The organism is Pseudolactococcus piscium, from assembly GCF_002441695.1.
GTDB lineage: Bacteria > Bacillota > Bacilli > Lactobacillales > Streptococcaceae > Pseudolactococcus > Pseudolactococcus piscium.
In genome coordinates, this window is the sequence record NZ_JXJW01000007.1 from 1 (window position 1) to 97,483 (window position 97,483).

89 protein-coding genes, 9 tRNA genes and 1 rRNA gene are annotated in these 97,483 nt (G+C 38.0%); 24 read left to right on the forward strand and 75 right to left on the reverse strand.

What is annotated here, in order from left to right:
* Window positions 1-222: 222 nt before the first annotated feature.
* Both RU86_RS04375 and RU86_RS12015 read left to right on the forward strand, forming a co-directional pair.
* The gene (locus tag RU86_RS04375; RefSeq protein ID WP_096814237.1) at window positions 223-666 is read left to right on the forward strand and encodes a DJ-1/PfpI family protein; all 444 of its coding nucleotides are present in this window, start codon (window positions 223-225) and stop codon (window positions 664-666) included.
* Window positions 647-820 carry a hypothetical protein gene (locus RU86_RS12015; protein ID WP_179296200.1) on the forward strand — a complete coding sequence of 58 codons (174 nt, stop codon included), beginning with the start codon at window positions 647-649 and terminating at the stop codon, window positions 818-820. Before RU86_RS04375 ends, RU86_RS12015 begins: the two co-directional genes overlap by 20 nt.
* A gap of 233 nt (window positions 821-1,053) precedes the next feature.
* On the opposite strand, the gene purR is transcribed toward RU86_RS12015, so the two are convergent.
* From purR to rpsL, 4 genes are all read right to left on the reverse strand, one after another.
* Window positions 1,054-1,866: a pur operon repressor gene (gene purR / locus RU86_RS04380; protein ID WP_096814238.1), complete on the reverse strand. Its 813-nt coding sequence runs from the start codon at window positions 1,864-1,866 to the stop codon at window positions 1,054-1,056.
* Window positions 1,867-2,103: 237 nt separating this feature from the next.
* Window positions 2,104-4,179 carry an elongation factor G gene (gene fusA / locus RU86_RS04385; protein ID WP_096814239.1) on the reverse strand — a complete coding sequence of 692 codons (2,076 nt, stop codon included), beginning with the start codon at window positions 4,177-4,179 and terminating at the stop codon, window positions 2,104-2,106.
* A 136-nt stretch (window positions 4,180-4,315) separates the two neighbouring features.
* Window positions 4,316-4,783, reverse strand: coding sequence for a 30S ribosomal protein S7 (gene rpsG / locus RU86_RS04390; protein WP_003140269.1), 468 nt, complete (start codon window positions 4,781-4,783; stop codon window positions 4,316-4,318).
* A gap of 20 nt (window positions 4,784-4,803) precedes the next feature.
* Entirely contained in the window at window positions 4,804-5,217 is a 414-nt protein-coding gene (gene rpsL / locus RU86_RS04395; RefSeq protein WP_047916686.1) for a 30S ribosomal protein S12, read from the reverse strand.
* A gap of 321 nt (window positions 5,218-5,538) precedes the next feature.
* On the opposite strand from rpsL, the gene pbp3 reads away from it, so the two are divergent.
* Window positions 5,539-6,831, forward strand: coding sequence for a D-alanyl-D-alanine carboxypeptidase PBP3 (gene pbp3 / locus RU86_RS04400; RefSeq protein ID WP_096814240.1), 1,293 nt, complete (start codon window positions 5,539-5,541; stop codon window positions 6,829-6,831).
* Window positions 6,832-6,910: 79 nt separating this feature from the next.
* Here pbp3 and RU86_RS04405 read toward each other — a convergent pair whose 3' ends face one another.
* The 11 genes from RU86_RS04405 to RU86_RS04455 all read right to left on the reverse strand — a co-directional run bounded on the left by RU86_RS04405 (window position 6,911) and on the right by RU86_RS04455 (window position 22,514).
* Complete coding sequence (locus RU86_RS04405; protein ID WP_096814241.1) at window positions 6,911-7,864, reverse strand: AEC family transporter; 954 nt, start codon at window positions 7,862-7,864, stop codon at window positions 6,911-6,913.
* A gap of 70 nt (window positions 7,865-7,934) precedes the next feature.
* Window positions 7,935-8,819, reverse strand: coding sequence for a GRP family sugar transporter (locus RU86_RS04410; protein WP_096814242.1), 885 nt, complete (start codon window positions 8,817-8,819; stop codon window positions 7,935-7,937).
* Window positions 8,820-8,985: 166 nt separating this feature from the next.
* Window positions 8,986-10,428 carry a 6-phospho-beta-glucosidase gene (locus RU86_RS04415; protein WP_096814243.1) on the reverse strand — a complete coding sequence of 481 codons (1,443 nt, stop codon included), beginning with the start codon at window positions 10,426-10,428 and terminating at the stop codon, window positions 8,986-8,988.
* Window positions 10,429-10,447: 19 nt separating this feature from the next.
* Window positions 10,448-11,299 carry a Cof-type HAD-IIB family hydrolase gene (locus tag RU86_RS04420; RefSeq protein WP_096814244.1) on the reverse strand — a complete coding sequence of 284 codons (852 nt, stop codon included), beginning with the start codon at window positions 11,297-11,299 and terminating at the stop codon, window positions 10,448-10,450.
* Complete coding sequence (locus RU86_RS04425; RefSeq protein ID WP_096814245.1) at window positions 11,292-12,731, reverse strand: glycoside hydrolase family 1 protein; 1,440 nt, start codon at window positions 12,729-12,731, stop codon at window positions 11,292-11,294. Before RU86_RS04425 ends, RU86_RS04420 begins: the two co-directional genes overlap by 8 nt.
* 84 nt (window positions 12,732-12,815) lie before the next feature.
* Window positions 12,816-14,741 (reverse strand): beta-glucoside-specific PTS transporter subunit IIABC, encoded by a 1,926-nt coding sequence (locus tag RU86_RS04430; protein WP_096814246.1) that lies wholly within the window; start codon window positions 14,739-14,741, stop codon window positions 12,816-12,818.
* 132 nt (window positions 14,742-14,873) lie between these two features.
* Window positions 14,874-16,310, reverse strand: coding sequence for a glycoside hydrolase family 1 protein (locus RU86_RS04435; RefSeq protein ID WP_096814247.1), 1,437 nt, complete (start codon window positions 16,308-16,310; stop codon window positions 14,874-14,876).
* A 39-nt stretch (window positions 16,311-16,349) separates the two neighbouring features.
* The gene (locus RU86_RS04440; protein WP_096814248.1) at window positions 16,350-18,260 is read right to left on the reverse strand and encodes a beta-glucoside-specific PTS transporter subunit IIABC; all 1,911 of its coding nucleotides are present in this window, start codon (window positions 18,258-18,260) and stop codon (window positions 16,350-16,352) included.
* A 106-nt stretch (window positions 18,261-18,366) separates the two neighbouring features.
* Window positions 18,367-19,206: a BglG family transcription antiterminator LicT gene (gene licT, locus RU86_RS04445; protein WP_096814249.1), complete on the reverse strand. Its 840-nt coding sequence runs from the start codon at window positions 19,204-19,206 to the stop codon at window positions 18,367-18,369.
* Between the two features lie 320 nt (window positions 19,207-19,526).
* Entirely contained in the window at window positions 19,527-21,008 is a 1,482-nt protein-coding gene (guaB, locus tag RU86_RS04450; protein WP_096814250.1) for an IMP dehydrogenase, read from the reverse strand.
* 162 nt (window positions 21,009-21,170) lie between these two features.
* Complete coding sequence (locus RU86_RS04455; protein WP_096814251.1) at window positions 21,171-22,514, reverse strand: aminotransferase-like domain-containing protein; 1,344 nt, start codon at window positions 22,512-22,514, stop codon at window positions 21,171-21,173.
* A gap of 91 nt (window positions 22,515-22,605) precedes the next feature.
* On the opposite strand from RU86_RS04455, the gene RU86_RS04460 reads away from it, so the two are divergent.
* Both RU86_RS04460 and RU86_RS12475 read left to right on the forward strand, forming a co-directional pair.
* Window positions 22,606-23,451, forward strand: coding sequence for an NAD-dependent epimerase/dehydratase family protein (locus RU86_RS04460; protein ID WP_096814252.1), 846 nt, complete (start codon window positions 22,606-22,608; stop codon window positions 23,449-23,451).
* Between the two features lie 7 nt (window positions 23,452-23,458).
* Window positions 23,459-23,665, forward strand: a complete 207-nt coding sequence (locus tag RU86_RS12475; RefSeq protein WP_489752605.1) for a DUF2798 domain-containing protein — start codon at window positions 23,459-23,461, stop codon at window positions 23,663-23,665.
* Between the two features lie 213 nt (window positions 23,666-23,878).
* Here RU86_RS12475 and RU86_RS04470 read toward each other — a convergent pair whose 3' ends face one another.
* Both RU86_RS04470 and rlmH read right to left on the reverse strand, forming a co-directional pair.
* Window positions 23,879-24,556: a YoaK family protein gene (locus RU86_RS04470; RefSeq protein WP_096814254.1), complete on the reverse strand. Its 678-nt coding sequence runs from the start codon at window positions 24,554-24,556 to the stop codon at window positions 23,879-23,881.
* Between the two features lie 93 nt (window positions 24,557-24,649).
* Window positions 24,650-25,126 carry a 23S rRNA (pseudouridine(1915)-N(3))-methyltransferase RlmH gene (gene rlmH, locus RU86_RS04475; protein ID WP_047916409.1) on the reverse strand — a complete coding sequence of 159 codons (477 nt, stop codon included), beginning with the start codon at window positions 25,124-25,126 and terminating at the stop codon, window positions 24,650-24,652.
* A gap of 298 nt (window positions 25,127-25,424) precedes the next feature.
* Here rlmH and RU86_RS04480 point away from each other — a divergent pair, with 298 nt between their 5' ends.
* Window positions 25,425-26,672, forward strand: coding sequence for a S1C family serine protease (locus RU86_RS04480; RefSeq protein ID WP_096814255.1), 1,248 nt, complete (start codon window positions 25,425-25,427; stop codon window positions 26,670-26,672).
* Window positions 26,673-26,764: 92 nt separating this feature from the next.
* Here the strand turns inward: RU86_RS04480 and RU86_RS04485 are convergent, their stop codons facing one another.
* On the reverse strand, window positions 26,765-27,094 hold the full coding sequence (locus tag RU86_RS04485) for a bacteriocin immunity family protein (protein ID WP_096814256.1): 330 nt from the start codon (window positions 27,092-27,094) through the stop codon (window positions 26,765-26,767).
* A 123-nt stretch (window positions 27,095-27,217) separates the two neighbouring features.
* Window positions 27,218-27,289: transfer RNA gene (locus RU86_RS04490), tRNA-Glu, on the reverse strand.
* Window positions 27,290-27,469: 180 nt separating this feature from the next.
* Between RU86_RS04490 and RU86_RS04495 the strand changes: the two genes are divergently transcribed.
* The 3 genes from RU86_RS04495 to RU86_RS04505 all read left to right on the forward strand — a co-directional run bounded on the left by RU86_RS04495 (window position 27,470) and on the right by RU86_RS04505 (window position 30,185).
* A complete protein-coding gene (locus RU86_RS04495) occupies window positions 27,470-28,468 on the forward strand; it encodes an LTA glycolipid anchor biosynthesis glycosyltransferase, IagA/BgsA family (protein ID WP_096814257.1) in 999 nt (332 codons plus the stop codon).
* Window positions 28,469-28,570: 102 nt separating this feature from the next.
* Complete coding sequence (locus RU86_RS04500) at window positions 28,571-29,902, forward strand: glycosyltransferase family 4 protein (protein ID WP_096814258.1); 1,332 nt, start codon at window positions 28,571-28,573, stop codon at window positions 29,900-29,902.
* Window positions 29,903-29,960: 58 nt separating this feature from the next.
* A complete protein-coding gene (locus tag RU86_RS04505) occupies window positions 29,961-30,185 on the forward strand; it encodes a DUF1797 family protein (protein WP_047916414.1) in 225 nt (74 codons plus the stop codon).
* Between the two features lie 49 nt (window positions 30,186-30,234).
* Here RU86_RS04505 and RU86_RS04510 read toward each other — a convergent pair whose 3' ends face one another.
* The 4 genes from RU86_RS04510 to RU86_RS04525 form a co-directional block, all read right to left on the reverse strand.
* On the reverse strand, window positions 30,235-30,501 hold the full coding sequence (locus RU86_RS04510) for a GIY-YIG nuclease family protein (RefSeq protein WP_096814259.1): 267 nt from the start codon (window positions 30,499-30,501) through the stop codon (window positions 30,235-30,237).
* Window positions 30,494-31,240 carry a tRNA1(Val) (adenine(37)-N6)-methyltransferase gene (locus tag RU86_RS04515; RefSeq protein ID WP_096814260.1) on the reverse strand — a complete coding sequence of 249 codons (747 nt, stop codon included), beginning with the start codon at window positions 31,238-31,240 and terminating at the stop codon, window positions 30,494-30,496. The genes RU86_RS04510 and RU86_RS04515 overlap by 8 nt, the downstream gene beginning before the upstream one ends.
* Window positions 31,241-31,344: 104 nt before the next feature.
* Window positions 31,345-32,247 carry a magnesium transporter CorA family protein gene (locus tag RU86_RS04520; RefSeq protein ID WP_096814261.1) on the reverse strand — a complete coding sequence of 301 codons (903 nt, stop codon included), beginning with the start codon at window positions 32,245-32,247 and terminating at the stop codon, window positions 31,345-31,347.
* A 35-nt stretch (window positions 32,248-32,282) separates the two neighbouring features.
* Window positions 32,283-32,729, reverse strand: a complete 447-nt coding sequence (locus RU86_RS04525) for a GNAT family N-acetyltransferase (protein ID WP_096814262.1) — start codon at window positions 32,727-32,729, stop codon at window positions 32,283-32,285.
* A gap of 164 nt (window positions 32,730-32,893) precedes the next feature.
* Between RU86_RS04525 and RU86_RS04530 the strand changes: the two genes are divergently transcribed.
* The 4 genes from RU86_RS04530 to RU86_RS04545 all read left to right on the forward strand — a co-directional run bounded on the left by RU86_RS04530 (window position 32,894) and on the right by RU86_RS04545 (window position 37,424).
* Window positions 32,894-33,394 carry an NUDIX domain-containing protein gene (locus tag RU86_RS04530; RefSeq protein WP_096814306.1) on the forward strand — a complete coding sequence of 167 codons (501 nt, stop codon included), beginning with the start codon at window positions 32,894-32,896 and terminating at the stop codon, window positions 33,392-33,394.
* A 295-nt stretch (window positions 33,395-33,689) separates the two neighbouring features.
* Entirely contained in the window at window positions 33,690-34,526 is an 837-nt protein-coding gene (licT, locus tag RU86_RS04535) for a BglG family transcription antiterminator LicT (RefSeq protein ID WP_096814307.1), read from the forward strand.
* 22 nt (window positions 34,527-34,548) lie between these two features.
* Window positions 34,549-36,426 (forward strand): beta-glucoside-specific PTS transporter subunit IIABC, encoded by a 1,878-nt coding sequence (locus tag RU86_RS04540; RefSeq protein ID WP_096814263.1) that lies wholly within the window; start codon window positions 34,549-34,551, stop codon window positions 36,424-36,426.
* Window positions 36,427-36,623: 197 nt separating this feature from the next.
* Window positions 36,624-37,424, forward strand: a complete 801-nt coding sequence (locus RU86_RS04545) for a putative ABC transporter permease (protein WP_179296201.1) — start codon at window positions 36,624-36,626, stop codon at window positions 37,422-37,424.
* Window positions 37,425-37,523: 99 nt separating this feature from the next.
* On the opposite strand, the gene RU86_RS04550 is transcribed toward RU86_RS04545, so the two are convergent.
* Entirely contained in the window at window positions 37,524-38,693 is a 1,170-nt protein-coding gene (locus RU86_RS04550) for an MFS transporter (protein WP_096814265.1), read from the reverse strand.
* 218 nt (window positions 38,694-38,911) lie between these two features.
* The gene (locus RU86_RS04555) at window positions 38,912-39,442 is read right to left on the reverse strand and encodes a GNAT family N-acetyltransferase (RefSeq protein ID WP_096814266.1); all 531 of its coding nucleotides are present in this window, start codon (window positions 39,440-39,442) and stop codon (window positions 38,912-38,914) included.
* Window positions 39,443-39,628: 186 nt separating this feature from the next.
* Here RU86_RS04555 and RU86_RS04560 point away from each other — a divergent pair, with 186 nt between their 5' ends.
* Both RU86_RS04560 and RU86_RS04565 read left to right on the forward strand, forming a co-directional pair.
* Window positions 39,629-40,477 carry a transporter substrate-binding domain-containing protein gene (locus tag RU86_RS04560; RefSeq protein ID WP_096814267.1) on the forward strand — a complete coding sequence of 283 codons (849 nt, stop codon included), beginning with the start codon at window positions 39,629-39,631 and terminating at the stop codon, window positions 40,475-40,477.
* Window positions 40,464-41,939 carry an amidase family protein gene (locus RU86_RS04565; RefSeq protein ID WP_096814268.1) on the forward strand — a complete coding sequence of 492 codons (1,476 nt, stop codon included), beginning with the start codon at window positions 40,464-40,466 and terminating at the stop codon, window positions 41,937-41,939. The genes RU86_RS04560 and RU86_RS04565 overlap by 14 nt, the downstream gene beginning before the upstream one ends.
* 72 nt (window positions 41,940-42,011) lie before the next feature.
* On the opposite strand, the gene RU86_RS04570 is transcribed toward RU86_RS04565, so the two are convergent.
* Window positions 42,012-42,776 (reverse strand): ABC transporter permease, encoded by a 765-nt coding sequence (locus tag RU86_RS04570; RefSeq protein ID WP_096814269.1) that lies wholly within the window; start codon window positions 42,774-42,776, stop codon window positions 42,012-42,014.
* Window positions 42,776-43,654 (reverse strand): ABC transporter ATP-binding protein, encoded by an 879-nt coding sequence (locus RU86_RS04575; protein WP_096814270.1) that lies wholly within the window; start codon window positions 43,652-43,654, stop codon window positions 42,776-42,778. Before RU86_RS04575 ends, RU86_RS04570 begins: the two co-directional genes overlap by 1 nt.
* A gap of 707 nt (window positions 43,655-44,361) precedes the next feature.
* On the opposite strand from RU86_RS04575, the gene RU86_RS04580 reads away from it, so the two are divergent.
* Together RU86_RS04580 and RU86_RS04585 are read left to right on the forward strand one after the other, a co-directional pair.
* Window positions 44,362-45,120: an Rgg family transcriptional regulator gene (locus RU86_RS04580; protein WP_096814271.1), complete on the forward strand. Its 759-nt coding sequence runs from the start codon at window positions 44,362-44,364 to the stop codon at window positions 45,118-45,120.
* A gap of 496 nt (window positions 45,121-45,616) precedes the next feature.
* The gene (locus RU86_RS04585) at window positions 45,617-46,897 is read left to right on the forward strand and encodes an MATE family efflux transporter (protein ID WP_096814272.1); all 1,281 of its coding nucleotides are present in this window, start codon (window positions 45,617-45,619) and stop codon (window positions 46,895-46,897) included.
* A gap of 537 nt (window positions 46,898-47,434) precedes the next feature.
* Here the strand turns inward: RU86_RS04585 and rpsI are convergent.
* Window positions 47,435-47,827: a 30S ribosomal protein S9 gene (gene rpsI / locus RU86_RS04590; RefSeq protein ID WP_003137384.1), complete on the reverse strand. Its 393-nt coding sequence runs from the start codon at window positions 47,825-47,827 to the stop codon at window positions 47,435-47,437.
* 13 nt (window positions 47,828-47,840) lie between these two features.
* Window positions 47,841-48,287 (reverse strand): 50S ribosomal protein L13, encoded by a 447-nt coding sequence (gene rplM, locus RU86_RS04595; protein WP_047914548.1) that lies wholly within the window; start codon window positions 48,285-48,287, stop codon window positions 47,841-47,843.
* Window positions 48,288-48,455: 168 nt separating this feature from the next.
* On the opposite strand from rplM, the gene rnhC reads away from it, so the two are divergent.
* The gene (gene rnhC / locus RU86_RS04600; RefSeq protein ID WP_096814273.1) at window positions 48,456-49,334 is read left to right on the forward strand and encodes a ribonuclease HIII; all 879 of its coding nucleotides are present in this window, start codon (window positions 48,456-48,458) and stop codon (window positions 49,332-49,334) included.
* Window positions 49,331-49,927 carry a signal peptidase I gene (lepB, locus tag RU86_RS04605; protein WP_096814274.1) on the forward strand — a complete coding sequence of 199 codons (597 nt, stop codon included), beginning with the start codon at window positions 49,331-49,333 and terminating at the stop codon, window positions 49,925-49,927. Before rnhC ends, lepB begins: the two co-directional genes overlap by 4 nt.
* Window positions 49,928-50,006: 79 nt before the next feature.
* Here the strand turns inward: lepB and hisE are convergent, their stop codons facing one another.
* The 34 genes from hisE to RU86_RS04775 all read right to left on the reverse strand — a co-directional run bounded on the left by hisE (window position 50,007) and on the right by RU86_RS04775 (window position 73,210).
* Complete coding sequence (gene hisE, locus RU86_RS04610; protein ID WP_096814275.1) at window positions 50,007-50,321, reverse strand: phosphoribosyl-ATP diphosphatase; 315 nt, start codon at window positions 50,319-50,321, stop codon at window positions 50,007-50,009.
* Window positions 50,318-50,683, reverse strand: a complete 366-nt coding sequence (gene hisI / locus RU86_RS04615) for a phosphoribosyl-AMP cyclohydrolase (RefSeq protein WP_096814308.1) — start codon at window positions 50,681-50,683, stop codon at window positions 50,318-50,320. The genes hisE and hisI overlap by 4 nt, the downstream gene beginning before the upstream one ends.
* Window positions 50,683-51,441, reverse strand: a complete 759-nt coding sequence (gene hisF, locus RU86_RS04620; RefSeq protein ID WP_096814276.1) for an imidazole glycerol phosphate synthase subunit HisF — start codon at window positions 51,439-51,441, stop codon at window positions 50,683-50,685. Before hisF ends, hisI begins: the two co-directional genes overlap by 1 nt.
* A gap of 1 nt (window position 51,442) precedes the next feature.
* Window positions 51,443-52,156, reverse strand: coding sequence for a 1-(5-phosphoribosyl)-5-[(5-phosphoribosylamino)methylideneamino]imidazole-4-carboxamide isomerase (gene hisA / locus RU86_RS04625; protein WP_096814277.1), 714 nt, complete (start codon window positions 52,154-52,156; stop codon window positions 51,443-51,445).
* Window positions 52,134-52,760, reverse strand: coding sequence for an imidazole glycerol phosphate synthase subunit HisH (gene hisH, locus RU86_RS04630; protein ID WP_096814278.1), 627 nt, complete (start codon window positions 52,758-52,760; stop codon window positions 52,134-52,136). The genes hisA and hisH overlap by 23 nt, the downstream gene beginning before the upstream one ends.
* A gap of 1 nt (window position 52,761) precedes the next feature.
* Entirely contained in the window at window positions 52,762-53,346 is a 585-nt protein-coding gene (gene hisB / locus RU86_RS04635) for an imidazoleglycerol-phosphate dehydratase HisB (RefSeq protein ID WP_096814279.1), read from the reverse strand.
* Window positions 53,343-53,996, reverse strand: coding sequence for a phosphoserine phosphatase SerB (serB, locus tag RU86_RS04640; RefSeq protein ID WP_096814280.1), 654 nt, complete (start codon window positions 53,994-53,996; stop codon window positions 53,343-53,345). Before serB ends, hisB begins: the two co-directional genes overlap by 4 nt.
* Window positions 53,997-54,088: 92 nt before the next feature.
* Window positions 54,089-55,372: a histidinol dehydrogenase gene (hisD, locus tag RU86_RS04645; protein WP_096814309.1), complete on the reverse strand. Its 1,284-nt coding sequence runs from the start codon at window positions 55,370-55,372 to the stop codon at window positions 54,089-54,091.
* 1 nt (window position 55,373) lies between these two features.
* Window positions 55,374-56,015 (reverse strand): ATP phosphoribosyltransferase, encoded by a 642-nt coding sequence (gene hisG / locus RU86_RS04650; RefSeq protein WP_096814281.1) that lies wholly within the window; start codon window positions 56,013-56,015, stop codon window positions 55,374-55,376.
* Complete coding sequence (locus tag RU86_RS04655; protein WP_096814282.1) at window positions 56,012-56,971, reverse strand: ATP phosphoribosyltransferase regulatory subunit; 960 nt, start codon at window positions 56,969-56,971, stop codon at window positions 56,012-56,014. The genes hisG and RU86_RS04655 overlap by 4 nt, the downstream gene beginning before the upstream one ends.
* Window positions 56,968-58,017, reverse strand: a complete 1,050-nt coding sequence (gene hisC, locus RU86_RS04660) for a histidinol-phosphate transaminase (RefSeq protein WP_096814283.1) — start codon at window positions 58,015-58,017, stop codon at window positions 56,968-56,970. The genes RU86_RS04655 and hisC overlap by 4 nt, the downstream gene beginning before the upstream one ends.
* 431 nt (window positions 58,018-58,448) lie before the next feature.
* Window positions 58,449-58,985: a tRNA 5-(aminomethyl)-2-thiouridylate-methyltransferase MnmM gene (gene mnmM / locus RU86_RS04665; protein ID WP_096814284.1), complete on the reverse strand. Its 537-nt coding sequence runs from the start codon at window positions 58,983-58,985 to the stop codon at window positions 58,449-58,451.
* Window positions 58,979-59,896, reverse strand: a complete 918-nt coding sequence (gene mnmL / locus RU86_RS04670; RefSeq protein ID WP_047914534.1) for a tRNA modification radical SAM protein MnmL/YtqA — start codon at window positions 59,894-59,896, stop codon at window positions 58,979-58,981. Before mnmL ends, mnmM begins: the two co-directional genes overlap by 7 nt.
* Window positions 59,896-60,546: a phosphatase PAP2 family protein gene (locus RU86_RS04675; protein WP_096814285.1), complete on the reverse strand. Its 651-nt coding sequence runs from the start codon at window positions 60,544-60,546 to the stop codon at window positions 59,896-59,898. The genes mnmL and RU86_RS04675 overlap by 1 nt, the downstream gene beginning before the upstream one ends.
* A gap of 254 nt (window positions 60,547-60,800) precedes the next feature.
* Window positions 60,801-60,874 (reverse strand) — tRNA-Asn (locus RU86_RS04680).
* Between the two features lie 4 nt (window positions 60,875-60,878).
* Window positions 60,879-60,994: ribosomal RNA gene (gene rrf / locus RU86_RS04685) — 5S ribosomal RNA — on the reverse strand.
* 38 nt (window positions 60,995-61,032) lie between these two features.
* Window positions 61,033-61,106, reverse strand: a tRNA-Ile gene (locus RU86_RS04690).
* A gap of 86 nt (window positions 61,107-61,192) precedes the next feature.
* Window positions 61,193-61,263, reverse strand: a tRNA-Gly gene (locus tag RU86_RS04695).
* A 27-nt stretch (window positions 61,264-61,290) separates the two neighbouring features.
* Window positions 61,291-61,363, reverse strand: a tRNA-Phe gene (locus RU86_RS04700).
* 39 nt (window positions 61,364-61,402) lie between these two features.
* Window positions 61,403-61,475 (reverse strand) — tRNA-Asp (locus RU86_RS04705).
* 14 nt (window positions 61,476-61,489) lie between these two features.
* Window positions 61,490-61,563 (reverse strand) — tRNA-Met (locus RU86_RS04710).
* Window positions 61,564-61,594: 31 nt separating this feature from the next.
* Window positions 61,595-61,684: transfer RNA gene (locus RU86_RS04715), tRNA-Ser, on the reverse strand.
* Between the two features lie 5 nt (window positions 61,685-61,689).
* Window positions 61,690-61,761, reverse strand: a tRNA-Glu gene (locus tag RU86_RS04720).
* A gap of 138 nt (window positions 61,762-61,899) precedes the next feature.
* Window positions 61,900-62,736: a LysM peptidoglycan-binding domain-containing protein gene (locus RU86_RS04725; RefSeq protein WP_096814286.1), complete on the reverse strand. Its 837-nt coding sequence runs from the start codon at window positions 62,734-62,736 to the stop codon at window positions 61,900-61,902.
* Window positions 62,737-62,817: 81 nt separating this feature from the next.
* Window positions 62,818-64,713: an acyltransferase family protein gene (locus RU86_RS04730; RefSeq protein ID WP_096814287.1), complete on the reverse strand. Its 1,896-nt coding sequence runs from the start codon at window positions 64,711-64,713 to the stop codon at window positions 62,818-62,820.
* Window positions 64,703-65,425 carry an MORN repeat-containing protein gene (locus RU86_RS04735; protein ID WP_096814288.1) on the reverse strand — a complete coding sequence of 241 codons (723 nt, stop codon included), beginning with the start codon at window positions 65,423-65,425 and terminating at the stop codon, window positions 64,703-64,705. Before RU86_RS04735 ends, RU86_RS04730 begins: the two co-directional genes overlap by 11 nt.
* An 82-nt stretch (window positions 65,426-65,507) precedes the next feature.
* Window positions 65,508-67,550, reverse strand: a complete 2,043-nt coding sequence (gene ftsH, locus RU86_RS04740) for an ATP-dependent zinc metalloprotease FtsH (protein ID WP_096814289.1) — start codon at window positions 67,548-67,550, stop codon at window positions 65,508-65,510.
* A 150-nt stretch (window positions 67,551-67,700) separates the two neighbouring features.
* Window positions 67,701-68,249 (reverse strand): hypoxanthine phosphoribosyltransferase, encoded by a 549-nt coding sequence (hpt, locus tag RU86_RS04745; RefSeq protein ID WP_047914529.1) that lies wholly within the window; start codon window positions 68,247-68,249, stop codon window positions 67,701-67,703.
* A 6-nt stretch (window positions 68,250-68,255) separates the two neighbouring features.
* Window positions 68,256-69,491, reverse strand: coding sequence for a tRNA lysidine(34) synthetase TilS (gene tilS, locus RU86_RS04750; protein WP_281252125.1), 1,236 nt, complete (start codon window positions 69,489-69,491; stop codon window positions 68,256-68,258).
* Window positions 69,488-70,774 (reverse strand): serine hydrolase, encoded by a 1,287-nt coding sequence (locus RU86_RS04755; protein ID WP_096814290.1) that lies wholly within the window; start codon window positions 70,772-70,774, stop codon window positions 69,488-69,490. The genes tilS and RU86_RS04755 overlap by 4 nt, the downstream gene beginning before the upstream one ends.
* On the reverse strand, window positions 70,752-72,191 hold the full coding sequence (locus RU86_RS04760; RefSeq protein ID WP_096814291.1) for a 4-hydroxyphenylacetate 3-hydroxylase N-terminal domain-containing protein: 1,440 nt from the start codon (window positions 72,189-72,191) through the stop codon (window positions 70,752-70,754). Before RU86_RS04760 ends, RU86_RS04755 begins: the two co-directional genes overlap by 23 nt.
* On the reverse strand, window positions 72,188-72,526 hold the full coding sequence (locus tag RU86_RS04765) for a hypothetical protein (protein WP_096814292.1): 339 nt from the start codon (window positions 72,524-72,526) through the stop codon (window positions 72,188-72,190). The genes RU86_RS04760 and RU86_RS04765 overlap by 4 nt, the downstream gene beginning before the upstream one ends.
* Window positions 72,523-72,777: a septum formation initiator family protein gene (locus tag RU86_RS04770; protein WP_079504376.1), complete on the reverse strand. Its 255-nt coding sequence runs from the start codon at window positions 72,775-72,777 to the stop codon at window positions 72,523-72,525. Before RU86_RS04770 ends, RU86_RS04765 begins: the two co-directional genes overlap by 4 nt.
* A gap of 172 nt (window positions 72,778-72,949) precedes the next feature.
* Window positions 72,950-73,210: an RNA-binding S4 domain-containing protein gene (locus RU86_RS04775; RefSeq protein WP_079504378.1), complete on the reverse strand. Its 261-nt coding sequence runs from the start codon at window positions 73,208-73,210 to the stop codon at window positions 72,950-72,952.
* A gap of 271 nt (window positions 73,211-73,481) precedes the next feature.
* Here RU86_RS04775 and RU86_RS04780 point away from each other — a divergent pair, with 271 nt between their 5' ends.
* From RU86_RS04780 to RU86_RS04800, 5 genes are all read left to right on the forward strand, one after another.
* The gene (locus tag RU86_RS04780) at window positions 73,482-73,676 is read left to right on the forward strand and encodes a DUF951 domain-containing protein (RefSeq protein WP_047914522.1); all 195 of its coding nucleotides are present in this window, start codon (window positions 73,482-73,484) and stop codon (window positions 73,674-73,676) included.
* Window positions 73,677-73,727: 51 nt separating this feature from the next.
* On the forward strand, window positions 73,728-74,843 hold the full coding sequence (gene ychF / locus RU86_RS04785) for a redox-regulated ATPase YchF (RefSeq protein WP_047916454.1): 1,116 nt from the start codon (window positions 73,728-73,730) through the stop codon (window positions 74,841-74,843).
* Between the two features lie 91 nt (window positions 74,844-74,934).
* Complete coding sequence (gene pth / locus RU86_RS04790; protein WP_096814293.1) at window positions 74,935-75,504, forward strand: aminoacyl-tRNA hydrolase; 570 nt, start codon at window positions 74,935-74,937, stop codon at window positions 75,502-75,504.
* Window positions 75,501-79,001, forward strand: a complete 3,501-nt coding sequence (mfd, locus tag RU86_RS04795) for a transcription-repair coupling factor (RefSeq protein WP_096814294.1) — start codon at window positions 75,501-75,503, stop codon at window positions 78,999-79,001. Before pth ends, mfd begins: the two co-directional genes overlap by 4 nt.
* A complete protein-coding gene (locus tag RU86_RS04800) occupies window positions 78,982-80,445 on the forward strand; it encodes an oligosaccharide flippase family protein (protein WP_096814295.1) in 1,464 nt (487 codons plus the stop codon). The genes mfd and RU86_RS04800 overlap by 20 nt, the downstream gene beginning before the upstream one ends.
* A gap of 34 nt (window positions 80,446-80,479) precedes the next feature.
* Here the strand turns inward: RU86_RS04800 and addA are convergent, their stop codons facing one another.
* The 12 genes from addA to RU86_RS12480 form a co-directional block, all read right to left on the reverse strand.
* Window positions 80,480-84,130: a helicase-exonuclease AddAB subunit AddA gene (gene addA / locus RU86_RS04805; protein WP_096814296.1), complete on the reverse strand. Its 3,651-nt coding sequence runs from the start codon at window positions 84,128-84,130 to the stop codon at window positions 80,480-80,482.
* Window positions 84,114-87,452, reverse strand: a complete 3,339-nt coding sequence (rexB, locus tag RU86_RS04810; protein WP_096814297.1) for an ATP-dependent nuclease subunit B — start codon at window positions 87,450-87,452, stop codon at window positions 84,114-84,116. Before rexB ends, addA begins: the two co-directional genes overlap by 17 nt.
* 69 nt (window positions 87,453-87,521) lie before the next feature.
* Entirely contained in the window at window positions 87,522-88,664 is a 1,143-nt protein-coding gene (dnaN, locus tag RU86_RS04815; RefSeq protein ID WP_096814298.1) for a DNA polymerase III subunit beta, read from the reverse strand.
* 171 nt (window positions 88,665-88,835) lie between these two features.
* Window positions 88,836-90,206: a chromosomal replication initiator protein DnaA gene (dnaA, locus tag RU86_RS04820; RefSeq protein ID WP_096814299.1), complete on the reverse strand. Its 1,371-nt coding sequence runs from the start codon at window positions 90,204-90,206 to the stop codon at window positions 88,836-88,838.
* A 365-nt stretch (window positions 90,207-90,571) separates the two neighbouring features.
* Entirely contained in the window at window positions 90,572-91,330 is a 759-nt protein-coding gene (locus RU86_RS04825) for a ParB/RepB/Spo0J family partition protein (protein WP_096814300.1), read from the reverse strand.
* 149 nt (window positions 91,331-91,479) lie between these two features.
* Window positions 91,480-92,643 (reverse strand): tyrosine-type recombinase/integrase, encoded by a 1,164-nt coding sequence (locus RU86_RS04830; RefSeq protein ID WP_179296202.1) that lies wholly within the window; start codon window positions 92,641-92,643, stop codon window positions 91,480-91,482.
* A gap of 53 nt (window positions 92,644-92,696) precedes the next feature.
* The gene (locus RU86_RS04835) at window positions 92,697-92,921 is read right to left on the reverse strand and encodes an excisionase (protein WP_096814302.1); all 225 of its coding nucleotides are present in this window, start codon (window positions 92,919-92,921) and stop codon (window positions 92,697-92,699) included.
* A gap of 104 nt (window positions 92,922-93,025) precedes the next feature.
* Window positions 93,026-93,541: a hypothetical protein gene (locus tag RU86_RS04840; protein ID WP_096814303.1), complete on the reverse strand. Its 516-nt coding sequence runs from the start codon at window positions 93,539-93,541 to the stop codon at window positions 93,026-93,028.
* A gap of 3 nt (window positions 93,542-93,544) precedes the next feature.
* Window positions 93,545-94,606 (reverse strand): phage tail tip lysozyme, encoded by a 1,062-nt coding sequence (locus RU86_RS04845; protein WP_096814304.1) that lies wholly within the window; start codon window positions 94,604-94,606, stop codon window positions 93,545-93,547.
* A 112-nt stretch (window positions 94,607-94,718) separates the two neighbouring features.
* Window positions 94,719-97,136 (reverse strand): hypothetical protein, encoded by a 2,418-nt coding sequence (locus RU86_RS04850; RefSeq protein WP_096814305.1) that lies wholly within the window; start codon window positions 97,134-97,136, stop codon window positions 94,719-94,721.
* Window positions 97,133-97,306 (reverse strand): hypothetical protein, encoded by a 174-nt coding sequence (locus RU86_RS12020; protein ID WP_156470241.1) that lies wholly within the window; start codon window positions 97,304-97,306, stop codon window positions 97,133-97,135. The genes RU86_RS04850 and RU86_RS12020 overlap by 4 nt, the downstream gene beginning before the upstream one ends.
* Before the next feature lie 21 nt (window positions 97,307-97,327).
* On the reverse strand, window positions 97,328-97,483 hold a 156-nt coding region (locus RU86_RS12480), incomplete at its 5' end, for an ATP-binding protein (protein ID WP_143468086.1).

The window sequence follows — 97,483 nt, forward strand, 5'->3', positions numbered from 1 at the left end:
TTTTACATTCTTTTTACTTTTTATTGCTTGCTACTTTATCAAAACTGATATCGAATCATTATTTATTTCCATTACCACTCTCATTATGTTCTAAATTAACATTAAATATCATTTGGTATGTACTGAATCTATTACAATACAAAGGGGATTGATGGATGATTTGGCTTATTGACCTACAAGGAAAACATAACACGAAGAGAATAAAAGAAAGAATGAAAACAAATGAAACAAGTCTATATTTACATAATGGATACGATGGCTGATTGGCAATATGCTTACTTATTACCACTTTTAAACAATGATAGCTTTTATGAAGTAGATCATGATAAAATTGAGTTAAAAATGGTTGGCGCAGATATTAGGCCCATCAAGACGGCAGGCGGACTCAAAATTATCCCCGACTGCTCTGTTGCAGAAATAGACATTTCTGCTGATACTGCATTGCTATTAGCTGGTGCAGATACGTGGCATGATAAAAAACATAAAGCCATACTGTCCATGACGGAAAAAGTATCACTAGAAAACGGGACAGTTGTATCTATATGTGCGTCTGTAGGTGCATTAAATTCTCTAGGTATACTAGCGACACGAAAACATACCAGTAACGCATTAGATTTTTTAAAATTAGTCAGCGATCAGTACGTTAGTGAAGCAAATTACAGCTAGTGCAGCAAGTGCATTACTTGTCGCATACACGTTAGTTGCAAAATTTAATATTATTGATACAGATATTTTAGATGCCTGGTATCATTACTATAAAACGAGTGATTTACAATACTATTATCGACTACAAGCATTATTTATGCAAAAACACCAGTAATACGATCATAATGGTACTAATATAACATTAGAGGAACAAGACGACACACTAAAGTCTTGTTCTTTTTTTGATGAAATTAAAAATAAACTTATCCATTGCCGACTATATTTTTTGATTAGTTGTTATTTGCATTCAGCTAAATTAACTTTATTATCGTAACATATGCTTTCTTAAACAGGTTTAACCTCATAAAAAAAGAATCATAGGCTTATATGATTCCTTAAATTCAGTTTTTATGCGTCATAAATGTTGCCTAACGCAACATCTATTGATCTGTTTTCTATATCGATACTTTTTATTTTTAAAATGGATTTAAAATCCGAAATTAAGCGTTGGCCTTTAAAAGGACCTTCCGCAAAAACGGCAACTCCTGCAAGCAGACAATCAAATTCATGCACAAGTGATTTCATACCGTTCAATGTTCCGCCGCCTTTCATAAAATCATCTACGATAAGGACACGTTGACCTGGTGCAAGCGACCTTTTGGACAAGGTCATGTTTTCAACTTTTGAACTTGACCCAGACATATAATTAACATTTAGCGTGGCCCCTTCAGTTACTTTCGGATCACGTCTGACAATCACAAATGGTACATCCAGAATTGCACTTACTGCCTGTGCAATCGGAATGCCTTTTGTCGCAATTGTCATGACTGCGTCTATCTGCTTTCCCGCATAGGCATGTGCGATAATTTTGCCAATCTTGTCTAGATTTTTCGGGCTACCTAAGATATCAGACAGGTAGATATAGCCACCTGGTAAAATGCGGTTACTTTCGCGCATCAGCGTTGCAATTTCGGATACGATTTTGCGTGAATGTTCATCAGATATTTCAGGTGTAAACACAACCCCTCCAGAAACACCTGCATACGTTTTAATTGTACCAACACCAGTCTCATCAAAAATCCGCTTGATGATCACTAAATCTTCTGATATTGATGACTTTGCAGCACCATACCTGTCACTAAAAAAAGATAGGGTTGTCAATTTTCTAGCGTGGTTTAATAAATAGTTGGTAAAATCTACCAATCGTTCACTTCTTTTCATGGGTCTACCTCTTTTCAGTAACAAACAATCACCACGATATACCAAATCATCCTGAAAATGACTTGATAAGCTTAAACTACTTGTTAAGGTGCAGTGTCAATCTAATCATTTTGATATCTTAAAACAAGTTTCTTTATCATAAAATATTTAGTTTAGTAATGTTTGTTCTTATTCTATTATAGCAAAGAAAAACAAAAAACACGAACAATTAAAATTGTTCGCGCTAATTTATTAGTCTTAACCTTGATTTTTCTTAATGATTGCTTCTTGTACTGATTTAGGAACATCTTCATAGTGGTCAAATACCATCATGAACGTACCACGTCCTTGTGTAGATGAACGAAGTGTTGTTGCATAACCGAACATTTCAGCAAGTGGGACGAACGCATGAACGATTTGGCTGTTACCATGCGCTTCCATACCTTCAACACGACCACGACGAGCAGTCACGTGACCCATGATATCACCTAAGTTTTCTTCAGGAACTGTAACAGTAACCTTCATCATTGGCTCAAGAATAACTGGTTTCGCTTTTGGTGCAGCAGCTTTCAAAGCGTATGATGCAGCAACACGGAAGGCAGTTTCATTTGAATCGACATCATGGTATGACCCATCGTAAAGTTTTGCTTTCACGTCAACAAGTGGGTATCCAGCAAGGACACCATTTTGCATTGCTTCTGCCAAACCTTTTTCAACAGCTGGGATATATTCACGAGGGACAACACCACCAACGATAGCATTCTCAAACTCAAATCCTTTACCTTCTTCATTTGGTGTAAATTCAACCCAAACGTGTCCGTATTGACCTTTACCACCTGATTGACGAACGAATTTACCTTCGGCTTGTGTCACAGGGGCACGGAATGTTTCACGGTATGATACTTGTGGCGCACCAACGTTTGCATCAACGTTGAACTCACGACGCATACGGTCAACAAGGATATCTAAGTGAAGCTCACCCATACCAGCGATAAGTGTTTCACCAGTTTCAACGTTTGTTTCAACGCGGAATGATGGATCTTCTTCAGCAAGTTTTTGAAGGGCAACACCCATTTTATCTTGGTCAGCTTTAGATTTAGGCTCAACCATAACTTGGATAACTGGTTCTGGGAATTCGATAGATTCAAGAATAACTGGATTCTTTTCGTCTGTCAATGAGTCACCAGTTGTTGTATCTTTCAAACCAACAGCTGCAGCGATATCTCCTGAAAAGACATCGTTAATTTCATTACGTGTGTTTGCGTGCATTTGGAGGATACGACCGATACGTTCGCGTTTACCTTTTGATGCATTCAAAACGTATGAACCTGATGACAAGACACCAGAATAAACACGGAAGAACGTCAAACGACCTACGAATGGGTCAGTCATAACTTTAAAGGCAAGCGCTGAAAATGGTTCAGAATCGTCAGCATGACGTTCAGTTTCTTCGCCGTCAGGTGTAACACCTTTAATAGCAGGAACGTCAGTTGGTGCTGGCAAGTAGTCAACTACTGCATCAAGCATCATTTGAACACCTTTGTTCTTGAAGGCAGAACCTGCAAGCATTGGGTAGAATTCAACGTTGATTGTTGCTTTACGGATAGCCGCTTTAAGCTCAGCTTCAGTGATTTCTTCACCTTCCAGATATTTCATCATGATGTCTTCATCAGTATCTGCAACAGCTTCGATTAATTTAGCGCGCCATTCTTCAGCTTGAGCAAGGTATTCTTCTGGAATCTCTTCATCAAGAATATCAGTACCTAGGTCATTTGTATAGACTTCGGCACGCATTCTTACTAGGTCGATAATCCCTTCGAAATCTTCTTCAGCACCGATTGGAATTTGGATTGGATGCGCATTGGCATTCAAACGATCATGAAGTGTATTTAATGAATAGAAGAAATCAGCTCCGATTTTATCCATTTTGTTAGCAAATACGATACGTGGCACACCATAATCTGTTGCTTGACGCCAAACAGTTTCTGTTTGAGGCTCAACACCAGATTGTGCATCAAGAACTGTAACAGCACCATCTAGTACACGAAGTGAACGTTGCACTTCGATTGTGAAGTCCACGTGACCTGGTGTGTCGATGATGTTGATACGTGTATCATGCCATGCAGCAGTTGTTGCCGCTGAAGTGATGGTGATACCACGTTCTTGTTCTTGGGCCATCCAGTCCATTTGTGAAGCACCTTCATGTGTTTCACCAATTTTATGGATTTTACCAGTATAGTAAAGTACACGCTCAGTCGTCGTTGTTTTACCAGCGTCGACGTGGGCCATGATACCGATGTTACGAGTGTTTTCTAAAGAAAATTCGCGTGCCATGAATAGGTCTCCTAATATGTCTATTTGAGTAAAAAAACTAGGAAGGCAGGTCGCCCACCTAGTATTTTCTTAAGTTACTTATGTTAAAATTTTTCTTAGCTGTGATCAGAAAACGAGCACTCGCTCAGAAAAAATCCTACCAACGGAAGTGAGCGAACGCACGGTTAGCTTCTGCCATTTTGTGAGTATCTTCACGTTTTTTAACTGCAGCCCCAGTATTGTTAGCTGCATCCATGATTTCTTTAGCCAAACGATCTTGCATTGTATGTTCACCACGTTTACGAGCGATTGTTACCAACCAACGCAAACCAAGTGTTACACGGCGTTCTGGACGTACTTCAACTGGTACTTGGTAGTTTGAACCACCAACACGGCGAGCACGAACTTCCAAAACTGGCATGATGTTTTCCATCGCTTGTTCAAATACTTCAATAGCTTCTGTTCCTGTCGCTTCTTTGATTTGCTCAAAGGCGCCATAGACGATGCTAGCTGAAGTACCACGTTTACCATCAAGCATAACGCGGTTGATAAGGCGAGTGACTACGACTGAGTTGTATAATGGATCTGCCAAAACTTCACGTTTTGGTGCACGATTTTTACGCATTTATCTTATCTCCTTTCAGATTATGCTTTAGGTTTTTTAGTACCGTATTTAGAACGGCCTTGTTTACGATCTGTTACGCCAGCAGTATCAAGTGCACCACGGACGATATGGTAACGTACCCCTGGAAGGTCTTTTACACGACCACCACGAAGTAAAACAACGCTATGTTCTTGTAAGTTGTGACCGATACCTGGGATATAAGCTGTTACCTCGATCAAGTTTGACAAACGCACACGTGCGAATTTACGCAAAGCTGAGTTAGGTTTTTTAGGTGTCATTGTACCAACACGAGTTGCAACCCCACGTTTTTGTGGTGAGTTTGTTTTCGTTTGAACTTTTTTACGGCTGTTAAAGCCAATGTTCAATGCTGGTGCTGTTGATTTAACAATTTTTGATTTACGCGGTTTGCGAACCAATTGGTTAATAGTAGGCATTTCTTGCTTGCTGTCAGTCGTTATTTTGACGAAGTCAATAAGCGATAATAAGACCGATAGCATTCCTTTCGTTTTTTCGTTTAGTTGCGTTGGTATATGGTCGCTTAAGCCCAAGTTCCAACAAGAATTTGGATACTACCTAAGTTAAATAACTTAGGCTTCTTTTGTGTTACCAAATGAAAAAGTACCGTTTATCAGTTTATCATACTTACCATATTGTGTCAATAGCAATTACTTAATGCAACAACATATTAATTTTAGTAGATGTATTAATCAAGGTACACTAGCTAAAATAAACTAAATTCTGTTATAATTTAAACTATGAAGAAAAAGATATTTTTACTAGTAACACTTTGCTTTACCCTTATCACGGCGCCTTTTGCTTCCGTAGTTAGTGCCGATGAACCATTTGACGTCTCTGCTAAAGCAGCACTTGCAATAGATGCGAGTAGCGGTAAGGTTTTATATGCAAAGAACACAACCTCTCCTATGGGTGTTGCCTCTATTACTAAAATCATCACAATTTATATGACACTTGATGCCATTAAAAAAGGCAAACTAAATTGGGATGATAAAATTAAAATGAGTGATTACGCTTATAACTTGACCCAAAATCCAGAAGCGTCTAACATTGCTGTCATGGATAAAGACGAAGCATTCACAGTTCGTGATTTGTTCAACGCTGCTATGATCCAATCAGCCAATTCAGCTGCGATCACACTAGCTGAAAAAATTGGTGGAACAGAACCCAAATTCGTCGATTTAATGAAAACCCAATTAGCCTACTGGGGGATTACAGATGCCAAACTAGTCAATGCATCTGGCCTAAACAATAGTGTACTTGGTGAAAATATTTACCCTGGTTCATCATCAACAGATGAAAATGAATTGTCTGCACAAGATGTTGCCATCGTTGCCCAACATTTAATTGCTGATTTTCCAGATGTTTTAGAAACCAGCCAAAAAGCAACTGAACCCTTTGACGCTAATGGTCCTTCTAAACAAACACTAGCCACTTATAACTATATGTTACCTGGACTCCCAGCAGCCAGACCAGGAGTTGATGGCTTAAAAACAGGGACAACTGCTTTAGCAGGCGCCTGTTTTGTCGCAACAACGGTTCAAAACGGCTTCCGTATTATCACGGTTGTCTTAAATGCTGACAATGCTGATGCTGACCAATTAGCACGTTTTACAGCAACTGGTGCACTCATGAACTATGTCTATGGTACTTGGCAAACCCATACATTTGCAGCCAAAGGGATTAAAATGGACAGTCCTGATGCACCGACCCAATTGACGGTTGTCGATGGACAACGTAATCAAGTTAATGTTGTGCCAGAAAAAGACTTCTCCGCTGTGGTCCCAATGGCTGGTACAGGTACAACGACTGCAATCACATTCAATAAAAAACAAAACGACAAAGTAACTGCTGCAATTGCCAAAAATCAAAAGCTTGTCAAGGTAACTTTTCATATTAAAGACAAGCTAGGCTACCTACCAGGATTTGATGGAGAAGACCTACATTTGACAGCAACAAGTGCTGTTGCGAGAAGTAATTCCGTTAAGATTATGTGGAATCACTTTGTGAAATTTGTAAATGACAAATTATAAACAAAATCCGCTTGGCAGCAATTAACATGCCAAGCGGATTTTTTTAACGCATTTTCATGTTACTCGCTATCATGATTGCTTATATTAGCTGCATGATAGCGAGTAACATCGGAACAACTGCTAAATAAGATAAGACTGTATAGCCTAGCGTTGACGTTGCAAATGCCACATCTGCATGATAGAGTCTAGCCAAAATAGGAACTGAATTCTGAATAGGCATAGCAGATTGTATGAAGAAGACTTTAACCATCATATCTGGCAACTGTATCACGCGAGTGATTAAGATAATGAGCAAAGGAGAAATAATAAATCTCCCTAGTAATACACCAACGATTGCCTTATTCAATTTTAGTGTTCTAATTCCTAAAAAATAGACCGTAATCCCTATAATAAACATTGACAACGGGGTCGTTAGATTGCCGATATAGGTCGAAAAATTTGCCAAAGCAAGTGGTACTTTGACACCCGTCAACAACCAGGCAATACCGACTAAAAAGCCAAGCATGGCAGGATTCAATAGCTTTTTCAGGCCGTCAATAAGGCTAAATGATTGGGCTACTGCTACATGAGCAAAAGTTTGAGAATCCTGGGAAATCTTGTATATGCCCCAAGTCCAAAAAAATGTGGTATTTGCGATATAGTAAATCAAGACATAGGGCACAGCTTGACTACCAAAGATCGCCATGTTAATCGGCAACCCTATGAAAATCGTATTACTACATGTAAACATCGTGCTAAATGTTCCTAGAAGATGTTTGTCAACACTTAGTAAGGTAGCCATACCTTTTGAAACCCAGTAGCTTAAAACCATGGATAAAACAGGCACAACGATACTAGCAAATAGGTTTAGAAATTCTCCTCTAGAGAATTTCTGTGTGAGTGTGATAAACATTTCAAAAGGTAAGGCTAGACCTAATACCATTTTTGAAAAGACATCTGCCGTATGACGATCAAACCATTTCTTATAGGATAAGAAATAGCCAACAAACATCATGGCAAAAATAGCGAAAATATTAAAATAGGCTTGTATCATATCTATATTGTAGCATATCGTTAATAAGACAAAGCATGAGGTCCGACTAGTCAGATCTCATGCTTTAAGGTTATTGTATTTTAACAATCGCTAATAGTATCGCACCAATAATGAATAATGCAGTCCCAATCACAACATAGCGTAATTCCAATTTTGTCTTTTTCTCCCCGAGAAATAGAATGCCACCAATTGTCGAGATGATAATGCCAAGTTGTGAAAACGAGAAAGCAATAGCAAGCCCTGCCTTTGCCGCAGCCAGCAACATAAAGACATTACCTAGACCCCACATCAACCCAACTGGAATATTTTTGAAAACAACCGGTTCAAGTTTAATTTTACCACCTGCAATTATCCAGGCACCAATCATCATACCAACTGACATAGGCAGAATAACTGTCAATGTATCTATTTTGACATGAAAAATAAGGTCGGATAAGTTATTAAATAGCGTCGCATACAAGACATAACCAAAGGTTGAATAGGCGATGGAGCGTAGCCCTTTTCCTAGATGCTGTTGACCAGATACGCTTTCAGTATTGGGGTCCTTACGAGACGAAAAATAAAACCCAATCACAAGCACAATAATCGCGATGCTACCCAGTAGATATTGAACCGGCTTTGACCATTCCCCGAAAGCGAGAACACCGATTAGTGAGCCAATCACGAGTTGCGCCCCACTTGACAACGGTCCTGCAACAGAAACGCCCATAAATTTAGCAGCCTTAAACTGTTCATTTTGACCAATTGACCATAGGCCACCACCGACTAGACCGATCAGAATCGTTGTTAAATCTAGCTTTGGTTGCCTAACAGCAAAGACAACAAGTGCAAAAACAAAGGCACCTAATGTCATACCAAACGTCTGCTGATTTGCATTGCCGCCAATTTTACTTGAAACAAAAATAATTGATCCCCATGACACCATAGGAATTAGTGCTAGCAAAATGCCTTCCATATATCGATTTCCTTTTTATTTAATAAGTTACTACTAATTAACACATGATTAACATTAGGCTTAAAAAACCCAACGTTTATAAGTGTAACTGTTTTGACTATAAAAAGCAACTAGGCAAGCACAAGTTCAAAAAAAAGCTGTCCTAAGACAACTTTTTCATATGAGACTAGTCCTTTTTCCAAGATGTATCTTCACCATTACTTGCGATGACTTGCTTGTACCAGTTAAATGATTTTTTAGGCGTACGTTTCAAGGTACCATTCCCCTCATTATCACGATCCACATAGATAAAGCCATACCGTTTTTTCATTTCGCCAGTACCCGCAGAAACAAGGTCAATACAGCCCCATGAGGTATAACCGAGCACTTCGACACCGTCGATATCGATCGCATCACGCATGGCATCAACATGTTTTGCCATATAATCAATACGATAATCATCTGCTACATAACTATTTTCATCAGGTGTATCAACTGCGCCTAGACCATTTTCTACGACAAATAGTGGTTTTTGATAACGGTCATAAAGACTGTTCAAGGTCGTACGGAAACCGAGTGGGTCAATTTGCCAGCCCCATTCACTTGATTCAAGATATGGATTTTTAACTGAGTCAAAGATATTTGAAGCTGTAAATTCTACTTCATCATTATCATCACCAACAGAGACACGCGTTGCATAGTAGCTAAAGGATACAAAGTCGACTGTGTTTGCTTTCAAGAAAGCCAAATCTCCGTCTTCAATAGGCAGCACAATCCCCTTACGTTCCAACCGTTTGAGGAAATATCTTGGATATTCACCACGCGCTTGTACATCGATCAGATAGTATTCGTCACGCGCATCTTCATAAGCTGCCCAAACATCCCCAGGACGACATGAATATGGGTAATAAACTGCACCCGCCATCATACACCCAACTTGGTTTTCAGGGTCAATCTCATGAGCAATTTTTGTCGCACGTGCACTTGCCAACAACTCATGGTGAGCTGCTGTATATTTTGCAAGTTCTTGGTCTTCCCCATCTTCAAATGTTAAGCCAGCACCCATGAAAGGGGCATGAAGAATCATATTAATTTCGTTGAATGTCAACCAGTATTTGACCAATCCTTTATAACGCGTAAACAAGACACGCACTAAGTTTTCATAGAAATCAACGAGCTTTCTATTTTTCCAACCACCGTATTCTTTAATTAAATGAATTGGGCAGTCAAAATGTGTAATCGTCACTAAAGGTTCAATGCCATATTTATGACATTCATTAAATAGATCTTCATAGAATTTCAAGCCAGCTTCATTTGGTTCTGCCTCATCACCTTTGGGGAAGATACGAGACCAGGCAATAGATAGCCGATAGGTTTTAAATCCCATCTCACCAAACAACTTGATATCTTCTTTAAAATGATGATACATATCAATCGCTTCTTTAGCCGGATAAAAGTGGTCCTCATCAAAAGCTAGGTGATTCATTTTACCCGTGATGATTGGAAAACGATCTTCTCCTAATGGTACGACATCAACATTAGCAAGACCACGTCCGCCTTCGTTATAGCCGCCTTCACACTGATTGGCTGCTGTAGCCCCTCCCCATAAAAATCCTTTTGGAAATCCCATTTGTTAATTCTCCTTTTCTTTACATTTTAAAATACTGATTGGCTTCTAAACTTACGGCAATTCCGTCGTGGTCGACATCACTCGTCACCTCGTCAGCTGCCGCCTTAAGTTCTTCTGTCCCATTTCCCATGGCAATATTATAGCCACATGCACGAAACATTGCTAGATCATTATTCGCATCACCAAAAGAAATTGCATCCGCTTTAGTCAGCCCCAATTTATCCAATACAATCGTTATCGCAGTCTCTTTATCATTACCTTTAACCGCAATTTCACCACTTTCTTTACCAAAAAACGGGACTGTCATATTAAACATTTCAAATTGATGACCAAATTTATCTGCAATTGATTGGTATGCAAAGCGATTATTAATAAATGAAATCTTATTAACGTCTGCATAATCAATCGGCTGATTTGCAAATGATGCAATCAACTGATCAAACCATGAAAATTTTTCACGTAAACTTATCGTTTCTGCTAGGTTACGATTGGTATATTCAGCAATCGTTTCCGTAATTTTCTCAGAATAGTTGTCACTACCAAACAAGCCAGAATTTGACTCTAGATAATACTCAATCTCATTTGCTTTAAAAAATTGGATAATTTCTCGAACATCAGCTTCAGGCATGGTGTGATGATGAATAATATCCTCACCAATAGAGATGAAGCCACCACCAGCACCGATAATCCCATCAAATCCTATCGCCATTATTTCTGGTAGAATTTCTGGTTTTGATCGACCTGTGCAAACCATGGCCAGATGTCCCTGCGCTTGAAATTGACGGATGGCATCTATTGTTGTTTGTGTTGGTATCCCAGCATCCCCAACTAGTGTGCCATCTACATCGAAAAATGCAATTTTTTTAGTCATTTGTTAAGTCTTCTCCTTTAGTTGCAATCACTTTTTTATACCACTCAAATGATTTTTTCTTGCTTCTATTTCCTGTCCCTTCGATATTGTCATCAAGATCAACATAAATAAAGCCATAACGTTTGCTCATCTCACCTGTTGATGCACTCACTAGGTCAATACAGCCCCATGGTGTATAACCCATGAGCTCAACACCGTCTTCGACAGCATCTGACATCGCTTGGATATGCTTAGCCAGATAATCAATCCGGTAATCATCATTGATCGTGCCATCAGCTTCCACTTTATCATATGCACCTAAGCCATTTTCTACGATGAAAAGTGGCACTTGGTAACGACCATGTAAGTCATTCAGGGCGATTCTCAAGCCAGTTGGATCAATCTGCCAACCCCAATCACTCGCTTCAAGGAAAGGATTTTTAACACCGCCAAGAATGTTACCATCGACTGTATCCGCATCTTTGTCAGTTACATTTTGAACGGCAGACATATAATAGCTAAAGCCAACATAGTCAACTGTATATGCTTTTAGCAAGGCTAAATCGCCATCTTCGATAGCTAGTTGGCTCACACCTTTTTCTTTAAATAGTTTTTGTGTATAGGCAGGATATTCTCCTCGAACTTGTACGTCAGCACAGAAATAATTAAAGGCTTGGTTTTGCAACATCGTTGCAACTTGATTGACTGGATTTGAATCATAACTATACGTTGTTGCGTAAATAATCATACACCCAATTTGTAGGTCAGGATTTAACTCGTGACCTATTTTAACTGCGAGTGAACTCGCAACGAATTGATGGTGCCATGCTTGGAAAATGTTTTGTTGTTGATCACCACCGGTCGTCGCAACCATACCTTGAGACAATGCTGGCAAGGCAATCGCACTGTTGATTTCATTGAAAGTCATCCAATACTTAACTTTTGTGTGGAAGCGTGTTAAAACGGCTTTTGCAAAATTTTCATAAAAGCCAACAATTTCTCTGTTTTTCCAACCGCCATAAGCCTTAGCTAAATTCAGGGGCATTTCATAGTGAGAAATCGTGATAACAGGCTCAATATCATATTTGAGACATTCGTCGATAACTTGCTCATAAAAAGCAAGGCCTGCTTCATTGGCTTTTGTTTCATCACCCATTGGGAAAATACGTGACCAGGCGATAGAGAAACGATAACATTTAAATCCCATCTCAGCAAAAAGCGCGATGTCCTCTTTAAATCGATGATAATGATCAATTCCTTTATGGTTTGGATACATATATTTATCAGCGTCGATTGACCAATCAAAGGTATCTGATCCTAGTATTTGCATCCGACTTTTACCACCAGGCATGGCATCAGCAACTGATAAGCCTTTACCTGCTACATCGAAAGCACCTTCTAGTTGATTAGCAGCTGTTGCACCACCCCATAAAAAATCTTGTTTAAATGTCATTTTATCTCCTCTTTTTGATCGTCATCCTGAACTAGATGAGTTGATTACTAGCCAATTACGTCTATGATGTCTTAGCCTAGCATTTTAAGCCACAGCTATAAACTGTGTCCCTGGCGTGATGTGTTTAGCTGCTTTTACATCAACTTTACTGTAATCCTGTGTATTTGTTACAATAATTGGAATTTGTGTATTAAAGCCCGCAGCTTCAATAGCTTTGATATCAAAAGCAACTAATTTTTGACCTTTTTTAACAACATCACCTTGTTTGACAAACGCTTCAAAATATTTACCATCAAGTTGAACTGTATCAATGCCAACGTGTATGAGCAGCTCCGTTCCTTTATCTGAAATCAAGCCTATCGCATGCTTGGTTGGGAAGAGTGTCATCACAATCCCATCAAAGGGTGCAACAACTTCTCCTACAGTCGGTATAATCACCGCACCTTGGCCAAGGAGACCTTCTGAGAACGCTGCATCTCCAGCTTCACGAAGTGGTAAAAGGTCACCAGTGGCAGGCGAGCTAATACTTTCAGGGGCAATCCCCTTAGTTTTAGTAGCTGGGTCGATCGTTGGTGCAACTTCCATAATTTCTTCATCATATTCTTTTTCACAAAAAATCATCGTCAGTACAAAGGCAACAACCATGCCGATAAGCGCTGAAAGTACTGCATGAATGACAGAGCCAATCGCACCATTTGCAGTGCCATCTCTGCCATTTGAAATCATAGTTGGTAGTGCAAAAATCCCAAGACCACCCATCATATAGGTCGTGACATTCATCATGCCCGCATAAGCACCAGCAGTCGCTGCTGCAATACATGAGATGACAAAAGGTTTAACACGTGGTAAGGTAATCCCGTAAATTGCAGGCTCTGTAACACCAGCAATACCTGAGATAATAGACGGAACAATCAATTGACGATCTTTCTTCTTGTAAATTTTAAACATTAGCGCCATGAGTACAGCAATTTGTGCGAAACTTGCTGCAAATTGACCACCTAGGATATTTGACCAGCCTTGTTCACCAAGTTGTGCCATAAGCATTGGGATAAGTGCCCAGTGTAAGCCAAAGATAACCAGGATTTGCCATAGACCACCTACAAGGAGACCGAATAAAATAGGTGAGAAACCATATACTGAGTTAAAGCCTGAATTCAATAATTCTGTTAAGAGACTGATAATCGGTCCTACAACAAGGAAACCAATTGGCATCGTAACCAATAAGACAACCATCGGTACAAAGAAAGTCGCAACTAACTCAGGGATTACTTTTTTCGCCCATTTTTGAATTTTCGATGCCAACCAAATGATAAAGATAATTGGAATAACTGATGACGTGTAGTTATTTGCAATTAATGGAATACCTGCAAAAGTTGTGTAATAGTCAATACCAAAAATTGCACCAAGTGGTTTAGCACCTTTGACAACGATAGCAGACTGTTGGATAGCTGGATAAACTAAGGCTGCCCCGAGAGCTAGACCTGTGTATTCTGATAATTTGAATTTGCGTGATGCTGTTAATGCTACAAACAAAGGTAGGAAGTAGAAAACAGCATCCCCGATTGCATTTAGCGTGATATACGTTCCTGATGTATTTTCATATAGTTTGAAAAAAATCAACAGGGCGTTAATCCCCTTAATCATACCTGCAGCACAAAGTGCACCTAGGAATGGTTGGAAACAGCTAGAAATAACATCGATAATCGCATCAAATGGCTTTTGCTTTTCAGCTGGGCCGTCATCTTCTGAACCAGATCCTGAGATACCCGCTACAGCAAGTACATCATCATAGACAGCTGGAACATGGTTACCGATAACAACTTGATATTGACCTCCAGCTTTCATAACAGTAACAACACCGTCCATGTTTTTCAGCACATCATCATGCGCCTTTGACTCATCTTTGAGTTTAAAACGTAACCGTGTAATGCAATGTGTCAGACTGTTAATATTGTCTTTACCACCAACTTCGTCGACGATTTTTTTCGCCAATGCTTCATATTTTCCCATAGTAGGGACCTCCTAAAATTTTGTGTGGGCAATTGCCCGATATATTTTAGGTTTGGCCAACTTAATGTAACCATCCGGGGTGAACTTAATCAAGTATTACTTAAAACAGGACGCAAATTTAATGATAATCAGTTACAAATCGCGTCCATTACTCGTGATGACCTGCTTGTACCAGTCAAATGATTTTTTCTTGTAGCGCTTCAAGCTACCAGTGCCATCATTATTCATATCGACATAAATGAAGCCATATCGTTTTTTCATTTCTCCAGTACCTGCGGAAATAAGATCAATCGGGCCCCACATCGTGTAGCCCAACAAGTCAACACCTTTTTCAACAGCCGCATCCATTGCGACAATGTGCTGTCTCATATAGTCGATCCGATAATCATCTACGATCGTACCATCTGGCCGCAACTCATCAGCAAATCCCAAGCCATTTTCAACAACCATCATCGGCAAGCCGTAACGATCTTGCAGATCCAATAGCGTATAGGTTAACCCAGTGGGATCAATCTGCCAGCCCCATTCACTGGATTCAAGGTAAGGATTGGCCTTTCCTCCCATCAGATTGCCATTTGTTTCAGCCGCAGTCTCGTCTAGCGTAATACATACACTCATGTAATAGGAGAAGGTATACATATCGACGGTACCCGCCTTAAGAATAGCTGCATCTTCTGCCTCAAAAACTGGAAAGCTATCTTTTTTCTTGAGGTGAGCGGTCATATAACTTGGGTATTCCCCTCTGACTTGAACATCTCCCACGAATTTTGTAAAACGTAAATCAAATTCTTTTTGCTCTAAAATATCTACCGGATTAGGTGTCAAGGGATAACTGGTAATATGACAAATCATGCAGCCAATCTTGAAATCTGGATTGATGTCATGGCCTAGTTTCACGACTTTAGCACTTGCCACAAGCGCATGATGTAGCGCTTGGAAGCGTACTTTTTCATTTTCAGTCTGACCATTTGGATAGATTGCCTCATCTTTAGGATTCATACCTAGAGTGGTTAGCTCGCCACGGCCCATCGTCCCAAAGTTCATCTCATTAAAGGTCAACCAGTAGGTCACTTTGTCTTTGTAACGTGTCATCACAGTTTGTGCATAGCGCACATACATGTCAATCACGCGTCTATCCGAAAAACCACTATATTTTTCGACAAGCCCCATCGGTATTTCAAAATGAGATAGGGTGATCAAAGGTGTCATCCCATTCTCTATTAACTCGTCGATGATCGTATCATAGAACTGCAAACCCGCTTCATTTGGGACTAACTCATCTCCTTGTGGGAAGATTCTAGACCATGAAATACTCATTCTAAAGACATTAAAATTCATCTGACCGAATAATGCAATATCAGCCTTGTGGTGATGATAAAAGTCAATCGCTTGGTGACTTGGATAGTAGGTCTCTTTTTCTATAGTTGAGGTAAAGCGCCTCGGCGTATTGACGTCGCCTCCTGTTTTTAAATCCGCAACTGACAGACCACGTCCGCCTTCATTGTAACCGCCTTCAAATTGATTGGCAGCGGTTGCGCCACCCCATAAGAATCCTGTTTTAAATGCCATTATTTTTTCCTCTCTAGTAAGTTAAACACACTACTTGTCTCAGCTGTTTGCTAAGCCTATCTTAAACAATCGATCAGCCGGTGATACCTTGAGCTGATCAGTCATCTCGATTTTAGATAGTGTTTGACTATTTGTCACGATCACCGGCGTTTGTGTATTAAAACCTGCTGCCTCTATAGCAGCAATGTCAAATGTGATCAACTTATCACCACGATTGACTGCTTGACCTTGTGTCACAAACGCGTCATAGTATTGACCCTCTAGCTCAACCGTATCAATACCGATATGAATCAGCAATTCCGTTCCCTTGTCTGAAATCAAACCAATCGCATGTTTTGTAGGAAACAGTGTCATCACAACACCATCAAATGGTGCCTTAATCTCACCGATTGTTGGCCGTATCACAAGACCTTGACCTAATAATCCTTCCGAGAATGCTGCATCTTCTGCCTCACTCAAAGGTAAGACATCACCTGCCAGTGGAGAAAAGATGTCATATTCAACTAGTTCGCTAACTTGACTTTTTTTACCAGTCGCAGCTAGTTTCGCTGCTTCTTTTGATAACTTAGTCGTTGGTGCATCATCTTCAAACCCTATCATATAAGTTAAAGCAAATGCCGCTATCACTGCAATGATATCCAAGACAACTGCATATACGACATTTTTCATACTACCGTCTTTAGGGATAAGCGAGGTGTACTTGAAAATGCCAAGACCACCCATTTGTTGTGTTTTAATCCCTAATCCCATAGCAAAGGCACCTGTCACGCCACCAACGGCACAAGAGACCCAGAAAGGTTTCTTTTTCGGTAAGGTAATCCCATAAATCGCCGGCTCTGTAATGCCAAAGATACCTGAAATAAAGGCTGGGATAGCGAGTTCTTTTAACTTGTCATTTTTGGTTTTGACTAGTACTGCAAGAACAGCGCCAGTTTGTGCCATGGCGACACTAGTAGCACCTGTTATCAGTGACGTCGGAATGCCTTGAGATAAGGACATAATCACAAAAGGAATCAGAGCCCAATGTAGGCCAAACATCACCAGAACCTGCCACCCAAATCCGATAATCACACCAAATATAATGGGATTAAAATCCAATATGGCGAGTAAACCATTACCTAGTCCATCCGCAGCAAAATTCATCACTGGACCGATGATTAAGAAGGTCAAAGGAATAACGATGAGAGCAGTTAAGAAAGGGACTAAGAATAGTTTAACAACATCCGGTATCACTTTCTTAAACTGTTTTTCCAAAACAGCTGCCAATGCGGCTGCCGCAATCATCGGCATGACTGTGGAGCCATATCCCGCAGCTGGAATAGAAAACGGAATACCAAAGAAATCCATGCCACCGGCTGCTTCAAACACTTTCGTAGCAGATCCGTCAATAAAGCCTTTGTAGACCATACTGGAAGCAATCATCATGCCCAGAAACGGAGAGCCACCGAATTTTTTCATAGCCGTGTAGCCGATGAAGATAGGTAAAAACAAGAACAAGCCATCACCCATGGCATTAAAGACAGCATAGGTTGAAGTACCCGAGAAACTAGCACCAAGTGCAAATGACAAAATGGCATTTAAGCCTTTTAACATACCTGCAGCAGATAAGGGAGCAAGGATCGGCTGGAAGATACTGGAAATAATATCCACAAAACCATCGAACAGATTGACCTTAGTGCCACCAGTTGTCTCGGGCTCCAAAACGCCAAGCACAGTGTCGACATCTTGCCGAACATCTGGGACATGATTGCCGATAACCACCTGATACTGCCCACCTGCCTGCATGACTGTTACGATACCATCTGTGTTTTTGAGTGCATCCGTATTCGCCTTACTCTCGTCCTTAAGTTTAAACCTGAGACGTGTAATGCAATTTGTTAAGGAATTAACATTTTCCTTACCACCGACTTGTTTGACGATTATCTTCGCCAACGCTTCATATTTTCCCATCGTGGGGACCTCCTAAAGAATGATCGAGCGATTACTCGACATATAATTTAGATGAGGCCATCTGATTGTAACCCTCCGGGATGAACTGTGTTAAGTGTAAAATGGACTATTCTTTTTCAATAATCCGTGCTAGATGAATCGTTAGATACATCTGTTCATCATGTGATGCATGATAATCAAGTGTTTGAAGTAGAAAACCTGAAATCTTCTGAGTTGTACGATAAGCTTGAGGATATTTAAAGGCAATCATCTCAAACAAGGCATCATCCATTTCATCAGGCTTGGTACTAACCTTTTTAGATAGGACACGCTCAGCAAAGAATCTAAGATGTGTCATGAAACGCTGGTAATAAATATCTTCTTCGTTCAGAGACACCTGCAGACTATACTTAACAATCGTGACAATCTCTTCAATCAACTTTGTCAACTGACTTGCTGCTGACGAATTCCGACTCCCAAGCTCACTATTGACGATATGCATGGCGATAAAACCCGCTTCATCTTCATCCAGCTTGATGCCATATTTGAGTGAAATTTGTTCAATTGCCTTTTTACCAATGGCATACTCCTCAGGAAAAAATCGTTTGATATCCCAAAGCAGAAAATTTTTAACGACGATGTCGTCCTGCAGACGAATCACAACCCCATTAATATGGTCAGCTAATGTTAGAAATAGCGAGTCATTAATTTTACCAGCTATCGTCTCTTTGGCAAATGTTGTAATAGCATCTGCAATTTCGAGTACTTCATCTGGAATGCCCGACAATAAATCTGTCACACGACTTTGGCCATCACCAGATAATTCATAGACTTTCTCGATATTTTCGGCTAATAATAGATCACCTATTTTTTTACCATACGCAAGACCACGTCCCATGACGACGACCTCAGAATTCCCTTTTAAAGAGATGACAACATTATTGTTGAGGATTTTTTTAATCTCCATCAGTCCTATACCCAATCCAACAAAAAATAGACCAAAAAAGTGACAGTATACCCATCAATTTTCGGTCTAGCTTAACTTAATAATAACTATCCTTATTCCTATATCCATACTATCACTAATTGTAAGCGTTGTCAAACGCTTTTTCATATTTTTTACTTAGGACAGTAGATAAACCAAAAATAGGTAAAAATGACCTTACCACTACAGTATGATGCAAATTTTAGTTTAACTTATCAATATATAGCATCACAACTTTTTGATAATAAAAAACTAGCGAATCATCTCGCTAGTTCTTCTTATTTTTTAGCTATAACTATTGCTTAATGAACGGAATAGTTAGGTGCTTCTTTTGTAATTTGAACATCATGTGGATGACTTTCTTTCAAGCCGGCACCTGACATCTCGATAAATTGTGCATGGTCATGCAAGGCTTGGATATCAGCTGCTCCCGTATAGCCCATACCTGCTTTGAGGCCGCCGAGCATTTGGAAAACGATATCTGTTGCAGAGCCTTTGTAAGCCACGCGTCCTTCGATACCTTCTGGTACTAATTTGTTTGCTTCGTTAACGCCACCTTGGAAGTAGCGATCTGATGAGCCTTTTTTCATAGCTGATAGACTACCCATACCACGGTACGTTTTATATTTACGCCCTTGGTAGATTTCAAATTCGCCTGGTGATTCATCCGTTCCAGCTAACATAGACCCTAGCATAACAGCATCTCCACCTGCTGCTAATGCTTTCACGATATCACCTGAATACTTGATACCACCATCGGCGATGATTGTCTTACCATACTCACGCGCCACAGCTGCCGCATCATAGATGGCTGTGATTTGAGGGACACCAACACCTGCAACAACACGTGTCGTACAGATAGAACCAGGACCAATTCCGACTTTAACCACATCCACACCAGCATCGTATAAAGCACGTGCACCTTCACCTGTTGCGATATTTCCTGCGATTAATGTCCGATCTGGAAAATGTGCACGAATCTCTGAAATTTTGCGTAGGACACCTGCTGAATGACCATGTGCAGTATCGATTACGATCGCATCCGCACCAGCTGCAAATAAAGCTTCTGCACGTTCAAATGTATCAGATGACACCCCTACAGCACCCGCAACCAACAAACGGCCTTTGGCATCTTTTGCAGCATTTGGAAACTCAATCACACGCTCGATATCTTTGATAGTAATCAACCCAGACAAACGGCCTTCACCATCAACCAATGGTAATTTTTCAATCTTGTGTTTTTGAAGCAATGACTCTGCTTCTTTCAAGGTCGTGCCAACTTGTGCAGTGACTAAGGCATCAGATGTCATCACGTTTTTAATTTCTTGTGTATAGTCCTCAACAAAACGCAAGTCACGGTTGGTCAAGATACCCACAAGTTTGCGATTGGCAAGCGTTTCAACAATCGGCACACCTGAAATACGGTACATCGACATCAAGTCTTCTGCTGCTTGAATGGTGTCTGTCGGTGTTAAGAAGAAAGGATCCGTAATCACACCAGACTCTGAGCGTTTCACTTTACGCACTTCATCAGCCTGCTCGGTAATCGTCATGTTCTTATGCACGACACCCATACCACCCTGGCGCGCCATAGAGATTGCCATAGCACTATCAGTAACAGTGTCCATCGCCGCCGAAATAATCGGAACATTTAAAAGCAAGTTGGGTGCAAGCTGAACTTTCATGTCTACCTCGTTTGGTAGCACATGACTCTCAGCAGGAATAAGCAGTACATCATCAAAAGTATAGCCTTTTTTCAAAAATTTAGTATCCCAATTTGACATCGAAATGGTTCCTTCTTTCCTATATTATAATAAGCAATTTCTTGCTTGACAATTTGATATTGTTACTATTCTATCATGCTATCTAGCTTTGTCAATACATTTGGTTCAACTATTATCACTGGTTTAGCCCTTATTAGTCGTACACAACTAAAATCGTAAAGTTTAACCATCTATTCTGACTGATTCATGTATAATTGCAACTAATTTTTTGACATTTTCTGCTATCTTTTTTTGTGCCATGTTACGAACATCTATCTTGATATAGTGCTTTTGAGGTAGCTGTATAAAATTTCTAATAATAAAATCGACGCTAATGTTTTCCTGTATTAGCTGTCTTTCTATCTCATGAATTGCTACATCATCTTTGAGTTGAAAGACGAACTTCGTATCTAAAGTCTTATCAAAATGATTTGGCGCATAGCCAAGATCCCGTAAAGTTTGGTGTAAAGCGCGTGCTTTCTTTCGATATATTTTAGCCAACTCTTTTCTATGTTTATCAAACATGCCACTATCTAAATAGAGCGCTAGAGCCATCTGGGTAATCAAGTTTGTATCATAATCAATTAATACTTTTTTTGCTAGAAATGTCTCTATTATTGCTTCTGGTAAAACACAGCATCCTATCCTTAGGGCTGGAAAAATAATTTTTGAAAAAGATTTTAAGTAAATGACACGTTGATTAACATCATAATAATGCAATGGCAAATTATTGTGATTCACCTCAAAATCTGATAAATAGTCATCTTCTACTATATAAACATCATACTGTTCTGCTAAGGAGATGATTTTCTGCTTTTGTTTTGCCGTGTAAAAAGTACCTAGAGGATTTGAAAACCGCGGAATCGTATAAAAAAATTTGATCGACTTTGTCTTAAATAGCTGCTCTAGCTCATGAAGATCGACGCCATTATGATCACGATATATGGTTTCAAACTCTATTTTTTCCGCCACAAGTAACTGGTTCATCATATGATAGGTTGGTTGCTCAATAAGGATGACCGATTTATCATTTGGAAAAGGGATTTGGCTTAAGATGTAGAGTGCCTGCTGGATACCAGTCGTTATAAGTATCCTCTCTTTTTGTGTATAGACTTGCTCTTGTTTAAGATAAAGATAGAGTGCGTCTACTAAGTCATCAAGTCCTTTATGATTTAGATGGTAAGTAAATAATTTTGCCTGTTTTGTTTGGATGGCTTGATCAAGGCACTGTCTAAAATCAGCATAAGGAAATAAGCGCGCATCGGGCATGGCATTCCCGAAATCTATCACGTCTGATAACTCACTATCCGACGTGATATTCCCCTGCAACACATAAGTACCACTTTTTTCTTTTGAGTAGATGATATTTTCATACTTCAATGCTAATAAGGCTTTACTTACAGTATCCTTATTACACCCATATGCCTCACTTAAGGTACGTATTGCTGGCAGCCTGTCTCCCTGAACCAGATCACCGGCTTGTATCATCGCTTTTATATCATCAATAATTTGCTCATATTTAGTCATGACACGTCCTTTTTGTCCCCATACAGATTCATTTATATATGATTGTATCAAAGTTTACAGCATGTTACAATCAAACTGAACAGGAGGATATATGAAAATATTAATTACAGGTGCCACCGGTGTTTTAGGCAAGCGTATCATAAAACATTTAGCAAAAATTCACGACGTGGCTGGATTAACAAGAACAAAATCAGGTGCAGATATGCTGCATACACTTAATGCACGCGCATATATCGGGGATATTCGTGATAAAGCCTTTGTCTTTGACATGGTTAAAACATTTCAACCGACTATCATTATCCATCAAGTAACTGATTTAAAGCACCTAAGTAGTCAAGACAATGCAACGATCCGGAAGATTGGCACACAACACATCGTAGCAGCTTCACTTGCTTATCATGTTGAGAAACTCATCTCACAAAGTATTTCCTGGGCATATAAAGCCGGAAAAGAAACGACAACAGAAGACACGCCCTTAGATTTAGCAGCAGACTTTCCTAGGAAAACAACAATCGATGGCATACTAGCCTTAGAAAAGGCGACACAACAACTAGCGCAACATGTTATTTTAAGATATGGTACCTTATATGGTGAGGACACTTGGTACGCAAAAAATGGGGATATCCATCAGCAATTTTTAGATGGCACTGCTAAAGTAAGTCATGGCATCACAAATTTCATTCATATCCAGGATGCTGTAACAGCCGCTATACTGGCAATATCCTTACCTACTGGTATTTATAATATTGTAGATGATGAACCTGCTTACGGCCCTATTTGGGCTCCCTATTACGCCCAACACATAACTGGAGACAGCAATACTATCTCATATCTTAGCAAAAATCCGTGGGAGCGAGCGGTGTCAAATGCAGCCTATAAAAAAAACGGTGGCAAACTGGCCTTTAACTCTTGGCGAGAGGGGATGAAAGATCTTTAGAAGACTAATAGAAAAATTAAGTATCAGTTTGATTAATACGTGCGTTCTGTCTTTTATGATGACGATCATTTCGCAAGGTATACATCCGTTTTCTATACAAGGTTGGCTGACGTCCTGGCTATTTGCCTACTTAATCATCATCCCCCTCAGTCTTATCACGCCTTACTTAGTAAAGTTATGTTTTACGCGCTATGATACAAAAAAACGACTCTAGTTAGCTTAACATAACCCACCTTAACATGCACCAATTACGTCAATTATAGCGTCTTAGCCTAGAGCGCTATATTTTTTTGACTCCTGCTCTATTGCTGTTATCTCTAAAAAGTATAAAAAAACAGATAATTCAAGTATTGCACTTTCGCAACCCTGAATGATCTGAAATAGATAATGGTTTAGTCAATAGACTAAGCTAGCATTCCTGAAATACTTACTTAATAACGTCCTTTTTTTCCTTATAAAGCACGATGTTAACCCCCAAGACAACAGGTAAGATCGCATACAGCGCATGTTGAGAAAATTGGATAGACAACACGGTGGATAGGAAGACACCTAAACAAAATCCTGAAATGACCAGAAATATATAGCCACCTCGTTTTAAGACATCCTCATTCTTTTCAACCAAACCTTGTGTGATAAAGACGGTCATATTTTTAAGGTTACCGGTCATCATTGTATTGGTGTATGGTGCACCACGCATTTTCCTAAAGGATTCTAATTGGACTGCTGCAATAAAAGATAAGGACAGGACAGTCCACTGTGACGAGACATATTGTGATATCACGGCTGTGTATAAAATACCCACAAAAATAATGACACCTGCAAGTGAATGCCAACGTAGCTGTTTATGAGCTACAGCAAATCTTCTCGCAAAATAGGTAAACAGACTGCCTAACATAAAGGCCACGATTGGCAACAAATAACTTGCTGCCTTAAGGATATGTCCCTCTGCCAAATGTTTCATCAGATAAATCATATTACCTGTCTGCATGCCGGCGAACCGTTGACCTTGCGTCATAAATGTATAAGCATCTACAAAACCACTGATAAAGGCTAATAAGATCGCCACGCGCACACGCTCAAAAATGCGATACTGTTTACTATTCACTACTCGTCTCCCCATTCTTAATTACTAGTCACTAAGGCGACGCTCACTAGTGGCGATAACACCTTAATAGTCATGCTGTCGGATTCAGTCTTATCATTTATGATAAGGACTTCCCTCTCTAATCATGAACCCTCTATAGATTTGTTCTGTCAAAACCAAGCGCATCAGCTGGTGGGGCAGGGTAATCCTACCAAAACTAATCAGTGCATTCGCTCTTTTTTTAACCTCTGGTGCTAATCCTAGACTACCACCAATAATAAAAACAAGCGTGGAAGATTGCTGCATCGCCTGATCAAAGGTTGTGGATAAGTCTTCTGACGAGATTAACTTGCCTTCTATAGCCATGGCCATAACAAAATCACGGTCTGATATTTTTGCTAAAATCCGCTGACCTTCTTTAAAAAGAATTTGCTCATTCTCTTTATCTGACGCATTATCTGGCGTTTTTTCATCTGCTAATTCTAGCAGTTCCACCTGTGCAAAACGTGATAACCGTTTGACATATTCTGCAATACCATCTTTCAAGTATTTTTCCTTTAACTTACCAACACTGATTATTTTAACTCTCATAACTTTATTATAGCAAAAATCAGGTTGTTTTTATCCACAACATCATTGAAATGTAAACAGATGAAAACGTATTTTATCCACATTTTCATTATTTTTTCCACAATTTTGTGGAAAACTCTCTGTTTTTTTCACAGTTGTTCACAAAATACATACTTTTCCACAAAAGTGTGAGTAACTTTTAGCGCTTAATCTGGTCAACTCATGACTAAATAATTAACAAACTGACTTTTTTAAGGTATGATTAAGTGGTATAGCGTAAACTTAGCTTATTATAAATGATGGATAAAGGATTAGAAATATGAAAACAAATAAAAAAACAGCTGCAAAATTAATCACTGCTGGTATCATAGGTGGTGCTGTCGCTCTAGGTGGTAACGTCGTTTATGACCACTTTAACACGACTAGTACATCCCTAAATACTAGCAGTACTGCCACTAAGGTTGATAATACAGCCTACAAAGTCACAAGTGACACAACCAAGGCAATCAGTAAAGTATCTGATGCTGTCGTCTCTGTTATCAACTACCAAAAAGCACCGGAAAGCGGGTCTTCCATTGATGATCTCTTTGGCGACCGTGATAATACGACAAAGAAAGATGACGCAAAAGAACAACCTGCAGCAGAAGGATCTGGGGTCATCTATAAAAAAGATGGCGATACTGCCTATGTTGTCACTAATAACCATGTTGTAGACGGTGCTAGCTCGCTAGAAATCCTGCTTTCTAACGGCAATAAAGTGAAAGGTACATTGGTTGGTAAAGATGCCTATAGTGATTTAGCTGTCATCAAGATGGATGCAAAAGATGTCTCTAAAGTGGCAACTTTTGGTGACTCAACAAAACTAACTGTGGGTGAACCTGCTATCGCGATTGGCTCTCCTCTCGGCAGCCAATACGCCAACTCAGCAACTGAAGGGATTATCTCTAGTCTCTCAAGACAAGTCATCATGAAAAACGAAAGTAATGAGACAATTAATATTAATGCCCTACAGACAGACGCTGCGATTAATCCTGGTAACTCTGGTGGTGCGCTCATTAATGTCGAGGGCCAAGTCATCGGCATTAACTCAAGTAAAATTTCGGCAACAGGTGCCTCTTCAAGTGATGTTTCTGTTGAAGGAATGGGATTTGCTATTCCCTCAAATGATGTAGTAAGCATCATCAGTAAACTTGAAAAAGATGGTGAGATCAAACGTCCAGCACTAGGTGTCCAAATGCTTGATCTTGCAAGCATCAGCTCGCAAAATCAATCCCAACTCAAACTTCCTAGCTCAGTCACTGCTGGTGTTGTAATCGCTAAAGTCCAAGATGGTCTACCTGCTGCTACTGCTGGTCTTAAAAAATATGATGTCATCACAAAAATTGGGGACACCAAAGTAACGAGTGGTACTGAACTCCAGACAGCACTTTACAAATATAATATTGGGGATAGCATGAAAATCACCTATTACCGTGATGGTAAAGAGAACACTGCTACCATTAAACTAGATAATACGTCAGATAAGTTGAAATTTGATGATGCTGAGAAGAAAAATACTGATAAATAAAGACATCCTTACACTAATAAAGCGTCACAATAAAAAACGTAGCAGGCTGATGATGGCTTGCTACGTTTTTACATTGTGATGATACAGACGATTTATCGTATGCTCGTCATACCCATAAGCAAACTCGTTAATAGGCTCTGATCTCGCACAATTCTGTCTAGGGTTAGGTGCTGTTGGGTAAACGCTAGATATAACTCCCCTGTAGATTTAGGCAAAGTCCTATTTATCGCATAAGGAGTAAGCGCATTACAAAGGCTTGCGCGTTCACGGTCTACATCTTGAGATTTTTGAAACTGTTTATAGTGGCTCTCTAAAATCTGCTTGATCTCAGGTATTAGATCGCAAGCACCTATAGCTGTTGTCAGTAAGGCATCAAATTTTTTTATCGCATCTACTTGCTTTTCTTTTCGCTTAGCAAACATTTTTAATTTGCCACTTTCTATAACGCATCTTATTTCTATAACATATCTTAATTAACTAAATTACATACCGATTATCCTGAAAATACAAAAAAACTCATGTCCAATCTGACATGAGTTTACTGATAGTCCGTACGGGATTCGAACCCGTGATACCGCCGTGAAAAGGCGGTGTCTTAACCCCTTGACCAACGGACCAGGGTAAGTATTTATTGCCTTCTTTCTCAGCAACATAGATAATTATATCGTAAAACAGGTAAGCGGTCAACCCCTTTTTTAATTAAATACCTTTTTTTTTACTAATTATTTGTTTTTTTTGTAATCTACACCGCTAGTCTGATTTTTCCTTATCATTTTCTGATATAATAGACATAAGTTATGAAAATTTTATTATATTTGGAAGCCGAAAAATTCCTACGTAAATCGGGCATTGGCCGCGCAATCTACCATCAAAAACGCGCATTAGAGATTGCTGGCATTGACTACACAACAGATCCTCACGAGGATTTCGATATTGCACATATTAATACCTACGGCATTAAGAGCGTCATGCTGCTTTTTCGCGTTAAACGAATGGGTAAAAAAGTCATTTATCACGGTCACTCGACAGAAGAAGACTTTAGAAATTCTTTTATTGGGTCAAATTTACTAGCACCGCTTATCAGAAGATATCTTACCTTCTTGTATAGTCGTGCTGACCTTGTGATCACCCCCACGGAATACTCTAAAAAACTGATCTCATCTTATGGTGTAACCGTACCCATTATCGCAATTTCAAATGGGATTGACCTCGCTAAGTATAGCCGTTCTATCGAAAAAGAACTTGCTTTTAAAAAGCATTTTAAAATAGATAATACGCAAAAAATCGTCATGTGTGCGGCCCTTTACTTCAAGCGAAAAGGCATCGATGATTTCGTCAAAGTGGCTGAGATGATGCCTGATGTCAGGTTTATCTGGTTTGGAGAAACAAACCTATGGACAATCCCACATTCCGTAAGGCAACTCGTCACAAAAAATCACCCCGCAAATGTTGAATTCCCTGGTTACATAAAAGGGGACGTCTATGAGGGTGCTATGACCGCAAGTGATATCTTCTTCTTCCCTTCAAACGAAGAAACTGAAGGGATTGTTGTCTTAGAAGCACTTGCTTCAGATCAACATGTAGTTGCACGACGAATACCAGTCTATGAGGGTTGGCTTGATAATACCTCAGCAACACTCGTCTCAAGTAATGACGCATTTGCATCGGCACTTAGAGATGTACTAGCTGGTAAGATTGATAAACGTACAGCTGGCTATCAGGTCGCAGAAAGTCGCTCTATAGAGAATATCTCATCACAATTAGTAGCCGCTTATCAACAGGTTTTAGGACAGTAATGATGCGTATCGTGTCATAACGGTAAAGCAATATCCAGCCACTTACTTAAAGCATCAACTATTGTTTGTGCTATCCATTCTTTGATCACTAAAGGAGTAATTATGAGAATTGGTCTTTTCACTGACTCTTACTTACCACAAGTTTCTGGCGTTGCAACGTCTATAGAAACCTTATCCAACCAACTCACAAGTATGGGACATAACGTCTTTATTTTCACGACAACAGATCCGCAAGTTGATCCCGAAAATGATGAAAAAAATGTTATTCGCTTACGGAGCATTCCGCTAATCTCATTAGCCGAACGCCGCATTGTCCTCAAAGGGGTCGTGGCTGCCTATCAAGTTGCGCAGACTTACCATCTTGATATCATCCATACACAAACTGAATTCGGCGTTGGCATGCTTGGTAAATTGGTTGCCAGACAACTCAAGATACCAGTCATTCATACACTTCATACCAAGTATGAAGACTATGTGCATTATATTGCAAAAGGACGAATTATTAGACCAGGTATGGTCAAGTATATCATCAAAAACTATCTACATGGTGTAGACGGTGTGATTGCACCTAGTGATATCGTAATGGATACAATCAATCAATACGGTGTGTCAATCGAAAAACGCGTTATCCCAACTGGCATAAAATTAGATAAATTTGTACGACCAGAGATTAGTCCGGCAGATGTTGCTGAACTACGTACAAGTCTTGGCATTAGACAACAGGATATCATGTTGTTATCTTTATCACGTTTAGCTGAAGAAAAAAATATTCAAGCAATTATCACTAAGCTTAGTACGATTCGTGACCAAGTATCAGTCAAACTTGTGATTGTCGGTAGCGGACCTTATCAGGACAAGTTACAAAAACTTGTTTCTGATCTTAACTTGACTGATATCGTTGTATTTACTGGCCTAGTTGATAATAGTCAGACAGCCTATTACTATAAAGCTGCCGATTTTTTCATCTCAGCTTCTACCAGTGAAACACAAGGCTTAACTTATATTGAAGCACTTGCCTCAGGAACCCCAGTTTTAGCAGCTGATAATGCCTATCTCAGAACCTTAATAACTGATCCTGCCTTTGGCTGTCTCTTTGAAGATGACACCCACATACCTGATACGATTTTAAAAGCTATTTCGACAACACCTGCTTTTGACCAAGCAAAATATAATCAAAAGCTGTATTCAATTTCAGCAGAATGTTTTGCTGCGCGTGTCTATGAGTTCTATCTAGATAAGATTATCTCAAATAATCACTATTTAGCCCAAAAAGGAGAATCCATACCCAGACAAACAGCTAGACTATTTCGACAGGCGCCTGCTAAAACGGTCAAAACAGTTGTTAGAACACCAAAAAAAGTCGCCTATTTTGCAAAAAAAGCAATCAAACATGCCAAAATTCTAAAGAAGTATGGTAAAATAAAGTTAAAATAAAAATAGTGATTTAAGCAACAAAATCATCTCACTATTTAAAATAAAGGACTCTGTAAAAATGAAATCTCATCTCTCTGCTATTATCAATCGACTAGAAAAACTTATTGACTCTGGTGATCCTAAAGACACCTTTAACTTCGAAAAAAACGAAGAAGTACAAATCACTGTTAGCTTTGATGGCGACAATCAAGTCTTTATCGTCAAGTATCCAAAAATCAAAGAAACTTCAGATTTTGATAGCATCGACTTGGTTGCGATGGAAGTTTTTGATCTAATTTATTAAACAACAAAAAATGCCTATCAGTCCAAAGAAACTGGTAGGCATTTTTATGTTATAAAAAGACGCCTTTTTCACGTAAAAATGCTTCTTTTTTTGCGCGCTGTTTCAACGTTTTTTTAAACCAGTACTCTCGACTCATGGCTTGTGACTTGTCTGTAAAGCGTTCCGAGTAAATCAGCTGAACTGGACGTCTTGGCTGGGTATACTTAGCTCCTTTTCCAGCATTATGTGTCTCTAGTCGCTTTTGTAAATCAGTCGTATAGCCCCCATAAAGTGTCTTGTCGGCACATAAAAGGACATAAAAATAATGATTAGCCATAATAAATATGATGTACCTCGTCTGTATAACTACCGTCTAGCTTATGGATGATGAGCGGTGGCAGGAATTTCTCACCACCTGGTTTCCCATCCTTAATGGCATCGATTAATAGGATATTGGCATCTCGATCTGCTTTAGGATAGACAAACTGGATCCGTTTTGGCACAAGATGGTACTTTTTCATCGTCTCTATGATTTCAAAAAAACGATCTGGCCTATGCACCATAGCAAGATGACCATTTGTCTTGAGCAATTGCTGGCTAACCTTACAAATCATATCTAAATTCGTCGCTAATTCATGGCGAGCCAATAGATAGTGCTCACTTTCATTGACACGAGATTTTTCATCTAATTTAAAATAGGGCGGGTTACAAAAAATCAGGTCTGTACTAGATGGTTTAACATGTCTTAAGGTATTTGCCAAATCATCATGAATCACTTTCACTTGCTCGCCTAAGTCATTTAATGCAACCGAACGCCGGGCCATATCTGCCAGACGTTCTTGTAGTTCGACTTCCAGGATAGTTGCTGTTGTACTACTACTTGCAAATAAACCAACTGCCCCATTTCCGGCACACAAGTCAACAATTTGCCCACGTTTAGGGATATTGGGGAAGCGACTTAGGAGAACAGCATCTATGGAATAAGAAAAAACATCACGTGACTGAATGATTTTGACATCATTAGTCGCGAGTTGATCGATTCTTTCATTAGGATTAAGGATTGGTCGTATGGTCATTTCTTTATTATAACAAAATAGCAAAAGTTTCGGATACACTTTTGTTACAATCACGCGCAACTATCGTGATTAACGCTGCATCAGAATCAAATTTTTTCAAAAAGCTACTTGATGACTTTTTCTAAAATATAAGCTAAAATGCCCCACAAAACTGCGCTCATCAGTATCGTAATCCCCCAGCCAAAGACATTATGTTCTAGAGGTAGTGGCATATTCATACCAAAGAATCCTGTAATAATCGTTGGAATCGTCATTAAAATAGACAAAACTGTCAATATTTTCATGGTATCATTCAAGTTATTATTCAGGATATTATTATAAGTACCCGACAATTGTTGTAAGATTTGTGACGACAGTTGTGCCATCTCAGATAACTGCTTTGTTTCAATCAGGACATCATCTAGGCGTTCTTTTTCAGTTTCTGTTAATAGTCTAAAGATTTGGTGAGCTTTGACTTGTTCAATCAAAACGACATTTTGCTTTGATGACGAGACAAGATAGATAATACCAGTATCCAAATCGGATAAGGATAAGAGATTTTGTTTCGTTGTTTTTTCTTTTAGTTTTGTATTGATTCGTTTAATGTCCTGATCCATTGCTTCCACATAAGGGAAAAAAGAATCGACAACCAGAAATAGACTGCTAAATAAAAAATAAAAGAGACTACTGATTTCTTTTGAAGCCACTTGCTTAATCATCATCTCACAAATATAATGATTATTTTGATTGGATACGGTTAAGAGCGTATTATCTTTAACAATAAAGGTCATGGGAATCGTTTCGTAGTGATGGGCCACCTTAGTCCGATTTAAGACATTAAAGATTAAGACGAAAGTATTGGTTGCTTGATCATAATCTAAGTGAGCACGCTCATTTTTATCTAGCGAATAATCGACAATTTCTGCATCTATCTCATGGGTTTCATAAAATTGGCCTAGTGCTAGCTTATCGTTTGTCTTGATATTAATCCAATTCAACTCTTTTGTTAATTGTATATTGCGAATCATGTTAGTTTCTCCATTTTTCTTATCTGATGGTTGACTTATTTTGCAAGGATCATGAGCCCTTTTAACACCTCAAAGCCATTTTTAAGATAAAATTGCTCTGCTGGATAGCCTGCCTCAGTATTGAGTATGATTGCACCTAGACTCTTGCCACTAATATCTGCCTCGATCAGCTGCATAAACTGACTGCCAATGCCCTGCCCTTGATAAGAGATACCAACACAAAATTGATCGATATAATACTCCATCCCATTTATCCAAGGCTTTTTAAAGCCAAGACTTAGGCCAATGACCGTTTCTCCAGCGTATAAAACATAGCCAACAAAATAATTATTAGCTAGATGATTTTCAAAAAAAGTCTCGACTTGTTTGGTCGATTCAAATGTATCATACCAAGGTGCTTGCGTAAATGTATCAATGAATAATGCAACAGATGCAGCTAAATTACTGGCATCAAGCGGAGCTAGTTTAAGTGTCTTATCCATGGTTATCCCCTTGTCATTTTTTATCCTGTTAAACAATTCATTCTTATTCTATCACAACATTGCCTGATATGGCGACGCTTAACCTACTTCATTAATGGGTTATCCCACCGATTACTCAGATAAATATGGTAAAATTTAGCTATCAATCATGAAAGAAGTCAATGATGACAGAAAAAAACTATATTGCAGATATGCGTGCCCTAGTCGGACATACGGGAATGATTTTTGTGACCGCATTTGGCGTGCTTTGGAGCACTGATCGTTCTGAGATCCTACTAGAGCGACGTGCCGACTCTCCTGATACAGGTTGGGGATTCCCAGGTGGCTTTCTGGAGTATGGGGAATCCCCTATGCAAGCTGTCGTTCGCGAATTTAAAGAAGAAACTGGGCTTGATGTCGAGGTTGTCCGTATTTTAGGGCTTTCTACAAATATCAATGATAAAAATGCTTGGGGCGATGCACAAGAAAACATCGCCATTGGCTTTGAAGTAAAGCTAGTCGGTGGTAACATCCATGCAGATGGTGATGAAACACTGGAGGTGAAGTTTATACCTGTTTCTCCTGAACCAAAGATGTTTGTTCCTCAAGCGCAACGCACCATGCATAAAATTTTGACTGAAAATGAATCTAGTGAAAAAGCTTGGTTCCGTGAAAACGGGCAATGAAGATCGCAGTAAGCAGTCGAAAACTACTATTACAGCACAATATTAGCTAATAAAATCCAACTATTTCATATTTAATCCCAGAAATCATTGAAGCGCTTTCAAAAAAATGTTATACTAAAATTGTATAAGAAGATTGTGACTGGTCATGCAGGCTATACCGATATACGCAGATGTTTTATTTGTGTGTAAAAAGTATGGTCTTTTTTGCGTACAAAAATTGGGGGGAGAATCCATTGCAGATGTCATCTTTATGACAATTGCCGCAAAAAAATTAATCAAGAAAGGAGGTAAGCGATTGGAAATTGAAAAAATCATTAATAACAATATTATTCGCTCAAGTGATGACCTGAATCATGAAGTGCTTGTGATGGGGTGTGGTATCGGCTATCTAAAAAAAATTGGTATGGAGATTGATCCAGAAAAAATCGATAAAATTTATCGACTACAATCTAAGCAAGCCCTAAGTAACCTTGAGACACTCTTCACAGGCCTGCCCTTAGCAACAATTCAAGCAACAAATGACATTGTGGATTATGCTAAAACGTCTTTGGGTACTCAGTTGTCAGATAACATCTATTTGACACTTGCTGACCACATCCAATTTGCAATAGAGCGGGAAAAGGAAGGTCTGATAATCAAAAATGCCTTATTATGGGAAATTAAACAATTTTACCACCATGAATTTATGATTGGACAGGAATCATTAGAGATTATTCAACAAAAGCTTAAGATTAACCTACCCGAAGACGAAGCAGCCTTTATCGCGTTGCATCTTGTCAGTGCAACGCAAGATTATTCAGGTACGTCGCAAGCCAAGCAAACGATGACCCTGATTAAACAAGTTTTATCTATTATCAAATACCATTTTATCGGTATTGAATTAGATGAACATTCTCTGCACTATGACCGATTTATCACACATATGAAGTTCTTTATTCAACGTGTTTTTTCTGGTAATGAAATCAAGGAAGATGATGCTGATTTTCTAGTCATGCTAAAACAAAAATATAAGGAAGAATACCTATGTACCTTAAAAATATACGACCATTTTTTAAAACACCATAGTATTCACTTAACAAATGACGAAGTGATGTATCTGACAATTCATATCAGACGCATCACACAAAATTAAATAACCTAAAAAGGAGGTGCTAATGGACTATCAAAAATTAGCCGACCAAATTATCACACATGTTGGGGGCCAAAAAAACATTCAAAACTTAACCCACTGTGCCACACGTCTTCGATTCAATCTAACCGATGATACCAAAGCAAGCAGCGACACCCTAAAACAACTACCAGGTGTACTAGGGGTCACTAAGGGTGGTGGCCAATATCAGGTCATTGTCGGGAATGATGTCGAAAAAGTATACGACCTATTGATTGAGATGCTAGGCTTCTCAGATGGGGGCTCCGATGATAAAAAAAATCAGCATATCGGTACAAGGTTGATCGATATTATTTCAAGTATCTTTACACCCATTCTACCTGTCATCACAGCATCAGGAATGCTTAAAGCCGTATTAGCCCTTTGCACGGCCTTTAAATGGGTCGATCCCGCAACATCAACGGTCTATCAAGTCATTAATTTCATGGCTGATGCTGCTTTCTACTTTCTACCGATATTCTTGGCCATTTCTGCATCCAAGAAGTTTAAGTGTAACACTTATCTAGCGGCCATGTTGGGTGGGGTACTCTTACATCCGAACTTCATTGCCATGGTGACAGCAGCTAAAGAGAGTGGAAATGCCATCAAATTTGCCTTTTTACCTATCTACAATGCAAGCTATGCCTCAACTGTTATCCCGATTATCTTAACAGTCTGGTTCATGTCTTATATTGAGTGCTATGCGAAAAAATATTCACCTAAGATGATTGCCTTTTTTATAGTCCCGTTGATCACTGTGTTGATCACAGGACTAGTTGCGCTAGTTATTTTGGGACCAGTCGGCTACGTCATCGGGAATTATATCGCGAGTGGCGTCATGTTTCTGGATAGAACAGCTGGCTGGCTAGTGCCCACTCTCTTAGGTGCTTGCTTCCCGCTACTGGTGATGACTGGCACACATTATGGTATTATACCAATCGGTGCTAACAACATCATGACACTTGGTTATGATGCCATGATTGGCCCAGGAAACCTACCCTCAAATATCGCCCAAGGTGGGGCGGCACTTGCCGTCGGTATCAAAACTAAAAAAAGTGACATCAAGCAGTTGGCATTTTCTAGTGGCATCACTGCCGTATGTGGCATTACTGAGCCTGCACTATTTGGGATAAATGTCCGTTTTAAAACACCACTATATGCTGCCATGGCAGGTGGTGGTGCAGGCGGTTTGTTCATCGGTTTGATGGGTGTTAGACGGTTTGCCTCTGGCTCTCCCGGTCTCTTAACCCTACCCGTCTACATCGGTGATAAAGGACTGACCAATATCATCAATGCCTGCATCGGCTGTGGGATTGCCTTTATCGTCTCCTTCATCATTTCTTATCTCTTGTTTAAGGAGCAGAAGTCCATCGTTACAACACAAGAAACTGAACAAGCAGCTAGTGTACAGACAGCAGTAAATAAACAAAGTGTCACGACAATCATGGCACCTGTCTCTGGGGAGTTAGTCCCGATCAAGCAAGTAAAAGATGACGTCTTCTCTATGGAAATGATTGGTAAAGGCTGTGCGATCATACCAGATGACAAGCTGTTTGTATCTCCTATAAAAGGGAGTGTGACAGCTTTATACAAAACCAACCATGCCATTGGGATAAAATCTGACCAAGGAGTCGAGGTACTGATTCATATTGGTCTTGATACCGTCAAACTAGATGGCCAATTCTTTTGCGCACAGATCAAGGTAGGAGATCAAGTCGACATCGGTACCCCACTTATGATCGTAGACCTGGACGCCATCAAAGCTGCTGGATATGACATCATAACCCCTATCGTCATTACCAATGCTGCTGATTACACAGAAGTCTTGCCCATTACACCCACTATTGTAAGTCGTGAGCAAGTCATCCTGAAAGTGATTAGATAGAGTTCATTTAAGCCTAAAAAAATGAGAGTTTAAAACCGAAAACTAGTATTAGTTTTCGGTTTTAAAAGTAGCGATTAAGTTCGCACCTGTTTGGTATGACCTCCCCTAAAAGATAGGGCGTTATACTATATGATTTCCCAGTAGCAAACACACTTTTTAGCTTAGAAATGGTAGAATGGGCTAAAATGGAGGTCTTTATGCTGTCATCTCATGTCATCTTGACATTTCTCACCTATTTCCCTATCTATGCCTTTCTTGGCTGGTGCTTAGAAGTAATTTATGCATCGGTCAATACCAGTAAATTTGTCAATCGTGGCTTTTTAAACGGTGCTGTTTGTCCCATATATGGGGTTGGTGCTGTTTTACTCATTATTTTTCTAACACCACTTTCAAACCACTTACCCCTTCTATTCCTGGCATCAGTTATGATTGCAAGTCTTCTGGAATTGGTTGGTGGCTACATGCTAGAAAAGCTATTTCACATGAGATGGTGGGATTATACTGAGGAACCTTTTAATATCGGGGGATTCATCTGTTTAAAGTTCTCTCTCATGTGGGGGATTGCTGGCGTTTTCCTGATGAAACTCATACAGCCAATGATCGCTGGGATCTTAAGTCATTTACCTGCAACACCAGTTTTGCTGATTATTTGTATCTTCTACCTTATCTTAATTACAGACTGCCTCATCACAATTATTGCTATTGCACATCTCAACCGAGATTTGAGACAAGTCCATGACCTATCACGCCTGATACGAGCTGGGAGTGATACATTGGCAGAAAACCTTGGTACTTTCGCTGTCGATACGTCTGAAAAACTGGATAATCGTAAAGATGAACTTGCTGAAAGCCTGACAAAAGAACTAGAAGAGTTGTTGTCACATCAGACTAGAATTCGTGCACGCATTCTAAAAGCGTTCCCTAATGCCAAACACGACAGGGATCGCCGCGCACTAGACACACTTAGAGCACGTTATGAAGCGCGCAGAAAGAAATAGCTAGAGCAGCTAAAAAGACCAGAAACAAATGTGTTTCTGGTCTTTTTGTCTGTTTGATTATCCTAAGCTAATTACCAATTTGCTAAAGCTGATCCCTTATCAGTTCATCGTAGCAGGCTTATGGTTGGTATTCAAGAATAGAGAGAGAACACCTGTTCCTAAAAGAATAATTGCTGAGATATAATACGGGAAAATATGGTTCAGGTCAAATAAATAACCTGCTGCTAATGGCCCTAGAATGTTACCAAAACTCGTAAATGTTGAATTTAATCCATTTATCATCCCTTGTTGATGACCAGCATGTTTAGAAAGATAGGTTGTAACTGCCGGTCTGAACAAATCAAATGCTAGAAAGACAACAAAGGTTGAAAGAACGACAACCAGATGACTTTTTGTAAAGGCAATAATTGCAATGAAGACACCACTTGCAAAAAATGTTAATTGAATCAATCTAATTTCACCAATTTTTTGAACAATCGCATCAAAGAAAAAAACCTGACAGATAAGCGCGATAATCCCACTCACTGTAATAATCATGGCAATCTCACCTGTTGTAAATGAAAAGTTAGATGAGGCCATGATGCTATAAATCGCTTCAAATGCTTGCAAGCCAAATGATGAAATGAGGATGATTGCAAAGAGCGAGGCAAAAATCGGCCGTTTTAAAGTTGCAAGGATTGATCCCTTAACAGATTCGCTTACCTTCTGGATATTTTTTTCTGGTTCTTTTAAAACCATTAATGTCAAAATAAAGCCAATCAAACTTAATAATGAGGCCGCATAAAATGGCGCACGTATGCCCAAATAAGCAATAAGACCACCAACACCAGGACCAATGATAAAGCCACCACTAATGGCTGCTGAGACGATTCCCATCGCCTTTGGCCGTTCTGCAATCGTCGTCATATCTGCTACATAAGCTGTTACAGCAGGCATAATTAAAGCTGCTGCAATCCCGCCTAGACCACGTGACACATAAAAGCCATTTTTAGATTGGGCTAAGCCAAAAAGTAGCTCAGATATCGAAAAGATGATCATACCTGTCGCAATTATCTTTTTTCTACCCATTCTATCTGATAGTATCCCTGCCACTGGTGACATCAACAACTGTGTGATGGCAAAAATAGAGATCATCATCCCCATCGTGGTACCAGAAAAATTCATTTCATCTTTTAGCTGTGGAATGACTGGAATAACTAAACCAACACCCAAAAAGACTAGAAATAAATTGGAGATGGCTAAATACATCATACTTTTTTTATTTTTCAAAATTTCCTCCTCTATAAAAATAAAATATAAAAACAGCCACTAGGAATGGCCATCTCTTTTTTCGTATATCGTTTCTTTTTCTGTAAATCGGATAGCTACAAAATGCGCTACTACATGATACTGAAACTCACTACTCTTAACTTATTTTATTTTATCTTATTTCATTCTATCACATCTACCCTATTTGTCAAAAGAACACGTCCTATTTGGCATTCACATCACGATCCCATCTCTTTTTCAAATCTAAAAAAGTTAATGCCCAATTCAAGTGGCAAGCCACCGACTTGGTCTCCCTCTTGATGTGGGTCTCTATGCTTGATATTAAAGAACTCTACAATCTTGAACCCACAGCGATTGACATAGAAATGAATATTTCGCTTATCATAATAAGGGGTATGTGTTTCCCATATTTTAGTTCCTGGATAGGCTGCTTCAAGCGCCTGCCATATTTTTTGACCAACACCTTTACTTTGAACACCATCAGCTACATAGAGCAACTCTAGCTTATTATAGTGGCTAACATCATCGATTACAAGGACTGTTCCACCGACAATTTTATCATCTAGAAAAGCAAAATAGGCCCTTGATCCGGGTGTATTAAAAGAGGCCTCAATATCAGAGATTGGTAATACCAAGGCGTTTTGATGGCCAAATGTTGTCTCATAACTTTTTTGAAATGCAGTTTGTATGGCCTTAATAAATTGCACCTTTTCTGCTTTTTTCACAGGTACTAACTTGATATTAGACATGTTCCCCTCCCGCTAACTTTAACTGGTTCACGCATTACAGCTAGTATAACATATGTAAACGATGATTATTTGACCTACTTATGCCTACACCTATACATTTATAAACATAAACCCCTAAAAACGGGCACATTTTTTGCTAAAATAAACTATACAGAAAGGGAGGGTTCGCAAGAACTCATCGTACATATGAATAAAAAACTAATTTTAGGTCTGGCCTTATTCGCTATCACTTCTTTTGGCATCTTGAGCGGCTGTGATAAAGCAGCACCTACCAAATCCCAGAAAAAGGAAATCATCGTCGCAACAAATGCGAACTCTAAACCGAATACTTATATGGAAAATGATAAGTTGACAGGTTATGATATTGAACTGACACGCGCGGTTTTTAAACAACTGCCCGAGTATAAACTAAAATTTCAGGTGATTGATTTTAACTCAGTCTTATCTGGTGTTGACAATGGCAGATTTCAAATGGCCGCAAATGCCCTATCCTGGACAGCTGAACGGGCTGAAAAATATGGGTACTCGCTACCGCTTTCTAAATCAGCAACTTCTGTCGCAGTCAAACCTGGCATGAAAGTCAAAACGTTGACAGACTTAGCCGGTAAAACAACTGAAGTGTTGGCTGGTGTTCAAGTCGCAACCATGCTTGAAACTTGGAACAAGGAAAATCCTGATAAAGCCATGCATCTAACCTATATGGATGCTAGCTACCCGCTGACTTCCTATGTTGCGGATGTCGATTCTGGAAAAAGCGACTTCGTCATGTATGATCAAATTTCCTTAACGCAAATTATTAAACAACAAAACTACACCCTCAAGGTTGAACCAATTGACTTAGGGGCCACTGATAAGCATACTGGCTTTAATTACTTCATTTTTGGTAAAGATCGTGATGATAAAACCTTGCAGAAAAAAGTAGATGACGTATTAGTCAAGCTTTACAAAGATGGCACGATGGGCAAACTATCTGAAAAGTATCTGGGCGGTAATTTCATTCCTAGAAAGGATGAAATGAGCGATGCCAAGGATTAAGGATGCCACGTATTGGGCCGAAAAACTAGGTCAAGGTAAGGTCAGCACATCCGACTTACTCTTGCTAACCGAAAAAAAAATAACTGAGATTAATCCCAAATATAATGCGATAGTGGCCTATGATATTGCCAAGGCACAGGATGATCTGAGCATCACTAAAACAGGGTTTTTCGCGGGGCTTCCCTTTCCCTTAAAGATGTTAGGGCAAGATCACATAGGACTTCCATCAACTGCAAGTGCTAAGCTATTTAAAGACAACATCGCACAGGCTGATGATAACTATGTCAAGGCATTACTGACATCGGGCTTGACCCCTTTTGGACAAACCAATGCGCCTGAATTTGGCTTTAAAAATATTTCCGACTCAGCCCTCTATGGTGACACACGTAATGTCTGGAACCCTTCTCATTATTCTGGTGGGTCTTCTGGTGGTGCTGCATCTGCTGTTGCTTCGGGTATCTTTCCCATGGCAGGGGCTTCAGATGGTGGCGGTTCTATCCGAATTCCAGCCTCTTTCTCTGGTCTGATTGGCCTAAAAGTAACGCGTGGCTTAATGCCTCAAGGTCCAGATAGCTACCGAGGCTGGCAAGGCGCATCGACTAGTGGTGCTTTGACTGTCTCTGTTCGTGATACAGCGCATTTTCTAGCAGAAATGCAGCGCATGCAAGAAGCAGATCCCTATCAAGCCACCTTATTAGATAAGGATGCCCTACACACACTGACTGAAATAGATCGCCCATTAACGATTGCCTACTCTTTTGACACGCCGATTTCAGGTATTCCCATTTCGGATACAGCAAAAGCAGCACTCCAAAAAGCCATTGATTTCTTGAAATCCCAAGGACATCATGTCACGGAAGTCCCTTTTCCGCTTGACGCCCGTCCCCTGATCCAAGCTTACTATCAGATGAATGCTGCAGAAACCTATGCCATGCTCAAACCTTGGGAAGATGCAAAGGGCAGACACCTGACAAAACAGGAGGTTGAACCCTTGACCTATGCCCTGCTAGAAGCTGGTCGACATGTTGATGCGGCCTCCTATATTCAAGCCTTAAGCTCATGGGATACAGCCTGTGCCACTTTTGATGATACCCTGTTTAGCCAGGTTGATTTTTTCCTAACACCTACGACAGCAAAGACCGCACCTAGAATTGATGCCACCTTAATCACACCCGATCTACTAGAAAAACTAGTAAACACTCGTAACTATGATTTAGGTCAACAACTCACACATATCGAGCAAGCGTTTGAAGCCTCACTTGCCTATACCCCCTATAATTTCATCAGTAATCTAACAGGTCAGCCTGCCATCTCGCTTCCAGTCTACCTAGAAGCTGAAACCAACCTACCACAAGGCGTTCAACTCTGGGGTAGGAAGAACTCCGAGATTTTGATGCTTCGCTTAGCACGACAATTTGAAGCACATGACCAGTTTATCTTGCCTGAGTATTATCGTTCATAATAAAAAGCACAATTCTTGCTGAATTGTGCTTTTTTGCATTACATATCCACGACTGACAAGGATACCTGACCTTTACAAGTCTTGTTTTCTGATGAATGATAAGCCGATTAAGCCAAAGATAAGACCCTCTATCAAGGATAGGAGTAGGCCAACCCAGCTAGTATTTGGCATGGCATTCAGACTATTCGATGAATAGACCGCGATTGAACTTGTAAAGATAACGACGACAATACCGATTGCCATTGTAATGCCAAGATAAACAAAAATTCCCCAAAATTTGCCTCGTGTCATAATCACGACAAAGAATAGAATCACGATAGACGCTAGGGAGCCAACTAATGAGTTCAGTATGAGCATCAAAATATTGCCGATTGAAAACGTATCTGAAATCATACTTAAAAACTCGCTTAACTGATGACTATAGACGCCTAAAATTAAGATAAAAGGAATGATGAACATCGTAAAAAATGCCAATAACGTCGAAAGCAGCGTCGCAACCAGTTTGATGAAATAATAGGTCATGCGATTGACACCTGAAGCAATCATTAAACTCAGCGCCTTGTTACTGTAATCAACCGATAGTAAATGAAAGGGGTAAATGATTTGAAACGCCCAAATCCCAACAACTAATGCAAGTGTGAAAAAGACCGTTAATGCGATGAGTACAGATGGTCCGCGTCCAGGTTCTGAAGAATTTGAGACCGTTTGGTTGATCAAACTGATAATTAACACCGAGTCAACTAATGATAAAATCGTCAGCACACCAATAATAATCAACCAAGTCTTATCCCGAAAATTGCGATAAAATTCCATTTTAAAAATATTTTTTGAATTCATTAGTTTGATCCTTTCTTGATAAAGTCAGCAAATTTTGATTCTTTTTTGATACTATCAAAATTTACACCCGCTTCAACAGCATGACGAAAAGCAACTTGAAATGCTTCCGGCGTACTATCAAATCTAAGGGTGTCATCCTTGATCTCTACTTGAACCCCAGCATTCGTTAAGAAAGTCTCTAAAACATGGACATCACTGACAGACACTGTATAAGTTAACAGTTCTGTTTGGTCTTTCAAGTCAAAAGTTGCCTTGAAATCACCGTCTGATAGCAGATAAACTTTATCACAGATCGCTTCAATATCTTCTTGAACATGGCTAGAAATCAGTACCAAGCAGCCTTTTTGTTTGAGTGCCAGTAGATACTCTCTAAACCAGGCAACAGACTTCGCTTCAATACCACGGAAAGGCTCATCAAAAATCAGAATATCAGCATCATTCATCACAGAAATGAGTAAAATCAGCTTTTTCTTCATACCAAGTGAATAAGTCCCGACATTTTTGTTCAGTACACCAGTATTCAAATCAAGCTTTTCTGCCAATTTGAGTGCTTTTTCTTCATCAAATTCACCACGTAATCCACCAAAATATCTGAGATTAAATAGGCCTGTATAGTTCTTATACAGTTCCATATCATCCAAAAGAATGCCCACTTTTGTCAATATGCTTGGGTTTTCTTTGATATTTTCGCCATCGAACTGAATATTACCTTGATAATTTGTGATAATATTTGTCAAGGTTTTAAAGAAAGTCGTCTTACCGACCCCATTATTACCGACAATCCCATAAATTTGGCCTGATTCGAAAACACCTTCAGTGATTGATAGTACCTTCTTTGATTGATATGAAAATTTAACAGCTTCTACTTTAATTTGCATACGTTCACCCCTTTTTTGCTATTATAACATATTTGTTTTATTAAAAAGCAACTGAATGTTAGACACTTATAGAAAATGCCTAGCATTTGAAACAAAAAAACACCCTATGGTGTCATGATGTGTCCCTCAGAATATAGACAATCTGAGTTAAAACTAAATACCGTACTAGGTTATGAAAAAGGTGCTGATGTCTATAAATTTATAGCTAAGAAATATCATGCTAATGATCTTAAGAATATTAAATATTGGGTTGCTCTGTACTAATCTCTTAGAAGTGTTGGTCTTCAGCGTAAATAGCAAAATACAGTTTATGATAACCAAGTTAAACTCAATGCGGTAAACTTATACTGAACAGGCGAAAAATTTTATCAAGAAGACGTTGAACAGTTTTGTATAGCCATTGATAATTGTGTCAAATATTTAGTCTCTTATTCAAATGATTTAGCAGAATATGAATTTACTTTACCTCCTATGATGGTGAACTTGATACATTTTATTGGCTAAATAAACAGTCAAAAGTACAGTTATTAGCTAGTATTTAATACGAATTGTTTTCTTCCATTATGTTATAATAAGAAAAATGAGGTATAGTAATAGTAAGTTATCAGGATAAAGATATGCCACCATGCTTTATTTGATTAAATGATCAGTATATTTAGCAAAAATTAAACGACTATGTATCAATTGGTAAAACTAGGAGAAAAAAGATGTTAGATTTTAAAAACTTAGGAAGTCATTATAAAAAAGTAAGAAAATCCAGGGGATACACGCTAGGTGATATTTCAAGTGATTACCTAAATAAATCGCAACTGTCAAGATTTGAAAATGGGACTCAAATGTTATTAGTTGATGGTTTTATGCATGCAATAAAGGGATTGAATATGACAATTAGTGAATTTTTTTTGACTATTGGCAATTTTGAGGCAGGAAGTTTACATACTTTTGGTGAAAAATTACAAGAATTGATTAATGATCAGAATATCGAAGGTCTTAACGAGTTAATTGTCCGAAATCCAAGAACAAATGAAAAAAAAATATTCAATATTAAAGTAAAATGTGCGATTAGAGAATTATCAGGTAGAAATTTAATAACAGATGAAGAGCGTCATTTTATTGATGGGTATCTAACAAATCGTGAAGAATGGACCGCTTTTGATATTGATGTGTTTGGAATGTGTCTAGAATCTTTAGATAGTGAATTAGTTTTTCAATTGGGTATGCAATTGGTAAAAAAAGATAAGTTTCGAATGTTACCCTATAATGATCATATTGCTAAAAGAACTTTAGTAAATATCTACGTTTATATGGTACTACATGGTAGATTTTTATATGCTGAAAAAATTGAATCAGAATTAAATATTTTATTAAACTCTATGGATACAGAAGAAAGAATTGCAATATATATATTTAAAAAGATTGCTAAATTTAGAAAAGAAAATACGCCAGAATTATTGAAACTTTTTTGATTAACTTCAATTAAAAACTGATACTATCATAATAATATCAGTTTTTAATATTTTCCAGGGTTTAACAATCCTCGTAAAAAGTATAGCATAAGCATGCCTCCTAATTTGATAAGTATATTCTACCAGATTAAGTATTAAAAAAAGAAAAGTTGCTAACTTGCAACAGTTTTTTATTAAGTGTTGCAAGTTAGCAACTTTTCTTTTGTCTTTTTTTCTTGTGATAAAATGAACATGTAAATTAGTTCGAACAATTTACTAACAATAACGTTACTTTTATTACTAGAAGTAGAGAAAGGAGGGATGTTATGAATAAGAAAAAATTTCAATTTAAATCAAATTGTGCTTGTGTTTCAAGATATTTATGATGTTTCGGATGAAGAATGTAGAGAAGCAATAATTGACTATTTGGAGGTCATTCCATTCCAATATATTATTTACGCTAATTTAATACAGACAAGCATCTATTTATCACTTTCTCCTTTTTCAGAGGTCAGATATGTTATCTAAAATTCAAAAATTTACCTTGCCTTTAATACTTACCCAATTACCTCAATTGCTTGTTGGCCAGTTAACGATGATTATTGCTGTTAATAAAAGCACAAATAATATGGCAGGAATTATAACCGTACAAAGTTTTCTTTATGCTTTAGCTGGTATTTTAGGAGCCGCTGCTTTCGCTTTTAATATCTTAGGAAGTGAGGCGGTAGGTGCTAAAAATGATAAAAAATATCAGTCCTTGATTAAAGCATCCCTCATTATCAACTTAAGTGTTGGATTGATATCTGGTATTATATTGGTATTAGGTGGTCATCTTTTTTTATCAGTTGTCTATGGATTTTCAGGAGAATTACTAAAAGTCGCAACTTGGTATCTGTTAATACAATCTCCTTATGTTTTGCTGATTCTATTTACTTTCTTATTTACTAATTTACTAAAAATGAAAAAAAAGACACAGTGGATTTTATATATATCTACGTTGATGATGCTTTTTAATATTGGTATTAATTGGTTTTTTGTCCAGTATTTATCGTGGGGGATAATAGGTGCAAGCTTAGCATCAACTTGCACACTAACAATTTCTGTTTTAACATATGGTTTTATTTTGCGACGCACACTCGTTAAGGCGTTGACTACCCGAGTTATGGCTATTAGAGATATTTTAAAAAAAGCGCTCCCTTTGGTAGGGCAAGAAATTTTAGAAGGTATCATTTTGATTGTTGTCTTTGATGCCTTGATGGCAAGACTTGGTATTAATACACTGGCTTTATATGCAATATGTATGCAAGCGATAACTTTTATCAAAATACCGACAATGATGTATGGTAATGCAGTTACAATATTTGTTGCTGAAGCAAAAGGTAATAATAGCGTAAAACAAGACTTGTCTAGTATTTTAAGGATAACAATAACAAGTTCTAGTATTTTCTATTTTTCAGGTATGATTTTATTTAGTTTATTTGGATCAAATTATGCTAGCTTATTTGTTAATCAGGAATTAGCCGCACAGTTTAAAATAGCTTTCATGATAGTTACTAGCCTAACTGTATTTTCTATAAGCTATGAGCTATTAAAATATTGTCTTCAAGCTCTTGGAGAAGAAAAAAAAGTTTTGAATTTGACTTTTATTGTCAATGGTTTAGCTTGTTTGATTATGGTTATATGCCAATTTCTATCAATGAGTAGTTTTACTTTCCTTTATGTGATGAATGGTTTAGCTTTGTTACTACTGAGTATTACTTTCATCTGGAAATTAAAAATGAATCTGAAATTAATGTGATATGACCGTTTCGTATTTTCATTTGAACTGTCGTGCGCTCTTCAACTTTAATTATGAACCTTAAAAATTTACATGTTAGATTTTATTAAACTAACTTGGTCTGATGATGGTTTCGTACAAAGATATCGAATTATTATTTTGATAGCAATTGATTAATAAAGTTACATAAAAATAAAATCTATCAAATTATGATAGTTTTTTTATTTGAAAACATTTTGAAAGTGATGAAAAAATAGTTATAATATGATCTGAATACGTTTTGGAGCAAATAGAATTAGACAAATGGTATCCAGAAGTCATTTATCAGTTATGTGTAGTAATTGATAATTGTGTTAGATAATTAGTCTCTTATTTAAATAAATTGGCAGAATATGAGGTTAACTTATCACAGATGATGATAAAAGTTCGAGAAATTGCTTACCGTAGTCTTAAAAAATGACTGGTGTGAATTTGGAGTGAACTTCACCAATAAAAAACAAAAAAAACACCCTATGGTAGAAACCATAAAGTGTTTGAAACGTTGCTCTATAAAAGATATTAACGTTTTGAAAACTGTGAAGCTTTACGGGCTTTTTTAAGACCAGCTTTTTTACGTTCAACCATACGGGCATCACGAGTAAGCAAACCAGCACGTTTTAATGACGCACGGAAGTCAGGGTCTACATTTAGAAGCGCACGTGAGATACCGTGACGGATCGCACCAGCTTGTCCTGCATAACCACCACCATTAACGTTTACAAGAACGTCGTAAGCACCAACTGTTTCAGTTGCGCCAAATGGTTGGTTGATTACCAAACGCAAGTCAGCGTGTGGGATATATTCTTCAACATCTTTGTTGTTTACTGTGATTTTACCAGTGCCGGGTACCAAACGTACACGAGCTACTGAATTTTTACGGCGTCCAGTGCCGAGGTATTGTACTTGTGCCAATGTCTAGTCCTCCTTAGATTAATCCTGTAATGTCAAGCACTTCTGGGTTTTGAGCTTGGTGTGTATGCTCAGCGCCAACAAATACTTTAAGTTTCATGCCTTGAGCACGACCAAGCGTGTTATGTGGCAACATACCTTTTACAGAAGTTTCGATAAGACGAACTGCATTTTTTTCACGCAATTCACCAGCAGTGATTGATTTCAAACCACCTGGGTACATTGAGTGTTTGTAGTAAATCTTGTCAGTTGCTTTTTTACCAGTTAATTTCACTTGTCCAGCATTAATAACGATAACGAAATCGCCAGTATCTGTATGAAGTGTGTATTGTGGTTTATTTTTGCCGCGTAGAATGCTCGCTACAACTGCTGACAAACGTCCCAAAGGAATATCTGTCGCATCAACAACGTGCCATTTACGTTCAACTTCGCCTGGTTTAGCGAAATAGGTAGTTTTGTTCATGATTTCTCCAATTTTTTTACTGTAGTTTACGGGGTGTCCGTGAATCGTTCCTTATCCATAGACGGTATTTTCAAGTTTCCGGGACCTAAAAATGGGGTAAACAATACCGCTTTCAATAATATCATGTTTTAACAGGTTTTGTCAAGTTTTTTTGTTATAATAGTTTTTATGACCATCGTTTTAAAGTTAGCCCAAAAAGAAATTGCCCATCTCATTGTGACCTATCAAGCCTATAGGTCTGTTACATCTAATCCATATATCCAATTTTTAGCTAAGCCACAAGGTTGTGTTATCACAGTTTATAGCTCAGGAAAAGTCATGTTCCAAGGTGAACGTTCCGAGCATTACGCTAGGCCATTTGGTTATCATAGTATGCCAACTGCTAAGATACCGCAAACTAATATCATCGGAACTGATGAAGTTGGTAATGGGTCTTACTTCGGCGGACTAGCTGTCGTCGCAACCTTTCTATCAGATCAAGATATCCCACTTATTAAGAAATTGGGTGTCGATGATTCTAAAAAATTAACGGATACTAAAATAAGACAAATTGCACCAATTTTAAAGGATAAGATGCAACACAAGGCACTTTTGCTCACACCTAGCAAATATAATGAGGTCATCGAATCAGGTTATAATGCAGTTTCAGTCAAAGTTGCCCTGCATAACCAAGCCATTTTTCTTCTGGAAAAACAAGTATCTGTTGTCCCTGATCATATCATCATAGATGCATTTACAACTGAAAAAAATTATGCCAAGTACCTCAAAAATGAAGCAAATCAAACTAGCGGAAAGGTCACACTAATTCAAAAAGCTGAGGGACAGTTTTACACTGTTGCCGTTTCATCTGTTATCGCAAGAAGCCTATTTCTTGATGAACTAGATGACCTATCACAAGATCTTGGTATAACCCTACCCAGTGGGGCAGGTCACAAATCTGACCTAACAGCAGCTAACATCATTAAGCAGTTTGGAGAGTCAACACTTAGTCAAGTGGCGAAACTTCATTTTGCCAATACCGAGAAAGCGAGAAAATTAAATAAATGAAAGTACTTAAAGAATGGGGCCCCTTTGTCCTGATTATCCTCATCGCTCTCATATTGCGTATTTATGTATGGAAACCCGTGATTGTCGAAGGACATTCTATGGATCCAACTTTGGCTGACAAGGAACGGCTTATTATCGTCAAAACGGTGAATATTAAGCGCCAAGAAATCGTCGTTGCTAAAGAATATGACCGCAATAGTGGTAAAGAAAAAAATATCGTCAAGCGTGTTATTGGTCTGCCAGGCGATACAATAAAATTTGACGCAGATGTGCTAACCATTAATGGCAAAGTAGTTGAAGAGCCTTATCTGAAAGATTATAAGGCTAAGTTTTCGAAAGATAAACTACAAGAGACCTTCAGTTACAATGGCTTTTTCCAAGAACTCGCACAAAACGCCGCAGCGTTTACAATTTCAGCAACTGGGGAGACTAACTTCACAGTTACTGTACCTAAAGGACAGTATTTCTTAATGGGAGATGATCGATTAGTCTCACAAGATTCTAGACAAGTTGGTGCATTTTCGAAGAAAGACCTCGTCGGCGAAGTCAAACTCCGTATTTGGCCACTTAAGAAAGTAGGGACTGTTGATTAAGTTAAAAAAGCTTGTCATCGGATTGATGGCAAACTTATCGTTATGTACGTATGACGAAAATAAATCTATTTGACCAAGTCTAATAATCATTTATCTCTGATCGGTCATGGACATGAGATTGCTTACCAGTTCGCGCATCAAGTACTGCTTGAATATCAGCTGGTGTAACGCCAGTTTCAGCTAGCATGACAGCGATATGATAAAAGACATCTGCTGTCTCGTTGGCGATCTCAACCTTGTCTGCATTTTTAGCAGCAATGATGACTTCTGTCGCTTCCTCACCAACTTTTTTGAGAATTTTGTCTAACCCTTTATCAAATAAATAAGTCGTATAAGAGCCTGTCTTAGGCTCTTTTTTTCTGGCAATTGCCTGCTTGTATAACTCTGTAATCATTTAGTTTCCTCCCTAATCGCTAATACATCTGTAAAAAAGCAACTTCTAGCTCCTGTGTGGCAAGCCGGACCAACTTGCTCAACAGCAATCAGAAGCGTGTCAAAATCACAGTCCACCTTAATGCTTTTAACATATTGGTAATGGCCTGACGTATCACCCTTGTGCCATAGTTCCTGACGAGACCTCGACCAGTACCACATTTCTTTTGTCTCTAATGTCAGCTGATAACTTTGCGCATTCATGTAGGCTAACATCAAGACTTGGCCATTTGCAATATCTGTCACGATAACAGGAACAAGACCATCAGGACTTTTTTCAAAATCAAGTTTAATGTCAGTCTGACTAAAATTTGCTTGCCTCATCATAAACGTACCTCAATCTGATTTGCTTTCATTTTCAATTTGACGTCCTTAATATCTATCTCACCATAATGAAAAACACTGGCAGCTAAAGCCCCTGTTACTGATGTTTGCTGGAATACGTCAACCATATCATGAGCTGTCCCTGCACCACCAGAAGCGATCACAGGAACATTTACAGCATTGGCAACCGCATTACTTAGCGCAATGTCAAATCCTGATTTTGTCCCATCTTTATCCATACTCGTTAAAAGAATTTCACCAGCACCTAAGGCAACTGCTTGCTTAGCCCACTCGACTGCATCAAGACCCGTATCCTTACGGCCACCATTGACATAGACATGAAAACTGCCATCCGCTTGTTTTTTAGCATCTATGGCAACAACAATACACTGGTTGCCAAATTTTTCTGCACCCTGACGAATTAAGTCAGGGTTTGCGACTGCACTGGAATTGATGCCGACTTTATCTGCACCAGCCCTCAGCATCTTACTCATATCAGAGACAGAGCGAATACCGCCACCAACTGTAAACGGGATGAAGACTTGATTTGCCACATGACGCACCACCTCTACCATCGTATCACGTGCCTCATGAGTCGCCGTAATATCAAGAAAAACAAGCTCATCGCATCCTTGTTCATAGTAGAGTTTAGCTGTTTCTGCAGGATCACCAACATCGGTTAAGTTAACAAAGTTGACACCCTTGACAACACGACCATCTTTGACATCCAGACAAGGAATGATTCTTTTTGCTAGCATGTTAGTACTCCCTTAACGCATCTAAACTAATATTGCCATTGTAGTAAGCTTTACCAACAATCGTACCCGTGACCCCGATATCAGCAAGAGCGCTCAAATCACTGACTTCAGCAATTCCCCCAGAAGCGATGACAGAAGCAGACGTCAGGGCCTCCTTTAGCTGCTCATAATGGCTAAGATTTGGACCCGTTAAGGTCCCATCACGGTCAACGTCAGTGTAAACAAATAGGCGGACGCCCATTCTTTCCATCTCAAGTGCCAAAGTAATGAAGTCAACATCAGATGTTTCTAGCCATCCCTTAGTCGCAACCATTCCTTTTTTAGCATCGATCCCAACCACAATCTTATTCGCACCAAATTGTGCTAACGCCTCTCTAACAAAGTTAGGATCAGTGACAGCCATCGACCCAATGATGACGCGATCGACACCATTTGCTAGATAATCACCAATTTGTGCTAATGTGCGAATACCACCACCAACTTCAATCTTTAGACCAGTCTGCTTGACGATATCTTCAATGATTGGTGCGCTGGTTGCTCTACCATCTAGTGCGCCATCTAAATCAACAACGTGTAAATAGGTCATACCGGCTTTGGCAAAGATTTTCGCTTGTGCCAAGGGGCTATCATTCACAACTGTTTCTTGTTCAAAATCGCCTTTATATAAACGAACTGCGCGACCATTCTTGATATCAATTGCTGGTAGTATTTGCATAGACAATCTCCTTAAAGTTTTCTAGGATACCCAAGCCGACATCTCCAGATTTTTCTGGATGAAACTGACAGCCATAAACATGACCATGAGAAATCATAGCTGGAATGGCTATGCCATAGTCTGCTGTTGCATCTAAAAATTGTGATGCAACGTCTGTAAAGTAGGAATGTACAAAATAAACATAGTTATCCTGTAAACCTCTTGTCAATACCGTGTCACGATGAACACTTAAGTTATTCCATCCCATATGTGGTACTTTTAAGCCTTTACCTGCTGGAATAGCGCGACAGATTCCTGGAATTAACCCCAGTCCTTCTGTAACTGTATGTTCTTGTGATGCGTCAAGTAGCAGCTGCATCCCTAAACAAATACCTAAAAGTGGTATACCACTTGCGACAGCTGTCTTCAGACTTGTGATCAAGTCACGTTTTTCAAGCTCAGCCATTGCCATAGGAAAGGCCCCAACACCTGGTAAGATGATGCCATCAGCAGTCTTGATCACATTTTGATCAGCTGTCAAAACTGCTGTTACACCAAGCTTCTCTAGTGCACGCAACACATTTGCTGTATTGCCTGCGTCGTAATCAATCACTGCAATTGTCATATTACAAGACTCCTTTAGTCGAATTCACACCATGAATTTCGGGATTCAAGGTCACAGCTTCACGTAGCGCACGACCAGTCGCTTTAAACAAGCTTTCTGACTTATGGTGATTATTTTTGCCATGTAAAATCTTCAAGTGTAGATTTATCTGTACATTAAAGGCTAAGGCTTGGAAAAATTCTTCCACAAGTTCTGTATCAAAGTTACCTAACTTAGGGTTTGTAAACTCAGCATCGAAGACAAGATAAGACCGACCTGATAAATCAAGACTCGCCATGCCCAATGTCTCATCCATGGGGACAAAACTTGTCCCATAACGATTAATGCCTGCTTTGTCACCCAAAGCCTCACGTAACACTTGTCCAAGTGCAATACCAACATCTTCTACAGTATGGTGGCTGTCAACATGTAAATCACCGTTTGCTTTAACGACAAGACTGAACCTGCCATGTCTTGCCAGCAATGTCAACATGTGATCAAAAAAACCAACACCTGTGTCAATCTCAACAGGGTCCTGGGCATCTAAATTTACCGCAAGGGTAATTTGTGTTTCTGCAGTATTTCTGATGATCTCTGCTTGTCTCATAGCTCACCTCTGACTTCCTTGATGATATCAAGTGCAAGTGCCAAGTTTGGCACATTAATTTGGTAGGGTGCTTGTTCACGCACGATGTCTTTCGCATTAAAGGCAATACCAATCCCACTGGCTAGGATCATCGGTAAATCATTCGCACCATCGCCCATGGCAACTGTCTGTGATAAGTCTAGACCAAGTTCTTGTGCCCATTTTTTTAAGCTATCCAGTTTAACTGATTTCGTTACGATATCCCCAGTGACCTTACCAGTTAACTTGCCTGCTATGACTTCCAGATGATTGGCACGGACATAGTCAATACCAAGTTCTCTAGCAAGGCCATCTACTGTTTCGTGAAAGCCACCTGATACGACACCAACTCGCCATCCCTTAGCATGTAAGCTGTCAACTAAGTCACGCGCACCATCTGTAAAATGGATTTGTTTGCGTATCGTGTCAAAAACTGATACCGGTAATCCTGCTAATAAGCCAACACGCGCATTGAGAGACTCAGCAAAATCAAGCTCTCCATTCATGGCACGATGTGTAATATCAGCAATCTCAGGACCACTACCTGCAAGCTCTCCAAGTAAATCAATGCCTTCTTCTTGAATTAATGTGCTATCCACATCCATAATCAATAGACCCTTAATTTTGGTCATCCTATCTCCTTAATCCTCTTTTATACGATACTTTAACAGCCTATTGGCTATCACTTTACTTATGTTAATATACTGCATGTCAACAGCTACACTTATGCTTGCTCATCACGAATTTCTATCGCTCTTGCATGCCCCTCAAGCCCTTCAGAATATGCTAGGGTCGTAATATCTTTACTCGCTTTAGCAACCGCATCTTGACTATAATAGGTAAACTGACTACGCTTGACAAAGTCGTAAACGCCTAAGGCACTATAAAAGCGAGATGTCCCCGATGTCGGTAAGACATGATTCGTCCCAGCATAATAGTCGCCGATCGGTTCCGATGTAAAATGCCCTAAGAAGATACTGCCAGCATGCTTAACTTTTGGCAAATATTCGATGGCATTATCCATGGCAATCTCTAAATGCTCAGGTGCTATATCATTCATCAAAGCAAACATATCATCGATGGTATCGGTAACGATCGTCCGACCATTTTGGACAATCGACTCATATGCAATGGCCTTACGCGGCAAACTTTCAAGTTGCTCTGATAAGGCTAAATCAACAGCATCAGCTAAGGCAACTGAATTCGTCACGAGTATGGCACGTGCTAACTTATCGTGCTCAGCTTGTGAGAGTAGATCTGCAGCAACATAACTCGCATTTGCGGATGCATCTGCAATCACACCGATTTCAGACGGACCAGCAATCATATCAATCCCAACTTGTCCGAAAACTTGTTTTTTAGCTGTTGCAACAAAAACATTGCCAGGTCCTGTAATCTTATCAACTTTTGGTATCGTCTGCGTCCCATAAGCCAAGGCTGCGATGGCTTGAGCGCCACCAACTTGGTAGATTTTCGTGACACCTGATAAGGCGGCAGCAACCAAAATAGCCGGATTAAAGTTTACTTGTGGTGGTGTCACCATATAGATTTCAGGGACACCAGCTATCTTAGCAGGTAAGACATTCATCAAGACACTAGAGGGGTAAGCCGCTGTGCCACCCGGTACATAGACACCAACCTTTTCGATTGGTAAAACGAGTTGTCCTCTGACCACACCATCTGTTTCGGTATCGACAAAGCCTTTTTCGACCTGATGTTTATGGTAAGATTCGATATTCGCTTTGGCATGTTCCAAAGCAGTTAAAACAGCCGGATCAATCTCATCAAATGCACGCGCGATTGTTTCACGTGAAACTTCAAGTCGCTCCGGTATCATCCCATCAAACTTTTGTGCATACTCAGCAAGGGCACTGTCTCCATTTGCTCGCACATTTGAGATAATACTTGATACGATGTCATCAACATCATTTTGTGCTTGTGAATAGGCTGCATAGTCAGCTGCCAAGACATCTGAAATTTCCTGAACTGTTCCTGTCAATCGTTTCATTTTAACCATTAAATGCTACCTCTTCATTTCCAACAACAGCCTCTAGCCTAGCAATGAGTGCCATAATTTCTGGATTCTTCTTAATACTTGCATTATTGGCAATCAGCCTAGAAGAGACACGTACAATATCCTCAAAGATGATCAAGCCATTAGCTGCAAGTGTATGCCCCGTCTCAACAATGTCGACAATCGCATCTGTCAACCCAATAACAGGTGCAATTTCAACAGATCCTTGAATGGATACGATTTCCACATCTTCATGTTTGGCATTAAAAAAATCAGTGGCAATTTTAGGATACTTTGTCGCAATTTTTTTGCGCTTATGATCTAATGGGTCATAACTTGGAATACTGGCTACTGAAAATTTACACAAGCCAATATTTAAATCTAACATCTCCAAGTAATTTCCCGGATGCTCATACAAGACATCTGAGCCTACCACTCCCAAATCAGCGATGCCGTGTTCCACATAGGTTGCCACGTCAGGCGCTTTAACCAGTAAAAAACGTAAATCTTGTGCCTGATCTATAAAAATCAGATTGCGTCCTTTATCTGCCATGAACCCCATATCAAATCCAGCCTGAGCCAAAATCTTAACCGTATCTTTTTCGATGCGACCCTTGGTTAATGCAATCGTAATCATAGACTTCCTCCATCAAAGACAAGTGCTTCACGTATCTCCTCATAAATCGCATCCACATCTAATGCCCAGCCTACTGCACTGACAGCCCCTGCTTCAAACCGCTCGAACAACTTGTCATAACGCCCACCACTGAGAAAAGCATAGGGTACCTTATCACTAAAGACACGGAACATCAGACCTGTATAGTAACTGCGCTTAGCTAGCATCCCAAAATCGACTGTCACCTGTTCAAAGTTATGGCTCAAGTTTTCAATCTCAGCAAATGCAGCGAGTATAGCCGAGTTAGTGACTAATTTTTTAGCATCTGCTAATACGGTTTCAGCTTGACCAAACAAGTGTGGCAAATTCACTAAAAATGCATCAAACTCACTAGGATATTGCCGAACAAATTCCGTTAAGCCAGTAATTGACTTATTGCTAATTTTTTTTGACAGTAAGGCAACTTGCGCCTCATTAAACTGATCAAAAATAGGTTGTAAAATACCAGCATGACTGAGTTCAAGTCGATAGGTATCAACACCAGCAAGCTTTAAACTCGCTTGTGCCAAATCTAGTGCTTCAGTAATTGCCCGATCAGGATCAAAGCCTATGAATTCAATCCCTGCTTGGGTACGTTCATTCTGCAAGCCTTTGAGTTCATCGTGATTTCGAAACACTTTACCACTATAGGAAAACTTAACTGGTAAGCTCACTTTAGTCGTTGCAACAACTCGTGCGATTGACTGTGTGACATCTGGTCTGACGACTAACAAATCTCCGTGCTTATCAAATAAATGATAGTTATGATTGTCAAATTCATCCTCAAATACGCCTGCATACTCGACCATAGGGGTGTCAATCCGATTAATCCGACTAGCCATCAAGAAATTAGCGACCTTAGTCTCTATTTGGTAGATACTATGTGCGCGTTTAAATAACTTATCATGCATGCCTGGCGCTAATTGTTTATTTTTCATGCAACTAGATCTCCTATTATTTGGATGACTCGAATCATCTCATTTTTTGTCCCAATCGATATTCTCAGATAGTCAGACAACCGTGCTTTGTCTCCAAAATACCTGACGTAGATTTTTTTTGTTTGTAAGAAATCAAATAAGGTACTTGCCGAGATACCCGCAGGCTTAACTAGGACGAAGTTAGCTTTGGAAGGTAACACATCAAAGCCTATCGCCTTCAATTCAGCAGAGAACCAGTCTCTTATCTCTACAATCTCTGCATTAACTTGTGTGTAATAGGCAGCATCAGAAACTGCAGCAGTCGCTAATTTTTCAGCTATTGCATCAACAGAATAAGGATTATAGGCATGTTTGACTGCCTGTATGACTTTCAATAACTTGGGTGAGCCAATCCCGTAACCAACACGTAAGCCTGCTAAAGCAGCATCCTTTGAAAAGGTACGCGTGATAAAGACATTATCATACTTAGCAACTAAAGGTAGGGCACTTATCCCGCCAAAAGCAATATAAGCCTCATCAATAATCACCACAACGTCTTGATTAGCGACCACAATCGCTTCAATTTCGGCTAAGTTTTTATAAATCCCAGTTGGTGCATTTGGATTAGCAATCACAATACCGCCAGTTTTTCGATCCATATAATCTGCACTGTTGATTTGAAACTGAGCAGTTAATGGCACTTCCTCAAAAGGAATTCTAAACAGGTCAGCCCATACCTTGTAAAATCCGTAGGTGATATCAGGAAATAATAGCGAATCATCTGAATTAAAAAAACTCAAGAAAGCCAAGGCTAGTATATCATCCGATCCATTACCAACAATCAGCTGATCCTGATGCACCCCTAATTGTTTGGCTAATGCACATCGCAAGCTATCATTTTCTATTGAAGAATACTTTCTAAGACCATTTCCATCAAACTCATGAAGGGCTGCTAGTACAGCTGGACTTGGTGAAAAAGCATGTTCATTCGTATTGATTTTAATCATCCCTTTTTCTTGCGGTTGAGCACCTGCTACATAAGGGGTAATTTGTCGTAAACCTTTCATCACACAATCTCCTATATCTACTAAATCTGCTAAATTTAACACAAAAAACGTCCATGTGAAAGTACTTCACAAGGACGTTTTGACGTGGTGCCACCTTTATTCAAAACAGTGTCACCACTGTTTTCTCAGCAAGTTATTCGTGAGGCATATCCGCATAGTCAAAATCGTCACCACTTAAACTCTGTCATTAACGCTGACCACGTTTTCGCCTACGCAAGGAACCCCTGTTCAGCAAAACTCTCAAGAATGTGTAATCTCTGATTTGACACGTTTTCTCATCACCAAACGCTTTCTTAAGTCCACTCAGAAATCTATTTCTCTCTTAGATTTTCATATTTATACTCATTTTACAAGAAAATTCTGAAAATAGCAAGTATTATATACAATTAAGGTTTATAAAACGTGATTCAGTTATGACATCCAGCTATCTATTACCGTTTCTCTATTAATAAAACAAAGGGTGGCTGATGTGCCTGATTAATCCCACCATAACGCATGACATGGTAAGTGTTTTGAGGTAATGCCATAACAAACGCTAACACCTCATCACGTTCCTCGACTCCGCCATCATGACCGTAATACACCATCATCCCAATGCGGCCACCTCGAACGAGTAAGGCTAACAATTTAGTTAATGCTGCTAACGTTGTTTGCCCATGTGTGATAATAGACTTATCAGACTGAGGTAAATAACCTAAATTAAAAATAGCCGCATCAACTGGTTGCTTGATATATAAATCAAGATTTTCATGACCATCTAGAATCAACTCAGCGGTTAGCTCTTGCTCAGACAAGCGCTGCCTAGTTGTTTCTAGGGCAATCTCTTGTACATCAAAGGCAAGAACATGATCACTCAAATTGGCTAAGAAAACAGTATCATAGCCTTGTCCCATCGTTGCATCTACAACAACAGCATCATGGCCAATATCCGAAAGGAACTCATGTACCATTTGCAGAGGTGTTAGCATACTTTAGCTCCCTGAAACGTATCGCGACGTACCAACTCAGCATCAATCGCATTTAAAACTTCCCACTTCTTCAAGCTCCACATTGGACCAATCAGCATCTCTCGAGGCGCATCACCAGTCAATCTATGAATTGAAATCTCTTTTGGAATGATTTCAAGTTGATCACAAATCACATTAACATAGTCATCAAATGCCATTAGCTGGAGATCTCCCTGATGGAAATCACGCTGCATTCTCGTACCTGTCATTAAATGGAGTAGATGGAGCTTAATCCCCTGAATATCAGAATCAGTCACAACACGACGGACATTTTCCAGCATCATCTCAGGTGTTTCCCCTGGTAAACCATTAATCAAATGCACACAAACTAATATACCACGAGCACGCAGGTTAGCGACAGCATCTAAATAGGTTTGATAATCATGCGCTCTATTGATCAGATCACTAGTCTTCTCATAAGTCGTTTGTAAGCCCAATTCAACCCATACTGTAATGCGTGTATTTAATTCAGCTAGATAGTCTAGTGTTTCAGTAGGCAAACAGTCAGGACGTGTCCCGATGTTGATACCAACCACATCTGGTCGTCCGACTGCCTGCTCAAAGCGCTCTCTTATGACGTCTACAGAATCATGTGTATTGGTGAAATTTTGAAAATAAGCGATATATTTCTTAACACCAGGCCATTTACGATGCAAGAACTCAATCTCTTTTTCAACCTGTACAGGAATTGGTGCATCTGGTGCTACTATGGCATCACCAGAGCCCGAAACTGTACAAAACGTACAGCCGCCATGCGCTACCGTACCATCACGATTTGGACAATCAAATCCAGCATCAATCGGCACCTTAAACACTTTTTCACCATAACTATCACGAAGATAGTCATTCCATGTTGTATATCGCTTCATCATTATTTTTGAACTCCCTTAAACCGCCATTTAAATCTTAATTCATCATAAACTGGAAACCAGAATAGTAACCAGCTACCACTTATCAACCAGCCACCAAGTATATCCGTCGGATAATGAACACCGAGGTAAATTCTTGACATACCAATAAGTCCCACAATAATAACCGCTAAGACTAGTGGTATATTTTTAACATATTGATGCTTAATCCTTTGTCTACAGATAACCATCAAAGTCACATAAAGCATAATACTAACAGTAGCATGACCAGATGGAAAACTCAGCCCTTTTTCTACCACTAAATGCGGTATACTAGGTCTTTGTCTAGTATAAACATACTTTAAAATTGTCACCAAAATTGGTGCCATTACAACATTTACAGTTAAAAAGATAGCTTCTGTATACCATTTCTTAATCAAAAATAACACCAATAGCAATCCTAAAATAATAACCACATATCGAGCACTTCCAAAATGCGTCACTTGTTTAAAAAAAGAAGTTGAAGTAGCTGAGAGATTTCCTCTAATCACTCGCTGAATATTACTGTCCACACCGGTCAAACTACCCGGAAAAAACTTGACTAAATAGCCAAGCATGACAAACATCACTAAGCCAAAACTGGCATTTAATTGGTAGGTTTTTTTATGTTTCATCTTTCCATTATAACAAAAAAAGCCATCTATTTAAACATAGATGGCTTTACTTTTTCTGACTCCGCTTGCAAGACTCGAACTTGCGACATNTGTAGTACAATGTAAGTGATTCAGTGTTTTATAAATTTGTCATAAGGTCACTTGATATGCAAATCTCATCATTAAACTAGTAATCAGAAATCCTGTCCGTGATCAGATGCTTTAAAGCATATTTAAACAACAAAAAACGCTATCCTCAGATAACGTTTACTTAGCTCCGCTTGCAAGACTCGAACTTGCGACATCATGATTAACAGTCATGCGCTACTACCAACTGAGCTAAAGCGGAATAAGCTTGGCACCGACCTTATCTCACAGGGGGCAACCCCCAACTACTTCCGGCGTAATGAGACTTAACTACTGTGTTCGACATGGGAACAGGTGTATCTCTCATGCAATAAGCACCAAACTTATCTCGAATATCTAAACTTACGTTTGAACATTCAATGGGCACAAGTGGACTCGAACCACCGACCTCACGCTTATCAGGCGTGCGCTCTAACCAGCTGAGCTATGCGCCCTAATTTTCGTTTTTTATCTACTGATAACGAATTTAGGATGTATTAATTAAGGAACTAAACCATTTTTTTCAATAAAAAAATGGTGAAGCGGGTGACGAGAATCGAACTCGCGTAGTTAGCTTGGAAGGCTAAGGTTCTACCATTAAACTACACCCGCTAAATTCATTATGGTCTTCCATAATTATGGCGCGAGACGGAATCGAACCGCCGACACATGGAGCTTCAATCCATTGCTCTACCAACTGAGCTACCGAGCCAAGGTTTGTTTAATTTTAAAATGTAACTAGACATTTTAACGGTCCCGACGGGAATTGAACCCGCGATCTTCGCCGTGACAGGGCGACGTGATAACCGCTACACTACGGGACCTACTGATTTGAATATTGCGGGAGCAGGATTTGAACCTACGACCTTCGGGTTATGAGCCCGACGAGCTACCGAGCTGCTCCATCCCGCGATAATTTTATATTAGGAAATCATATTCCCAAAGGAGGATTAGGGATTCGAACCCTAGCACGCTTTTACACGTCTGACGGTTTTCAAGACCGTTCCCTTCAGCCAGACTTGGGTAATCCTCCATAAATAGTCCGTACGGGATTCGAACCCGTGATACCGCCGTGAAAAGGCGGTGTCTTAACCCCTTGACCAACGGACCAGGGTTTGTTAACTTTTTGAGATACCTCAATCAGCAACAAAAATAATTATATCGTAATTCAGAACTTTCGTCAAGTGCTTTTTTGATTTTTTTTTAATATGTTTATTTTTTACTTAAACATCCCTTTAAACATAGGGATTACAGAGCCCAATGTTTCATACCACCATTATTGAAAAGATAGACGGCACCATTTATTTGAGCATCTATATCCCCATCATACCCTGGATAATTCGGGGCTAACTGAAACAAACCATAATAACCAATAGTATTTTTTATCGATGACAACCAACCACTTTCTCTGGAAATGATGTAATCCCACTGACTAGCAGCAACACCAGTTCTAGATTGTAGTTGTGATAAAACGTACGTTCTATCTTCTTTCGATAAGCCACCTGGTACAACCTTATTACCATTATCTACTGTAACAGCATCTGAACCTGTAGTTGATTCACCTGGATTTGGTGCAACCACTTGGTTTGAAATAGGGGTTACTTCCTCTTCCTTTACAATGTAAGATTTCAGAAATTTCAGATGCTGCCCTGAATAAAGTTGTTCTTGGGATTTCAACTTACTTTGCTGCACAATAGAAGCAACTGGTGTTTTAAATTTCTCGCTTATTTGTGATAGAGAATCACCATCTTGCACAACATAGTCAACCTCATCAGATTCAGACAGGTTGTTAGTTTCTGGTGTAGGTACAGTCTCAGGATTTATTGCTAACTTAGTCTGACTAGTCATAATTGAAGACTTATTGTGATCAGCCTGTGATGCTGGAGTCTGCTGATACGTGACCTGTTTAATTTCTATTGGTGTAGATGTACATGTTTGCGTATCAGCTTCATATTTTGTGCCACTACCTAAAATAAAGAATATTGTAATGCCAGAGGTTAATCCAGTTATGCCAATAATTGTAAGTAGCGTAAACAAGATCTTATGAGATTTTTTAAATGTGTTATTTTTAGTTAATATAGACATATAAATAGTATTCTAACATGAAGTAAGTAACAAAAAAAGCCTTGTTACAGACTCTTCATAAAATGTTATCTAATTGTAATGCTATGGTTTCCCTTTAACTTTTGATACCTGATTCAATCCTTTAACAACTAGGTCAAGATATTGACTTGATACGTCTGGTTTCCCACCAAAATGAATCTTATCTGCCCATAACTCGCTTTGTAGTGGTGAGATATAGGCTGCCCAATCTACAATCACAACCCATGGATATTGTTTTGTCATTTCCCTTAATTGTGCATTAAACTGATTCAAAACCCCCATATTATTCCCATCAAATGGTGTTACAAATACAATTCGGCTGTCTTTAGGACTTTCACTTATGATTTTTTGAACATCGGTAATCATATCTGCTGTAACATTGGCACCTGCAGAAATCACAATATAGCTACCAATGGTCTTCTCTTTTACCTTTTGAGCAAAAAGCTTATAAATGTTGTCGTAATTTCTCCCGACTTCAGCATTCACATCAGCATCCGGTAAAATCGTCGTTAGATAAGGGACCACACCTACCATGACTGAATCTCCAAGAATTGTCTGAGTCGAATTTAATACATCATCAGATGTCGTTTCCACATCCTTTAAGACAGTTTGCTTCAATTGTAAATCTGCACTGGATGAAAATCCCAGACTAGCATTTTGCCATGCAGTATTAGCAAAAATACCTTTTCCTGTATCAACCAAATTTTGTGCCAATTGTCCCTGTTTATCAAGTTTAGTCATGGTTTGACTAATTTGTGCTTCATTAATACTTTGCTCAATTTTTGATACTTTAGGCGCAGATATAGCGATGATAAGGCATAAGAGGGACAGCACACCAACTCCCGCATAAAATAATTTTTGCTTCATAAATGTCGGTAGTGCTTTACCATGAAAGTAAGGTTCGACCCCATAATAAACAAAACAGGCACACAGTAATGAAATGAAAAAGCTTACTATACCCGCGATAAAAACTTGGTTAATAAAATGAGAGATAATCAACCATACGGGCCAATGAAACAGATAAACACTATAAGAAGTATCTGCTAAAACTGTTAACACTTTAGGTTCATCCACAGTCGTCCGCTCATGTAAAATACGGAACTGAACAATTAATAGAGCTGCCATCAGGCTTGATAAGATGAGATTCGTTCTAATCGTCCAAGTGCTTTCAAACTTACCAAATATAGTCAAGAACAACAAGACACCACTAGCTAGAATAGTCCCTAATACCCATTTTTTCAGCGGATAGCTTGCAAAGAACGCTTTTTTTTCAGGTTCAATCTTAATACCAAAGAAGACCGCAGTAATTGCGCCTATAAAGAATGGGAACATGTGTGTACTAAAAGAAAAATAACTGTAACTTAGATAGTGAGGATCGAAGGTCAACTGAAGTCTGATAATCGAAAAGACTGCCAAAAAAAAACTGACGATAAGAACCAAAATCTTTGTATAACCAATTAAAAATTTATCTTTTTGTTTAAAATGCTTAAGAAGTAGCACAATGCCTAGCAGGATGACGCCCCATATTAAATAAAATATAAACTCTAGCGATAATGTCCAAGTATGGACAAAAAGTTTAGGTGTCTGTTGTGCTTCATATGAAGAGCCAGATAATATCTCAAATCTATTTGTCGCAAAACCAATCGCAGCTGACACTTGTTTAGCTAAATTTGCTCTAAAATCAGATGGTAGCAGTAGTGAGAATGGCAATACCATCATAATCATCATAATTAGTGGTGGAAATATTCTTAAAAATCGTCTTTTATAGTACTTTAATACATCAAATGTCTGTGATTTTTCAAGCTCAATAAAGAATAATGCTGTAATCAAATAACCTGAAAAAACAAAAAATATATCAACACCAATAAAACCGCCTGGGAACTGTTTTACAAAAAAATGATAAAACAAAACCAGAACAAGGCCGATAATTCTAACTAATGAAAACCATTTAATTCGCATTTTGAGGCACTCCAAACTTGAATTTTCTGTCCATTGCTTCTCCTAAAATCGTTGTATAGATACCCTGACCATTTGGTAAGCCATTTTTCCAACTCCCTTTGTAGCTTGCTTTGTTAGAAAATAGCATGTCACCTTGCCAAGTACCAGCAAATCGCCAACTGCCAGTATAAGAAAAATCAGTTGTCTTGGTCGTATACTGATCAGCAGTTTTTGTAATCACTGTTTTGTCGACAAGTGTTACGGAAGTCTTATTTTCTGTCTTTTGCGTCACAGCGTAGCCATCTTTTTTTTGATAGGTAACAGCACCATCGATTTTACCTGATTTAAATTTTGCGGTTAATTGATTACCTGATTTATCTGATACGACGGCATTCCCAGAAAAGTTGCCATTTTCCATGCCACCTTTATAGACAAATGTTTTATCCAATGACGTCTGACTTGCATTTTTGGAAAATGTAATGACATCAGTTGCATAAAGATAAGCCAATAAAATCACAAAAAGACTAGCAAAAATAGCCAGTGTTTGATGCCGGAATTTAACCTCTTTTTTGACGACGCCTACGCTAGATCCTTCAAAAGCATCTTTTGTCTCATCACTAGATTCAGACTGCTCATCAGTTTTCAGCTTAAGTTTAGGTTGCTCTGACATAGTCAGTTCAGCTTGTCTTTTTAACTCCAGAGCCGCTACTTTTTCTTTAAATGTTTGACCCATTTGTCCATTTTTCCTCAGCTATAATGACTTTCATTATACCATACACATAACAAAAAATCAGACATCAACGTCTGATCTTTGCTTAACTATCTTGAGATTCAAGGTGATCTACATCAGCCTCTTTTTTTTCAACTTCTTGTTCATTTACAGCCTTTAACGTTTCTTCAAAAGTAGCTGGCTCAACTGTTTCGGCTTCTGCTGAATCCGCAGTTGGCATCTTACCAGTTTCAAACAATGATTTGATTTGACGCGCATCCAGTGTTTCATGCTCAAGCAAAGCGAGTGCAATTGCTTTGTGTTGTTCACGATGACTTTCGATAATCTCATGTGCTTTTTCATGTGCTTCATTGATGATATTGCGTACTTCTTCATCAATCGCTTGTGCAGTATATTCACTATATCCCTTGGTTTGACCATAGTCACGACCAATAAAGACAGCTTGAGAATTACCTTCAAGTGTCACAGTACCTAGTCTTTCAGACATACCATACTGTGTGACCATGCCACGAGCTAGTTGCGTCGCTTGCTCAAAGTCATTTGAAGCGCCAGTCGTAATCGCATTAAAGATAATCTCTTCTGCAGTACGACCACCCATGAGACCAGCTAAACGCTCTTGCATGTCTTCTTTAGACAACAAGAATTGATCTTCTTTTGGTAAAGAAATCATGTAGCCTCCCGCACGACCACGGGGAACAATCGTCACTTTGTGCACAAAGCTAGCATTTGATAAGACGAGACCAACAATTGTGTGACCAGCTTCATGATAGGCAACCATCTCACGTTCACGATCAGAAATACGCTTATCTTTCTTAGCAGGACCAGCAATCACACGATCTTCTGCTTCATCGATATCAGATGCATCGATGATTTTTTTATTACGTCTAGCAGCAACGAGTGCTGCTTCGTTAAGGACATTCTCTAAATCTGCACCAACAAATCCTGGTGTCTGTTGCGCCACAACTTTTAAGTCAACATCTGCTGCCAGCGGTTTATTTTTAGCATGAACGCGCAAGACTGCTTCCCGACCTTTTACATCCGGTGCGCCAACAAGTACTTTACGGTCAAAACGACCTGGACGTAAAAGTGCTGGGTCTAAGACATCAGAACGGTTTGTTGCAGCAATGACGATAACTGCTTCATTACTTTCGTTAAAGCCATCCATCTCAACTAAAAGCTGATTGAGTGTTTGCTCACGCTCATCGTTACCACCACCCATGCCGGCACCACGTTGGCGACCGACAGCATCAATCTCATCAATAAAGACGATAGCAGGTGCACTTTTTTTGGCATTTTCAAATAGGTCACGAACACGTGACGCACCAACACCAACAAACATCTCAACAAAGTCAGAACCAGAAATAGAGAAGAAGGGTACATCAGCTTCGCCAGCAACTGCCTTAGCAAGTAAGGTTTTACCAGTACCTGGAGGGCCTTCAAGGAGCACACCAGCAGGAATCCTGGCACCTAAATCATGATATTTTTTAGGGTTCTTCAAGAAATCAACAACTTCAACAAGTTCTTGTTTTTCTTCATCAGAGCCTGCTACGTCAGAAAAGCGAACTTTAATCGTTTTCTTGTCTTGTTCTTTAGCTTTGGACTTCCCAAAATTCATTGGGTTGCCGCCACCGTTAGCACCACCGCCACGCATGCCTCCCATCATCATGTAGAGGAAGCCAATCATCAATAATAGTGGTAGCCAAGAGCCTAGTAATGTTAGCCAAATACCGTTAGATGCTTCTGGTTTAACTGTTACCTTAACATCTTCTTTGTCAGCTAATTTTTGAAGATCACTGATTGTCGTGTCCGTCGGTAATACCAGACTAGTAAAGTTTTTAACTTCTTTAGACTTGTTTGGAATTAGTGAAAAACTCGTATCAGATTTAACTGTTTTACTTTTTTTATATTCACCAGATACAGAAATCAAAGAAGCAGATGGTTGATAAGTGATTTCTTTGATTTCACCCGCTTTTAAGCTCTTGACTAATGCTGTATAATCGACTTTTTCGACCGAATCACTATTAGCGCCTTTGAAAAAGTATTGGAAGCCAACAACTGCAACTATGATCAAAATGACCCACAAAAATGAGTTCTTTATGAATCCAGTATTTTTATTTTTATTATTCATAAAATCCTTGTCTAAATTTAGTATTATTCAAATATTATGACAAATTTTTACAAAAATGTCTATTAATTAAGGTCAAGTTTGGTCAATATCAGTCTTAAGACTGATGAAGCAATTACAACCACTTAGACAATCGACACCCAAATGGAAAGCCTAATCGTTATTTTGATAGATTTCTTCTTTTAAAATACCGATATATGGTAGATTACGGAAATGTTCATCATAGTCTAGCCCAAAACCAACTAAAAATTCATTAGGTAGACTAAAGCCAACATAGTCAGCCTCAATCTCTACTACTCGACCTTCTGGCTTATCGACTAAGGTCACGATTTTTACTGACTTGGCTTTACGATGCAGTAACAATTGTTTCAAATAAAGAAGCGTCCGACCCGTGTCAATAATATCTTCAACGATAATGATATCTCGACCTTCAACAGACGTATCTAGATCTTTAATCATCTTAACTTCACCAGATGAAGACGTCCCGCCATGGTAGCTTGACACGACCATAAAGTCCATCTCGATATGTGTATCAATACGCTTTGTTAATTCAGCAAAGAATGGTACTGATCCTTTGAGAATCGCAACCATAAGTGGATTTTTATCTTTATATTCTTGCGTTAAAACTTGGCCAATCTCACGTGATTTAGCACAAATTTCATCTTCAGTTACTAAAACTTTTTTAATTGTTTTTTCCAACATGATTTTCTATCTCTTTTCCCTATAGTAAAGTGTTCGTTTTATTTTAGCATGTTTCAATGATTTACTCAAATCTGTAGACACGACATCCAACACCCCATAAATTTGATTGTCTACTATGACAAGGGGATTGTCGCGCTTTTTTAGCGCAATTTTATTATCAATGAAAAAACGTCGTAATTTTTTATGCATCCCATTAATCATAACCCGGTCCCCAGCAAGCCGTTTTCTAATGATAATCTCTCCGATATCTGGTATGGCTATTTGACTAAACTCACCAAAGGCAAATGGTGTTAATGATGTTTCAAATTCAATTTCATTTCCACGTTTTTCAATGTAAAAACAATGCTGATCTTTAACAAAGTTGTAGTCAGGCGACATGGCGTGTAAATACTGACCCTGTCGCCTAATAATGTGTAGTAATTCGTCAAACTGTCTCTTAGCAACTTCTAGTGTAGGAAATTGTGTTAAATAGTCTTGTAGAATAAAATATTGTAGTGCTTCAGTTTCCTCATTAAAGGCCACTAACTCAATGCGTTTAGCACCAGAGAATGCTGCAATACTATCTGATACAATCGTCATTGCTAGCCCAATTTCTTCAGATAGACCTGCTAGATTCTCTGAAAATCGTGGATTTTCTTTGCTAAAAGCAGGTATGTAGGTATTTCTAACACGATTTCTTAAGTACGCATTTTCCGCATTTGATGCATCCTCAAAATAAGTCGTTGCAGTTAGCTCTGATTTTTCGAAAGAGAGCAGTGGCCGAATCAGTTCCGACCCTTCATCTGACCCAAAACTTTGAACTGGCTTCATACCCGTTAAAAACCGTAACCGTGAGCCACGAATCTGCCGGATTAAAAAGTTTTCTATCACATCATTACCATGGTGGGCTGTCACAAGCGCAGAAATGTGCTGTGTTGTCATGACCTCTTCAAAAAAAGTATAACGAAAATTTCTCGCTTTTTCCTCTGAAAAAGTCCCCTCATAATACGCTGTATAAAATGGCACCCCCAACTCAGCCATTTTTTTTCTTAGTAGGCTTTCCTCCATATCAGACACAACTCTTTGCTTGTGGTTGATATGCGCTACAGATAAGGTGACATTTAGTCTGTCTTTTGCCTGATAAAGCCACTCAAAAAGAGTCATTGAATCACTCCCTCCTGATAAAGCAACTAGTACACTAGCATGCTGATCAAAATAATGCGCATCAACAACCGTCTTTAAAAACTTGTCGTAAGGTATCACTTCATTACCTCATATATATCTTTAGATATCGCTGCTAGTTCAGTACTATCAGCACTATTATTTGTTTCTATCACTAAAATATAGGGCTCATCAGTAAAAATGAAGGCAGCATCATGATTAAATTCATATGCTGTCCCGATTTTATGCGCAATTTTTAGTGTTTTTGGCAGATTAGCTGGAATACGATCCGCATCATAGTCCGTACCTACCAAGGCATCAAAGGCATTGCCACCTTCGTTGTAGAGTGCAGACAAAACACGGCCTACCATTTCAGCTGATGCCTCTCGGCCAACAGGATTCCAAGGTTCACCTGAAATCGCAGTGATGTCACTTTGAAAGTCAGCAGAAAACTGTTTTGTTTCATAGTATGCAATCATGTTACTCGCCACATTATCTGAATCTTTTGCTGTTCTATTAATTAAATCTAGCAAACTATAGGGTTTGTCATCTGCAGTTTTAGGTAGTAAACCAGTACCTTCCGGCTGAAAGGCACCAGTCCAACCATTAACTTGCTCCGAATAGACTAATGGATCATTTAGGTTAACATTTCCCAGGTTGATTTGTTTTTGTGCCCAATACAGAATTGGCAGCTTACTTAAACTTGCTGAGTACATTTTTTGAGATTGATTCACACCAGCTGTAAACCCACTATCAATATCTTTTACATAGATTGAATAGCTTGGCTTGTTGTACTTCTGGTCCAACAATGCCTGAACTTTCTCTAATTTAGGATTTTGAGCGGTTATATTTTTAGCATCAACCCAACCTGTCGTACCATCATCAAACAAAACCCTATAATAATCACCAAAATTTGTGGTCACAGTTTTATCCACCTTCACCTTCACTCCAGCAGATAAGGTCTCGTAAACAATATTGTCATACGTTGTCAACGGTTTGTAAAAAACAGGGGTCTCCACCACTGTATAGACAACTTGATTACTTGTCTTACTTATTTTTAAGATATCTGAACTATTTTTAATAAAAGTACCATCTGTTAACTTTAACTCTTTTTTATTAACTTTAACAATATTTGACGGCGTTTTAACAGCTGTTTTTTTAGCCTTAATCGTCAGCATTGCATCTGAATAGGTTTGAATATCTGTTAAACTTAACGGCCGCTCTTGCGACTGTGCGTGTTGGCTAACCAAATTAGGTTTATCAGAGGTTAATACCTTATTAGCCTGTGTTGCTTTCGGAAATGTCCAAAAAGCAGGCAGTAGCATGATAAAAAAAACAACCCATTGTAATAAATAAACGCGCTTATTTGCTATCTTGTCTTGCATTTTCTAAAACCTTATCAATCATCTTATTGGCATCACTTAAATCAGTGTTTACAAGATGTTGCATCCTAATAAACATTGGATTACCACCATGTAAAAATTCATAGACACGTTGACGCTGTCCAAAACTCTCACCAGTAATATCCCAAGCAAGATTTAATAGTAAAGCCCGTTCGGCAGCATCCATCAGCGGACTCGTCATGGCTTTTTCTAGCATGTTGCCTATTTTTGCATTTTGAAACTCACGAAAGTCTGGCACGCCAACTGCAGATCCTGCAGAAAACTCTGCAATTGCACGGATTGCTTCATCATAATAAGTCGTTAAATTAGCTCGTACGGCTAGCAATGTTTGCATATTTGGTGTAAACACATCATTTTGCATCTTACCAGTGACTTCACTCGCGATGATACATGAGCGAATCATCTCCAAATTCACGGATAATTGTCCTAGCATTTCTTGAACACGTTGAAAGCCTCTTAACCCAAGTTTGTCAGCTAGTTTAACAGCTAGTCCTGTCACAAATTCTAATTTTATAAAGCCGCGAACTTCATCCTGATGGGCCGTATGATTAAATAGGCCACTTGCCTCAAAAAAGGCATTCGATTTGTTGACATTACCACAAACAAACAAGGCATCATTAGAGATGAAAACATCATCAAATAAAATAAAGGCATCTATTTCATCAAAAGCATTCGATAAAGGATAGTCCGCTAAAGAATAAGTCGTTTTCATAGTTGACTTACGGCAGACAACTTTTACCCCTTCTGTTGCTATCGGCATCGCAAAAGCCAATGCAAACTTTTCATCCTCAGGAGTTAGTCCAGGTAAATTAAATATGAGCAGCTCATCTGCCAGCGGCGCTAGCGTATTAACTTGTTTTGCACCTCTAACAATAACACCATCCAAGCGGCGCTCTTTAATCCAGACGCCTGCAAATTCTTGACCTGAAACAAGTAGCTCAGATAATCCTTTTTGTCGATCAACCTGTGGATTTTGAATGGCATGGCTAACAAATGTATCTTCACTTTTAACATGGTTAGCCCATTTTTTTGCGTTTAAGGCAAAGTTGATATGATCATCACTACCTAAATTATCAGCATAGTTTTCTAACACAGCAACACCAGCGTTAATAAAGTCAGGTGTTCTACCTAACATACCATATGACTCCCTGGCAACCTCTTCATATATTTGGCGTTTTTTTGCTAAGTCTGCTGCTGATTTGGGCGTAAGAAACATCACTGAAGACTGGATATCACCTTCAAAAAAAGTATGCGCTTTATTTTCATGCTGTAAGTCATAATATCTTTGGATAATTTTTAAAGTACGCGAAAAAACAGCCTCACTAGCTAAATTTGAAACATAGTTGCCATTCAGGTAGACTTCTCGTCCATCATTTAATTGACCATTTTTCGTTGTCATAAGTTTCTTACCTCTTGATTTTTAATGTGCAAGTTAGTTAACCTGTCTAGAGTAGTGGTCATTTTTTGCTCATACTTTGCCAAAAAAGCTTCATCTACCAATGCAAGCTCTATCTTTTTATCTTCTCTAACAGCCTTAACGCTTACATTAATCGCTTCACCCTTATGGTATTTCTCACCTGAGGGTGTTTCTGACCAACGCAATAAACCTGTTTGTACACTGGCTAATCCTGTCTCAGAATAAGATAAAGCAAGCAGTGCTTCTTGACTTAACTCTGAGGATAAAACCGTAATAAAAAGACCAAATTTTGAAATATGTTTTATGTGACCAATCATTTTATATCAGTGACGCCTCCGTCAGATAAGTCTGGAATTGGAAACACCTTCTCATCCTGTTTGGAGTAGGAAAACTTTGCTCTTGCATACTTTTCGATAAAAAGAGGATCTTGTAACTTCGTGATATTTGCTTTCTTGATCACTAATTGTTGATCTAGTTGTGCTGATTTTTTATCATACTTAACCTGAAGCGTCCGACGACTTTGTAAAGTTTGGTATGACTTTACAAGATTAATTGTGGGTAGCATCATAACTAAAATCACAGTAATTAAAATTAACCCTAAATAACGACGTTTAGGGGCTTTTTTATTGACTGGTTGTATATTTTTTAACTGTTGTGTTGTATAGTCGTTATTTAATCGAACTATTTTCTTGTTAGCGATGATAATTCTCCTTTAAGCTTATCGTTGAGGTGACTGGAGACTATGCATTAACTCTCGTTTCTGATAAAATTTCGTACATTTTATCAGCATCTTCTTTTTTAGTTGAGTCTTTCATATCCAGTACACGAACCTCTAAAATTTTATTGCCAAAAGTAATCGTTAAGACATCATCAAATTTGACATCAGAAGAACTCTTGGCAAGTATGCCATTAAGTTTTATACGCCCTTTATCAGCAACTTCTTTAGCAACTGTTCTTCTCTTAATAATTCTCGAAACTTTTAAATATTTGTCTAATCTCATACCACTTATTATAGCATAGAAGCAGATAACTTGTACAATAAGACAAATTTTTTATCCCCCTATTTTATACCCTATTAATCACTATCCATAGTGACAGTTTTTTATTATCACATGTCGCTAAAATAAGATACAGCCTATTTTTCGAAAAGCACATTATTTTACGACAAAAGATGACGTCTTTCTGGTTCGCCATAAACTTGGGGATAGTTGTGTTTTTCTAGGTATTTTGTTAGAATGTAGTGAAAATGTTTCATGCTTATGGAGGGAATTGATGTACAATTTAGGTGATTTTATTGAGATGAAAAAACCACATGCTTGTCTTGTTAAATCAACTGGAAAAAAAGCAAATAAGTGGGAAATCATGCGTTTAGGCGCTGATATCAAAATCCGTTGCAGCAATTGCGATCACCTTGTCATGATGCCACGAAATGATTTTAATAAAAAAATAAAAAAGATTTTGACTTAAGAAAGGAGCTACATCTATCAAAATTGGATGATTAGATGTAACACTAAAACTATGGCTTTAACAGCAGGTATCGTCGGATTACCCAATGTCGGTAAATCTACACTCTTTAACGCAATCACACAAGCGGGGGCAGAAGCTGCCAACTACCCATTTGCAACGATTGACCCAAATGTTGGCACGGTTGAAGTCCCAGATAAACGACTTGATAACATTACCGATCTCATTAAACCAAAGAAAACAATCCCAACAACTTTTGAATTTACAGATATTGCAGGTATCGTTAAAGGTGCTTCAAAAGGAGAAGGATTAGGTAATAAATTCCTTGCAAATATCAGAGAGGTGGATGCCATCATCCATGTCGTGCGTGCCTTTGAAGATGAAAACGTGATGCGAGAACAAAATCGCGAGAGTGACTTTGTTGATCCGCTTGCTGATATTGATACCATTAACTTAGAACTGATTTTAGCAGACTTAGAATCTATCAATAAAAGATATGCGCGTGTTGAAAAAATAGCGCGGACACAAAAAGATAAAGATGCTGTGTTAGAACTTAAAGTTTTGGATAAAATCAAACCAACACTCGAAGCAGGCAAATCGGCAAGAACAGTTGCATTTGAAGAAGATGAATTAAAAGTTGTTAAGTCGCTATTCTTATTGACAACGAAACCAGTCTTATATGTTGCTAATGTATCCGAAGATGAAGTTGGTGATCCAGAAAGCATTACTTATGTGAAACAAATACGTGAGTTTGCAGCGACAGAGAATGCGGATACTGTTGTTATCTCTGCTCGTGTTGAGGAAGAAATAGCAGAACTAGATGATGATGAAAAAGCTGAATTTCTTGAAGCAATTGGCTTAAGTGAATCCGGGATTGATAAGTTAACACAAGTCGCTTATCGTTTACTCGGTCTTGGCACATACTTTACAGCCGGTGAAAAAGAAGTTCGTGCATGGACATTTAAACGTGGCATTAAAGCGCCAGGTGCAGCGGGTATCATCCATTCTGATTTTGAAAAAGGATTCATTCGAGCAGTAACCATGTCTTACGATGACTTAGTTCAATATGGTTCAGAAAAGGCCGTTAAAGAAGCAGGCCGTCTGAGAGAAGAAGGAAAAGAATACATTGTACAAGATGGTGATATTTTAGAATTCCGTTTTAATGTCTAAAAGGTCAAGAAGCTGAAATAGGTATTTCAGTCTTTTTTGGCGTTTACGATTAATGTAAACACCGTAAACTTAACGTAAAAGGAGTGTCAACTTGGTAAAAATAATAGTGGGGCTTGGTAACCCAGGTGATAAATATACCCATACTAAACATAATATTGGATTTGATGTCTTAGACGTCCTTGCTAACCGACTAGATGTCAGCTTTAAGCGTGATAAAACGTTTATATCAGACATAGCGAGTACATTTGTTGATGGTGAAAAAGTTTTATTAGTCAAACCACTCACCTTTATGAATGATTCTGGTAAGGCAGTAAAACCAATTTTAGCATATAATGGCCTAACAGCTGACGACCTAATGGTTGTCTATGATGATCTCGATATGGCAGTAGGAAAACTTCGACTTCGTCAAAAAGGATCCGCCGGTGGCCATAATGGCATCAAATCAATTTCAGAACAACTTAACACGCAAGTATTTAATCGCATTAAAGTAGGAATCGGTCGTCCTAAACATGGGATGAGTGTCGTCAATCATGTACTTGGTAGATTTGATAAAACAGATAATGAAGATGCAGCGATCGGCATTGCGCGTGCAGCAGATGCTGTTCAATATTTTATTGAGACAAATAATTTCAATCAGACAGGAAACCAATTTAACGGATGAAACTTACAACCCTATTTGATGAGAATCTACCAGTAAATAAATGGCATCGTGATCTAAATAAAGCATCACGTACCTTATTCACTGGCATTCAAGGTACAATCAAAGCACTGTTGATGGCGACAGCATATGATAACTACCCTGATAAATACATTATCATCACAGATAGTCAATATCACGCTAGTGAACTCTATAGTGATTTAGCAGAGATTATTGGTGAGGATAAAATCTTTCAATATTTCTCTGACGATAATATTTTTGCAGAATATGCAATTGCCAGTAAAGAAAGAATTGCTTATCGGCTAGATGCCCTTACTTTCTTGCAAGATGCGCAAGCGGATGGTTTTTTAATCATACCGATTTTTGCTTTACGCAATTTATTACCGAATCCAAAAACGTTCCAAAATTTCAAGTTGACATTCACAAATGGTCAAGAGCTTGATGTTGAGGCACTTGCTAAGCAATTATCAACACGCTCTTTTGATCTTGTCCAACGTGTGATGAGCCCTGGTGAGTTTTCAAAACGTGGTGATATTTTAGATATTTATCCTTTAACTGCTGAAAATCCGATTAGAATAGAGTTTTTTGGTGACGAAATCGATGGGATTCGCTACTTTGATATCGAAACACAACGCTCTTTACAAGAAGTAAATACAGTAACGATTACACCAGCATCTGACTTTGTATTAAGCCAGGATGACTTTGCACGTGGTGTCAATAACCTGTCAAGTATACCAGATTTAAATGAGCAACAGAAATCCTATTTTGATGAACTCATTGGTGCTGCCAAACATGATCACTATCATCCTGATTTAAGAAAATTTAGCGAATTTTTTTATGAAGACAAATGGACATTACTAGATTATTTTCCGAAAAATACGCCACTATTTATCGATGATTTTCAAAAAATAACTGAAATGGATCATAAAATCACCCACGAGACTGCCGAGTTCAATTTATCTGAAAAGATACTTAATCGGTCTATTGATGGTATGATTTACTTATCTGATACAATTCATAGTTTAAGGCAGTATAAGCCAGCAACTTTTTTCTCAAATTTTCAAAAAGGGCTAGGCAACTTAAAATTTGATCAATTACATAATTTTAATCAGCATACAATCCAATCTTTCTTTGGCCAAATACAACTACTCAAAGTTGAAGTAGAGCATTTAACTAAAATTAACTATACAGTAATCCTTGCCGTTTCAAAAGAGAAACAAGCTAAGTTGATAGATAGTTTACAAGATGTTGCTGTTTCGTTTACACTATCCTCACTGCAAGCAATTCAGGAAAACAAAGTCAACATCGTCAATATAAATTTGGCAAATGGCTTTAATCTACTTGAAGAAAAAATCGTTCTCATTACAGAAAATGAGATTTTCGGTAAAAATAAAAAAAGACGAACTAAAAGACTTAATATTACAAATGCAGAACGACTTAAAGACTATAATGAGTTATCCGTTGGCGATTTTGTCGTCCATCAGACACATGGGATTGGTAAGTACTTAGGTCTTGAGACGATTGAAATTGCTAATATACATCGGGATTACTTAACGATTCAATACCAGAATAATGACACAATCTCTATTCCGGTTGACCAAGTCGATTTACTAACTAAGTATGCTGCAGGTGAAGGAAAACCACCTAAAGTCAACAAACTGAATGATGGTAGATGGAAACGAACTGTCAAAACTGTCAGCAAGCAAATTGAAGATATCTCAGCTGACTTAATCAAACTCTATGCAGCTAGAGAAAGTCAAAAGGGATTTGCTTTTGCCCCTGATGATGCTAGTCAGCAAGAATTTGATGATGCCTTTTCCTATACTGAAACAGAGGACCAACTACGCTCTGTCAAAGAAATCAAACAAGACATGGAGAGAGTCCGTCCTATGGACAGATTGTTAGTCGGTGATGTGGGGTTTGGTAAAACAGAAGTTGCCATGCGTGCTGCCTTTAAAGCAATTAATGACCACAAACAAGTAGCCATTTTAGTCCCTACAACTGTCCTAGCAGAGCAACACTACAATAATTTCAGAGAGCGGTTCAATGATTTTGGTGTAAACGTCGCTGTGATGTCTCGTTTTCAAACGAAAAAAGAGCAAACTGAAATACTCGAAAAATTAAAAAAAGACCGTGTCGATTTACTCATTGGTACACACCGTCTCCTATCTAAAGACGTCGTCTTTTTCGATTTAGGCTTAATGATTATCGATGAGGAACAAAGGTTTGGTGTCAAACATAAGGAAAGACTTAAGGAGCTTAAAACCCAGGTTGACGTCTTAACCTTAACAGCTACACCGATTCCTCGGACCCTACATATGTCGATGATGGGGATTCGAGACCTATCAGTCATTGAAACACCACCTACTAATCGTTATCCTGTACAGACCTACGTTATGGAAACAAATTTTGGTGTGCTAAGAGATGCTGTGTTAAGAGAAATATCACGTGGCGGACAAGTTTTCTATATTTACAATCGTGTTGACACAATAGAACAAAAAGTATCCCAAATTTCAGAACTGATTCCCGAAGCACGTGTCAGCTATATCCATGGCCAAATGAGTGAAATACAGTTAGAGAATACCTTGCTTGAGTTTATAAACGGCGAATACGATGTTCTGGTTGCGACAACAATTATTGAAACTGGTGTGGACATTCCAAATGCTAATACATTATTTGTAGAGGATGCTGATCGAATGGGACTTTCTCAGCTCTATCAACTACGAGGCCGTGTTGGCCGTTCTAATCGTGTCGCCTATGCCTATTTCATGTACCAACCTGATAAATCACTGACTGATGTGTCTGAAAAAAGACTAGAGGCGATTAAGGGATTTACTGAGTTAGGATCCGGTTTTAAAATTGCCATGCGTGATTTATCTATTCGTGGATCTGGTAACATTTTGGGTGCTGAACAATCAGGCTTTATTGATTCAATAGGCTTTGATTTGTATGCGCAACTTCTAGAAGAAGCAGTCAATAAACGACTTGGTAAAACAAAGAAAACAGCAAAATCAAGTTCTGAAATATCGCTTGGTATTGATGCCTTCTTACCAACTGACTATATTTCTGATCAACGACAAAAAATAGAGATATATAAGCGTATTAGAGAAATAGAGAGCCGAGTCTACTATCAAGATTTACAAGATGAGTTAATCGACCGGTTTGGTGAATATCCTGATACTGTTGCTTATTTATTGGAAATTGGTCTGTTAAAATGTTTTGCTGATCATGCATTAGTTGACAAAATAGAGCGACAACTTGTCAACATCACGTATACAATGAGTAAAGCAGCCAATCATCAGTTTATGCCACAAGATTATTTTGATGCCCTCTCCAAGACAAGTCTAAAAGCTAAAATTGGCGAAGAAAAAGGACTGATGATGATTCGTTTTGATATTAGACAGGTATCAGAAGCAGCTTATCTTGCACAAATTATGGCCTTTACAGAGCGCCTAAGTCGTATTAGAGATGAGAAAATAAATGAAAAGACCATTGATTAATACCTTAAAAGGGGTAAGTATCCTTGCTATAGCTGGTTTTTTATCTAAGATATTAGCTGCACTTTATCGGTTTCCCTACCAGAATTTGGTCGGAGATCAAGGATTTTATGCGTTTCAACAAGTCTATCCCTTCTATTCAATCATCACAACTTTGTCTCTAGTAGCCCTACCTAATTTTCTTTCTAGCCTCGTGCATTCATCTGATACACCTGAAGAAGATACCAGGCAATTTTTCCAACTGACGTTTATCTTCTCCATAGTTGCCTGCTTAATTCTGACACTTTCTAGTCAACCTATTGCTAGACTAATGGGACAGGAAAAATTAGCAAGCCCATTCGTCATGGCAATCTTACCCTTATTGCTAGTCCCTTTCCTATCTTTATATAGAGGTCAGTTACAAGCCAAAAATCAGATGTCCAAAACTGCACTCTCACAAGTAATAGAGCAAGTTATTAGAGTCTGCTTAATCATTGTTGCTGCTATCTTGTTTACAAGACTCACAAACAATATCTATACGATTTCATTCTTAGCCATGCTGGGTTCCTTTATTGGAGGTGTTATGGCACTTGTCTATCTAATGGTTACGACCCCCTTTAAAATGAAGTCCCTATTTTCTAATTTTTTCACGATATCTAGTAAACTTAATGTCCTTAAAAAATTTGGGATTCCTTCCTTAGTCTTTACTTTTTTTATGGTTTACATGCTACTATTACAAATGATAGATGTCTTTTTTGTAAAAAATGCATTGCTAAATATGACACAAAGCATCACCTCAAATCAAGCAGAAGTGCTAAAGGGCATCTATGATAGAGGCCAACCTTTCCTACAGTTAGGGCTAGTCATTACAACATCGATTCTAACCGATTCACTCCCTAAACTAACGAAACGTGGCGTCGTATCTAACCAGATTTGGCAAGCGGTAACTTATCTATCCATTACCATAACGACGGGTCTATTCCTTTTATTACCCAGTATGAATGATGTCCTCTTTAAGAGTCACGATTACTCGTTTAGTTTACAACTCTTCATCCTGCAAATCCCACTCATTTCGATGATTCAGTTGCATCATCATGCGCTTTTCTTAGCCCATAAAAATAAACAATCCGGTCTATTTTTAATCAGTGGGTTATGCCTGAAATTAATTCTAGTTTATCCACTGACTAGTTCTTTGGGCCTAATTGGGGCGTCTCTTTCTAGTTTAATTAGTCTGCTCTTTGTCTATCTGCTTTACATGATTTACAGTAAAAAAATGCCAAATGCTTTATTAAATGCGCGGTTTTGGCTGGCAATCATCGCGATGAGCTTTGTCATCTTAATCGGTACCCACATTTTTCTTGTTGACAATCGGCTATTGCAACTGATTAAAATCGGCTTACTGACTATGATTGGTGCAGCAGTATTCTTTAAAGTTAGCAAATTTAAACTAAAAACATTACTCACTTAACTCAAGTATAAAAAAAGAGCCCAGGCTCCTTTTTTTATACTTGTTCGATGTAAACCTTATCTGGTCCTCCCAGTAAAATGAGATATTTTTCAACTGATGACACCTTAAATGCTGACGCAAGACTTTCAGCATATAGAGACATCTGTAGTTGATACTGCGCTTTGATTTCCGGAATTTTAGCTAGGCTTGTAAAGTGATCCGTCTTATAATCAAACAGGATGATTTTATTATCAAATTTAATGAAGCCATCTATAATACCACGTATCACGTATTGTTGACCTGAGGCGTCATCTGTTTTTAGCATGGAAAAGGGTGCTTCACGAGATATATTCTCAAACTGATCCACTAAAAGCTTACCAAAGTCTGTATCAAATAAACTAAAAATCTTAGCCTGATCAATTTTTAACTTAACTTCATCTCTAACAGCTAATTTTTTGAGTGTATGCGCTAATGTTTCACGTGAAACATGTGTAAAATCAAGTGATTGCATTAACTCATGTACAGCTGTTCCTAATTCAGTAGGAGAGACTTTTTTATCCGTCTTTAAGAATTCAAACTGCGAATATTTTTGTTTAGACTGAACCACCACATCATTCTCTGAAATCAAATGTTCATATCTTTTTTTGATTTGACTAGGTGTTTGAATCGTTGGTAATTGGATGCCAGCTGCATATTTTTGATTGAGCTTTTCAGTAGATGCTAGCATATCTTTAGCTAATTTAACCTCTTCAATCGTATCCATTGTCCCATCAAATGCTTGTGATGCAAGCAAAAGTGAGTCAAATGAGCTAGCCTCTTGGTAACTGCTTGGTAGCATCTCTGCTAAGTCATCATCAATAATCAATCGCAGGTTAAGGCCTAGGTCTGATTTTACTGTTGTCGCATGATAGATGCCCAAAATCCAGTTTAAATAGCCCTTACTAGATTTTCTAATGCTAGTATCTAGGAGGCCTTTTTGATCAAAAGCAACTTGTTGATACTCTGAGAAGAGACCATCCTCATCTATTTTTGAGGCATCAATCTTACCCACCATGTAAACTTTATTGACAGCTCTAGTAAAGGCAACATAAAGCATCCGCATTTCTTCAGCTAGTGATTGATATGATTTTTCCAAGGCGTTGGCCGTGTGAGGTAAGGTTGCCATCTTAACTAATGCATAAGGAAAATCAGTGTCAACTTCTGCCTTAAAATCTGCTGTAAAGTTAATACCTGCACCATTTTTTCTTGAAAGAATTAAATCACCAGATAGGTCTTTCATATTAAACTTCTTATTGAAGTTCAAAATAAACACAAATGGGAATTCTAGTCCTTTTGATTTATGGATGGTCATGACGCGAACAGCATGAGTTGGTAGTGCCACATTAATTGATGTCAAATCATTTTTGTTGGTCAGAAAACTATCAATCATCTTGATAAATTGAAAGAGGCCCTTATATCCAGAAGATTCATATGATGCTGCACGATCTGCTAATGCAACTAAATTAGCCTGTCTGAGTTGGCCATTTTTCATGCCACCCACATAGTCATAATAATGTGTATCACGATAAATTTTCCAAATCAGGCTATGTAAACTTTCTTGTTGCGAAAATAGCTGCCATTGATTCAATAAATCAGTAAAGTTTTCAAGTTTATATCTGAGTTGTTCGTCAACTAAAGCTGGTTTTAGGCCATCTCCATCTAACGCTTTTTGATATTTTTCATAAAATGTCACATCATTTGATGCTTGTAAGCTAAGGACTGCTAATTCATTTTCATCAAAATTAAACAGAGGGGACTTCAAAAGTGCCACAAAAGAGACATCAAAAAGTGGATTATCAACTGCTCTCAACACATCTAACATGACCAAAACTTCCATGGCTTGAAGATAGGTCATCTTGCCTTCATCAAGGACTACTGGAATATCAAATGATTGGAGGACACGTTCAATTTCCGCATTATTCGTCTTACTCCTAACGAGTATGACAATATCTTCGTATGCGACGCCTTGCTCACTTAATCGCTTAATCTCCTGAGCTGTCATAACCAACTCGTCTTTTGATAATGCTGCATCATCATCAACTTGATGTTTTGGATCTTGATAGATCAGTAGTTCTGCTGTAAACGTGTCTGAGGTTTCCTTAGCATATGATGGATTCCCAACAACCAACATTTCTTCATCACCATAGACCATCTCCCCAATATTTTTATCCATTAATCTTTTAAAAACTTGATTGGTAAAATTGATGACTTCTGGTCTTGATCGGAAATTCTCTTTAAGTCGGATTAATTTGCCATCACTCGTTGGGTCTTGGTAGCCCTCGTACTTATCCATAAAAAGCGAGGGATCTGCTAGCCTAAACCCATAGATTGACTGTTTAACATCACCAACCATAAATCGATTATGACCATTTGATAGTAAGGTTAACATCGCCTCTTGCAGATGATTGGTATCTTGATACTCATCTACCATGACCTCAACATACTGTGTTTGATAGACTTTTCTAAGGACCTCATTTTCCTGTAAGATAGCAATCGTCAGGTGCGTTACATCAGCATATTCAAGACAGGCATTATTCAGCTTATAGGCATGATAGTCTTGATAAAAAGTGAGCGCAATGGCTTGTAAATCAGCTGTCAATTCACTTGCAGCTCCATGATATTTTTCAATAATGGCTTGATGCTTAATTGCTTCAACAAACTCATCCAGATTTTTTTTATAAGTATCAAGTGATGCCTTTAAGCTTTTCTTTTGGCTTTCAAGTGCTTCATCTCTAGTCTCTTTATTATTTGCCTTAGGTATAAACTGAAATTTTAGTTGCTGATAAAAATCAGAAAACTTACTAAATGCTTTCTGCTCTAAGCAAGCGACCAAGTAGTCATAATTACCTAAAAATTCTTCTGTATTACTAATTTTTGCCTTACCAGTAATCAAGCCAGTCGCTAAATTTTCATCCAATATTTGGTAGATTTGAAATAAGCTATCCTGTAAGCCATCTGTAAACCTATCCGGTAAATCAGCATAACTGCCAATTGTTGAAAAGCCAGTTAAAAAATCATCTGTCAACCACTTAATCGGATCTTCCAGACTATCAGCAAATGTATTAATTTTATCTAAAATCGTATAAAATGGGGCTATTTTACGGTCAGATGAAAAATTAGTCATCACCTTAACAAAGCGTTCCTTGCTAAGCGTTCCTTTACCTGCTAAGGATGCCTCAACTAATTTATCAAATAACTCTTGCTTGATCACATCTTGTTCTGTTTTATCAACTAGCAATCTAAAAGTAGGATCTATATGTTTCAAATAGAAATTTTCTTTGAGGAATTTTAGTGTGAAGCTATCCATCGTCCCAATATCCGCATTAGGTAGATCTTGCAATGCTTGTGTTAGCAGATGAAGGCGTTCCTGATTTTTTTCTTTAAGACGCGTCTCACGAATCTTTTTATCTAGTCTTGTTTTTAACTCAGCAGCAGCTTTATTTGTAAAGGTTGAAATGAATAGACTTTTAAGTGGTACGCCTTTTAAAATATAATAAAGGATGCGTTCTGTCATCACAAATGTCTTACCAGATCCAGCAGAAGCTGAGACTAGAATATTTGTACCAGTCCTATAGATTGCCTCAATCTGCTCTGGTGTCTTTGGCATGTCTTTACCGGATTCATTTTCTTGTAATGCTGAGATGTCTTGTTCAGTCAGATGATCCATTAATATGTTCTCCTTTCAGTAAGGCTTCTCTAATTTCTTCTTTTGATTTCTGGTGAATTTTTCGTCCTGATGATAAATGCAAATCTGCTTCAAATCCGCATATACTCTTGAATTGACAGAATTGACACCCTTTAGCATGATGGTTGACAACAACTGGATTGATGTCAACTTTTCCTGATAAAATCTTTTTACCCGCCACTTGATAAAGTGTTTCATTTTGACTAATCATAGCTGATATTTCTGGTTCAGAAAAGAAATTGTTATTATTCTTAAAAGGCTGATTTTCTTTTGTAAATTTGCCTAGGTTAAAAAGGTCATCGAAATTATCTTTTAAGTCATTTGCTAGTTCAGCGTTGAAGAAACCAGTATACTTCATTAATTTCTTTAGTTCATTAGGAATATCAGAAATAGCCTTAACTGATTTAAGTGGTATGGTTGGATTTTGAAGATGTAAATATAATGCTCCCCAAATGTCAGCTGTGGTACCAAATTGGGTCGCATTTTGACGTAAAATATCTAAATAAGTTAAAAACTGTAAACTTGTCCCATCATACGCATCTTGTAAATCAAACTTTTTATCTCCTGACTTGTAGTCAACAGCACCTAAGGTATTAAAAAGAGTATCAACTCTATCAATTAAGCCGCGTAGCTGTAACTTTTTATTCTCTTGTAAGGCAACTTGATAGGTTTTTAGCGTAGATTTCTCAAAACCAAATGCTTGTTCAAATGCCAATGACTGGATACCAGAATTTCCTAAAGTTTGCTTGATCATCGTTGCTGTTTGATAGATAATTTCCTGAAGTCTAGACTGTGTAAATTGGCTGAGCGCATCCCGTGTAAAATAGACCTGATATTTTTCATCAACTTCTTGTAACCTTTTTGCTAGAATCTGATCAAATGCTTGTCCATCTCCTTGACTATCTCTCATGACCTTTTCAAATACTTCATGAAAATAGGAACCTGATAATCTTGAATCTAAATCTATTGTTTCAAACTCTCTAATATGAAGTGTTTGATTTAAAAAGTATTGATACTCACAGTTATAAAAGTTTTCAAAACTAGAAACTGAGGCGTTCAAATCTGACGGATATAGGGCAGATATAACAGGTGACTGAATTTCCCTTGCTGATAACTGATCTGTTTTAGCAGCTGATAGTAGGAACTGGTAGTCAGATTTTTTTGTCATGACTCTGAATAAACTGACCCAAAATGAACTTGATTGCTGCTTAAAGTCGGTATCAGATGTTGTGACTAATTGCCGCTGAATTTCACCAAAGTTTGCTAATAACCCATTATAATTACCAATATGTTCGAGGGTGTCAACAAGGTTGACACCAGTCTTGATAGTTGGTTTAAGACCACGATTCACTAAAAAGCTCAGATAAGACGACATCTCACTTTGCTCATTTGTATAAAGCTGGGGGATTGATAAGATTAATTTTTTATTAGCTGTATTGAATAGCTGTACTGCTGTAAAGCTATTCTTTTTACCATTAATAAATGCTGGCTCATCCACGTACTGGATACGATCAGTCTCTCTTAAATTACGATTGATGGCCGCACGTTCTTCATCTGACAATAAACTTAAATTTTGTTTTTGTTTAGGAAAATTTGACGCTGTCAACCCGATAGCAAATACATAGTCAGCTGTGTGAGGCTCTACTAGCTCGTAAGATTTAACTTGAACCACATCCACATTAGCTGGCACTAATCTGTAGCTAGCATTTTTGATACCTGACTCAATAATATCTAAAAATTCTTGCATAGATAAGGTTGTCATACCAAATACAGCTGTAAATTCTTCTAAAACTGTCATCAGTAGCTTCCAAACTTCTAAATGCTCGGAAGATTTTTCAAAGTTAGCTGCAGCCTCAGATGCAAAATAAAGTTGTTCAAGACTTACTTTGACTAATCCTGTTTCAAGAAATGCTTGAAACTTTTTAACCCAATTTGTCCCTTTCGTTTTTTTAGTTTCCAAAAATACTTGTAGGGGAGAATGCTCTCCCACAAGTAAGCGTCTGATTTTTTCTGGCGCATGGTCTTCAAACGCTTGATTGAATTTCGCTTTACCTCTTACATTTCGTTGTAAACTATAATATTCAAACTTGTAAATATCTTGTAATGCTAGATGATCAGCCGTATAAAGTCCTGTTTTCAATAAATTTAAAATATCATGTAGTTGATAGCGACTTTTTTTAATTTTGAGTAAGGATTCTACCAAGACTATCAAGGGATGATCTTTCATCGATTTTTCTTGTGCATAGAAAAATGGAATCTCATATGTCTTGAAAATTTCAGGTAGCAAAATCCCATCCGTATTGACATCACCTAGTAAAACTAAGATATCTTTATAATTTACGCCTTGATATAAAAGTTGTCTGATTTGCTTGGCAACATGCTCGATTTCTTCTTTATGATTCACAACCTGCCAAATTTCGACGGCATCGTTAGGGGTTAAGTTATCTTTATCTGTGATCGAAAAATCCGACTCTTTTTCCATAAGATCTGATATTTCAGTAAAGATGGTGTCATCTTTATTGACAGTCTTATCAACTAAAGTTACCTCGTATTTTTGCGATAATGTCCTGATTAACTCAACTGATTGTTGATAGATATTGCCCTCGATAAAGGTAGCTGATAGTGATTTTTTTGAGGCGTATATGCCTAATGTAATATCTGAAACTTGATTAGACAACACATCAATTAAGGTCAATTCTTCTGCAGAAAATCGAGAGTACCCATCAATAATCAACACATAGTCTTGCAAATTTGCGGTCACCTTATGATTGACTAACAGGTCAATAAATTGTTGTAATTTATCTTCGTTTGAAAAATGACCTAATTGGTAGTCAAATTCATCAAGAATGATTTTCAATTCTTGATTTTTCTGATTATTTGTCGCAAGTAATAACTCATCACTCGTCAAGTTGGCCGTATTTAATTCATGGTATAGCTCAACCAATTGGTCAATAAAGCCTTGCTTTTCTTTGATAAACCGATAGGTTGGAATTGCCTCATCTGATAGTAAGCTCAAAGTCCGACGCATGAGCATGGCAAGACCAACAGTTGATAGATTTGTTTTATCAGTCTCTTGATTTTTATCAAAGTACCATGGTAGTTGTTTTAGTCTGGTAACGGTTAAGTCAAATAAGGCACCCTCTTGACCATGATTAAAGCGTGTCAAAATTTCCTTTTCTTTTTCAAAAGAAAGGGAAGATGGCACGATATAAAATATTTTTTTTCCAGCCTCAATATAATCACGCGCTTCATCAATCAAAAAATCAGTGAGTTGACCGTAAATATCTGTATGGATAATTTTCATATAAAAAATAGACCTCTCGGTCTATTATATCATGTTTAAGGATACATCATATCTAGCTAAGTCAGCTGATTAGTTGGTACGAACAGGTGTGACCAACTGCACAAAATCAAGCGTATCGCTCTTTGGAACCAATGTAAAGGGTCTTACAGCAGAAATAAAGCGAATTCTAACCTCTGGTTCTTTAATCACCTTCAAAGCATCAATCAGATACTGAGGATTAAAAGAAATGGTTAAGTCCTCTCCAGATTTTGCCAATGGTGTGATTTCTTCATGAACTGATCCCACTTCTGGTGAGTTAACAGTCGCAATAATCGTATCGCCATTAATCGTTAATTTCACTGTACCGTTTGTCGTCGCGTTAGAGAGCAATTTAGCACGATCCATGGTATGACGTAGATTTGCCACGTCAAAGGTCAAATCAAGCGTATAATCGGCTTCTGAAGGGATTAAGCGATTGGTATCAGGATAGTTGCCTTCAACAAGACGCGTATAGAACGAAATCGTCTCATTTCTAATTAAAATTTGATTACTTGAAAAGAAAATATCAAGTTCTGTATCATCATCTGAAAAAACGGATTTAAAGCTATTGACCGATTTATTTGGTAAGACCAAATCAAAATCTTCACTTAACTTATCAAGCGTAATAATTCTTTGACTCATACGATGTGAGTCAGTTGCAACTGACTTCAACAACTTGTTATCAGTTAAGGTTAAATGCACACCTGTTAAAATAGGACGAGATTCCTGAGTGGACACTGCAAAGGCTGTTTCAGTGAAGATTTCTTTTAAGACACCAGCTTTAATTTTAAGCGGATTTTCTGTCGCCATCTCCTGAATACGTGGATACATCTCAACATCTAGTCCTTTAAGGGTAATTTCAGACTGGCCTGATGTTAAGACAACTTGATTTTGCTCAATCTCTTGAAAATCAAATGTGATTTCAGGCAGGTTATTGACAACACTCTCAAAAAAGTTTGCTTCTAGCAAGATACTGCCAGGTTGCGAAATCAACATCCCAGCATTTTCATCCTCTTTTGCTACAAAGTTTTCAATAGAAATTTGTCCATTAGATCCTGTTAGGGTAATACCTTCAGTAGAGACATCAATTTTTATTTTAGATAAAGTAGGAATTGCTACTTTACTAGAAATAGCTTGTTTGGTAATTCTCAAATTATTGAGAAAAGCGGTTTTATTGATAGAAAAATTAATCATCGAGAGAACTCTTTCTTTTATTAGTTAAATAAATATAGTTAGTAATAGTAATAGGGGCTGTTCAGTATGTGGATAAGTCGTATAAGCCTTTAATTTCAAATTAGTTTAGCCTGTGGATAAAAAAAGATAAGCTGTGAATAAGTCTGTCTAATTTCCACAAGTCGCTTAAGACTACCTCAAGTTTGATTTGATGGTATCCATCTCTTTTTGAAGACCAGTATCTGTTTTCATCTTATCTGAAATCTGTTTGTGCGCATAAATGACCGTTGTATGATCACGCCCACCAAATTCCTTGCCAATAGCAGGCAGACTTTTACCCGTAATTTCACGAATCAAATACATGGCAACCTGTCTAGGGTATGCAATCTCTTTAGGACGCTTTTTACTGACCATATCAGCAATCGAAATTTTGTAAAAACTAGCAACTTCTTCTTGAATTTTTTTGGAAGAGATATCTTTATCAGGTATGATCTTAGTAGATTCTAGTGTATTAAGTGCTTTAGAGGCTGTATCAATATCAATGACATCAATATGATAGGTGTTAGCATAAAATTTTAAATTCTTAAGTGCGCCTTCTAAGTCTCTGACATTTGAGTCAATACGCCCAGCAATATAAGACAGTGTTTCTGATGGGACTTTAATCGCCATCTCATCTACTTTATTAAGTAGAATTGCCATACGATCTTCATAGTTGGGTGCTGTAATATCAGTTGTTAAGCCCCAGCCAAAGCGAGATTTAAGTCGTTCTTCAAATTCATTTAGCTCATTTGGGGGTCTATCACTTGAAATGACGATTTGAGCCCCTTTATCATGTAGCGTGTTGAAGGTTTGGAAGAACTCATTGATGGTCCCTTCTTTTTTAGCAAAAAATTGGATATCATCTAGTAGGAGTAAGTCAAGTGTTCGGTATTGATCTGTAAATTCCTGCATTTGGTTTTTACGAGAACTTTGGACATAATCGTTAACAAAATTTTCAGATGAGACATACTTGATACGTGATGCTGGATTGTTACTGAGAATCTCGTTACCGATTGCATTCATCAGATGGGTTTTACCGAGTCCGGGTCCACCATAGATAAATAGCGGATTATACATGCCACCAGGATCATTTGCAACTGCAATCGCTGCACCAAGTGTCATCCGGTTACCTTCACCCTGAACAAAATTTTCAAAGTTGTACTTATGATTCAAACCATTTTTGAGTTCTGAGGGCACAACGGGTGCTATCATATCTATGTCTGTTGTATCGTCTGACTTATTTTCATTTTCATAGTCGGCAATATTAATTTCATCAGCTGAGTAAAGCGAGAAGTTAATTTCCTTACTAAATATTTCGAAGCCAGCTGTTTTAATCAGGTCTTCTTGTTTTCGCCAAAAATCTTGATGCATGTTACTTTCAAGATAAATTTTAGCGTTATTATCAGTTATCTCAAGTAGTTTCGCAGGTTCTATGAAAAAATCATAAGGTGCTTGGCCTAAGTTGTTTTTTGCGAGTTCTTTAACACGCATCCAAAATTTTTGGTCATTTGGCGTTAAGGACATTTGACTCCTTTCTATAGAGGTGGCTATTTTTATTTAAAAACAGATTCAATTGTTGTATGTGAATAACTTTTAAAATCCGCAGTTAAGAAAATTATATCATGTTGCCAGAAAGTTTTCCACAATTTATAGAAAATAAGACAGGAAATTAACAAGTTAGCAAAAAATTATACACAGGTTTGTGGAAAGTGTGGATAAAAAAAGGAAAATTGAGGGTTAGTCACACCTATTTTATCTAAAAAGCCTATTAAATGGACTACTTTTAGAGAGTTAGTCACAGATGTGCATAACTTATTAACATGGTGTATATTAAAAAAAAGATGTTGATAAGTTTGTTAAAAAAAAGTAATCCACAATCGTGCTGTGGATTACTGGTGAGTTAAACTGTTGATAAGTCGATTCAGTTCGGCTAAATTATCATAAGCAATTTCAATCTTTTTTGCCTGTATGGTGACTGGATTGCCTAGGTGTTTACTTAACTTGTCTTCTGCCTCTTTTATAAATATATTTTTATCTTTTTGGGGTGGTAATTTAGGTGTGTTAGTGAGTAATTGGCTTAATGCTTTAACAGAAAGTTGTTCCCTATCTATACGACTAGCCCAGGCTATCTGTTGCTCTGCTTGTGATAGACTTAAGAGCAATCTTGCGTGACCTTGGGATATTTTTTTATCCTCAATCAATTGTAAGATGGATTCAGGCAGGCTTAGAGTTCTAATCGCATTACTGACATAGGGTCTAGACTTGCCAAGTTTTTCAGCAACTTGCGCGTGTGTTAGTCCTTGTTTTGTAACCAGATTTTGTAAACTTCGAGCTTCATCCAAGACTGTCAAATCATCTCGCTGCAAATTTTCTAAAATTGCCAATGTCATCATCTCATCATCCGTTAGGTAACGGATGATAGCAGGAATTTCAGTTAGCCCAGCTAATTGGGATGCCCTAAATCTGCGTTCACCAGCTAATATTTCATAGCCAATGATACTTGATTTCCTGACAATAATCGGCTGTAAAACACCATTTTCTTTGATAGATTGGCTGAGTTCTTGTAATTTTTCTTCATCAAATACGATACGCGGTTGATAAGGATTTTTGACGATGCTTGAAATCGGTAGTAATTCGATAGTTTCCATACTGCTATTTTATCAGAAACAAGCGCCTTGTTCTACTCTTATCTACTCCAATGTCTTATTTTACAACGCTTTATAGTATATTTCTTACTCCAGAGTACTTTCATATACAACACGTTAAACTTGATTTTTGGTTACTTTTTGGTTAGTTTTCAAATTTCAAAGTTTTTTAACTTATCATCAACAACATCTTTCATTTTCTCAGTTACATGAGTATAAATTTGAATAGTTGTTTTTTCATCTTTATGACCTACACGTTCCATTATGACTTTTATAGGTATGCCTAATTCTGTCAATAAGCTAATGTGAGAGTGTCTTAACATATGACTTGAAAAATCATGATAATTTTTATTTTCAATGTCAGCTTTTTTCCCAACTTTTTTTAAATAACGATTTAGAGCGTCAGGAAGTATCAAATTGCCAGCCGTATTTAAAAATATGAAATTTTTATTTTTAGGTTCAATTTTTAAATTTAATTGTTTCATTTTATGTAATATCTCAATACACTTTGTATTAATTGAAATTAAACGATAAGAAGTAACAGTTTTAGGAGTTGTCAACTTAAAGTCAGTTAAACTTGTAGAATGGTGGTCTATATTATATTTAATATTAATTGTTCGATTTTGCATATCAACATTTTCCCACATCAAAGCTAGTACCTCGCCAATACGTAAACCTGTATAATACATAAACTCAATCATATAGTTCATTCTGACTTCGCTTTGAGTATTTCCAAATGAAAGTTTGAATAAATTCATTTCTTCTTTTGAAAAAAACTTAGTTCTATGTTTATCAACTTCTTCAAAACTTTTTCGTTGTTTAGGTAATTCTACATTATCAATAGGATTGAAATCAGTATATCCAACCTTTAAAGCGTACTTATAAAATGTATTAATTAACGTTTTTTGTAATCTTTTATAAGTCAAAGAACAATTACTATTTATAAAATATTTTTGAAAAAAATTACTAGAAATACTATGAAGTGCTGTATCAAAAATTTCTCTAAAAATATTATCCAATATATCCCTTTGTTTAACAAAAGAACTATCTTTCAATTCTTGTTTTCTAAATAATTGATATTCTTCATAAACTTCTTTTAAAGTTATATCTAAATTTACTTGTTTTTGCTGAAATTTTTCACTATTTTCAAGTAACTTAGTTTTAATTTTTTTATCAAGCAATAGTTTAGCGTGACCTTGTGCTTGTCGAGTTTTTGAAGTCAAAGTAACGCTTGCTTGTTTCCACTTTTCCTCGCTTTCATCATAGAATTTTTCGTAATAACGGTATTTACCGTTTGCTATTTTTTTAAAAAACAATATACCCCACCTTTCTTGGTATATCATTAGTTGAATACACTAATTATACCATTTCATTTATACATCTTGTTTTGTCTATTTTGAAGATATAAAAAAAAGCCTTTGACATTAATCATTGGCATGCGAGAACTTCCATAAGTTATGATACATTTGAAATCATCATCTTTTTTTATAGCTGTCATATATTTTTCAAGTGTTTTCATTTTGAAAACTGGAAAATAATTATCAATAAGTTGCTTTTTACTGACAAGAATATCAGGAAAATTGTTTATATCCATGATTTTACGCTCCTTTCTTTTGTATTTTATATACCTTGCATATAACGAATATGCACCGCCCACATTGTGAGTGTTCTACAATTAAACTAAAGGTACGCTAATATTTAAATACAGCCCAATAATTGAGCTTTAGATTGTTTGTTTAACCAATGAAATGTACCAAGGTCTCGAACTTTAACCATAATTTGCGGTAAGCTAAAGCCAAACTCAGCCAATTCATCAGTATAAGACACTAAATATCTGACACAATTATCAATAGAGACACAGAAACTATAAACAACATTTTGATAGCGCCTATCTAATTCTAGTAATTCTAAAACATAATCAGACCACACACGAATTGTTTTGACATCTACATTTGCGTGTTTTTCAATTGTAGTTGGATTGAGTTTATTCAACTTATCTTGTATCGCTTGTTTTGCTTCAAGACACAATAAATCAATTTGTTTTTCATACTTGATGAGCAATTCACACCATGCTAAAATTTCATTGATTTTCGCATAAGGGGATAAGTACAAGTCTTTTTTAAAACTTGCGACTTTTTGCTCAAAAAAATTGAAGTCCTCTATCATCTGGACTTCATCATTCATAGCACGTATTCTAAAATCTGTTAAATTCATTGGCTATTTTCCCTCCACATACCAAAATTGCTTAGCTTCATCAGCTGAAAATGTACGATAAGAAACAGTCAATGGTGGTAGACCTGTCACATTCATTTCTGAAATTAAAATAGAGCCATCATCTTTAACTTGTTCTACAAATGCCACATGACCGTATTCAGGACTTGACCCCGCTTGACCATGTACAAAACTTAAAGCAGTATGGAGTTTAGGCTCATGAGAGACTGAGTAACCCGCCTTACTTGCCCAATCGCCACCATTGCCCATATAGCTATCAAATTTAATGCCCAACTGATAAGCCCTGTTATATACGTACCACGTACATTGTCCTTGTGGGTATGAACCAGAGCCATTATAGGCTTGACCACTAAATGGAGTTTCTACCTCCCAACCGTTCGGAATGTTTGCGGACATCACACCATTGACAGCTTCTCCACTTGAATCATTGCTGAAGCCTACATGGTCTTTGAGTAAGTCATACCATTTTTGGGCATCATCTTGGAGCTTGTCAGCCTTTGTTTGACCGTCACTTAAAGCGACACCCTCATAATATTGTGACCAGTCTAAACTCGCTTGTTTAGGGTCAGTAGAGACGCTCACAAGGTCTTTTGTTCTCTTGTATGCACCGTTTAGTTCAGTAGACATAAGTTTTAACTCAACGTCCATTGACAGTGTTCTACTTTCAGCCTTAGACCAACGGTTACCATTGACATTATTAGACCAACCCGACCATTGAAAGATACCTGCAACACCACCACCAATATTTTCAGCTTCGGGATCGAACCCAGATTCTCTTTCAGCTACTGCTAAAGCACCGCTAGCACCTTGAATACTAAAGCGTTCTTTACTCATGAGATAGTTAGCTATATCAATAACATTTTGAGCCTTTTCTTCTGAGATATTAGCCTTACTTGCTAGGTCTTTTGATGTGATGTTTAGACTACCCGCAGAACTCGAAAAACTATCCGCACTTGATGAAGTGCCACCTGCCACAATGACAAGTAAAAATATAAAAAAAATAGGTATAAACATACCTATCAGAAATAAATGTTTTTTCTTTTTCATTTGATTTTCTTTCTAGGTATGTTGATACCTCACTTTTTCTTAAATAAACTAACCACAAACCAAACAGGGATAGCAACTATCCCAACAAAAATAGTTTTGATGATTTTCATAATTATTTTCCTTTCCTCTCAATAATACCGCTATCGAAAATACCACGTTTTGCGTTGGCGGTTTTGATTTTAATATCTCGTTTTTGACTTTTGTCAGAAGTTGGTAATTGGGGCTTTTCAGTAAACAACTCTTTACTCAAACGTTCAACTTGACCTTTTTGTCTGGCTTTTCTTGCTGGCATATCTGCTTTTATACCGTCCGAAAACTTACCTTTAAGTTCATCTTTTCGTTTTTGGTAATTGATAGCTTGTGATGTTTTATCTCTCAAAACCTTATTTTCAGAACGTTGTAGTTTATTGCTATCAAATTTTGCAAGTTTCTTTTCAGCTTCATTTTTAGGCATTAAACCAACAGAACTTGAAAATTTAGTTTTCAATTTATCTTTAGAATCAGTCAGAGCTTGTTTAGTATCTGAAAAAGCACCTTTTGTATTTTCCCACTTACCTTTTAAGTTGCTCATTGTCTCTTTTCGTTTTGCTATGGCAAGTTGTTTAGCTTTTTCATCTTGACCGAAACGCAGGTTGTCACTTGTTTTAACAGCACCTTTGACACCTTTTTTAGTGAGCGTTTTGCCAACAGTACCTGCCTTTTTCAGACCGTCAACTTTGCTTTTCGACATTTGATTATGAGTAGATAGACCATTACTTGATAGACTACCACTAGAAGTTGAGAGAGCAGGTGTTTTGTTAAAGTTAAAAGGTTTTTTGACATTAGACAGACTTGGTAATGACTTGACAGAATCAAGACTACCTTTTGCCAATTCAGAAACACTTTTCTTAGCTGTATCAAATAGAGAAGTCAACTTATCTCTTTGTTTCCACAAAAGGAAATACAAAGCGAACTGTATGAAAATTGAAATATAATATGAATGTGACACATTTCTAAATGCCATTTCCACAAAGCTATTAAAGATAAGCCCCATTTGCACACCTAATAGACCAGATACTGATAAAGCAGTAAACACGACTATTCTTTTTGCTAAATTACCTGCCATATGCTCAAACTGAGGTAAGATAGACAAGACTAATATAATAGGTGCTACAAATATTGCAAATACAACAATTAACTGTAACACCCACGTGTACATTAATGTACCAACTGTAATCACAGTTAAAACAAAACCTTTAAACAGAGAAGCTAATGCAACCATAAATTTATCGGCTATACTTGAAAACCCTAATTTTGTGAAGCCAGCTTCTTTATTTTTCTTAGCATATTTACTAACCGAATCAGTATCGCCTTTTGTCGCAAGCAAAGCTGTTTGTTCACTTTGTACCGAATTTTCAGGTAACTTATTGGTATCAAAGTTCATTTCCTTAAAGGGTTCTTTTACAATGACATTAAATAATTGTGTTTTCAAAGCATTAATTGTACTATCAGACACCTTATCATTTGTCGTTGAAACATTAGCCGTGAAATTGGTTGTAGAAGTTTTTTCAGTCGTATCATTTGCGATTGTTACCTTTGATAAGTTATTAATCAAAGAACTTGTAAAAGTGTCTGTAAAACTTTTAGTCACATAAACAATACGAGTAATGACATGTGTCCCTTTATATGCACCACTTCCGCTTGAAACTGGTAAGAAAAAAACACCAGCTACAACTATACGAAGTATAACACCTAGAATTTTCTTACCAAACGGTTTACCTTCTGACAAATCTTTGAAAGCACTAATACCCACAAAGACCATAGCCATTGGAAAGATAACAGGTAAGAGTAGTGCTTGCAGAATAGCCTGCATTTTAGATACAAAATCATCTAAATACTGAAAAATATCAATATTAGATACTGCCGATAAAATCAATGAATCTAATAGAAACATCAATTTTGAACCCGCAAAAATCAACTGTACTACCCAGTTAATGATTTTAGGGAAAGCCTCTTTAGCACCAAAAAAACCTTTATCCTCAATATACATATAACTTGTATAAGCTGATAAGGCTGACATATCTTTTGCATTAATAGCACCTGCTTCTTTTGCTAAGGCTTCTTGATAATCATTTGAACTATCAATTGTACCTGCTTTTGTTAAGATAGCACTATTATAAGCATTATTTAATGTTGTAATAGCAGAAACAGTTTTTGTTTTATCATATCCCGCATTTGATAATTTTGAAATAGCCCCTTGATAGAGTAGATTATATTTTTGATAAGTTTCTTCTGTAATCGGAATCGCATTATTACCTTGTGTTTGATTACTTAGATTTTTAATCTCATTAATAATGGTTAGAACTGCTTTATACTCTGGAGTATTAACAATATCGCCTTGGGCATTTGTTACAAACTCAGGTGCTTTAATACCACTATCAGAACCGATAGTATCATTAGTGACAACTGCATTACCTGTGTCTAAAGCGTAGGCTTGACTACCACAAAACAACAGACTTAAAAAGGTTAGCGCAACTAAAATCTTTTTCATTTAAGCCCCGCTTTCCAAGAATTACCAATATCTTTCAGAAAATCTGGTAAGTATCTAATTGTCTTGATGAACGGTTCATAAAGACCAGTCATTTTCAACATCATTAAAAAGAATACAAGGAATATGACAACACCTAATACCATATCCACAAGTGATTTTTTGTTTTTCATTGATATTTTCCTTTCAAGTCTTTATACAGCGACTAATTCTGTTTCGATTGTGTCACACAATGGATTGATTTCAGAAACAATACCGTCAATTGTAATACGTTCAGTACGCCCAAACGGGTCAGTAAAGAGACATTGACCCATAGACATGCTAGACACCCATTTACGTGTTTCTTCTGA

What these genes read in the sequence shown, in the direction of transcription:
- RU86_RS04375 (WP_096814237.1), top strand. Translation starts at nt 223, where the DNA reads ATGAAACAAGTCTATATTTACATAATGGATACGATGGCTGATTGGCAA.
- purR (WP_096814238.1), bottom strand. Translation starts at nt 1,866, where the DNA reads ATGAAAAGAAGTGAACGATTGGTAGATTTTACCAACTATTTATTAAAC.
- fusA (WP_096814239.1), bottom strand. Translation starts at nt 4,179, where the DNA reads ATGGCACGCGAATTTTCTTTAGAAAACACTCGTAACATCGGTATCATG.
- rpsG (WP_003140269.1), bottom strand. Translation starts at nt 4,783, where the DNA reads ATGCGTAAAAATCGTGCACCAAAACGTGAAGTTTTGGCAGATCCATTA.
- rpsL (WP_047916686.1), bottom strand. Translation starts at nt 5,217, where the DNA reads ATGCCTACTATTAACCAATTGGTTCGCAAACCGCGTAAATCAAAAATT.
- pbp3 (WP_096814240.1), top strand. Translation starts at nt 5,539, where the DNA reads ATGAAGAAAAAGATATTTTTACTAGTAACACTTTGCTTTACCCTTATC.
- RU86_RS04405 (WP_096814241.1), bottom strand. Translation starts at nt 7,864, where the DNA reads ATGATACAAGCCTATTTTAATATTTTCGCTATTTTTGCCATGATGTTT.
- RU86_RS04410 (WP_096814242.1), bottom strand. Translation starts at nt 8,819, where the DNA reads ATGGAAGGCATTTTGCTAGCACTAATTCCTATGGTGTCATGGGGATCA.
- RU86_RS04415 (WP_096814243.1), bottom strand. Translation starts at nt 10,428, where the DNA reads ATGGGATTTCCAAAAGGATTTTTATGGGGAGGGGCTACAGCAGCCAAT.
- RU86_RS04420 (WP_096814244.1), bottom strand. Translation starts at nt 11,299, where the DNA reads ATGACTAAAAAAATTGCATTTTTCGATGTAGATGGCACACTAGTTGGG.
- RU86_RS04425 (WP_096814245.1), bottom strand. Translation starts at nt 12,731, where the DNA reads ATGACATTTAAACAAGATTTTTTATGGGGTGGTGCAACAGCTGCTAAT.
- RU86_RS04430 (WP_096814246.1), bottom strand. Translation starts at nt 14,741, where the DNA reads ATGGGAAAATATGAAGCATTGGCGAAAAAAATCGTCGACGAAGTTGGT.
- RU86_RS04435 (WP_096814247.1), bottom strand. Translation starts at nt 16,310, where the DNA reads ATGGCATTTAAAACAGGATTCTTATGGGGTGGCGCAACCGCTGCCAAT.
- RU86_RS04440 (WP_096814248.1), bottom strand. Translation starts at nt 18,260, where the DNA reads ATGGGAAAATATGAAGCGTTGGCGAAGATAATCGTCAAACAAGTCGGT.
- licT (WP_096814249.1), bottom strand. Translation starts at nt 19,206, where the DNA reads ATGGAGATTAAAAAAATCCTCAACAATAATGTTGTCATCTCTTTAAAA.
- guaB (WP_096814250.1), bottom strand. Translation starts at nt 21,008, where the DNA reads ATGTCAAATTGGGATACTAAATTTTTGAAAAAAGGCTATACTTTTGAT.
- RU86_RS04455 (WP_096814251.1), bottom strand. Translation starts at nt 22,514, where the DNA reads ATGACTAAATATGAGCAAATTATTGATGATATAAAAGCGATGATACAA.
- RU86_RS04460 (WP_096814252.1), top strand. Translation starts at nt 22,606, where the DNA reads ATGAAAATATTAATTACAGGTGCCACCGGTGTTTTAGGCAAGCGTATC.
- rlmH (WP_047916409.1), bottom strand. Translation starts at nt 25,126, where the DNA reads ATGAGAGTTAAAATAATCAGTGTTGGTAAGTTAAAGGAAAAATACTTG.
- RU86_RS04480 (WP_096814255.1), top strand. Translation starts at nt 25,425, where the DNA reads ATGAAAACAAATAAAAAAACAGCTGCAAAATTAATCACTGCTGGTATC.
- RU86_RS04485 (WP_096814256.1), bottom strand. Translation starts at nt 27,094, where the DNA reads ATGTTTGCTAAGCGAAAAGAAAAGCAAGTAGATGCGATAAAAAAATTT.
- RU86_RS04495 (WP_096814257.1), top strand. Translation starts at nt 27,470, where the DNA reads ATGAAAATTTTATTATATTTGGAAGCCGAAAAATTCCTACGTAAATCG.
- RU86_RS04500 (WP_096814258.1), top strand. Translation starts at nt 28,571, where the DNA reads ATGAGAATTGGTCTTTTCACTGACTCTTACTTACCACAAGTTTCTGGC.
- RU86_RS04505 (WP_047916414.1), top strand. Translation starts at nt 29,961, where the DNA reads ATGAAATCTCATCTCTCTGCTATTATCAATCGACTAGAAAAACTTATT.
- RU86_RS04510 (WP_096814259.1), bottom strand. Translation starts at nt 30,501, where the DNA reads ATGGCTAATCATTATTTTTATGTCCTTTTATGTGCCGACAAGACACTT.
- RU86_RS04515 (WP_096814260.1), bottom strand. Translation starts at nt 31,240, where the DNA reads ATGACCATACGACCAATCCTTAATCCTAATGAAAGAATCGATCAACTC.
- RU86_RS04520 (WP_096814261.1), bottom strand. Translation starts at nt 32,247, where the DNA reads ATGATTCGCAATATACAATTAACAAAAGAGTTGAATTGGATTAATATC.
- RU86_RS04525 (WP_096814262.1), bottom strand. Translation starts at nt 32,729, where the DNA reads ATGGATAAGACACTTAAACTAGCTCCGCTTGATGCCAGTAATTTAGCT.
- RU86_RS04530 (WP_096814306.1), top strand. Translation starts at nt 32,894, where the DNA reads ATGACAGAAAAAAACTATATTGCAGATATGCGTGCCCTAGTCGGACAT.
- RU86_RS04540 (WP_096814263.1), top strand. Translation starts at nt 34,549, where the DNA reads ATGGACTATCAAAAATTAGCCGACCAAATTATCACACATGTTGGGGGC.
- RU86_RS04545 (WP_179296201.1), top strand. Translation starts at nt 36,624, where the DNA reads ATGCTGTCATCTCATGTCATCTTGACATTTCTCACCTATTTCCCTATC.
- RU86_RS04555 (WP_096814266.1), bottom strand. Translation starts at nt 39,442, where the DNA reads ATGTCTAATATCAAGTTAGTACCTGTGAAAAAAGCAGAAAAGGTGCAA.
- RU86_RS04560 (WP_096814267.1), top strand. Translation starts at nt 39,629, where the DNA reads ATGAATAAAAAACTAATTTTAGGTCTGGCCTTATTCGCTATCACTTCT.
- RU86_RS04565 (WP_096814268.1), top strand. Translation starts at nt 40,464, where the DNA reads ATGCCAAGGATTAAGGATGCCACGTATTGGGCCGAAAAACTAGGTCAA.
- RU86_RS04570 (WP_096814269.1), bottom strand. Translation starts at nt 42,776, where the DNA reads ATGAATTCAAAAAATATTTTTAAAATGGAATTTTATCGCAATTTTCGG.
- RU86_RS04575 (WP_096814270.1), bottom strand. Translation starts at nt 43,654, where the DNA reads ATGCAAATTAAAGTAGAAGCTGTTAAATTTTCATATCAATCAAAGAAG.
- RU86_RS04580 (WP_096814271.1), top strand. Translation starts at nt 44,362, where the DNA reads ATGTTAGATTTTAAAAACTTAGGAAGTCATTATAAAAAAGTAAGAAAA.
- RU86_RS04585 (WP_096814272.1), top strand. Translation starts at nt 45,617, where the DNA reads ATGTTATCTAAAATTCAAAAATTTACCTTGCCTTTAATACTTACCCAA.
- rplM (WP_047914548.1), bottom strand. Translation starts at nt 48,287, where the DNA reads ATGAACAAAACTACCTATTTCGCTAAACCAGGCGAAGTTGAACGTAAA.
- rnhC (WP_096814273.1), top strand. Translation starts at nt 48,456, where the DNA reads ATGACCATCGTTTTAAAGTTAGCCCAAAAAGAAATTGCCCATCTCATT.
- lepB (WP_096814274.1), top strand. Translation starts at nt 49,331, where the DNA reads ATGAAAGTACTTAAAGAATGGGGCCCCTTTGTCCTGATTATCCTCATC.
- hisE (WP_096814275.1), bottom strand. Translation starts at nt 50,321, where the DNA reads ATGATTACAGAGTTATACAAGCAGGCAATTGCCAGAAAAAAAGAGCCT.
- hisI (WP_096814308.1), bottom strand. Translation starts at nt 50,683, where the DNA reads ATGAGGCAAGCAAATTTTAGTCAGACTGACATTAAACTTGATTTTGAA.
- hisF (WP_096814276.1), bottom strand. Translation starts at nt 51,441, where the DNA reads ATGCTAGCAAAAAGAATCATTCCTTGTCTGGATGTCAAAGATGGTCGT.
- hisA (WP_096814277.1), bottom strand. Translation starts at nt 52,156, where the DNA reads ATGCAAATACTACCAGCAATTGATATCAAGAATGGTCGCGCAGTTCGT.
- hisH (WP_096814278.1), bottom strand. Translation starts at nt 52,760, where the DNA reads ATGACAATTGCAGTGATTGATTACGACGCAGGCAATACAGCAAATGTG.
- hisB (WP_096814279.1), bottom strand. Translation starts at nt 53,346, where the DNA reads ATGAGACAAGCAGAGATCATCAGAAATACTGCAGAAACACAAATTACC.
- serB (WP_096814280.1), bottom strand. Translation starts at nt 53,996, where the DNA reads ATGACCAAAATTAAGGGTCTATTGATTATGGATGTGGATAGCACATTA.
- hisD (WP_096814309.1), bottom strand. Translation starts at nt 55,372, where the DNA reads ATGAAACGATTGACAGGAACAGTTCAGGAAATTTCAGATGTCTTGGCA.
- hisG (WP_096814281.1), bottom strand. Translation starts at nt 56,015, where the DNA reads ATGATTACGATTGCATTAACCAAGGGTCGCATCGAAAAAGATACGGTT.
- RU86_RS04655 (WP_096814282.1), bottom strand. Translation starts at nt 56,971, where the DNA reads ATGAAAAATAAACAATTAGCGCCAGGCATGCATGATAAGTTATTTAAA.
- hisC (WP_096814283.1), bottom strand. Translation starts at nt 58,017, where the DNA reads ATGAAAGGTTTACGACAAATTACCCCTTATGTAGCAGGTGCTCAACCG.
- mnmM (WP_096814284.1), bottom strand. Translation starts at nt 58,985, where the DNA reads ATGCTAACACCTCTGCAAATGGTACATGAGTTCCTTTCGGATATTGGC.
- mnmL (WP_047914534.1), bottom strand. Translation starts at nt 59,896, where the DNA reads ATGATGAAGCGATATACAACATGGAATGACTATCTTCGTGATAGTTAT.
- RU86_RS04675 (WP_096814285.1), bottom strand. Translation starts at nt 60,546, where the DNA reads ATGAAACATAAAAAAACCTACCAATTAAATGCCAGTTTTGGCTTAGTG.
- RU86_RS04725 (WP_096814286.1), bottom strand. Translation starts at nt 62,736, where the DNA reads ATGTCTATATTAACTAAAAATAACACATTTAAAAAATCTCATAAGATC.
- RU86_RS04730 (WP_096814287.1), bottom strand. Translation starts at nt 64,713, where the DNA reads ATGCGAATTAAATGGTTTTCATTAGTTAGAATTATCGGCCTTGTTCTG.
- RU86_RS04735 (WP_096814288.1), bottom strand. Translation starts at nt 65,425, where the DNA reads ATGGGTCAAACATTTAAAGAAAAAGTAGCGGCTCTGGAGTTAAAAAGA.
- ftsH (WP_096814289.1), bottom strand. Translation starts at nt 67,550, where the DNA reads ATGAATAATAAAAATAAAAATACTGGATTCATAAAGAACTCATTTTTG.
- hpt (WP_047914529.1), bottom strand. Translation starts at nt 68,249, where the DNA reads ATGTTGGAAAAAACAATTAAAAAAGTTTTAGTAACTGAAGATGAAATT.
- RU86_RS04755 (WP_096814290.1), bottom strand. Translation starts at nt 70,774, where the DNA reads ATGCAAGACAAGATAGCAAATAAGCGCGTTTATTTATTACAATGGGTT.
- RU86_RS04760 (WP_096814291.1), bottom strand. Translation starts at nt 72,191, where the DNA reads ATGACAACGAAAAATGGTCAATTAAATGATGGACGAGAAGTCTACCTG.
- RU86_RS04765 (WP_096814292.1), bottom strand. Translation starts at nt 72,526, where the DNA reads ATGATTGGTCACATAAAACATATTTCAAAATTTGGTCTTTTTATTACG.
- RU86_RS04770 (WP_079504376.1), bottom strand. Translation starts at nt 72,777, where the DNA reads ATGATGCTACCCACAATTAATCTTGTAAAGTCATACCAAACTTTACAA.
- RU86_RS04775 (WP_079504378.1), bottom strand. Translation starts at nt 73,210, where the DNA reads ATGAGATTAGACAAATATTTAAAAGTTTCGAGAATTATTAAGAGAAGA.
- RU86_RS04780 (WP_047914522.1), top strand. Translation starts at nt 73,482, where the DNA reads ATGTACAATTTAGGTGATTTTATTGAGATGAAAAAACCACATGCTTGT.
- ychF (WP_047916454.1), top strand. Translation starts at nt 73,728, where the DNA reads ATGGCTTTAACAGCAGGTATCGTCGGATTACCCAATGTCGGTAAATCT.
- mfd (WP_096814294.1), top strand. Translation starts at nt 75,501, where the DNA reads ATGAAACTTACAACCCTATTTGATGAGAATCTACCAGTAAATAAATGG.
- RU86_RS04800 (WP_096814295.1), top strand. Translation starts at nt 78,982, where the DNA reads ATGAAAAGACCATTGATTAATACCTTAAAAGGGGTAAGTATCCTTGCT.
- addA (WP_096814296.1), bottom strand. Translation starts at nt 84,130, where the DNA reads ATGGATCATCTGACTGAACAAGACATCTCAGCATTACAAGAAAATGAA.
- rexB (WP_096814297.1), bottom strand. Translation starts at nt 87,452, where the DNA reads ATGAAAATTATCCATACAGATATTTACGGTCAACTCACTGATTTTTTG.
- dnaN (WP_096814298.1), bottom strand. Translation starts at nt 88,664, where the DNA reads ATGATTAATTTTTCTATCAATAAAACCGCTTTTCTCAATAATTTGAGA.
- dnaA (WP_096814299.1), bottom strand. Translation starts at nt 90,206, where the DNA reads ATGTCCTTAACGCCAAATGACCAAAAATTTTGGATGCGTGTTAAAGAA.
- RU86_RS04825 (WP_096814300.1), bottom strand. Translation starts at nt 91,330, where the DNA reads ATGGAAACTATCGAATTACTACCGATTTCAAGCATCGTCAAAAATCCT.
- RU86_RS04835 (WP_096814302.1), bottom strand. Translation starts at nt 92,921, where the DNA reads ATGGATATAAACAATTTTCCTGATATTCTTGTCAGTAAAAAGCAACTT.
- RU86_RS04840 (WP_096814303.1), bottom strand. Translation starts at nt 93,541, where the DNA reads ATGAATTTAACAGATTTTAGAATACGTGCTATGAATGATGAAGTCCAG.
- RU86_RS04845 (WP_096814304.1), bottom strand. Translation starts at nt 94,606, where the DNA reads ATGAAAAAGAAAAAACATTTATTTCTGATAGGTATGTTTATACCTATT.
- RU86_RS04850 (WP_096814305.1), bottom strand. Translation starts at nt 97,136, where the DNA reads ATGAAAAAGATTTTAGTTGCGCTAACCTTTTTAAGTCTGTTGTTTTGT.
- RU86_RS12020 (WP_156470241.1), bottom strand. Translation starts at nt 97,306, where the DNA reads ATGAAAAACAAAAAATCACTTGTGGATATGGTATTAGGTGTTGTCATA.